Below are 114,237 nucleotides of genomic sequence, written 5' to 3' on the forward strand. Positions count from 1 at the left end.
CGCTGGGGATGGACACCATCTCGGCGGGCGTCACCGTCGCGGCCTACCTGGCGAGCGTCGACGAGTTCGGCAACGCAGCACTCGCACAGGAACTGACGGCGAAGATCGCCCGCCGCGAGGGGATCGGCGAGACGCTCGCGGAGGGGCTCGCCCGCTGTCACGACGACCTCGGCGTCGCGGACTACACGGTCAAAGGCATGGCGCTACCGGCCCACGACGGTCGCGTCCTCCACGGTCAGGGGCTGTCCTACGCCGTCTCGAACCGCGGTGCCGACCACCTCTACGCCAGCATGCTGTCCCTCGAGTACGGCGGCGAACTCGATCCGCAGGGGACGGTCGGGAAGGCCGCCCGTCTCGTCCACGAGGAGAACGTGGCCGCGCTGTTCGATACGGGCATCATCTGCGTTTTCGGTCGCGACTACGTCACCGAAGAATACCTCGAGACGCTGTTCGACGCCGACTACGAGGAGCTGCTCGAGGTGGGCGCGAAGACCGTGCTCCTCGAGCGCCACTTCAACAACCAGCGAGGGTTCGACCGCGAGGACGATACGCTGCCGTACGAGATCCCGGATCTCGAGGCGGCGATCACGGCGTACTACGAGGCGCGGGGGCTGAACGAGGACGGCATCGTACCGGAGTCGCCGCTCGAGGTGCGAATCGATGCGGCTGATTGAGCGATTCACCGCCGCTCGCGACCGTTGAGAGGCGTCGCGACATCGGACAGTGTCGCTCGCGCACTCGCATTCAATATCGCAATATGGAATTTATCCTGTCCCTGCGCGGATCTGCAGCGGTAACGACGTATCTGCTGTGTGCCGGCTCAGGAGCGTCCCCTCGTCTGATTCACCGGACGGCAAAAATCGTGGTCGGGCTCGAGGCTGTCTACGGCGTCAGGCGATCCCACAGCGACTTCATCTCCGAGGCCGACTCCATCGCCGACAGCTCGCGGTAGGCCGACTTCTCCTCGTCGTAGTTCGACTCGAGGGGGTTAGTGATGTCGTTGCCGTAATCGAGTTTCTTCGCCATCGTCGTCAGCCCCTCGTAGGCCGTCATCTCGATGCGCTCGGTCATCATCCCGGCGTTGATGTACATCATGTTGAGGAGGTCGTCGTCCTCGATGGTGTCCTCCATCGTCTGGCGCTCGGTCTCGAGCGCGTCGAGGATCGGCGCCTCGCGACGCTCCGCCGGCCGGTCGAGGGCCGCGAAGACGTCCTCGAGCCGCTGGACGTGCTGGCGGGTTTCGTCGCGGTGGTCGGCAAAGCCCTGGCTGAGCCGGTCGTTGCTCGCGTTGATCGCCATCTCGTCTAACGTCTCGACGAGGGCCTGCTCGATGTGATACTGCTGGGCGAGCTTGTGGTGGAACAGTTCCTCGAGGTCGGTGATGCGGTCGGGGTTGGTCGTCGCCATGTGTCGAGGTGGCGTCGGACAGGCGCATAACCGTGAGCCCCGAACACGCAGGCCGGCGCTCGGGTCCCGACTCCGATGCCGACTCGAGTTACGGCACGTCCTCGGGAACGTCGAAGTCGTGGAAGTGCTCGCCTTTCTCCTTGCTGAGGATATCTAGCGCCGCCGAAGCACCGTCGCCGGCGGCGATGACGGCCTGCCACTCCTCGTCGCGGACCATCGCACCCGTGGCGTACAAATCCTCGATGCTGGTCTCGGTGTCTAGATCCACGTCGACGGTGCCGTCGTCGGAAAAGTCTACCTCGAGATCCTCGGCGATCGACCGATCCGCGCCGGTCGCGAGAACGACGTAGTCGGCATCGTAGGTGCCGTCCTCGGTTTCGATTTCGAACCCGTCGCCGGTCGGCTCGATGTCGGTGACTTCCTCGCCCTCGCGGACGTCCGAACCGCGGTCGCGGACCTGCCCGCGCGTGAGTTCCATGAACTCGCTGCCGCTGATGCTGCGAATCCCCGGGTAGTTGAAGAGGTGGGCCTTGTGCATCCAGGTCTCGTCCGTGTCGAAGACGACCGTCTCGAGGCCGTTCTTCCCGGTAAACAGTGCTGCGCTCAGGCCGGCTGGGCCGCCGCCGACGATTGCGACGTCTACCATGGTCTCGCGTCAACGAACGGGCAGATAAAGGATTGTAACGGCGACGGTGACTGTAGCAGGTTGTAACACGCGTCGCTGCTCTCACTCACCACTGGTCGACGGCCGTGGACACCGGCACTCGAGCGGCTCGAACCCGGGGTGTCACCCCAGATCTTCGCCGATCGTCTCCTCGAGGCCCGGTTCCTCGCCGAGTCGCTTTTCGATGACCGGCGTCGCAGAGATGCCGAGCACCACCGCCGAGAGCAGGATCGACGTCGCGGCCACCGCCCAGAGTCGCTCCGCACCCGCGAAGGGAGCCTGGTTCAGCGCGTACGCGAGGTAGTAGAACGTTCCAATGCCGCGCAGCCCGTAGACCGAAATCGCCAGCCGCTCGCTCCAACTGCGGTCGAACCCGAGCAGGGCGACGATGCCGGCCACCGGCCGGACGAGGAAGACGATCGCGACCGCGGCGAGGAACAACTCGAGGGTCAGCGGCTCGAGGAGACCGCCGGCGATGGCGCCGCCGAACAGCGTCATGATCGCGACCTGCAGGAGCTGTTCGGCCTTTTCGGAGAGGTCGTGCAAGGGCTCGTAGAAGACGTGGCGCCGCTCGTAGTCGCGAAGCACCGTCGCGGCGACGAACACGCCGATGAAGCCGTACCCGCCGAGGACCTCGACGATGCCGTACACCGCCAGGGTCCCGCCCAGCGCCTCGAGGCCGAGCATCGCCTTCGGAAGGGGCTCAGAGACGGGCGCGATAAACACCAATCGCGCCAGCAGCCAGCCTAACACGAGCGCGACGACGACGCCGACGACGATTCGGTACACGACGTCGATGAGCAGCCACTCGCCGACCCAGTTGCCGGGCGCGACGCCGACCAGGGCCATCGCGACCGCCAGGTTCGTAAACGGGAATGCGAAGCCGTCGTTCAGCCCGGACTCCCCCGAGAGCGCGAAGCGAACTTCGTCCTGCCGTCCGTCGGCTTCCGGCTTCGGTTGCTCCTCGCTGCTTCCGCCGGGACCTTCGACCTGCACCTCCGAAGCGACGACCGGGTCGGTCGGCGCGATCACGGCGCCGAGCAGGACCGCCGTCGGGATCGCGAAACCGGCCCACCAGCCGACCAGCGCCGACAGCCCGATCGTCACCGGCATCGTGATTCCGAGGAGCCGCCAGACGCTTTCCCACGATCGCAACCCCGGCGGCCGGTCGAGTTTCAGCCCGACGGTCATCAGCGCGATAATCACGCCGAGTTCGGTCAATCGCTCGGCCGTATGGCCCTGTGCGAGCGGATCCGGTTCGGGGATCCCGAGCGGGAGCGAGAACAGGATAAACCCATAGACGATATAGAAAATCGGGTCCGTGACGGGAACGTTCGAGATGAACCGCGGTAAAATTGCGATGCCGAGGATGGCGATGCCGACGAAGATCAAGACGAGATTGTACAGCTGGAACAGCTCGAGGGCCATTGGCTATCAAATCGGTATCTGAGCCGGCTCAAAAGGGATTGGCGTTGCATATGACGCGAGTCGGCCTAGTAGCGACCGCCGCGCAGGTGCGCGGTGAAGCGTTTTCCGTCCGTCCGGAAAATACCCGGCAGCGACGCGAACCGGTCGTCTCTCGCCGACTATGAATAGACGCCACCTGTTAACCCGATGTGCCGGTGCCAGTGCGGCACTGGTCGCCGTAAGCGGGTGCACCGAAGAGACGCTCGCGGAGACCGAGACGAAGCCGCCGTTCATCGAGATCGACGACGAGGAGATCGAGCTCCCGGTCGACCAGCAGGTCGAAGTGGTCGAAGCGGCCGTGCTCCGGGCGGACGGCACCGAGATCGAGACGATCGACGGCCTCGAGGCGTTCCTCGCGGACGAGGGCGTTCCGGTCGAGAGTCTCGAGGAGGTCGAGAAACCCATCGCGGAGAAACTCGAGACCGAGCGCGAGGACATCGACGAGATCGACAACGAGCCCCACGGCACGGGAACGGTCCTGGAGTTGGAGTACGTCCACCCCGACCGGGCCGAGATGGGGACGCTCGAGGCCGTCGGGCTCGTCGCCGGCGGCTACGCGGCGCTCGTCGCGTCGGGATACGACGCCGAACTGCTCGAGGCGACGATTCTCAACGACGCGGACGAGCCCTTCGGCAGCTTCCACGTGCTCACCGAGTGGGCCGAGGAGTACGACGAGGGGACGACGTCGGCGCGGAGTTACGGGACCAAGCCGTGGATGACGGTAAAAACGATCGCCGAACGGTGACGTCTCGTGCTGTTCGCGACGACGTGGCCGTCGAAGCGATGCTCGAGAGCTCGAGTTCCCATCGATGTTCCCGGGTTCGTCGGGCCGCCGACCCGCGTCCGATCCGATAGCCCGTAAGCGCCCGTCGCACGCCGGGCGGCGCAGTAACTCGCTGGCCGGCGTAGTGGTGACATCCGATCACCATGCCCCGCGAGGACGTAGCCGAGTTTACTATCGAGTCCGTGCAGGTACTCGCCGAGGACGAAACGGTCGACGAGGAGTTGATCCCCGACCTGAGCGACGAGCAGTTGCTCGAACTCTACGAGTCGATGAAACGCTCCCGGCGCCTCGACGAGCGCGCGATCGCCCTCCAGCGGCGCGGCGAACTGGGGACGTACGCACCCGCGATCGGCCAAGAGGCGGCCCAGGTCGGCACCGCCTTCGCCATGGCCGACGGCGACTGGATCGTTCCCTCGTTTCGCGAACAGCCCGCGCTCCTCGTCCGCGGAACGCCGCCCGAGCAGATCCTCCAGTACGCGCTGGGGATGGAGGAGGGCGCCGAGATTCCGGACGGTGAAGGCGCCCTGCCGCCGGCGATCCCCGTCGGAACCCAGCCGTTACACGCCGCCGGGATCGGCTGGGGAGAGGCGCTGCAGGACCGGGACAACGTCGCGGTCACGTACTTCGGCGACGGCGCGACCAGCGAGGGAGACGTCTACGAAGCGTTCAACTTCGCGGGCGTCTACGACGCCCAGACGGTCTTCGTCTGTCAGAACAACCGGTACGCCATCTCGACCGGAATCGAGAAACAGACCAGAGCGGAGACGTTCGCCCAGAAGGCCATCGCGGCCGGTATCGACGGCATTCGGGTCGACGGCAACGATATCCTGGCAGTCTACCGCGTCGCCCAGGAGGCCATCGAACAGGCCCGCGACGGGGATCCGGTGCTCATCGAGGCGCTGACCTACCGCCGATCGATGCACACGACCTCCGACGACCCCACCGCCTACCGCGAGAGCGAGGAGGAAGCCGAGTGGGAGGCTCGCGACCCCATCCTCCGGTTCCAGGTGTTCCTCGAGGACCGCGGGCTCCTCGATTCCGAGACGGAGGACGAAATCGACGAGCGCATCGAATCCGAACTGGCCGACGCGATCGATCAGGCCCGAACCGCGAACGAGGCGGTCGACCCCGCGGACATGTTCCGCTACGTCTACGACGAGCTGCCGCCCTATCTGGAGGCACAACTCGAAGCCTTCGAGGCGGAACGCGGAGGTGAGACCGATGGCTGAGCGTCTCCGGATGATCGAGGCGGTCGGCGAGACCCTCCGCTCGGAACTCGAGCGCGACGACGGCGTCGTCGTCTACGGCGAGGACGTGGGTCGGGCCGGCGGCGTGTTCCGGGCGACCGAGGGGCTGATCGACGACTACCCCGACCGCGTGTTCGACTCGCCGGTCGCGGAGGCGGGCATCGTCGGCGTCGGGGTCGGACTCGCGGCCACCGGAATGCGGCCCGTGCCGGAGATCCAGTTCCAGAGTTTCCTGTATCAGGGTTTTCACCAGCTCGCCCAGCACGTCGCGCGGATCCGGAGCCGTACTCGGGGAACGATCACCTGCCCGATGACGATCCGAACGCCCTACGGCGGCGGGATCCACGCCCTCGAGTTGCACTCCGAGAGCTTCGAAGCCGGCTTCTCGCACGTGCCGGGGTTGAAGGTCGCCATCCCGTCCTCGCCGGCCGAGACGGCGGGGCTGCTCAGGTCGTCCATCCGCAGCCCTGACCCGGTCGTGTTCATGGAGCCGACGCGGCTCTACCGCTCGTTCCGCGAGGAGGTGCCCGACGACCACGAGGTGCCGCTGGGCGAGGCCCGCGTGGTCGAGGACGGCGACGACGTCACGGTCGTCGCGTGGGGCTCGATGCTCCGCGAGACGCTCGACGCCGTCGACGAGATCGACGCGAGCGTCGAGGTGATCGACCCCCGCACGCTCTACCCGCTCGACACGGAGACGATCGCCGACTCCGTGCGAAAGACCGGCCGCTGCGTCGTCGTCCACGAGGCGCCCCGCACCGGCGGGCTGGCCGGCGAGATCACCGCCCGGATCAACGAGGAGGCGTTCCTCTACCTCGAGGCGCCGGTCGAGCGCGTCACCGGTTACGACGTTCCGGTCCCCCTGTTCGCCCGCGAGGACGACTACCTGCCCGACGCGGATCGCATCGAAGACGGCATTCGCAGCGCGCTCGAGTTCTGATCTCGACTCGAAACCGTGACGGCACTCTCGCGCCGGGGTTCTATCCCGATCCGGCGCGTGCATCGCGACATGAGCGAAACGGTTCTCATCACCGGCTGTTCGTCGGGAATCGGACGCGTCGCCGCCCACGCGTTCCTCGCCGACGGCTGGACGGTCTACGCGACGGCCCGCAACGTCGAGGCCCTGGCAGACCTCGAGGCCGCCGGCGCGAGGACGGCCCGGCTGGACGTCACCGCGGACGCGGACGTGGAACGGGTGGTCGACCGGATCCTCGAGGAGCAGGGACGGCTCGACTGCCTGATCAACAACGCCGGATTCGGTCAGCTGGGGCCCGTCGAAGACGTCCCGATCGAGAAGGTCCTCGAGCAGTACGACGTGAACACCGTCGGGCCGCAGCGATTGATACGCGCCGTCCTTCCGCACATGCGCGCACAGGGATCGGGCACGATCGTCAACGTCACGAGCATCACGGATCGGTTCCCGATCGCCGGCATGGGTGCGTACAACGGCTCGAAGTCGGCGCTCGCGACCGTCAGCGAGACCCTCCGCCAGGAGGTGCGCGACTTCGGAATCGACGTCGTCGTGATCGAACCGACGGTCGTCTCGACGGCCCTCTACGACCGGATCCGCGAGGAGCTCGTCGACGTCGATCACGATACGGCCTACACCGACCTCTACGAACTCCACGAACTGCTCCACACCGTCAAGAGCGGCGGCCTGGGGATCGCATCCCCCGAGGACGTCGCGAGGGCCATGCTCGAGGCGGCGAACAGCGACGACCCGCGGCGGCGGTACACGGTCGGCTGGACGGGCAAAGTCGCGGCCCTGGTCGCGAGCGTGGTGCCGGAGCCGTGGCGGACGCCGCTGCTCGCCGCCGGGGTTCGAGCCGCGACCTCGCGGCCGGGAAAACGGCTCTTGCAGTGGTGGTTCACGCGAAATCACCGGGCGGACCGGCCCGACTTGAGCGAGTCGGCGGCGACCGAACGACGCCGACAGCGTCGACGGCGCTGACGGCGCGAGTTCCGGTTCTGCACTCGAGACAGTCCGTCACGGCTGAAAAACTACTTTTTACCCGCTCGGCGAAGCGGTACCCGAGCACACCGTGAGCGAACGCCAGATCGAGCGCCGCGACGCCGAAGCCCTGTTCGTCTCCGAACTCGAGGCCGTCTACGACATGGAGGTGAAGTTAGTCGACGCCCTCGAGGAGATGGCCGAGGCGACGACGAACGACAACCTCAGCACGGGCTTCGCCGTCCACCGCACCGAGACGGAGCGACAGGTCGAGAACGTCGAGGCGGCGTTCGAAGCGCTCGGACGGGAGCCGACCCGTCGCGACAACCCCACGGTCGACGGCCTGCTGGCGGAGCGAGAGCGGGTCACCGCCGACGTCGCGGACGACAGGCTGCTGAATCTCTACCACCTCAACGCGGCGATCAAGACCGAGCGACTCGAGATCACGGGCTACGAGGGGCTGCTGGCGCTGGCGAGCGCGGCCGGACTCGCGGCCGACGTCACCGATCCGCTCGAGCGCAACCTCGCCCAAGAGGAGAAGACCCTGCGCAAACTCGAAGGGCTCGCCGGCGAGGGACCGCTCGAGTCGTTCTGGAAGCGGCTCACGGGCGGCTCGGGTTAGATCCACGCAGGCGGTTGGGGAGAACGACGGGGGGTACGGCCGTCGGTTCGGCTCCGAGACGGGGCGCGGTCCTTTCGCTTCCACCCCGATTCCTTTTGCCGCCGTCCGTGGATAGGGAGAGGCGCTGATTCCCCATGTCCGACGACCCCGCCGATACGAAGCCGGACGCGTACGCCGGTCCCGACCCCGCATCCTTCCGGCCCGAGTCGCTGTGGCTAGCCACGACGCCGACGACCGACTACGAACCGTTCGAGAACGGACTGGACGTCGACGTCGCCGTCGTCGGCGGCGGCATCACCGGCCTGACGACCGCCATCGAACTCAAAGAAGCCGGGCGGTCCGTGGCCGTCCTCGAGTCGGACCGCATCGTCGAGAGCACGACGGGCCACACGACGGCGAAGCTCACCTCCCAGCACGGGTTGCTCTACGACACCCTCCTTTCGGAGTTCACCGAGCGGAAGGCCCGGCAGTACGCCGACGCGAACGAGGCGGCGATCGAGGCGGTCGAACAGCGCGTCGACGAGCACGACATCGACTGCGACTTCCGGCGAACGGCCGCCTACACCTACGCGGCCTCGTCCGACGATATCGAGCAGATCGAGGACGAAGTGCAGGCGGCCCAGCGGCTCGGCTTGCCGGCCTCGTACGTCGAGGAGACGCCGCTGCCGTTCGACGCCGGCCCGGCCGTCCGCTTCGACGACCAGGCGGAGTTCCACCCGCGGAAGTACCTGCTCGCGATCGCCGAGGAAATTCACGGCGACGGCAGCTACGTCTTCGAGGAAACGCGGGCGCTCGACCTCGAGCCCGGGTCGCCATGCCGCCTCGAGACCGAGCGCGGGGAGGTCGTCGCCGACGACGTGGTGGTCGCGACGCACTTCCCGTTCCACGACCGGGCGGGCTACTTCTCGCGGATGCACCCTCACCGCGCGTACCTGCTCGCGGTTCGGATCGAGGAAGAGCCGCCCGAGGGGATGTACTACAACACCGCGTCGCCGCCCGCGACGATGCGGACGCATCCGGCGGGCGACGCCGCGGCGGCGGACGAGGACGCAGCGCTCGACGCCGACGAGGAACTCCTCATCGTCGGCGGCCAGAGCCACAAACCGAGCGTCAGCGGCGTGCCGACCTCCGAGCGGTACCGCCGCTGCGAACGGTTCGCCCGCGAACACTTCTCGGTCGAATCGATCGAGTACCGCTGGTCGACGATGGACTACTCGCCGGTCGATCGGGTGCCCTTCATCGGGAAGATCGATCCCTTCTCGAAGCACGTCTACGTCGGCACCGGGTTCAATGGCTGGGGGATGACCGCCGGTACCGCCGCGGGGATGATCCTCTCCGATCTGATTACCGAGGGCTCGAGCCCCTGGGCCGATATTTTCAATCCGCAGCGGCTGCCGCCCAAATCCGCCGCGAAGACGTTTTTCGAGGAGAACAGCACGGTCGGCGGTAGCTTCGTCGGCGATCGGATCAAGTCGCTGCTTCGGTCGCTCGGCGGCGACGCGGCCGATATGCCGGCGACGGGCGAGGCCAGCATCGTCCGACGGACGGGGCGACCGATGGGCCTCTACCGCGACGAGGACGACGCGATCCACGCCGTCTCCGCGGTCTGTCCGCACATGGGCTGTCTCGTCCGGTGGAACGACGCCGAGCGAACGTGGGACTGTCCCTGCCACGGCTCGCGGTTCACCCACGAGGGCGACGTCCTCTCGGGGCCGGCCCTCGAGGGGTTGCCGTACCGCGAACTGTGAGCGCAGCGCGGAGAATCGGTGCGGCTACTCGAGGGAAACGTTCTCGATGGCGATGCGTTTGGACTCGGGAACCGACGCGTCCGGCCCGCCGCCCGCAACGGCGTAGTCGCCCCGGTCGACGGTCGTCTCGGTCGCCGCCTCCGTCAGGACGATCACGCCCTCGGCCACCAGCGGCGCGATCACGCCCGCGATCGCGGCCTCGAGACTCGACAGCGGCGCGCGGACGACGACCCGCTCGCCCGGTTCGATCCCGTGCTCGTCGATCACGTCGCGGGCCGTCTCGAGCGCCTCGGCGTGGGTAACGGTCCGGTCGCCGTCGGTGAGGATCGCCGTCTCGGACTCGATCGACAGCGGCGGGAACGCCGGATTCTCGCTCCAGATTCCGGCGTCGAAGTTGTGGACGCCCGGTTCCTCGGGCTTGGCGCCGTAGCCGACGCGCTGGGCGCCCGGCGGCAGGTCGTAGGTGTCGGACTCGAGGTCGCGGGTGGGCGCAACCAGCGCGCGGAAGTCGTCCTCGTCCGCGAGGTCCGTCGGCGGCTCGAAGTAAGTGGTGCCCTCGAGCAGCGTCGTGCCGAAGAAGGCCAGCAGCGCCAGCGGGCCGTCGCCGACGACGCCGACGGTAATGCCCTCGCGGACCCCGGAGTGGCGCAGGAAGTTGCCGGCCTTCCACGAGGAGGTACAGAGCCAGTGGTAGTCGTACTCCCGCTCCGTCGCGTCGACGAGGGTCGTCCGGTCGTCGTACTCCTCGCGGAACTCGCGGGCGAGCAGGTCGGCGACTGTCGCGGCGGTCATACCGCTAGCTCGGGAGCGAATCGAAAAAAGACCGCCGATAGCGGCGGCGCCTCGAGGGTCGATCGCCGCCGTATGACGGGTCGTCGAGCCGTAACCGTCCGATCAATCGTCCGCGGCCGCCGGCTCGGCGTGATCGACCTCGGTTCCGAGTACGTCGAGGAACTCGGCGAGCCATTCGGGATGGTCGGGCCACGCCTGGGCCGTCACCAGGTTACCGTCCCGCGTCACGTCGTCCGCCCAGTTGCCGCCGGCCCCGCGCACGTCCGCCTCGAGCGCCGGGTACGCCGTACAGGTCCGGCCCTCGAGGACGTCCGCGGCCGCGAGGATCTGCAGGCCGTGACACAGCGCCGCGACGGGTTTGTCTTCCTCGAAGAAGTGGCGGACGATCTCGAGGACGTCGTCGTACGTGCGGAGGTACTCGGGCGCGCGACCGCCGGGGACGACCAAGGCGTCGTAGTCCGCAGGGTCGACCGCGTCGAAGTCGTGGTTCAGTTCGAAATTATGCCCCGGCTTCTCGGTGTAGGTCTGGTCCCCCTCGAAGTCGTGGATAGCGGTCGGACAGGCGTCGCCCGCCTCCTTCTCGGGACAGACGGCGTGGACCTCGTGGCCGACCATCTGCAGCGCCTGGAACGGGACCATTACCTCGTAGTCCTCGACGAAGTCGCCGGCGAGGAGCAGGATTCGTTTGTTGGCCATGGGTATCCCCGTCCGAGCGTTCGACGCCGGCGGCTATAGCTGTGGTGGACGGTATCACGACACTCGCTAAAATCGGACCGAGCGATCGGGCGGCGACTCGAGGGAGTGGACCGGTTCGAAGCACGCGAATGCTACTGTCGCGGTAGGTCGTCCTCCCCTCAGCTACGGCGTCGATTGGGACGCGGCGGGTCGACTGTTACCGCCGCCGTGTTCGGGTCCCGCGTCGTCGAGCAGCGCCGTCGCCATCTGCCGAGCGACGTACGCGAACGCGTTCGAGAGGTGGAGGAGGAAAACGCCGATCGCCACCGCAACGGCGACGGCGAGGACGGCCTCCGGCAGCGTCTCGATCGACCACGTGATCGGCTCGTCGTTGACGGTCACCAACTCCGGCGCGTACGGATACTGGAGCGGCGCGGTCACGAGCGAGAGCGCGGTCAGCAGCGGAATCAACAGGACGACCGCGATGACGCCGAGCGGGAACTTGACCATGAGAAAGCCCAGTCCGCGCCAGGTCGAGGGCGCCTCGAGGTAGCTCTCGATCCGCGCCCGGATTCCCCGGTCTCGGCTCCGAGTCGACGCGACGTCGGTACCGTCCTCGGCCTCCAACTCGACGCCGAGCAGCGCGGTCGCGAGCCACCGCTCGAACCCGGCGAAGAGCCGAACGGTGAGCAGCGTCACGAACAGTACGACGAGCCCCACCCCGACCGGCGAGAGTAGTGCACCGATTACGAGCCCCATCGTGACGAACGTGTAGTACGTCATCCCGAGCGGCGCGGCGAGAATCAGGTAACAGAGATTCTTGTACGACTGCCGGTCGGCGACGATTCCGAAGACGTCACCGACTACGGAGCCATCGTCGTCCGTGCGAGCTTGCCTCGCCATCCTACCCGATACTTATCATACGACTAAGAAATAGTTCCGACCGATTACCGAGCGAGAAACGACCCCAAAACTGCGCGACCGTCGGCTCAGAACGCTCGCTTGATCTTCTCGAAGAAGCCTTCCTTTACGTCGATCTCGTCGCCGCCGGCTTCGGCGAACGCCTCGAGCGCCTCGCGCTGTTCCTCGTTCAAACTCTCGGGCGTGACGACCTGGACCTGCACGTAGAGGTCGCCCTGCCCGCGGCCGCGCAGCCGCGGCATGCCCTTGCCCTCGAGGCGGAAGGTCTCGCCGCTCTGGGTGCCGTCGGGGATTTCGAACTCGGCCGCGCCGTCGAGAGTGGGGACTTCGACCGTATCGCCGAAGGTAGCCTGCGGGAAGGAGATCGGCAGCCGGTAGCGCAGATCGTCGCCCTCGCGCTCGAACTGCTCGTGTTCGCGGATCGTGACGTCGATCAGCAGATCGCCCTTCGGGCCGCCTTCGGGGCTCGGCGCACCCTCGCGCTCCATCCGGAGCGTCTGGCCGTCCTGGATGCCCGCGGGCACTTCGACGGTCAGCGTCGCCTCGTTGCGGACGTAGCCGTCGCCGCCGCAGTCGCCGCAGGTCTCCGAGTAGAGCGTCCCCTCGCCCTCGCAGCGCCGACAGGTGGTCGTCTGCTGGACCCGACCGAGCGGCGTCTGCTGGACCTGGCGCTTCTGCCCGCGACCCTGACACTCGGGGCAGGTTCGTGCGTCCGCGTCCGGCGGGTGGCCCTCGCCGTTACAGGTCTCGCAGGTTTCGGGCCGCTCGATCGTGAACTGCTTCTCCGCGCCCTCGTAGGCTTCCTCGAGGTCGATCTCGAGATCCGTTCGAAGGTCCTGGCCCTTGCGCTGGCGGCGTCGTCCGCGGCCGCGGCCGCCGCCTCCGCCGAAAACCTGCTCGAAGATGTCGCCGAGACCGCCGCCCATACCGCCGCCGCCCATGCCGCCGAACGGGCCACCGCCCATGCCGCCGGCACCGGCGCCGCCCTCGCTCGCGTCGAAGCCGTGTTTCTCGGCCTGCTCGTAGCGGTCGTGGCCCATCCGGTCGTAGGCCTGGCGCTTTTCCTCGTCGGTCAGCACCTTCTTCGCCTTCTGGATCTTCTTGAACTTCTCTTCAGCGTCGGGGTCGTCGCTGACGTCCGGGTGGTATTCCGTGGCCTTCTCCCGGTAGGCCTTCTTGATCTCCTCGGTGGAGGCGTCCGGACTCACACCGAGCACGTCGTAAAAGTCCTCGCTCATTCGTTGTCCGCCGCTACTCGCTTGCGCCACTTGAAACGAACGTTCGTCAACGAACTTTTTGCGCCTCGGGTTCGCTCGCGTCGCTCACTCACCTCTCGGCGCAAAAACTTCGATGAAAAAGGCCGCTCGCTCACTTCGTTCGCTCGCGGGTGCGACGCTTACACTGCAACCGCAACAGTGCCGTTTCCGTCTTCACTTTCCCGCGTTAGCTGACTGGTCGAAGACGACTTACTCGTCGTCCTCGTCGTCCACGTCCTCGAAGTCCGCGTCGACGTACTCCTCGTCGTCAGCACCGGCTGCGCCGGCACCGCCCTCGGGGCCGGGGTTCGGGCCGCCGCCCATGCCGCCGGGGCCGGCACCGGCCGCGCCGCCCGCAGCACCGCCAGCGCCACCAGCGCCGGCGCCCGCCGCACCGGCACCGGCCTGCTGCTGGTAGACCTGCTTGCCGATCTCCTGCAGTTCCTGACTCAGCTCCTCGGTGGCCTCCTCAATCGCCTCGGCGTCGGCCTCGTCGTCGTCGATCGTCGCCTCGAGGTCGTCGATGGCCGCCTCGATGTCGTCGCGCAGGTCGTCGTCGACCTGCTCGTCGTTCTCTTCGAGGAGTTTCTCGGCGCGCTGGATCGTGGCCTCGGCGGCGTTGCGGGCCTCGATGCGCTGGCGCTTCTTCTCGTCCTCTTCGGCGTGTTTCTCGGCTTCTTCCTGCAGGCGGTCGATCTCCTCGTCGGAGAGGCCGGCCCCGCCCTCGATGGTGATCTCCTCGCTCTCGCCGGAGCCCTTGTCCTCGGCGGAGACGTTGACGATGCCGTTCTCGTCGATGGAGAACGTGACCTCGATCTGCGGGGTGCCCGCGGGCGCCGGCGGGATGCCGGTCAGGTGGAACTCGCCGAGCAGTTCGTTCTCCTCGGCGATCTCGCGTTCACCCTGGAAGACCCGCACCTGGACGGTCGTCTGGTTGTCCGCCGCGGTGGTGAAGATCTTGGATTCCTCGGTCGGGATCGTCGTGTTCTTCTCGATTAGCCGCTCGAAGAGGCCGCCCTTGACCTCGATACCCAGCGAGAGCGGCGTGACGTCCAGCAGGACGATGTCGTCGACTTCGCCGCCCAGCACGCCGCCCTGGATCGCCGCGCCCAGCGCGACGGCCTCGTCGGGGTTGACGTTCTTCTGGGGCTCCTGCCCGGTGAGGTCCTCGACTTTCTCCGCAACCTGGGGCATTCGCGTGGAGCCACCGACGAGCAGGACTTCGTCGATGTCGTCCTTGTCGTAGCCGGCGTCCTCGAGCGCCTGCTCGGTCGGTTCGACGGTGCGCTCGATGAGATCCTCGGTCAGCGACTCGAACTTGGCCCGAGTGAGCGATTCCTCGAGGTGGATCGGGCCGTCGTCCGTCGCCGTGATGAACGGCAGGTTGATCTCGGTTTCCTTGCGCGAGGAGAGTTCGATCTTGGCTTCCTCGGCGGCGTCCTTCAGCCGCTGCAGGGCCTGGCGATCGTCGCGGAGGTCGATGTCGTGTTCCTCCTCGAAGTTGTCGGCGAGCCAGTCGATGATCGCTTCGTCCCAGTCGTCGCCACCGAGGTCGTTGTCACCGTTGGTCGCGACGACCTCGTAGACGCCGCCGCCGAGATCGAGAATGGAGACGTCGAAGGTCCCCCCGCCGAGGTCGTAGACGAGGACGGTCTGGTCGGACTCGTCGTCTAAGCCGTAGGCCATCGCGGCGGCCGTGGGCTCGTTGACGATGCGCTCGACCTCGAAGCCGGCGATCTCGCCGGCGTCCTTGGTCGCCTGGCGCTGTCGGTCCGAGAAGTAGGCGGGGACCGTGATGACCGCCTTCTCGACCTCGTCGCCGAGATACTCTTCGGCGTCGCGCTTGATCTTCTGGAGGATCATCGCCGAGATCTCTTCGGGCGTGTACTCCTCGTCGTCGATCTCGACGGTGTAGTCGTCCTCCCCCATGTGACGCTTGATGGACTGGATCGTCCGGTCGGGGTTCTGGACGGCCTGGTTCTTCGCCGGTTTGCCGACGAGTCGCTCGTCGTCGTTAAAGGCGACGATGGAGGGGGTCGTCCGTTCGCCTTCGCCGTTGACGATGATTTCCGGATCGCCCCCTTCCATCACCGCGAACGCGCTGTTCGTCGTCCCGAGGTCGATACCGAGAATCTTGTTGCTCGCCATTACGAGGGCATTGTGCGCACTTTGGTTTAAACGTTACTAGCCCGTATGACGTCGCGAATAAAATCCGAAATCCGCGCCTCACACCTCCCTTACTCCCGAATTCGACACCTCCGTTTCTGGGCCGGTCGGTCACTCGAGAAGCGGGCAGAAACCGACTCGAGACTGCGACGAGATCAGGCTGATTCTGGCTGAAAATACCCCGCACGGAGACGCCGGTTACTCGTCGGTCGAATCGCCGTCCGCGTCGTCCTCGTCCGCGACTTCGCCGCCGAGTTCGATCGCGTCATCGTCATCGTCGTCTTCGGCGTCGACGTCGTCCGCACCGTCGGCGTTCGAATCCGTTTCCGCTTCGGCGCCGTCGGTTTCCGAACTCGAGTCCGCGGCGTCCGTCTCGTCGCCCTGCTCGTCGGCATCGCTCGCCGATTCGTCGTCGGCGCCGTCAGCGTCGGCGTCCGCGTCCGCGTTCGCATCCGTACCGTCCTCACCGTCGGCGGCGAGTTCGCCGTTCGAAACCGTCACCTGCGCGTTCTGGATGACCTTGTCGCCCATCTCGTAGCCGGCGGTGTAGACGTCGGCGATCGTCCCCTCGGGCTGGTCGCTGTCGACGCGCATCATGACCTCGTGGCGCTGCGGGTCGACCGCCGCGCCGGGGTCGGGATCGACCTCCGAGACGTTCTCGTCCTCGAGGACGCGGTCGAACTCCCGCATGGTCATCTCGACGCCTTCGCGCAGGCTCTCGACGTCGCCGCTTTCCTCCTCTAAGGCGCGTTTCAGGTTGTCTCGGACGTCGACGAGTCGCTCGACGAGGTCCTCGGTCGCGCGCTCTTTGATCTGGTCCTGGCGCTTCTTGGCGCGCTTCTTGTAGTTCTGGAAGTCGGCCTGCTTGCGCTTGAGGCGGCTCTTGAGATCCTCGACCTGCTCCTCGTACTCCGCGATCTCCTCGTCGCGCTCCTCGAGCGCCTGCTCGCGGGCCTCGAGTTCGTCCTGCAGGTCGCCGATCGTCTCGGCCTGGGACTCGACGCGCTCGGTCAGGTCCTCGAGTTCCTCGCGCTGGTGGTCGACGGTACCCGAGAGGTCCCGAGCCTGCTCGACGATCGCGTTGACCTTCCGCGCGAGTTCGTCGTCGTACTCGGTGAGCCGATCCAGCACCGCCTGAACGTCCTCGCTCGTTTCGGGCGTGTCGCCGTCAGTACCAGCGTCGGAAGCGAGTGTCTCGTCCCCAGACTGGGCTGATTCGTCGCCAGCTGCCGATTCGGCAGCCTGGTCGCGGTCCGATTCCGGCGCCGACTGCGGTTCCGATCCTGATTCGTCGGGGGCGTTCGACGGATCGACGTCGGCCGTGTCGCCGTCTGCTGCCTCCTCGGACGGGACACCCTGGGCCGAGGCGTTCGTGCCCTCGTCTTCGCTCATGTGCGGGTCAACGAACAGCGGTAATAAAAGGGTTGAGGTACGCGCGACCGCTCGGCGAGCTGCGACGGATTGGGAAGTGATTCGGAATCGGCCCGCTTCCCGCTTGCTGCGTCTCGATCGGGCCGCTCCGTGGCGTCTCGAGGGTGTGATCCCGAACCGAAGTAGAGCGGGAAGAGGACGATCGGATTCTGGACAATATCACAATTTGTTCTATATTCGGTTCAGTGACGTCGAATTTAGGGGCGATCCACTTATACACCCCCGCCTGCACGTTCAACCATGGACGGCCGCCCTTCACACACCGCCGAGGCGCAAATACTGTTGGTCGAGGACAACCCCGGCGACGTCCGTCTCGTCGAAGAGGCCTTCCGAGACGGACACTTGATCAACCAGCTCCACTCCGTCACCGACGGTCAATCGGCGCTCGATTTCATTCACCGTCGCGGCGAGTACGAGTCGGCACCGCGTCCGGATATCGTCCTGCTGGATCTGAAACTGCCCCGCGTCGACGGCGAAGACGTGCTCCACGAGATCAAACACCACCCGGACCTCGGGGACGTCCCGGTCGTCATCCTCACCGGAATGGACGAGGAACGCATCGAGTCGGAGGATCTCGATCACGACGCGGACGAGGACGCGGTCATTCAGAAGCCGATCGACCCGGACGAATTCGTCGAGGTCATCCGCGAATTCGAAAACTTCCGACTGTCCGTCGTTCGAACCAACACTTAGCCGGTATCGACGCGCCAGGTCGAATCTGCGCTGAGTGGGCCCTCGTCCCGTACTACCTTCGATCCCGATTGTTATCGGACGGCGGCAACTCCACCCGATCGAACCAGAACTCCTCGAGCGTCCGGACCATCTCCACGAACTCGTCGGGCGCCCGCGGTTTCGTCAGGTACGCGTTCACGTGTTGCTCGTAACTCCGGCGGATGTCCTCGTCGGCCTCGGAACTGCTCAGGACCACCACCGGTAACTGCTCGAGGTCGGAGTCGTCACGAATCGCCTCGAGAACCTCGAAGCCGTCCTTTCGGGGTAGATTGAGATCTAACAGGACGATATCGGGGCGCGGCGCCGACTCGTACTCGCCGTTTCGATGCAGAAACGCCATCGCTTCGACGCCGTCCGTGACGACGTGCAGGTCGGCATCGAACGACGCGTCGCGAAAGGCTTCCTTCGTGAGTCGGACGTCGCCCGGGTTGTCCTCGATCAGCAGTACATCCGGGGCTGGAGTCGGGGAACTCGGATTCACAGTTGGTACGGCTTGACCGGCGTATCCGTCCGCCGTCGGTATTCGTTACTCCCACCCCAGCTACATAAGGTCGCGTGCCAATTGGTTTGGGTACTCTGTCCGGCGATTCGAGCGGTTCGACGACACGGTCGACATCGACCGCATGGACACGACACGAATCGCGACGAAACGATGCGACCGTCCCGCCGAACGGTCGCTGAACGACGAGAGCGAAACCGTGTTTACGCGGCCGCCCGTGGTCGCCGGTAGTGACGCAGGCGCGAGCTGACGATTCGTCTCCCATCGAACTCCGGTACGAGGACGGGACGGTCCGCATCGACGGCCTCGAGGAGACGACCGTCCGGCCGATCCGCGAGTCCGTCCCCGAACTCGAGGCGGATCCGCGAACCGACGGCTGGCGCGTCCCGGCGTTCCGGTACGCCGCCCTTCGCCGAGCGCTGGCCGGCGTCGACGCGCCACTCGAGGACGACGTGCTCGATCTCGACGGGGAGCGCGTCGCGGCGCTGCACTCGGCCTATGAACTCCGCGATTATCAGCGCGAGGCGCTGTCGGCGTGGCTCGAGCGCGACCGCTGGGCGGACGGGCCGGCCGCCGTAGCTGCCGGGGCCGCCGTCGACGCCGCACCCGCCGGCGTCCTCGAACTCCCCACCGGCAGCGGGAAGACCGTCATCGCCCTGAAGGCCATCGAACGACTCGCGACGCCCACGCTGATCGTCGTCCCCACCATCGACCTGCTCGAGCAGTGGATCGGCGAACTCGAGACCGAATTCGGTCGACCGATCGGGCGCTTCGGCGGCGGCGAGCAACGGCTCGAACCGATCACCGTCTCGACGTACGATTCGGCGTACCTGAAGGCCGACTCGGTCGGCGACCGGTTCGGGCTCGTCGTCTTCGACGAGGTCCACCACCTCGGCGGCGAGGGGTACCGCGAGATCGCGCGGCTGCTGGCGGCACCCGCGCGGCTGGGACTCACCGCAACGTTCGAACGGCCGGACGGCGCCCACGAGGTGATCGAGGAAATCGTCGGCCCGCTGGTTCACCGCGTCGACGTCGACGAACTCGCCGGCGACCACCTCGCGTCCTACGACGTCAAGCGCCTCGAGGTCGACCTCACACCGGAAGAGCGCGAGGCGTACGAGCGGGCACAGGAGACGTTCTCGGACTACCTCGCTAAATCGAACATCCGGATGCAGAGCGGCTCGGACTACCAGGAACTCGTCAAGCGGTCCGGCTCGGATCCCGAGGCCCGCGAGGCGCTGCTGGCCCGCCAGCGCGCCCGCGAGATCGCCCGCGGCAGCGACGCCAAGATCGAGGCCCTCGAGGGGATCCTCGACGACCACCGCGGCGAGCGCACGATCGTCTTCACGGCGTACAACGACGTCGCGTACGACGTCAGCGAACGGTTTCTGATCCCGACGATCACCCACCAAACGCCCGCCGGGGAGCGGCGAGAGGTTCTCGAGCGGTTCCGCGAGGGGACCTACAGCCGGATCGCGACCTCGAACGTGTTAGACGAGGGCGTCGACGTGCCCGACGCCTCCGTCGCGGTCGTGCTCTCGGGCAGCGGCAGCGAGCGGGAGTTCACCCAGCGACTCGGCCGGATCCTGCGGCCGAAGGACGACGGCGGGCGAGCGCTGCTGTACGAGATCGTCGCAGCGGGAACGAGCGAGGAGCGGACGGCGCAGCGGCGACGGTAGGGCGGCGTGGCCGCGGCCCGGGCGGCGTCGAGTCAGTACCGCTCGACGTTCCACTCGCCGCCCAGCGCCCGCCGCTCGGCCGTCTCCATCGTCCCGTTTTCGAACACCGAGACGCGGCCGGTCTCCTCGCTCAGCGTCAGCGTCGCCACCACGTTCGCTCGCCTCGAGGTGTCTAAGGCGCTCATGTGGCGCGAGCCCATCCAGTCCTCGTACTCGGTGCGCTGGGGAGCGAGATCATCGCATTCGTCGGGCACCGGATCCGCAAAGCGAACCATCCGCCGCTGGACGACGCCGTCGACGCTGACAACCACCGCGCCGTCACGCGACCGGGCGACATCACTGGTCGTCTCGAAGAAGTTCTGCAGGTCGAGACAGACGCTGCGGCAGCGATCGACGGGCCACTCGTTGCCGCCCATCGGGTCCGCGAACCGCTCGATCGACGGTCCCGTGACGACCGCGACGTAGAGCCCCGGCCCCTTGACGAACTCCTCGTTCCAGCGGTCGAACGAGAGGCTGATTCCCTCGAGCGTATAGCGGAGGCAATCGGTCAACTCCCGGACGCCGTCGTGGTCCTCGTAGGGAATCCGTAACTCGCTGCCCATACCCGGTTTTCGGCCCGAACGTCCGTAGTTCCCGCGACTGATGGGGATGGAACGGGACGAAACGGGATGGGACGGTGTCGGCGAGTGACCGGTCATCCCTCGAGCGGAGACGGACACCGAGGGAGGCGCGACCGCTCGGTTCGGACGACTTTTGGCGATGCCGCGCCGATTCCCACGCGGATGCTGACGAAGGACCTGCTTCGCGTCTCGCGGGCCGGCGGGGGCTACCACCCGCAGTTCGCGGACCGCTCGCACCGGCCGCTGGCCGCCCGCGTCATCGGCACCTACCAGGGCCACGTCGGCGAGCAACGGGGCGAGCTCGAGGACGCCCTCGAGTCCCTCGAGCGCGAGAGCGACGACTTCAAACTCGTCCGCGGGTTCGCCGCGCTCCTCGAGCGCGAAGCGACCTTCGAGACCGACGCCGAAATCGAGCCCGAGCGCGCGCGGACGGCGGCATTCGAGGCCGCCGAAGCCGTCGGCGTCGTCGACGAAGACGACCGAGCCGTGGCGCTGATCCGCGCCGCCGAACCCCTCGAGGTGTCCGCGGACGACCTCGAGCGGGCGCTGTACGCCGACCTCGAGGATCGACAGGTGCTCGCCGGGGTCGAACCGCGCTGGGATCCGGACGGACTGCTCGATCAGTACAACCTCTCGCTCGCCCAGACGGCCCTCTTTGATGCAACCGAGGTGCGCGTGCGCTCGAGCGATCCGAAGGCGCTGGTGTCGGCGATCAAGCGGCTGCGGTTGATGTACGAGATTCGCAGGCCCAACGACGAGATTCGCAGGCCCAACGACGAGACGAGAACCGGGTCAGCCGACCTCGCCAGCGACCGCGAAGTCGTCGTTACCGGCCCCACCCACCTCTTTCGGGCCACCCGGCGCTACGGCACCCGGTTCGCGCGGCTCCTGCGGACCGTCGCGAGCGCCGAGTCGTGGTACCTCGAGGCGACGATCGACGACCGCGGCACCGAGCGTACCCTCGAGTTGTCCCACGCGGACCCCGTCGCGGTCCCCGATGCCGAGCCCGTCACTGACGTGCAGTTCGACAGCGGCGTCGAGGCAGATTTCGCCGCCCGGATCGAGAATCTGGACCTCGACTGGCGACTCGTGCGCGAACCCGAGCCGCTCGCGACGGGGACGCGGGTGATGATCCCCGACTTCGCGTTCGAGTACGACCACGGGGTTCCCGATGTCGACGCAGTCGACTCGGGAGCAGGGAGCGCTTCGCGCGACCGTGACTTCCGCGTCTACCTCGAGATCATGGGCTTCTGGACGCCCGACTATGTGAAAAAGAAGCTCGCCCAACTCGAGGGGCTCGAGGACGTCGACCTGCTCGTCGCCGTCGACGAGTCGCTGGGCGTCGGCGAGGAGATCGCCGCGCGAGACCACCGGGCGATCCCCTACTCGGGCTCGGTGCGGGTCAAGGACGTCGTCGACGTCCTGCAGGAGTACGAGCGCGATCTGGTCGCCGAGAGCGCGGCCGCTCTCCCGGCCGAACTCGTCCCCGAGGACGACGTCGTGGGTCTCGAGTCGCTGGCGGCCCGCCACGGCGTGAGCGCGGACGCGCTCGCGGCGAAAACGTTCCCCGAGCACGAGCGCGTCGGTCGGACGCTCGTTCGGCCGGGCGTCCTCGAGGCGTTGGCGGCGAAGATCGAACCCGGAATGGCGCTCGGAGAGGTAGAATCGATCCTCGAGGAACGCGGACTGTCGGACTCGAGCGCCCTCCTCTCGCAACTGGGCTACCGCGTCGAGTGGGAGGGGCTGGGCGGCGGCACGGTCGTCGAGCGGTGAGCCGGGCGAGTCCGTGGACGCACACGGGCAGTTCCGCGTCCTGTACTCGCGTTCACACGGACCGTTATTCCGCTCGAGCGCGTACGAACCGATATGCCCGAGGAGACACGTGGCATCCACCACGTCACCGCGATCGCCAGCGATCCCGAGCGCAACTACGCCTTTTACACCGAGACGCTCGGTCTGCGACTCGTCAAGCGAAGCGTCAACCAAGACGACGTCTCGGTCTACCACCTCTTCTACGCCGACCACGAGGGCACGCCGGGAACGAGCATGACCTTCTTTCCGTACGTCGACGCCCGTTCGGGCCAGGTCGGGACTGGCCAGGTTAGCACCGTCTCCTTCCTCGTCCCCGAGGGGTCGATCGACTACTGGCGCGACCGCCTCGAGAACGCGGGCGCCGAGCCCGACGACCCGTTCGAGCGGTTCGGCGACACCGTCCTCCCCTTTACCGATCCCGACGGCCTGCCGCTGGAACTGGTCGCGCAGGCGGACGCGCCGCCGGCGAACCTGCCCGAGAGTCCGGTCCCCGAGGAGCACGCGATCCGCGGCTTTTTCGGCGTGACGCTCTCGCTGACCAGCGCCGATCCGACCGTGGACCTGCTCGAGGATATGGGCTATCAGGAGACCGGCCACGAACCCGGAACCGAGGGCGGCGGCCCCCGACGCCGGTTCGAAGCCGACGGCGAGCTGGGCTTCGTCGTCGACGTCGAGGAGGACCCGCAGGCTCCGCAGGGACTGCCCGGCGCCGGCACGGTCCACCACGTCGCCTTCGAGGTCCGGGAGGACGAACAGGAGGACTGGCGCGAGTTCCTGATCGACAGGGGGCTCCGCCCGACCGAGATCATCGATCGGAAGTGGTTCAAGTCGGTCTACACCCGCGAGTACGGGAACGTGCTCTTCGAGTTCGCCACGAAGGAGCCGGGGTACACCGTCGACGAGGATCTCGAGGAACTGGGCGAGCGACTGGTGTTGCCCGAGTGGCTCGAGGACCGCCGCGGGGAGATCGAAGCCGGGTTGCCGAAGCTGTCGGCTGCGGCGGAGTCGGAGCCGCAGTCCTGACCGCGGCTACCCGAACCGACCACGGCACGAGCGCGTCCAACCGTTTTGCGTCTCGCTCCCGTCCGATGGCTCGAGACCCTATGTCTGTATCCGACGCACGAACGGTAACCGAGACCGGACAGTTCGCGGATCTGTACCCCTACCTCCGGATCGGCACCGGCCCGAAGACGCTGCTGGTGATCCCCGGCCTCGGCGACGCGATGTTCGACGGCGAGTACGGCCGGCAGGAAACGTGGTTCTTCAAGCGGCTGTTCGACGCCTTCCGCGACGAGTACACGGTCTACGTGGTCAGCCGACCGCGCGGCCTCGGCGACGACTACTTCATCGAGGCGATGGCCCAGGACTACGCCCGCGTCCTCGAGTCCGATATCGGCTCGGCGTCAGTGTTCGGGCTGTCGATGGGCGGCCTGATCGCTCAGGAAGTCGCGCGAGAACGACCCGACCTCGTCGAGCGACTCGTCGTCGGCGTCTCGGGCTGTCGCCTCGCGGCGAACGGCCGCCCGCTCGTCCGCCAACTGCGCAGTTTCGCGCTCGAGGAGGACTGGCTCGCGCTCCGATCGCGCCTCTACGAGCACATGTTCACCGGCGCGCGCGGACGCCTCTATCCGCTGCTCTCGCGAACGGTCGGCCGACTGCAGCCGCCGACGCCGGCCGCGCCGGGCGACGTGGTTACCTCCGTAGACGCCGTCCTCGAGTACGACGGCAGCGATCGGCTGGGTGAGATAGAGCCCCGAACGCTCGTCATCGGCGCGGCCGAGGATCCGTTCTTCACCGAGGCGATCCTCCGTGAGACCCACGCCGGCCTGCCGGACTCGCAACTTGCGATGTACCAGAACGGGAAACACGGCGTCTTCCTCGAGCAGCGGGCTGGGTTTACGGGGTGGATCAGGCGGTTTCTGGAGGGCGAGACGGCTCGCGTGCCACAGCGATCGTAGCGATCGTTCTAGGGGCGCAGGTACGCGTACCCCTCCTCGCTCTGCAGTCGCGTCACTTCGACGGCACCTTCGGGAACGGTCTCGATGCCGTCGACGAGGTCCGATTCTTCGAGATCGAGCATCTCGAGCGTGTTGCTGCAGGCCCTGAACGCGACGTCGTCGTTCAGTAGTTCCTGCACTTGATCAGCGTTTTCGCCGTCGGCTGTGACCGCCTGCATGCCGTCCGCCTGGACGACGATCGCGACCTCGTCGATCCTATCGGTCTCGTCGTCGAGGAGGTTGCGAGCGATGGCGAGGGCGGTTTCCTGTTCGGCGTCGTCTCCGGAGAGGAGGTGGACGACAGTCTTCATGCCCTCGAGAACACGCGCGGCGCGGTAGAAGAGGTAGTGCTTGCGAACGGCGCCACGTTCCGCCTCGAGCGACGGTCTCGAGCGGTCGGACGTCGGTCTGCGGCGGCGGACTACAGGTCTCGGCGGCGCCCCTTCGGCACCAGCGAGCGGAGTTCGCCGTGCAGGTAGAGACCGACGCCGAGGGGCTCGAGATCGCCTCCTTCGACGGCTTCGCCGTCCTCATCTGGTCGGCCCGCCGGCCCGGCCCCGACTTCGTGGGCGGCGATCAAATACCCCCAATCGCCCTCCCAGCGCTCTATGTCTTGATCCTCGCCGGCGGCGAACTTCCGGGCTTCCTCACGTTCGAGTTCGATCACGCACTCGTCGGCGTACTTGCCGAAGCGCTGGACGAAGTCCGTGGTCGGCTTCCAGTGCTCTTGCCGGGTCCGCAGACAGGTCATGCCGATCGACTCGATCTTCACCGGCGTCGGCGCCTCGCCGGCGTAGATCCAGATCTTGCCGGCGCCTTTCTCCCAGAAGGTGTGGTCGTCGAAGGTGTCGCGCGGAATGCCGAATCGATCTTCGAAGTACTCGAGGACTTCCTCGCGGCTGACGCGGCCCTCGACGGTTCGCTCGTCGGGGGTCGACGGGAGGCGGTCGAACCGCTGGCCGTCGTTTTGCTCGAGTTCTGATTCCGTTTCGTCCCCCATCAGGCGGTCACCTCCAACTTCGCGACGAAGAAGCCGCCCGTATCGTTGTGGTGCGGGTAGATCCGGGCCGCCTTCTCGAGGCTCGAGTCGTACTCGTCGCCCTCCCACTCGGTGAGCCCGGGTGCGTACTCGAGGTCGAGATCGAAGTCGACGACGCGACAGTTCTCCTCCTCGAGGGCGTGCTGGACGACGGCCTCGTTCTCCTCGGGGGCGAACGTACACGTCGAGTAGACGACGGTGCCGCCCTCGCGGGTGGCCTGGATCGCCCGGCGGAGGATGCCCTTCTGGATGCCCGAGACCGAGGCGAGGTGGTCCTCGGACCAGTCCTCGAGCGCGTCGGGGTTCTTCCGGATCGTCCCCTCACAGGAACAGGGCGCGTCGACGAGCGTCCGGTCGAACTCGTCGAACGAGAACCGCTGCAGCGAGTAGTTTCGGGCGTCCTCGTTGGTGACCGCGAGGCTGGTCGCCCCGAGACGCTCGGCGTTGAACCGCAGCGCGGAGATCCGGCCGAGGTTGCTGTCGTTCGCGACGACCGTCCCCTCGTCGTCCATCAGCGCCGCGATCTGGGTCGCCTTTCCGCCGGGCGCAGCACAGCAGTCCCAGACGCGCTCCCCCGGCTGGGGATCGAGGACGACCGGCGGCACCGCCGAGACCTCCTCCTGCCCGTGGGTAAACCCGTGGAACGAGGTCCACGTCGACCCGGGCGAGTCCGTTTCGAGGCGCAGCACGCGCGGGTTCCAGTCGGCTTGCTCGTAGCCGACGGCCTCCTGATCGAGGGCCTCGAGCGTCCGCTCGACGGACGCCTTGATCGTGTTGATCCGGACGGCGTTGCCCAGCGGCCGCTCGCAGGCCTCCAGAAACGCGTCGAAATCGTCGATAATCGGTCGATACCGCTCGAGTGGCTCCATTACCGCCGAATTCGAACGCCCGGCGTTTGTGGGTTTCGAAGCGGTCGACTCAGAGGCGGCTTGTTCCGGGAAAGTAACGAACATACTTGTCCACCAGAATACATATTTATACAACGGTAGCCATAACTGTGGGCCAAGATATCCGTAATGACCGACTCGACGAAATTCGAAGTCACCGACTGCGCCGTTATCGGCCGCACGTTCGAGGAGTATCTGGCGATGTTCGACCTCGAGCCGGCCGAACTCGAGGGACGGCGCGTGCTCGATTGCCCGTCCGGGGTTGCGTCGTTCGTCGCCACCGCGACCGACCGCGGCGTCGACGCCGTCGGCGCCGACGTGATCTACGAGCGGGCGCGGGACGAACTCGCCGGACGGTGTCGCGACGACCGGGAATCGGTCGCCGACCAGATCCTCGAGAAACCGGGCCTGTTCGCGTGGTCATTTTACGAGTCGCCCGCCGACCGGCGTCGGTACCTGCGGCGGGCGTCCGAGCGCTTCCTCGACGACTACGCTGACGGGCGGCGGGACGGTCGGTACGTCACCGCCGCGCTCCCGACGCTGCCCTTTGCGAGCGATTCGTTCCCGCTGGTCCTCTCGGCGCACTTCCTCTTTCTCTACGGGGATCGGTTCGGCGCGGCCTTCCACCGCGAGGCGCTGCGGGAACTCTGTCGCGTCGCGACCGACGAGGTCCGGATCTACCCGCTGCAGGGGCTCGACGCCGAACCCTCGCCACACCTCGAGACAGTCTTGCCGGCGCTCGAGGCCGAAGGATACGAGCCGACCCGCGTACCGGTCCCCTTCGAGTTTCAACGCGGTTCGACGGAGATGCTCGTCCTCTCGCCGTGACTACGGTCCGTCCCATCGTGGCCGCAATTTTATGAGCGCGCCACAACTCGTTGGAATATGGCCCAAATCCACACGCGCGATGTCGATGTCGACCTCGAGAGTCCGACCCTCGTCGAGGGGTTCCCCGGCGTCGGCCTCGTCGGGAAAATCGCGACCGACCACCTCGTCGAGCGACTCGAGATGGAGTACTTCGCGAGCGTCGACTGTAACGGGCTCCCCCGGATCGGCGTCTACCGCGGCGGCCACCAGCAGGCCCGGCCGCCGGTCCGACTCTACGCCAGCGAGGAGCACGACCTGCTCGCGCTGCAGAGCGACGCGCCGATCTCCTCGCAGGCCGTCTCGAACGTCGCGGAGTGCATCACCGGGTGGATCGTCGAGCAGAACGCGACGCCGATCTACCTCAGCGGCCTCCCCGCCGAACGCGAGGAGGGCCGGCCGGGTATCTACGGGATCGGAACCGGCGCGTCCATCGAAACGCTCGAGCGCCACGACATCGCGGCCCCGCCCGAGGACGGCGTCGTCACCGGGCCGACGGGGGCGCTGATCAACCGCGCCGCCCAGCGCGAACTCGACTCGCTCGGCATCGTCGTCGAGTGCAGCCGACAGTTCCCCGATCCCGAGGCCGCGAGCGTCCTGCTCGAGGACGCCATCGGGCCGATCGCGGACGTCGAGATCGACGTTTCGGACCTCCTCGAGCGCGCGGAAGAGATCCGCGAGAAGCGCGAGCAGTTCGCCCAACAGATGCAGGCGATCGCGGAGGACGAGAGTTCGCAAGCCCAGCCGCTGCGGATGTACCAGTAACGCGAGCGCCGTGCTCGTCTGCGACCGGCGGTCCGCAGGGTGATGGTCCTCGAGCGCGGTCGATCTCGGCTCGTTCAGGCTCGTCTCGGTTCTCCCGGTTCGTCTCGGTTCGTTCTGCCCAGTCCCGTCGACTCAGGCGACGACCTCCTCGATGTATTCGCGCTCCCACGACTCGCGGTCCTGCAGCGCTTCCTTGCCGTCCGCAGTAATCTCGTAGTAGTTCGTTCGCCGATCGAGTTGCCCTTTCTCGACGAGTCCCTGGTTGACCAGCGTATCGAGATTGGGATAGAGCCGACCGTGGTTGATGTCTACGCCGGCGTCGTCCTCGATGTTCTCCTTGATCGTCTGTCCCGACGGCTGATCGAGTCCGGCGATGACGACGAGTAGGTCGCGCTGAAAGCCGGTCAGTTCGAATAGTGTCATCGTTTGACGCACGAAACCATCCAACGGTGTTAGTTGTCGGGTTTGGGACTGCTATTGCAGGGCCCGGCGTCGGACCGCCGTCTCGGGGTTCGGTTTTCCAACGGCGCTCGAGGTATTGCTCGGCGGACACCACCCGGCGGTTCCGTTCGATTCGCCGTCGTGCTGTTTGATCATCCCGCTGAACATAACCGTGACCGGTTACGCCGGATCGGTGTTGCGGGTCAACGTATCGACCTAGTCGCGTTTGAGTGCAGTTCCCGAGTCGTCCTCAACCGCTTTCGATTACGTCGACATCCAAAGGTATATCATGTTTCGTCATGTCGTGATATCTATGCCGATACAACGACGAAAATTCATCGCTGCGGTGGGGAGTGCCGCTGCCGCGGGACTCGCCGGCTGTTCGGCACAGGACGGCGGCAACGGCAACGGGAACGGGAACCAGAGCGGAAACGAAAGCGACGGCGGAAGCGGCGGCAGTCAACCGGAAATCAGCGGCGAAACGCTGACGCTGACCACGACGACCAGCACCTACGACACGGGGCTGCTCGACGAACTCAACGCCCCCTTCCAGGAACGGTACGGCGTCGAGGTCGACGCCGTCGCACAGGGGACCGGCGCCGCCCTCGAGACGGCCCGCAACGGCGACTCGGACGTCGTAATGGTCCACGCCCGCTCGCTCGAGGACGAGTTCATGCAGGAAGGGTACGGCGTGAACCGCCGCGACATCATGTTCAACGACTTCGTGGTCGTCGGCGGCGCCGACGATCCGGCCGGGATCGAGGGCAACGAGGAGGTGACGAGCGCGTTCCAGGCGATCGCGGACGCGGAAGCGCAGTTCGTCTCCCGGGGCGACAACTCGGGGACCCACACCAAGGAACTCGCCATCTGGGAGGAGGCCGGACTCGATCCGGACGACTTCGGCGAGTGGTACATGGCCGCCGGCCAGGGGATGGGCGAGGTGCTCACCCAGGCCAGCCAGCAGGGCGCGTACACGTTAGCCGACCGCGGAACCTACCTCTCGATGCAGAGCGACATCAACCTCGAGATTCTCGTCGAGGGACCGATCGAGGGCGGACCGGAACTGCTATCGAACCCCTACGGGATCATCGCCGTCAACCCGGCCGTCCACGACAACGCCAACTACGACCTCGCGATGGCCTACATCGGCTACATCACGAGCCCCGAGGCCCAGGACATCATCGAGAACTACACCGTCGAGGACGAGCAGTTGTTCTTCCCGCAGGCGCTGTCGGAGGAGCCGAACTTCCAGCAGTACGTCCCCGAGGGGTGGAGCGCGTCGGACGGCGACGACTCCTAACTCACCATGCTACTCGCACTCGAGCGCATCGCTACGGACCCGCTCGTGCTCGCCGAGTTCCCCTTCGAGTGGAACTACGTTCGGAGTATCGTCCGGGTCTCGCTGTACGTAAGCCTCGCGGCGGTAACGCTGAGCACCCTGTTCAGCCTCCCGGTCGCGCTCGTCGTCGGGTTCAAGGAGTTCCCCGGGAAGGGGTTGCTCACGTCGATCATCAACACCGGGATGGGCTTTCCCAGCGTCGTCGTCGGGCTCGTGGTCCTCTTTACGGTCTCAAACCAGGGGCCGCTGGGGTCGCTCGAGCTCATCTTCACACCGGAGGCCATGATCATGTCGCAGTTCGTGCTCGCGGCGCCGGTCATCACCGGCGTCAGCCTCGCCGCGGTCAGTAGCGTCGAACAGAACGTCCGCGACGCCGCCTACGCGATGGGCGGCACCCGCCTCGACGTAGCGCTCGTAACGATCAAGGAGGCCCGCTACGGCATCGCGACGGCGGTGCTCGCGGGTTTCGGCCGCGCGATCAGCGAGGTCGGCTCCGTGCTCATCGTCGGCGGCAACATCGCCGGCCCCAACGGCACCTCCAAGACGCGGACGCTCACGACCGCGATCCAACTCGAGGCGCGACAGGGCCGGTACGAGACGGCGATGGTGCTCGGTGTGATCCTCGTCGTGCTCGTACTGGTCGTCAACGCGATCGTGGTCCGACTGGGCAGTGACGAAGGGGGGCGATACTGATGACGCTCGCTGCAACCGACGTCCACCACGGCTACGCGGACGAGACCGTCTTCGAGGGCGTCTCCCTGTCGGTGACGCCCGGCGAGGTGGTCGCGATCATCGGCCCCTCCGGCGTCGGCAAGTCGACGCTGCTGCGGCTGCTCGCGCTGTTCGACGCCCCCGACAGCGGGACGGTCGAGTACGAGGGCGTCGACGTCTGGAACGCGCCCGAACGGGAGCGACTCGAGTACCGCCGACAGATCGGGATGGTCTTTCAGGACGCGAGCCTCTTCGACGCGAGCGTCCGGCGCAACGCCGAGTACGGCCTCCGGGTGCGGAAATCGTGGCCCGAACGGCTCCAGCACGAACTCGTGAGTCTCGTCGGCAAGCGAAACGGTACCGGCGACGCGATCGAGGCGCTCGAGACGGTCGGTCTCGCCGAGAAGGCCGACCAGAACGCGGACTCGCTCTCCGGCGGCGAGGCCCAGCGGGTTGCGTTCGCCCGCGCGCTCGCGTACGATCCCGACGTCCTCCTGCTCGACGAGCCCACGTCGGATCTCGACCCCAGAAACACCGCGGTGATCGAAGACGCGGTGCTCGAGGCGCGAGCACAGGGAATCGGCGTCGCGATTGCGACCCACGACATGCACCAGGCCGAGCGGATCGCGGATCGCGTCGCGGTGTTGCTCGGCGACGGGATCATCGAGATCGGACCGACCGACCGGGTGTTCGACGAGCCGGACGACAATCGAACCCGGAAATTTATCGAAGGAGAGCTGATATACTGAGGAACCCGCGCCGATAGCGGCGATCGAATTTGAGCGCCAGCCGCTCCGACGACGGACGACTCACGACCGACTATGACGATCGAACGGGAATACACCACGAAGCTCGCGGTCGACGACGTCACGATCGACCGACGCGACATCGAGATGCTCGACGCGATCGAGCAGTACGGCTCGATGCACCGCGCGGCCGACGAACTGGGTCGCTCCTACGCGCGGCTGCAGAACCGCGTCGTCGAGATCGAGGAAGCCGTCGGCCAGATCACCGAGCGGAAACGCGGCGGCAGCGGCGGCGGCGGGACGGAACTGACCGAGACGGCCCGCGACCTTCGCCGACAGTTCGACCGCCACGACGCCGCACTCGACGGCGTCGCACGCGTGACCGAATCCGTCTTCGCTGGGACCGTCCGGGACCGAACCGGCGAACTTGCCACCGTCGAGACGGCAGTCGGACCGATCGTCGCGCTCGCACCGGAGGGCGCGAGCGACGTCCAGATCACCGTCCGATCCGACGCCGTCGTGTTGACCGATCCCGACGAAACGCCGCGAGCGGACGGCACCAGCCTTCGGAACCAGTTCCAGGGTACCGTCGCACGGCTCGAGCCCGGCGACGCGATCAGCCGCGTCACGATCGATCTCGAGGCCGACAGCGATTCGGACGGCGATTCGAATCCAAGCGAAACGGTACTCGAGGCACTAGTCACGAAAGGGAGCGTAGACCGGTTAGCGCTGGAGTCGGGCCGGGCGATTACGGCGTCGTTCAAGGCGACGGCCGCACGCGCGATCGACGTCGACGACGATAGTTCGGCGTGATCGGGCTCGATATCCCGAGCCGCTCACTTCGAAAAATGACTGCCCGCGAGCGGAAGGTATCGTCGTGTCGATTCGGTTACGCCGTAACGTCGAGTGCCTCGGGGTCCTCGAGTTCGTCGTCGGAGTAGGCGGCGCGCAGTTCGTCCTCGTCGTGCTCCTCGAGGAGTTCCTCACGCTCGGCCTCGCTCAGTTCTTCCACGGGTTCGAAGTGGTGACACATAGCACACGTCGGTAGCGTACTGCAGCATAAAAGCACACACCCGGATCACACAAGGGCAGCAGTGGATGGCTGATGCGAGGGCTCTCTCGTCGCTCTGTCGTTCGAGACCGACCTAGTTACGATCACGTGAACGCGACTCGAGACGCGTAGAACTCGCGTGTACGGTCCCGCTACTCGGCGACAATAGAATCGAGGGAGTGCTCCGTCTGGGATTTGAACCCAGGTCATCGGCTCGAAAGGCCGAAATGATTGGCCGGACTACACCAACGGAGCGTTCACTGCGTGCTCGCTCCGAGCCCAGCGTGCTTCCGCGGGCACCGGAACGTACGCATCCAATCGTTGCGGAGGGCTAGTAAAAAGCGTTCCGTTCCGAAGGCGCAGTGGCAGTTACTGACGCACACTCAGTTCGATCGAATCCGATCGGGCAGCACGGCCACGCGCGCTCGAGAACCCGCCGACACGCTCGAGGCACATGCGTTGTCGAACGGGAGAGAAATTCGAAATCCGACCTCGTTGTGGCCGTTGCGATGACGAATCGGGAACGATCCCTGCGAACGCCGCCGAGATCTCAAGGTTTTTCTCACCCCCGATACAATCGTCGATCATGAAATACGTCCGCTTCCGCGATCCGGCCGGCGCGGTCCGGCGCGGCCGCCTCGAGGACGACCGCGTCCGCTTTGGCAACGCGACGTACAGTCTCGACGATGACGAAATCGACGTGCTGCCGCCGTCCGAGCCGTCGAAAATCGTCTGTATCGGCCGCAACTACGCCGATCACGCCGACGAGATGGGCAACGATGTGCCGGATCGGCCGCTGCTGTTCCTGAAGCCGCCGAATACGGTGGCGAGTCACGGCGATACGATCACCGCGCCCGCCGGGAAGGAGCGGATCGACTACGAGGCCGAACTCGGCGTCGTCATCGGCGAGCAGTGTCGCCACGTCCCCGTCTCCGACGCGATGGACGTCGTCGAGGGCTTTACCTGCGTCAACGACATTTCCAACCGCGACGACCAGGAGAAAGAACAGAACTGGGTCCGCGGGAAGGCCTTCGACGGCGCCGCGCCGCTCGGGCCGGTGCTCGCGACCCCCGACGAGGTGCCCGAGGACGCCTCGGTCCAGTCCCGCGTCAACGGCGACCTGCGCCAGGACGGCACCCGCGAGCAGCTCATCTTCCCGATCTCCGAACTGATCGCGGAGATCACTACCTACCTGACGCTGGAACCGGGCGACGTCATCGCGACGGGCACGCCCGAGGGCGTCGGTCCGCTCGAGGACGGCGACACGGTCGAGATCGAGGTCGAAGGCGTCGGGGCCCTCGAGAACACGGTCCGGTTACCCTAACGGCCGACATCGCAGGCGCCTCTCCTCGATTCGCGACTGCTTTTTCAGCCGACGACGCGCGCTACTCGACGGTGAACAGGTGGCCCTCCGTCGGCACGTCGAACAACCCAACGCGTGCGCCCGCGTCGAGCCACGCGTGCCCGTAGGAAAAGGAGGCCAGCGCGTTGACCGGATCGTCGTGTTCGCGGAAGTGACGCCCGTCCTCGAGGTAGGATTCAGCCATTTCGTAACACTCCGCGGCGGCCTCGGCCATCGGCGTTCCCTCGGGCGGTGCGATCGTCGCCTCCGCGAGCGCCTCGGCGAGTAGCTCCCCGTAACGGTCGGTCTTCTCCTCGAGATCGGCGGGCATGCTCTAGTCGAGGGTTGCTCGGGAGCGCCGTAAGTGCGTCGTCGCGCGTTACGCAGGTGCGCCGGTTGGGTGGGGCTTCGGGTGTACGCTCTCGATACCGACGGTAACGACCGAATAGGCTTCATGCAGGTCGTCGAGGAGACGAGCGTGCGACTGATCGAGGTGTTCGTGCCCGACGATAAGCGCGAGGAGGCGCTGCGCGTCCTCGAGACCGAGAACCTCGACTACGTCCGGACCGTCGAGAACAGCGAAGGGACCGACGGCGAACTCGTCAGCTTCCCCGTGCCGCCCCAGGCGGTCGAGCACGTCCTCTCGTCGCTGCGCGACGTCGGCATCGACGACGACTTCGTCGTCGTCTCCTCGATCGAGACGGCGCGAACGCCCCGGATCGACGATCTCGAGGACCGGTACGTCAACGGACAGGAGGAAGACGACAGCATCGCCCGCGAGGAGATCCGCTCCCGGGCGCTGAACATGACGCCGGGGCGGCTCACCTACTACGCGATGACCGTGTTGAGCGCGCTCGTCGCGACCGCAGGGTTATTGCTCGACTCGCCGGCGATCGTCGTCGGCTCGATGGTGATCGCCCCGCAGGTCAGCGCGGCGCTGACCGGCACCGTCGGCCTCGTACTCGACGATCGGAAGATGGTCGCCGATGGTCTGTTCGCGCTGGTTAGCGGCTTAATCGTGGCGATCGCCAGCGCGTTCGCGTTCGCGTGGTTGATCCGTTCGGGCGGGTTCGTCCCCTCGACGATCGACATCACCGCGATCGTGCAGGTTCAGAACCGCATCTCGCCGGGACCGCTCGCGATCGTCGTCGGCATCTGTGCGGGTGCCGCGGGCGCGTTCGGCCTCGCGACGGCGATCCCCGTCTCGCTGGTCGGCGTGATGATCGCCGTCGCCCTCATCCCGGCCGCCGCGGCGGTCGGGATCGGCCTCGCGTGGGGAAACGCGTCCGTGGCGCTCGGCGCAGCCACCCTCGTCGCGGTCAACGCCACGTCGATCCCGCTGGCCGGCCTCGTCGTGTTCTGGTATCTGGGCTACCGGCCCGACGGCTGGACGACCGGCACGATCCGCGGCAACGTCTCCGGCGGCCGGATGAGTACGCTCGCCGTCGTCCTCGCCTGTGGGCTGGCCGTCCTCGCCGGTGCCGGGTTCGTGCTCGGCACCCACGTCGCCTTCCAGAGCGCCGTCAACGACGAAGTTCGGACCGTCCTCGAGGACGACCCCTACGAGGAACTGACGCTGGCGGACGTCCAGACCGATTTCCACGACGGCGGTCTGGTCGCCGACGAGACGTCGGTCACGGTCGTCGTCCAGCGCCCCGCCGACGCTCCCTATCCCGCTCTCGCCGCCGATCTCGAGGCTCGACTCGAGGAGCGAACCGGCCACGAGATCGCGGTCGCCGTCGAGTTCGTGGATCGGTCAACTGCCCGGCACGACGGCAGTGAGGCGTCGTAGGCGACGTTCGGTATTGCTGAGAACGCAAGGGGTTTAGGCCCCGTATTCTAACTATGGGCCATGAGTGAGCAGCCTCGGGTCGAGATCTATACGAAGGAAGACTGCCCGTACTGCGAGAAGGCCAAGGACCTCTTCGACAGCAAGGGGATCGAGTACGAGACGTACAACGTCACCGGCGACGACGATCTCTTCGAGGAGATGGTCGAGCGCGCCGACGGCCGCAAGACCGCACCCGAAGTCTTCATCGACGACGAACTGATCGGCGGCTGGGACGACACCAGCGCGCTCGAGGAGACAGGCGAACTCGACGAGAAGTTGGGTATCGCCGAGGACGACGGAGACGAAATCGTCGAACATCGAAAGCTCATCATCGCCGGCACCGGCATCGCCGGTCTCACCGCTGCGATCTACGCCGGCCGCGCGAACAACGAGCCGCTGGTCATCGAGGGCGACGAGCCCGGCGGCCAGCTCACCCTCACCACGGACGTCGCGAACTACCCCGGCTTCCCCGAGGGCATCAACGGGTCGGAACTCGTGAACAACATGAAAGAGCAGGCCCGCCAGTTCGGCGCCGACCTGAAAAACGGCATCATCGAGTCGGTCGACGACTCCCAGCGGCCGTTCCGCGTCGAACTCACGAACGGCGACGTCTACACCGCCGACGCCGTCATCGCCGCCTCCGGGGCCAGCGCCCGGACGCTCGAGATTCCCGGTGAGGACGAACTGATGGGCTACGGGCTCTCGACCTGTGCGACCTGCGACGGCGCCTTCTTCCGCGGCGAAGACATGCTCGTCGTCGGCGGCGGCGACGCCGCGATGGAGGAAGCTACCTTCCTCACGAAGTTCGCCGATACCGTCTACATCGCCCACCGCCGCGAGGAGTTCCGCGCGGAGGACTACTGGGTCGACCGCGTCCACGAAAAGGTCGAGGAGGGCGACATCGAGATCATGAAGAATACCGAACTCGTGGAGGTCCACGGTTCCCAGGAGGAGGGCGTCGACCACGTCACCCTCGTGCAAAACGATAAGGGCCACCCGACAGACCGACTGGACGACCCCGAGACCGAGGAGTTCGATTTCGACGTCGGCGCCGTCTTCTACGCGATCGGCCACACGCCGAACACGACCTACCTCGAGGACACCGGCGTCGAGCTTGACGACGACGGCTACCTGAAGACCACGGGCGGCACGGGGGGCGGCCAGACCGAGACCCACGTCCCCGGCATCTTCGGCGCCGGCGACGTCGTCGACTACCACTACCAGCAGGCCGTCACCGCGGCGGGGATGGGCTCGAAGGCCGCGCTCGACGCCGACGAGTATCTCGAGGACCTCGAGCGAGCCGAGGCGACGGGCGAGGCGGAAGCGGCTGCGGCTGACGACTAACGGAAGTAGAATCCGAATTTCGTCTCAGTACTCGCTGTTTTCGTGCGTTTCACGTCAGCTTGATTCCGAGTTACGCCAACTCGGTTGCGGATGGTCAGAACCCAATCAGCGTCTCAGTGCCGGTAGTAGACTTGCTCGTACTGTCGGCAACCGTGTTTCAGCGGCTGGTGGCCTCACGGTTCGTCTTCGAAGAGCCCGTCGACGATCACGTCGATTAGCGTACTGCGAATCTCGTCGTAGGGCACGCCCTCGCTTTCCGACTTGAGATCCTTGCACCGCGTGACGAACACGAGTGCCTCGAACAACTCCTCGATGAGCCGCGGGTCCTCGTACTTGAAGGCGTCCCCGTCGGTCCACTCGTCGACCGGGCCGAAAATCCCCTCGCCGAACTGGTCGACGACGTCCTGATAGCTCGAGTCGGGAAGCTGCGACTGCAGCGCATCGAGCTCGCCCTCGATGATGAGGTTCCGTACGATCGGATTCGATTCGACCTCGTCGAACGTCTGCTGGAGCGTGATCCGGACCTGCTCGCGCGGATCGTCGACGTCGTCGACGGCTGACTCGAGATCCGCCGAAAATCGTTCGATCTCCCGAAGGAGTACTTCGAGATAGAGGTGCTCCTTGGAGTCAAAGAACTGGTAGAAGGTGCTCGTCCCGATGTCGACTTCGGCGGTGATGTCCTTGATTCGAGTCCGTTCCAGCCCGTACTGGATGAACAGTTCGCGACCCGACGTGATCAGCTCAGTCCTGATCCGGTCTCGCTCTTCGTCACTGAATCCTTTCATTTGTCGTGATTGCTTTGAGGGTGGTAATCCGCGTCAGTACATTAATTCGTTCCTGTCGAATCGATCGTCTCCGAATCGGCAGCGGATCGATCGAGAAGTTCGTCCGTCCTTCCCTACTCACGAATCTATGAATGGAAAGGTTCTTTATTTTTCTATTCGCAGACCAGATATGGGAGATAGAATGATAGTCTGTACTGGGACACTCTCGAACCGTGTCAGTCGGACGTTCGCCAGCAGCGGCCCTAAGACAGGGGATCAGCGAACGACCAGATACTCCACAGGTGATGGAGCATGAGGAGCCGATCGGTGCTTGCGGCCGCGATCGGGCTGTTGGTACTCTCCTCGAGCGTCGGCCTCGCCGGCGTCGGACTAGTTCAGACCGTTGCGGGACAGCAACAGGGAACCGCGACGACCACGGTGGCACACGGGGAACCGGACCTGAATCTACGGGTCCCGAACCCGATCGTCCAACCCGGCCAAACGAACGAAGTAACGGTTCAGGTGACCAACAGGGGCGAGTTCGAGCGGGGTACGTCCGATATGCGCGACGCCGTAACGACCGCCCGAAACGTCGAGATCGAAGCTGAGGCGGACGATACGCCCTTTACCGTCCGGAGCGGGACGCTCTCTGTCGGACCGGTAACGGCGATGAAGCCGGGCGAAGCGCCGCTCGCGATCGACGTACCGGCGGACGTCGACGCGGGCACGTACACGATCGACGTCGACGTCACCTACTCGTACACGTACCGGGAGAGCCTGACGTCGAACGTGTACGAGCGCACCGAGACGGACTCCATGTCGATCGACCTCGTCGTCGACGACGACGCGCGCTTCGAAATCGTCGACGTGTCGACCGATGCGCAGATCGGCGATACGGGGACGCTTGCAGCCACCGTCAAGAACATCGGTGACGAGACGGCGACGGATATCGGCGTCACTCTCGAGTCGCTGAGCAGTGGCGTCGTATTCGGTGAGACGACACAGGACACGGCCCATATCACCGAACTGCAGGCGAACGAGACGGCGACCGTCGTCTACGACGTGTCGATCCAGCCGGACACCTCGAAGCGTCAGTACATGTTGGACGGGACCGTCTCGTTCAAAACGGCCGACGGACTCCAGCGGGTCGACAAGAGTCCGGCGGCCGGCGTGATACCGCTGGCAGAACAGCAGTTCAGCGTTAGCGACGTCGAATCCGACCTCCACGTCGGCGAGGAAGGCGATATTCGCGGCGTCGTCACGAACGACGGGCCGACCGCCGCTGCAAACGTCGTCGTTACCGTTACCGACGAATCCCGGACCGTCGTCCCGATCGAGCGCAGCGTCGCCGTCGGAACGCTCGAGTCCGGCGAATCGGCACCGTTCCGACTGCCGGTCGATGTCAGCGGCGAGGCCGAGCCGATCAACCGAACGATCGACCTCGGCGTCCAGTACCGGAACACCGATTTCGAGCAGCGGCTCTACGAGGACCTCGAGATCGTGACCGAGGTCGACGAGCAGCGCGATCAATTTCTGGTGAACGTCACCGACCGCGAAATTGCCGCCGGCGGCGAGGAGACGATCGACGTCGAAGTGACGAACAATCTCGATCAGTCGGTCACCGACATCGAAGCGAGTCTGTTCGCCGACGAACCGCTCGACAGTTCCGACGACGAGGCGTTCGTCAAGGAACTCGAGCCCGGCGAAACCGCGACGATGACGTTCGCGCTGTCGGCCGACGAGGGCGCGACCGCGAAGACCCATCCGATTTCGTTCGACTTCCGGTACGACGACGAGAGCGGCACCAGCAAACTGTCCGATACGACCCGGGTCGCGATCGACGTCGTCGAGAGCGAGGGTGGATTACCCGTGTCTACGATCGTCATCGTCGGCCTCACGATCGTCGGTTCGGGTGCGTTCATCTACCAACAGAGGAGATAGATGACGGAACTCGGAGCGCGGATCGAGGCGGCCACGGAGCGCGTCAACGAGACGGTCGTCGCTCGACCGAGAGCCGTAATTCTGGCCTTCCTGGTGGTCACCGCCGTGTTCGCGGTCGGTACGACCGCCGTCGAGACGGACACGGGCGCGACCGACTCGTTCACCGAGGGCCTCCCCGAACAGGAAGCGCTCGACTCGGTCAACGAGGAGTTCCAGGGACCGTTCACCGCGGACGACGAAACGACCCAACTCGTCCACACCGGTTCCGACGTGCTGACTCGCGAGGCGTTGCTCCAAGAGCTACGCATTCTCGAGCGCGTCGAAGGGGATCCGACCCTACGGATGGAATCTGCGGACGGCCCGGCGACGATTGTCGCGCAAATCATCGACGAAGACGCTAGGACGGCGACCCAACAGCGGCGGGTGATCGAATCGGCGTCGGATCGGGAGATCAGACGAGCGGTGCAGGCGGCGGCCGAGGATCCGTCGTTCTCGCGGATCGTCTCGGACGATTTCAACGTCGACGAAGCGTCGGCATCCGCCTCGATAACCGTCATCTCCCACGACGTGCCGCCCGAATTCGGCGACGACGACGTGACGGAACTGCAGACGGAGATCGAGTCGATCGCGAACGAGGAAGCGACGGACGTTCGCGTCTTCGGCGGCGGCGTCATCGATCAGGAGTTCGAGAGCATCATCGGGGATTCGATGGCCATCGTGATGCCCGTCGTCGTCGTCCTCCTGCTCGCGTTTCTCGTCGTGGCCTACCGCGATCCGATCGACCTCGCGCTCGGCCTCGTTGCCTTGCTGATGACGGTCGTCTGGACGTTCGGGTTCCTCGGCTTCTCCGGGATTCCGTTCGGACAGATGATGATCGCCGTGCCGGTCCTGCTGTTGGCGGTCGGTGTCGACTTCGGAATCCATATCATCAACCGCTACCGTGAGGAGACGGTCCAGGGATACGAACCGATCCCGGCGATGCGAACCGCGAACAATCAGCTGATGATCGCGTTCATCATCGTCACCGCGACGACCGTGTTCGGATTCGGTGCGAACGTCATCTCAGACCTCGATCCGATTCGAAACATGGGCATCGCCTCGTCGGTCGGTATCACGTTTACGTTCCTCATCTTCGGATTCTTCCTCCCCGCGGCGAAACTCGAGACCGACCGACTCCGGGATCACTACGGCGTTCCGGAGTTCAACTCTTCGCCGATCGCATCCGACGACTCGGCCTTCGGACGGATCCTGGCGGTGCCCGCGACGGTGAGCCAACATGCACCCGTCGTCTTCGTCATCGTCTTGCTCTTGCTCGGAGCCGGCATGGGCGTCTACGGCATGGGCGTCGACACCTCCTTCGAGCAAGCGGACTTCCTTCCACCGGAGGACCAACCCGGGTACGTCGAATACATTCCCGAACCGTTTGCCCCCGGTGAGTACACCGTCACGGAGACACTCAACCTGCTCGAGGATCGCTTCGAAGCGAACCAAGACGAGACGCTAACACTGTACGTCGAAGGGCCATTCGAGGAATCCCACGCGCTCGAGGCGCTCGCGAAGCCCAACGACGACCCGCCGGAGAGCGTAGCGGTCGGTGACGGCGGGCAGGCCGAGGCACAGAGCATCGTGACGGTCATCCAGTCGTACACCCAGCAGGACGACGAGTTCGCTGCCCTCGTCGCTCGAAACGATGAGGATGGAGATGGGATCCCGGATCGTAACCTCGATCGGATCTACGACGAACTGTTCGCGTCGCCCGCGGGTTCGCAGGCGGCCCAGTACCTCACGGAGGACCGCCGAAGCGCGAAGATCGAGTACTCGGTCGACGCCGAGGCGTCCCAGCAGGAAGTAGCGGCCGACGGCGCCCAGTTCGCCGACCGCTTCCGCTACAGCGCGACTGCCACGGGAACGATAGTAGTCTTCGACGCCGTGACAACCGTCATCTTCGAGTCAGCAGTTCAGGGTCTCGTACTCGCGGTCGGACTGACCGCGGTGTTTCTCGTCCTCTCGTACGCCATTCTCGAGGGGCGACCGCTGTTGGGGATCGTCAACGTGTTTCCGATCGCGATCTCCGTGGCGGCGCTGATCGGAACCATGCGGTTGCTCGGGATGTCGCTGAACGCATTAACGGCGACGATCCTGTCGATATCGATCGGCCTCGGGATCGCCTACTCCGTCCACACGACCGCCCGGTTCATCGACGAGTACGATGGATACGATCGGATTCAGGACGCGCTCACGACGACGCTCTCGGGAACCGGCGGGGCGCTTGCGGGGAGCATGCTCACGACGTCGATCGGGACGGGCGCGCTCGCACTCGCCATTACGCCGGTGCTCGGCGACTTCGGCCTGCTCATGGCCATCAGCGTGTTCTATTCGTTTGTCACCTCGATTGTCGCGCTCCCCCCTGCGTTCTACCTCTGGGGACGATTCGACGAGGCTGATCTCGGTTACAATTGGCTACTCCAACGAGCCTAACGGCGGCGCAGTTTTGCGCCTTGCGGCGGAGTTTTCGATAAATTCGCTTTCCGATGCAAGTCACGATCAGTTTGCCTTCGGTAGTTGTAGCCTTCGTCTCGTCAGCTACTCCCCGCCCGTTTTTGATTGAACGTTCAATCAGAACCATTATATCCGACGCGTCAATATATCGGTTAATGAGTAGTTACAGAGCGGCGAATCGAGGAGACTGGTTAGAGAGATGTCATTTAATCCAGTCGAGTGAGATTGGTTGGTGGAACGATGACTAGTCGAAAGCACGGAGCGGTGTTGATAGTCGTCTTCCTCACTGTTGCCGGGATGGGGCTCCCAACGATTGTCAGTGCGGCCGAAGTCGGCGAGCCGAACCTTTCGGTGTACGCACCGGACAATGAGATTCAACCCGGAACCGAGAACAGTATCAATCTCAAGATCAAGAACGATGCGGAACTGAAAGCCGGAAGTGACTCCCGGATGCTGACGGCGAACGGCGTCACCGTCGAACTCGAGGATACCGGGCCGTTCGAGGCAAAATCAGCTGAAACGCCGGTTGGGCCGATACAAGACGGCCAGCTGGTCGAGGTCCCACAGCGGATCGAAGTGCCGGATGACGTCGAACCCGGAAAGTACGAGGTGACGGTCCGAGTTCGGTACTCACACTGGAACCGGATTTCCGATCTAGAGCGACAGACAGAGAGCAAAAAGTACGATGTCACGCTCGTTGTGCCCGACGAACCGCGCTTCGACGTGGCTACCGTCAAAAGCGATGTCGAACCCGGAGCGAGCGGCGAGGCGACGATCGAAATCACCAACACGGGAACCGAACGAGCGAACGAGACTCGAGCGACCATTTCCGGCGGCACCGGCGTCACGGTCGACGGCGCGACCGCCGAGGCGCCAGCACAGGAAGCGATCGGCGACCTCGAACCGGGTGAGACGACGACGACGACGATCGACGTCACGCTCGCCAAGTCGATAAGCGTCGGCGAGAAGCCGATCGAAGTCGGCTTCACGTACCGCGATACTGCGGGTATCGAACGAGAAGCTCCCGTTGAGATCACCACCCTCACTCCGGCTCCCGAACAGTCCTTCTCGATTGCTACCCTCGAGGACACCCTCTCGGTCGGGTACGAGGGCGAAATCTCGGGCGAGATCACCAACGACGGGCCGCGATCGATCGACGACGCCGTACTGGTCGTCGAACCGATGAGCGAATCGCTGTTCATCGAGGACACTCGCTACGCTCTTCCGACGCTCAAGCCCGGTGAAACGGCGTCGTTCCGGTATCCGACTGACGTCAGCGGTCAGGCTGATGCCGGGCCTCGACAGCTCCAGTTCTCCGTCGAGTACACCGGGCCGAGCGGCGAGGCAACCCTTTCCGACGGACCGATGAGCAAGCGCGTCGTCGTCGACGAACGTCAGGACGAGTTTTCGATCGCTGACGATGGTGTTACCGTCCAGCAGGGGAAAACCACCGAGTTTGCACTCACGATCACCAACGAACGCGACCAGACGCTGTCGAACATCGACGCTCGACTGTACGCTGACAGTCCGCTCTCGACGAACAACGACGAGGCGTTCGTCCCCGAACTCGAGCCCGGCGAGTCCGCCGAGATCACCTTCGATATTTCGGCGAGCAGCGCCGCTGCGACCGAACTGCATCCAGTCGAACTCGACTTCGAGTACGAGACCGAACGCGGCGAGTCGACGCTCTCGGACGTTTATCAGCACCCGATCGAGGTCGTCCCCGCCGAGTCTGACGGCGGCGGATTCCTCGGATCGCTCGCCCCCGCGATGTTCGGCCTAACGATCGTCGGCCTCGGCGGCGTCGCGTGGTGGCGTCGGACGTGATCACGACCGATGACTGACGACGGCACCGCCGACGAGTCCGACCCGCGTCGCGCCGAAGAGCGTTCGAACGACGCGGACGGGAGTGGCATCTTCGGCCTCGATTTCGATCTTGATCTCGGCTTCGGAGGCGATGCTGAGACCGACGACGGAACCAGTCGCTTCCGCGGCGACCGCGCGGACGATACCGACGGGGAACTGGGCGACGACCCGTTCACGCGCCGGGTCAACCCGCTGATCACGAACCGACCCTGGACCGTCGTGATCGCCTTCCTGCTGGTGACGGCCCTCTTCCTCGGCGGCGCCGCCGCGGGCGGCGGCGGACAGGAAGCCGGTACCGACCAGTTTACCGAGGACACCGAGGCCCAGGAGGCCTACGAGAACATGCAGGAGGACTTCAATCGCGGTAGCCGCGATTCCGGGGGCACGACCGCGCAGTTGTTTCTCACGGCCGACCGCAACGCGATCTCGAAACCGAACCTGGTGCGGCTGCTCGAGTTCCAGGATCGGATCGAGAACGACGCCGGTCTGCGGGTCGCGTCGTCGACCAGTCCGGCCTCACTGATCGCGACCCAACTCGATCCCGAGGCGACGACCCGCGAGGAACAACGTCGGGCCGTCGAACGGGCCTCCGAACGGCAACTCGAGGAGGCAGTTGCAACGGCCGACGAAACGATGGGGCTGCCGGTGAGTACCGACTTTACGCGCGAATCGGCGGCCGCTGACGTCGCGCAAGTGGCGATCACGTACGATACGCCGTCGAACGCGGATACCGACGATCACGCAGCGCTTATCCGCGAGACGGAAGCCGTCGCGAACGAGATCGACGGCTTCGATTCGGACGACAACATCGTCGTCTTCGGTAGCGCCATCACCGAGCAGGAGACGCTGCAGTTGCTCGGCGACACGGCGATCGTCGTCTTCCCGGCGGCGCTGATTCTCATTCTACTATTTTTGATCATCGCCTACCGGGATCCGATCGACCTCACCCTCGGGCTCGTCGCGCTCCTCATGTCGATGATCTGGACGTTCGGCTTCATGGGATTTGCGGGAATTCCCTTCTCCGACTCGCTACTGACCGTCTTCCCCTTACTGCTAGCAGTGGGGATCGACTTCGGGATCCACATCATCAACCGCTACCGCGAGGAGCGGTCGACGGGCGCACCGATCGGTGACGCGATGGGCATCACGACCCGTCAGCTCACGACCGCGCTGTTGATCGTCACCCTCACGACGGTCTTCGGCTTCGCGGCGAACCTGACCAGCGAGATGACCCAGGACTTCGGGATCGTCGCCGCGGCCGGGATCAGCTTCACGTTCCTCATCTTCGGGGTCTTCCTCCCTGCGGGGAAGGTCGGGCTCGACCGGCTTCGCGAGGGAACGCGGTTCCCGTCGTTCGGAACCGAGCCGCTGGGGAGCGAGGAGTCGCGGCTCGGACGGGTGCTCCCCGTCGGCGTGCACATTGCACGCGTCATCCCCGTCGTCTTCCTCGTTGCGATGCTCGTGTTCGGAGCCGGCGCCGCCGCGTACGGAACCGGTGTCAGCACGCAGTTCGATCAGGAGGCGTTCTTCCCCGACGAGAATCGCCTCGAGCAGTACGAGTCTCTGCCCGGGCCGCTCGCTCCGTCGGAGTATACCTTCATCACTGTCCTCGACATCATGGAGGAAGACTTCGATCAGGGGATGCAAGGCTCGGTGACGATTTACGTCGATGATCCGGCGTTGCGTGACGACGGCGCGCTCAGAGAAATCGACCGCACGCTCGAGAAGCCGCCGGACGCATTCAAGACGGACGGCCGCCAGGCCGACGCGACCAGCATCCTCGACGTGATCGACGAGCAGGCCGCGGCGAACCCGGAGTTTGCAGGGACGGTCAAGCGGTACGATAGCACTGGCGACGGAGTTCCGGATCGAGACGTCGACGCAGTCTACGACAAGATGTTCGCCGTCGCCGAGGACGAGACGGCCAATCGCCTGACCACCGACCGCAGCGCGACGCGGATCGACATTCAGGTTGAGGCCGACGCCGAGCAGGCGGAAGCCGTCGCTGCCGCACGCGAGGTCGCCGACCGCATGGGAATGGACGCGACCGCGACCGGCCAACTGGTTATCTTCGAAAGCGTCGTCGAGAAGATCGGCGACTCGGCGATCACTAGCCTCTTCGTTGCATTCCTGCTGACGATCGTCCTGCTCGTCCTCTCGTACTGGTGGCTCGAGGGGCGAGCGATCTACGGCGTGATTAACCTCGTACCGGTGTTGCTGGCCGTCGCGATGCTCGCGGGCTCGATGCGGTACTTCGACGTGCCGTTGAGCCCGATCAACGCGCCGATCCTCTCGGTTTCGATCGGGTTGGGCGTCGACTACACGGTGCACCTCATGCATCGGTTCGTCGACGAGTACGAGGAACGGGGCGACGTCGACGAGGCGCTGATGGTGACCGTCCGCGGAACCGGCGGTGCCCTCACCGGGAGCATGCTCACGACCGTCTGCGGGCTCGGTGTGCTGTACTTCGCGCTGATCCCGCTGATCATGGAGTTCGGTCTCCTGCTGGCGCTAGGAGTCTTCTACTCCTGGCTCACCTCCATCATCGTGCTTCCCTCGGTGATCGTCGTCTGGGACCGCCTCGAGGCAAAGTACGGAAGGCTTTCGATCGGGCGGCTCGTCCCCGAATAAGGTGGTCGACGACGGTGGACCGCTTCCACCGTCGACGGTCGTACGGTAACCTGACTGGATCCCCAGGGTGAAACAGCTCCCCCTCGAGGGTGGGAGTAGATTTCGTGTGCTCCCGCTCGCGTGACTGGACACGGGTCGGTCGCCCACGAGTACGAGGAGACGTCGGATCGGACACGGGTGGCTGCGAGAGCGAGAATCGATTGCGGCTCGAAGCAAACCGAGCGGAACTGTGGGAGAGTAGATTTCGTGTGCTTTCGGGAGTCCCGGAGACCAGCCGACACTGACGGCTCACTCCTGATCCGACAGCAAAATCGATAACACCATACCGGCGAGCGAACACCACACGGACGACAGACTACTGGACCGACGAAACACCACTCCAACTTCGGGGTTTTGCAAGTGTGGAGAGCAGAGACGGAGAGTAGATTTCGTGTGCTCCGTTCTCACGACCGGGCACAGTATCTCTGTTTGCGTCGGTATTCCTGACGTATTACTAGAACGAATCCAAGCACACGAAACAGACGAAAGCAGGTTTTAAGTTCTAGTAGTAACCAGTCGTCAGTACCGAATGTCTGGACCGTTTAGCGATCTTACGGACACTCTCTTTGCCGATAAGTCGGTCCTCAGTGAGAGCTATCAGCCCGAGGAGATCCTCGAGCGCGACGAGGAAATCGAGGCGTTCAGTCACGCGCTCCAGGACGTCCTCTTCGGTCGCGAACCCGAGAACATCTTCCTCTACGGGAAAGCCGGCCTCGGAAAGACGGCCGTCACGAAGTATATGATGGGCGAACTGCAGTCAGAAGTCGTCGAACGGGAGGCGGCGGACGACCTTCACGTTCACGAGATCAACTGCAACGGAAAGACGCTGTTCATGGTCGTCCGGCGGCTCGTCAACGAGTTATTACCCGCCGACGCGAGTCAGTTTCCGAAACGCGGGCTCGGGACCGGCGACGCCTTCGACGAACTCTACGCGCAACTCGATCGGATCGGCGGCACGCACCTGATCGTCTTCGACGAGATCGACCACCTCGACGACGTCGATACGTTGCTCTACGAACTGCCGCGGGCGCGGTCGAACGGCCACATTACGGAGTCGCTGGTCGGGATCATCGGCATCAGCAACAACTACACGTTCCGACAGTCGCTGTCGGCGAAGGTCAAGGATACCCTCATGGAGACCGAGATTTCGTTCAGTCCCTACGATGCCGGCGAACTCCGGACGATTCTCCACGATCGCGCCGAGCGGGCGTTCGTCGACGGCGCCTGCGACGAATCCGCGATCGCGAAGGCGGCGGCGCTTTCGGCACAGGACATGGGGAACGCTCGCCAGGCGATCGACCTCCTCCGCGTCGGTGCCGAGGTCGCCGAACGCGAGGGCGACGAGACTGTCACCGACGACCACATCGAGGACGCGCGCACCCTCGTCCAGCGTGGCCGACTGCGAAACAAGATCCGCGACCAGACCGAACACGCCCAGTACATCCTCGAGACGATCGCGAAACTCGAGGAACGGAACGAGGTACCGGCCCGCTCGAAGGAGATCCAGGAGGGGTACGAGCGGGTCGCCGAAGCCTACGGCGCGACGCCGTTGACGACGCTAAAGAGCATTCAGGACCACCTTTCCGATCTGCACATGTTGGGGTTCCTCGTACGTCACGAGCGCAACAAGGGACTCAGCGGCGGCCAGTACTACGAGTACGAACTGGATCTGGATCCGATGATCGTCCTCGAGACGAGAGAGGAGATCGTACAGGCGGCCGACTGAACGGCGGGAGTTTCGGTCGGCTGCCCGTTCCTCATACCTGTTCTCCATACCCGAACTCCATATCTCTATACCCGCACTCCATACCCGTGCTCGTACCCGATTCGGGCATGACAAAAGCACACGAAATCTACTCCCTCCCAGTGTCGGAGCTCGGTGCCGGAGTCGTCGACAGTCCGAGTCGGACTCGAGACGGAAAGCACACGAAATGTACTCTCCCTTCCTTCGTATCACCGGACTACGAGGCCCAGCACGCGTCGAGACCATCGGTACGGGCGTGATTCGAGGTGTGACGCGAATCGATCGACGCAGTTCGCATAAGCAGTCCATTATTATGGCCGTTCGGGGAGTTCGAGACGGATATGTCAGTCCCGCGCTCCGTCCGTCGATGTTGCCGACGGGAGCCGTCCGACGCTGGCGGACGGTCCGCAGCGTCGACGAAAGCGACCTTCGGGCCCACCGTGCGATGCGTGTCTGCCGGACAACGGTCCGAACGCGGCACGTGGGCCGGTCTCGGTTTGGGTCCGGGTCTCCTGTACGGCGGCCTCGCAACCGGGACTCTCGGGCAGATTCAGTGGGGCGAACGCGGTCTCGAGTTATCTCCCGGCGCCGCCGTCGTGATCGGCCTCGTGCTGTTCGCCGGCGTTGGCGCGGCCGTGCTCTCCCTCACGAGACGGAACAGGCAATTCGAGGAGAGCGACGGTGATCGACTCGAGTCCGAAACCGAGGCCGAGACCGATCCTCCGGCGGTGCTCACCGGTGACGCGATCGAAGGAACGCAGGTCGCGCTCCGGCGCGACGACGGCGACTGGCAGTGGCGCGTGCTTCGCCGCGAGGCGCTCGCCGAGAGTCCCACACGGGCTTCGACGCAGTCGACGGCGACGGACCGAATCGAACGGACGCGAGACGCGATCGATACTGCCGGGCTCCGGGAAGTAACCGACGCTGCAGTGCGCGTCTATCGCGACGAGGACGGGATATGGCGATGGACGCTCGTCCGTGCGGACGGCAGCCGCGTTGCCACCGCAGCCGAGGGCTACGACGACCGCGAGAGCGCTGAAGCGGCAGTGAGTCTCGTCAAAGACTGCGGCCCCGAAGCCGACGTCGTCGATATCGAGGCGGCGGCGATTACGATCGCCACGCACCACGATCGATGGCAGTGGCAACTGGTCGACGACGAGCGAAGGCCGCTGGCCACCGGCGCAGACGAGTACGAACGGCGCGCCGACGCCGTAGCTGCCGCCGATACGTTCGTCGATCGGATCTCGGACGCACGCGTCCTCGACATCGACGCGTTCGGCGTCGAACTCTACGAGACCGGAGCCGTTGTGTCGGGATCAGAGTCGAAATCCGAGTCCGACGAAGAGTCGGAAGCCGAACCGGGAGAGGAGGAGGAGGACGGCACGTGGGCCTGGCGGCTCGTCGATGAGAACAGCGATATCATCGCCGACGCACCCACGACTTTCGAGACTCGACCAGCCGCCGAAGATGCCGCGACGGCGGCGCTCGCGGCCCTCGAGGACGCTGCGGTCACCGACGCGGGAGACCCTGCGTTCGAACGGTATCCCGATCCCAATATCGACAGTACCGGTGGCGCTGATGCCGGTAGTGACGGCGATGGCTGGCGCTGGCGACTCGTCGACGATGCCGGCCGAACCGTCGCTCGAGCGCCGAGGACCGCGTCGACGGCCGACGGGGCCGAACGAGCCACCGAACTGATCCGCGAGGCGGCGCCCGATGCGCCCGTGCTCGAGATCGACGAGGCGGCGTACGAGGTGTATGCCGACCCCGATGCCGCGCCGGAAGACGACTCCGTTGCGGACCGCACGAAGGTGGACGCGGATGACGACTCGAGCAGTGGCGAAAGCGACGCGGCCGAGGAGGCTACCGCCGTCACCGACGGCTCGGGAACCGAGCCGGTCGATGAGGGGTGGCGCTGGCGGCTCGTCACGACCGAGCGCGATGTCGTTGCCGAGGGCGCGGCGTCATACGGCGACGCGGGGACAGCGACGACGGCGCTCGAGCGAATCCGCGAGGACGCCCGCGAGGCCGACGTCCTCGCGTTCGAGACGGCCGCATTCCGCGTTTACGAGAACGACGGCGACTGGCGCTGGCGACTGCTCGACGAGGGCGGGACCGTCCTCGCCGACAGCGACGGTGAGCACGACTCCCGCAACGAGGCCATCGAGGCGATGCTGACGCTCAAGGAGCGCGCGCCCGACGCCGACGTGGTGGAAATCGATGCGCCCGAATTCGAACTGGTCGCCGAGGGCGACGGCGAGGGTGACGGCGACGGCGAGGACGCGGAGGGCTGGTCCTGGCGATTGATCGACGCCGCCGGGCGCCGCGTCGCGACGGCGCCGACGACCTACGCGAGTCGAGCGGACGCTCGAGCGGCGGTAGATCGCTTCCGGGAGCAGTCGAACGGTTCCATCCACACGGTCGAGAGCGCGACGTTCCAGCCCTCCGCGACGGACGATGCGTGGCGCTGGCGACTGATCCGCCCGTCGGGCGAGACGCTGGCGGTCTCCGGAAGCGAGTACGCGACGCGAGACGAACTCGACGACCGGATCGACGACGTGCGGGAGACGGCGGCCGCCGCTCGGGCGTATACGACGGGCGCAGTAACGATCCAACTCGTCGGCAGCGAGACCTGGCGCTGGCGGCTGCTCGATCGCGAGCGCGAGCCGATCCTCGAGTCGACGACGGCCTATCCCAGCCGAGCGGCAGCCCGGGACGCCGTCGACGATCTCGAGCAGGCCTCGACGTCGGACGTTCCGATCTTCGCGATCGACGCCGGAGCAGCCGCGGTCTGGCTCGAGCAGGCTGCGGACGGCTGGCGCTGGGACCTGATCGATCGCGACCGGACGGTCCTCGCGACCGCGGCCGACGCGGCCGACAAATCCGGTGCGACGGCGGCCGTCGACGACGTCCAGCGGCTGGCGCCCCTCGCCGAGCGGATCGACGTCACCGAGGCGTCGTTCGACATCGTCGAGCGAGACGGCGGCTGGCGCTGGCGGCTCCTCGACGATGACGGCCATCCCGTCGCGATCGGCGAGGAGGCGACGGCGACGAAAGCGGCTGCGCACGAGGCGATCGACGACGTTCGGTCGCTCCTCGAGGTGGCCAGCGTCTTCGAACTCGAGGGGACCGCGTTCGAACGGTATCGGACGGACGGGGATGCGGACGCGGACGGCGACGACGAGAACCCGTGGCAGTGGCGACTCGTCGACGGGAACGGTGAGACGTTGCTCGAGAGCACACAGGCCTACGAAACCCGGGAAGCGACACAAGATGCAATTGCCGCGCTGCAATCGCACGCCACCGACGGCGAGTTGACGGTCGCCGAGTGAGCCGAGCGACGGCGCAACGAGACGCGACCGTCAACCGGTCAATCCTGCTCCTCGCCGGCGCCGGAGACCTGCCCCTGGCCCTGCCACGGAACGTCGTCGCTCGTTGTCGTCGTCTGCGAGCCCGGTGCGTTCTCGTAGAGCTGCTCGAGGTGGACGAGCGTCTGTTCGACCGAGTACTGTTCGACCGCGGCTCGAGTCTCCCAGTCGGCCGCGAGACAGTCCTCGATAGTCGCGGCCATTTCCTCGAGATCGCCGTACTCGAATCGCATCCCGTTTTCGGGGCCGATCGTCTCGTCGAACGGCGGGACGTCGGCGGCGACGACTGGCGTCCCGCAGGCGTTGGCCTCGAGCGTCGACAGGCCCAACGTATCGCCCCGCGAGGCGGTCACGAAGGCGTCGATCGAGGAGTAGAAGATCGGCAGTTCCTCCCGGGGGAGGAAATCGCGCAGCGTTACGTTGTCGGGCGCCTCGGCCTCGAGGTGCTCGCGGCGGGGGCCTTCGCCGACGACGACGAACTCGTACTCGGGGCGTTCCGCGGCGACGCGGAGGATTTCCTCGACGTTTTTCTCCATGCTGAGCCGGCCGCTGTAGCCGATGACCGTCTGCTCGGGGTCGGGGTACCAGTCGGTCGCGGTCGGCTGGAAAAAGTCCATGTCGATGCCGACCGGGAGCTGGACGTGGCTCACGTTGCGGTCGATTCGATTCGTCGAGGCGGTGACGACGTCGAAACTTCGGAGGAAGGCGGTCTCAGCGGGGACGTAGCAACTCTTGAGCAGCCCCGCGATCGCCTTCGATTTCACGCTCTGATGGAAGTACTCCTCGATCGGCGTGTGGTGCGTGTAGACCGACGGCAGATCGCGTTTCCAGGCGTAGTAGCGACCGAGCAGGCCGACCGGTGCCGGCCCGTGACAGTGAACGACGTCGAGTTCCGGCAGCGCGGACGGCCGTTTGAACGTCGGAATCCGGTACCCGGAATAGAAGGGGTTCGGCAGCGATCGCACGGGGATCTCGCGGTCGTCGGGCTCGTAGTCGCCGTCGGGGTAGACGACGTACACCTCGTGGCCACGGCGCTCGAGTTCTTCGCGCCAGAGGTCGATCGTGTACGTTACGCCGTCGATTTCGGGGAAGTAACTGTCGGTGAAGAAACCGATCTTCATTCAGATCACCTCCGCGTACAGCTGCTCGTACGCCTGTGCGATCGTCTCGAGCGAGAACTCCTCGCTGCGCTCTCGCGCGTTCGCACCGAGTCGCTCCCGAACGTCGGGATCACGCAGCCGTTCGATGGCATCGACGAACGACGTCGGACCGCCGTCGGTTGCGACGGCCGTGTTCGCGTTCGCATTCGCAGCGCTCGAGCCCGCCGCACCGACCTTCAGACAGTCCTCGCCGTCCTCGAGCCACGTGAACGTCTCGATATCCCGGACGACGACGGCTTTGCCGGCTGTCATCGCCTCGAGCAGAGCAATCCCCTCGTTCTCCTCGTGGGTCGGGAAGAAGAAGATATCCCCCGCTGCGTATGCACCGCGGATGTCGTCGATAAAGCCGGTGAAGGTGCAGTTGTCGGGCGAGGAATCGATCAACTGCTTCGTCTCTCGCCCCTTCAGCGAGCGGTCGATCGGCCCGAACCACGCGAAGTCGACCTCGGGCAACTGGCGGGCCGTCTCGACGAACGTCTCGAGGCCCTTGCGCTTGATCACGTGACCGACGAGGAAGACGACCGGCGGCTCGAGGTCGTACCGTTCCAAGTACTCCTCGCGGAGCGACTCGAATCCCTCGAGTTTCTCCCGGTCGACGCCGTTCGAGATGACTCGGGTCGGGACATCGGCGTAGTCCTCGATCAGTCCCTGATTGTACTCGGAGGGGCAGACGAGCGCGTCGGCCAGTCCGTACGCGCGCTCGAGGTACGGACGCAGCGGCTTCGCGAGGGCGTTCGTAAACCGGAAGCTGTCGCCGAAGTCCTCGGCGGTGACGTGCGTGTGGGCGACGACCGGCACGCCCCGTTTGCGGGCTCGTCTGGCGTACCAGACCGACCGGGGGCCCATGAGGTTGCAGTGGAAGACGTCGGCCTCGAGGGTCGGCTCGGTCGTGTACTCGAGGTCGAGCCGATCCAGCATCTTCCGCTGGTGAGCGACGGACTCGCGGATGCCGCCGGTGACGTGGTCCTCGAACTCGAAGTAGTGGCTGATTTTCATGGGATCACTCGTGGCACTCGCGGTGCGAATTCGTGGTCGTGCGGATCGGCTACTCGACGGTCAGCCACGGGACCTCCATGAGCGGCGGGATGTAGGTCTCGATGTGGTGTTCCCAGACCCCCTCCTCCCCGAAGGCCTCGCCGTGGTCGGCCGTGACGACGACCGTCCCGTCGAGTTCCTCGACCAACTCGGCGACCGACTCGAGGGCGATCCGCAGATTCTCCTCGTAAAGCGCCATCGCGGCCTCGCGCGTCCCGCTCTGGACGAGGTCCTTGGGATCGAGCTCGAGCCACAGGCCCGCTTTCTGGGCGATCTCCTTGCCGTCGAGGGCGGATTCAATTTTCGGTCGGACGGCGTCGCCCAGCGAAGCGAGCACGCCGTCGTCCTCATCGTCGCTCTCGCCCTGCTTTTTGATCCCCTTCTGGATCTGCTCGAGCTTCTGGCCCTTTCCGCGTGCGAGGTAGGGCGCGTGGGGCTGCATGTAGTGGAGCACCGTCCGATCGGCTTCCTCGACGAGGTCGCGGTGCTGATCGAACGACTCCGCGAGGCTGTCCGGCGGGACCGTCCCGAGGTCGTCGTCCCAGCCGTGATCCCAGACGTCGACGACCTCGCTGATGTGGTCGCCGGCAGTCCATTCGTAATCACAACTGGCACCCCACTTGAGTTCGTTCAGCGGGATCCCGAGGTCGTTGATAAACGGGTTCCCGGAGAAGTACGCGATATCGTGATCACCCGTGAAGGTGCGGTACGCCCACTCCGGTGTCGACGACCCCTTACTCCGTCGTTTTTCGAGCGAGCCGTCGAGGAACTCGTCGTAGATGTCGCTGAACACGTCGTACCGGCACGCGTCCAGGACCAGACAGTAGTCCCACTCGGACTCGAGAAACCGCTGGGCTTTCATCGGTTAGTCGTTCTTTCTATCCGATTCCCATATCTTTACTGGTCTGGACTATCTTTCAATGTTACTTGTTTTCGAAATCGAGTCGGTCAGGATCCGCAAACTGAGCGGCTGAGACGACGTACGTGCCGGTTGACCTCAAAGAGCGTGTATAACGTGATCGGTTTCGAAACCGCCGAGTCCGTGCTTTGAACCGTAGCGACTCCTGTCGCTCGACCCACCCCTCAGCTGCAGTGACTCTCGTTTCCTCAAATCGCCTGAAACGCGTATCAAACGGGACGAGAAGACCTATATGCGGATCGATCCGGGATGTAGCTACCTGGTCGTGATCGAACCGTCTCCCGATCCGATACTGGACCGACACCGTACGAAACGAGGTGATCGCGTATCGAACGACAGACGCTGATCGCACTCCTCGCGGTTGCCGTCGTTCTCGTCGGGCTCGGACTCGGGCTCGGCTCGACCGGCGCCGCGTCGTCCGACAGCCCCGCCGCGGACGTCGAACCGATGGTGGCACCCGACGACGATTCCGTGCTGTGGCCGTACACGAGCAAGGCGCCGGCGTTCGAGGAGCGGACGCTGCCGCTCAACGTTTTGATCGAGGGCCATCCGGAAGAGACGCGCCGCCAGTTCCTCGAGCAGGGGCAGGGAACGTGGAACGAAACGACCCCTGAACAGGAGGATCTCACCGAGGGAGAGGCCGACGAGCGCGCCGCGCAGACGACCGCGTGGCGGAGCGCCGACGGCTCGACGCGGTACACGTACGTCGCCGAGAACGGGTCGGCCGGCGGGCTGTGGCTCGACGAGCACTACCAGCTCCACGACGGCGAGTATCTCGGCTCGCGCCACCACATTCGGGCGTACGCGTCGCCCGACGACGGCGACGAGTGGACGGCGATTCAGGCCCACAGCGAACACTGGGACTGGTTTCGGCTGAGCCACACGGTCGACAGCGTCGAGCGGTCCCAACGCTACGTCGAACGCGAGTTCATGAGCCGCGACACGGCGGGCGTCACGCGCGTCCACCTGGGCAACGATCACGGCTCCGACGCCAACGGGTGGGTGACGACCGTGGGCTTCGAGGACGGGGTGCCGGTTCACTTCGCCGCTCTCGCGCTGGTTCCGGGCGCGATCCTCACGCGTCGAACGTCGGCGCTGCGACCGATCCGCGACGCGGTCAGCGCGCGACTCGCTCGAGCAATTGCGTTAGCGGGATCGCTGCTCGGGCTCTACCTCTCAGTTCGGTTCGGGGCGATCGCCGCCGAGACGCGAACCCCGCATCTCGATCCGCGCCTCATCGCGGGTGCGTTCTACCCGCTCATCGCGATCGGATTGCCCTGCTGTACGTACTATCTGTCCCGATCGCTGGATCGGACGACGGCCTTTACCGCCACCGCGGTCGGGTTTTCGCTCGCGATCCTCCTCGATTACACGCTGTTGGGCGTCACGCGGCTGCCGCTCAACGTCTTCGTTCACCGGTTCTCGACGGCGATCGCGCTCGGATTCGTCGCCGTCGGGGCGTCCCACACGGTCCGCATCGATCCGGAAGATCACGACTATCTCCGGCTCGGCGTGCTCCTCTGGACCGTGACGTTACTCGTTCCGCTGCTTCGATTCCTGTGAGCGCCGTCGGGGCTCACCCGCCTCGGCCTCGGCTTCGACCTCACTCGAGATCGTCCGGGCTCAGATACGGACGCGACCACGGCGACGTTACTCGAGTGTAGCCGACGACGCCGGCGAAGGTAGCGGCGTAACAGAGCCACCGCGGGAGTCCGAACGCGTGGATCCAGACGGTCGCGACCAGCGCCCACACGCCCAGAACGACCACGTCGCGGCAGATCCGTTCGCCGTTGTGGCGCAGGTACGCGAGTAATCGACGCCGTCGCGACGCGACGATCGGACGGCGGTCGCGCTCCGGTTCGTCGGGCCGCGCTCGCTCCGTCTCGGCGTCCGGATCGGGGCGAGAGCGGATTTCGTTCGCGTTACTCACGGTTGTTCCGGTGTTCGGGACCGGTCGCATACGCTTTTTGGTCCGGCGTAGCCGGGTCGACGGCCCAGCAGACCGGCGACGGAATCGAGAGTAGAAAAAACACTAATATCTCGCTCAGGAAACGAAATCCGATGCGTACACAGTTGCCGTCTCGAGACGCGAGGGTGACCGGCCGTGACTGATCGTTCGATCCCCACCCGCCGCCGAGTGCGGTCGGCGCTCTCGCGCAATCGGCTTCGGCTCGTCTTCGTCGCGGTCTTGGTCCTCTCCGGGGCCGTCCTCGCCACATCGGCGTCTAACACGCTGTCGACGGCGACCGAAGCGGACGTTCCGGACGCGCCCGAGACGACCAACCACACGGTCGTCACCGAGTCCGGACGCGCCGGGACGATCACCGCGTACGCGCCCGACGGCGACGTACTGTACTACAACAACACGCGAACGAAGTACTTCGACGTCGATCCCGTCGACGGCGATCCGCTGACCGTCGAGTACGCCGCGACGGACACGATCCACAGTTCGGGGCCGAACTGTCAGGATCCGCCCTGCGCGTTGAACGTCCTCGAGCGCGCCGATCTCGAGACCGGCGAGGTCGAGGTCCTCTACGAGCGCTACGACTACAAGGAACACGCCGGCGAGTGGCACGACGTCGATCGGCTCAACGAGACGCACGTCCTCGTCGCCGACATCGTCGCCGATCAGGTGTTTATCGTCAACACCGAGACCGAGATCGTCGACTGGCTCTGGGACGCCCAAAGCGACTTCCCGGTCGAGGGCGGCGGGCCGTATCCGGGCGACTGGGCGCACATCAACGACGTCGAGTACATCGAGGAGGGCGTCCACGAGGGCCACGTGATGGTCAGTCTCCGGAACCAGGACCAGGTCGTCTTCATCGATCTCGAGGAGGGGCTGCTCGAGGATTGGACGCTCGGCAGCGAGGACGAGTACGAGGTCATGTACGAGCAGCACAATCCGGATTACGTCCCCGAGTCGCGGGGCGGGCCGGCGATCGTCGTCTCCGACTCCGAGAACGGCCGCGTCGAGGAGTTCCAGCGCGAGGACGGCGAGTGGACCCGCACGTGGGAGTGGGCCGACGAGCGCATGCAGTGGCCCCGGGACGCCGACCGGCTGCCGAACGGCAACACTCTCGTCACCGACACGCACGGCAACCGCGTCGCGGAGATCGCACCGAACGGCGAGATCGTCTGGCAGGTCGAGTCGACGCTGCCCTACGAGGCCGAACGACTCGAGACCGGCGACGAGAGCGCGGGCGGTCACAGCGCACAGGAACTGGGACTCGAGTCGCAGACGGTCGACGCCGCCGGCGATGACGACGACGGGCTCGGCGTCCTCGCGGCGCTCAGCAACATTGTCGACGCGATCGTCCCCCACCGGATCCAGAACGGGATCCTCTTCGCCGCGCCGGTCTGGATGGGGCGGCTCGAGTTCGCCGTCGTCGGCGTCGCCCTGCTAACGGGGCTGACCTGGGCCGGCCTCGAGACCAGGTGGCGCCTTCACGATGCGGGGATCGGCTTCCGCAGCCCGATTCGCCGACGCGGCAGCGACTGAGGGGGCCACGACCCTCGTTGACAGATCCCAAGATACGTGGCGGTCGCGTTCGAAGGACCGTTCGATGGAGGGAGCACGAGCCCTGTTTCTCGCCGGTGCGCTGTCAACGCATTCCCTCGTCGGGTACGCTCTCGTTCGGGGGTTTACCGACGCCGATCCGCGCTTGGGCGCCCTTTTCGGTCTCGTTCCCGACGCCGACTTCCTGTTTCCCGCGGCGTGGGGGTGGCCGTTCGTCCACCGCGGGCTCACGCACGCGCCGCTGTTCGCGGCGGCGCTCGTCGCCGGCGCGTACGCGATCCGCCGGGATCGGGACCTCCCGCTCGCCGTCGGGCTGGCGGTCGGTTCCCACATCGCCGTCGACTCGGTGTCGCCGGCGGGGATTCCGTGGTTGTTTCCGCTCGAGGCGAGTCCGAGTCTCGGCCTCCCCGTTCACGGCCCGGCGGCGACGGCGCTGCTCTGGGCCGGCGCTATCGGCATCCTCGCGAGTCGGAGGACCGACCTGCCGTCGATCCGCTGACGGGGTTTCCGTCCGGTTCCCGATTTCCGGTCGGCCTCGAGCGGCGGTCGAACCCGAGCCGAGGGCCGATCAGATCGGCGGAGCGCCCGCCGACGAGAAGCTGATCGTCAGGACCAGCGAGACGAGCAACGCGCTCGAGCCGAGGAGCAGCACTGCCCTGTTGATCCGACCGTGCTTAGACGGGAACAAATCGAGCGTCACGTGGGCCGCCGACACGGGGGAGAACGGGCTGATTCCCATCGGCGTCACGATGTCGCCGGCCAGATGGGCGAGTACGCTGCCGGTCCCGAGGGCGAAGCCGAAGGGAAACGCGGACGCGGTCGCAGTCGGGGTCGCGTCGACGAGAAGCGTCGTTCCGACGCCGACGAACAACCCGACGAGAACGGCGAACCAGACCGTATGCGTCGGTCCACGGTGAGCTATCTGCGGAAGCAGCTGATCGATATCCGGAAGGGGTGCCAGTCCGACGACGAGTACCGTCCCCAGCACCGCCGTCTCGAGCGACCAGCGGGCGCTCACCAACGGGACGAACGGGGCGTACAACAGCGCGTTAAATCCGATATGGCCGTCCTTGTACATGCCGACACACGGGGTGGATACGCAATCGTCCGGGCCGAACGGGGATGAACTGCTCGCTCTCGAGACGTTCGCAACGGTCGAACGTTCGAGAGGCCCGTGACCCTCGAGACGTTCGAAGCCCAACCGATCACGCCAGCAAGTGCCCGCCGAGTAAGTACAACGCGGCGAGGATCGACTGGAACGACAGCGAGCCGATCGCCGAAAGGACGACGAACGATCGCCCGCTCATCTCGGAGAGTCCCGCCGGAATCGTGACCAGTCCGCGGACGAACAACATCGTGTTGCTCGCCGCCACGGCGAGGCCGCCCCAGCGGTCGAACCAGCCGTCGAACCGCTCGAGGCGCGATTCCGTGACCGGAACCCACCGCTTTTGAAGGACGTACTCCCGGCCGGCGCGCCGGACGAGGCAGAACAGCAGGAACTGGCCGGCCGTCGTTCCGACGACCGCGACCGCGACGATCACGACCGACTCGGGGATCGACGACCCGATCAGCGCCAGCGCCGCCGGCACGACCAGTTCGCTCGGCATGAACCGCAGCAGCATCGCTCCCTCGAGAATGCAGACGCCGAGCAACACCGCGTACCCGAACTCCGACGTGAACAGGGATTCGAGCCACGGCGGGACGTTCCCGAGTTGTAACACCGCCATCGGTGGCGGCTACGACGGCCCGTCCGTAAGCGTTGTCGGTTCCAGCGGATCCGAGGACCGGTCCGGCCGCCATCACTCGGGACGACGATCTGACCGCCGTCACTCGAGAGCGGTCGCCCCGCTCGAGGCGCCGCCACCATCATCGTAACGCGCGGACACCGAACGCGGATACCGACGCCCCGCCGATGAGGGTCGGCATCCAGTAGATCGCCCCGCGGAAGATGAGGACCGCGGCGGTGACGGCCGACGCCTCGATGCCGGTCGTCGGCACGAGCAGCGACACGAAGGCGGCTTCGATGCCGCCGAGACCGCCTGGGAGCGGGGCCGCACCGGCAAGGTTCGCAAGCGGGATCGCGAACAGGAGGACGTACACCGGCACGGTGTGCCCGAGCGCGGCGAACGCCGCCATGAGCGCGGCCGCCTGAAAGAGCCAGCCGGCCAGCGATAGCCCGACGACGAGGGCGAGACGCCACCGATCGGTCCCGACGCGTTCGATGTTCTCGAAGAACCGCTGCAGCCGCTCCGTGAGGTCCGCCTCGAGTTGCTCCGGGTCGAATCGCTCGATGCCGAGCAGTCCGAGACGCGGCGCGATGACGGCCGGCAGTCGATCGACGATCCGCTCTCGATACCGCCAGACGAGCGCGATGCCGAGGACGATCCCGCCGATCAGGACGACCGCCGTGCCGACGGCGTCCTCGAGGCGCTCCCCGATGGCGGCGGTCGTCGCGTAGTAGCCGACGCCGACGAACACGAGCGAGATGGAGGGGACGACGTTGAGGACGTCGACGCTTGCGATACCGACGAGGCCGGTCTCGTAGCGGGAGTCCGAGACCTTCGAGATGAGTCCCGCAGCGACCGGTTCGCCGCCCGCCTGGCCGAACGGCGTGACGTTGTTGGCGAAGACTGCGCCGGCGTAAACGAGAAACGCCGTTCTGACCGACACGCCGACGCCGAGCGCGGCGAGGACGGTACGAAGCATCAGGCTCCACGAGAGCAGCCAGCAGAGCGCGAGTGCGAACGTGAACGCAACGAAGGTCAGGTCCGCCGACAGCAGCGAGTCGATAATGCGACCGGCGCCGACGAGAAAGAACAGCACGGCGAACACTGCGATCGCCCCGACCGCTCCGAGGAGCAGTACCCGCCGGTTTCGCCTGTCCATAGGCGATATGATTCGTTCGTGAACTTGAAACGTCTGATTGTACTCGAGCGGACGCCGCAGCGGAGTCGGCACTTCAATCGTTTTATTGGGGTGGCACCAGTGCCATCCGGTAATGGACGGGACACGCCAGTCGAACGTACTTTTCGTCGTTTTGGACACGGTCCGCAAGGATCGTCTCGGCCCCTACGGCTACGACCGAGAGACGACGCCCGCCCTCTCGCAGTTCGCCGAGGAAGCGACCGTCTTCGAGTCGGCGGTCGCACCCGCGCCGTGGACGTTACCGGTCCACGCCTCCCTGTTTACCGGCCTGTATCCGAGCCAGCACGGCGCCGACCAGGGAAGTCCGTACCTCGACGACGACGTGACGCTCGCGTCGGTCCTGTCGGCGGCCGGCTACGATACGGCCTGTTACTCCTCGAACGCCTGGATCACGCCCTATACCGGCCTCACCGACGGGTTCGACGCACAGGATTCGTTCTTCGAGGTCCTCCCCAGCGACGTGTTTTCGGGCCCGCTCGCTACCGTCTGGCAGACGATCAACGACAACGAGTACCTGCACGAACTGGCGTCGAAACTCGTCAGGGTCGGCGCGATGGCCCACTCGAAACTCGCCAGCGGCGAGAGCGCCGACTCGAAGACGCCCTCGGTGATCGATCGAACGCGGTCGTTTATCGACGACAGCGACAGCGACGAGGGTTGGTTCGCGTTCGTCAACCTGATGGACGCCCACCTGCCGTACTACCCGCCCGAGGAGTACCGCGAGGAGTTCGCTCCCGGCGTCGATCCCGACGAAGTCTGCCAGAATTCGAAGGAGTACAATTCCGGCGCGCGGGAAATCGACGACGAAGAATGGGAGGCGATCCGCGGCCTCTACGACGCTGAAATCGCCCACATGGACGCCGAGCTCGGTCGACTGTTCGACTGGCTCCGCGAGACCGACCAATGGGAGGAGACGACCGTCGTCGTCTGCGCCGACCACGGGGAACTCCACGGCGAACACGACCTCTACGGCCACGAATTCGCCCTCTACGACGAACTTATCAACGTCCCGCTACTCGTGAAACACCCCGAACTCGAGGCCGACCGGCGCGACGACCTCGTCGAGTTGCTCGACTGCTATCATACGGTGCTCGACGCGCTGAACGTCGATCCCGACGCCGCCCTCGACATCGCTGCCGACGACGATGTCGCAGCGGGTGTGACACCGTTCGATCCCACCCGCTCGCTGCTCTCGAGCGAGTACCGCGCCTTCGCGGAGACTGCGGAGCCGGATCCCGGTCAGCGCGCGGTTCTCGACGGCGACGGCGACGGCGGCGAAGGGAGCGGCGACTACGCCTTCGTCGAGTACGCCCAGCCCGTCATCGAACTCCACCACTTAGAGGAGAAGGCGAACGAAGCGGGCATCGACCTCCCCGAGGACCACCGCGCGTACTCCCGGCTGCGCGCCGCCCGCAGCACCGACGCGAAGTACGTCCGTGCCGACCGAATCCCCGACGAAGGCTACCGGCTCGACGAAGACCCGAGCGAGGAATCACCCGTCGACCCGGCCGAGGACGAGGTCGTCGCCGCGTCCGAAGCGGCGCTCGCCCGCTTCGAGAGCGCCGTCGGTGGCGCGTGGGACAATCCAACCGAGACGGCCGGCGAGGAACGGGAGGCCCTGGCGGACGCGGACGAAGAAACGCGCGACCGATTGCGCGAACTCGGCTACCTCGAGTGAGGCGCCAACTCGCTACTCGAGTCGCGAATCGACTGGTTACTCGCCGACGTCCGTCTCCGACGCGATACCGTCCTCGGGATCGTCGCCGGCAGGAGCGGGGACCCGTTCGCCCTCCACGCGGTCGACGAGCCGGTCAGCGGCGGCCACGCTCCAGACGGCGAGCAAGAGGCCGGCGACGACGTCGATCGCCCAGTGAATGCCCAGATACATCGTGGAGAAGACGACGCTCGCTGCGACGATCGACGCGATCGAGAACCACAGCCGCTGGGCCGTCCGAGATCGCCACGCGAACAGCACCACGACGACCGCGAGCGACGTATGGAGCGAGGGGAAGACGTCCGTGTTCGCCGAGACCGCCGCCGTGAGGTCCTGGGTCTGGGGGTAGATCTGATACATCAACCCGTCGACCGTCGAGAGGTGGTTGCGCGGCCCGTAGGCGATAAACAGCGTGTAGCAGATCGAACCGACGAGATAGTTGAGCAGGTACGCGACGAGGAGTTCCTTGAGACGGCGCTGTAACCCCGACGCGAAGTACAGGACCGGCGCGGTCACCAGCAGGTACGGGAAACCGAACATGTACATGGCCGAGAAAAAGCTCACCGTCGCCTCCGGAACGACGTCCTGCAGGACGGCGACGAACTCACCCTCGACGGCGTATATCTCCGCGGTGATATCCCAGTCGAGTGCGTGGGATATTCGAAGACTGAGGCCGTGCGTCGCTCGTTTTGCGACGAAAAACAGCGCCGCGCCGCCGAGATAGGGCGCGACGTCGAGCAACCGCGGTCTGAGCCCGGCTCGCGTTCTGCGAACGTCGGCTCGATCGAGACAGAGACGACAGGTGCTGACGAAACCAATACAGACGGCGAGCGACGTGAGGACGACGATGAGTGGCAGTGCCATCGATCGTGGAGGGGAACGATTGTTCTCGGCGACGGACCGCAAAGCGGGGCCGTGCCGGCGGTTTTCGGGCTGTCGTTCGTGCGGGGAAGCAGCCGACACTATCGGGACAGCGATCGGCTGACTGTCACGTTCGTATCGTTTCTGATCCGTTCATCCGTTGATAATCTTACGGAAGGTGGATCGGTCACATAATAGTACCTGTCCGTTTCAACGTCTGGAATTTCACAATCGATTTCCGACCGGCGACCGACTGCTCGACCGTTCGGCAGCAATGTTCACGCTCCTGTGGCTCGGCGCCCTGATCGTCGTCGCAACCGGACTCGTCTGGCGCGGAAGCCTCTATCTCGAGGGCGCGGCCGACCGACTCGCCGTCTACCTCGGGATGCCGGCGATCGTCCAGGGATCGATCATCGCCGCGCTGGGCTCGAGCTTTCCGGAACTCGCGAGCGTCGTGATCGCGACGCTTCGCTACGGGGAGTTCGAGCTCGGGATCGCCTCGATCGTCGGCTCCGCCGTGTTCAACGTGCTGGTCATCCCGGGAATCGCGGCGCTCGTCCGCGACGAGTCGCTCGAGTCGAGTCGCGGGCTGGTCTACCGCGAGGCGCAGTTCTACATCATCTCGGTTGCGACGCTGTTGTTGACGTTCTCGCTGGCGGTCATCTACTATCCCGCTCCGGACGCAGAGATGGTCGGCGAGTTCACTCGACCGCTCGCGCTGTTTCCGATCGCGCTCTACGGACTGTATCTGTTCATCCAGTATCAGGAGACAGCCGACTACCAGCCCGACGCGGACGCAGCGGGTGTGAGCCCGCTCAAACAGCTGGCGTTGCTGGGGATCGGCCTCGGGCTGATCCTCGTCGGGGTCGAACTGCTCGTCAACGCGGCCGTCGACCTCGGCGATTACTTCGGGACCCCCTCGTTCCTCTGGGGGCTGACCGTCATCGCCGCCGGCTCGAGCCTGCCGGACGCGATCATCAGCGTTCGCGCCGCCCGAAGCGGCGACTCGGCGGTCAGCCTGGCCAACGTCTTCGGCAGCAATATCTTCGATCTCCTCGTCGCGGTCCCGACCGGCGTGCTCATCGCGGGTACGACGGACGTCGACTTCGCCGTTGCCGCGCCGCTGATGGCCTTTCTCGTCGTCGCGACGATCATCGTCTTCACCGCCGCCCGAACCGCGTTCGAACTGACCGACCGCGAGGGATGGCTGTTGCTCGCGGTCTACTCCGTCTTCGTCGGCTGGATGCTGCTCGAGAGTACGGGCGTGACGAGCGTCGTCCTTTGAGCGGCTGCGTTGTCCGCGCTCGAGTTATCGTCCGGTCGACCAATCCGTGTTGGAGCGAGCCTTTTCCGTGACCGGCGCGGAGCGGACGGCCAGATGGATCCGTACGCACATCGGTCGCCGGGATCGAGGAGTCGGTCGGCGGCGGCGCTCGAATCGCGACGCGACGACCGCCGTCCGGCCGAGAAATCGTGGTTCGCACGCTGACGCGACGGCAGGCGATCGTCGGTGTCGCGGGTTCAGCGGTCGGTGCGGGTAGGGCGAGCGCTGCGGACGGCGAACCGCTGCCGGAGTCGACACGGGCCTCCGTCGTCGACGCGGACCGCGAAACGGATTATCCGCGCTGCGTCTACGCCCTCGAGGACGGCACGTGGACCGTCGCGATGCCGGTCAACGTCCACGCTCGCGTCCCGGACGACGTCGGACGAGACGCGCTTGCGGCCGTCGCGGACGCGTTTACCGGCGCGTCCGCTCTCCGGTGGACGAGCGCGCTCCCCGATTCACGGGTCGCCGCGTGGGATCGCGACGCCGACGAACTCGTCGCACCCGATCTCTCCGTCCGCCGGCCGCGACTGGGCGACGAGTGGGCCCACGTCCACGTCTGGGCGGTCGACGAGACCCGCGCGGCGATCCACGCCCACCGAGACGTGTTCGATCTCGCCGCCTCGCACTTCCACCGCGGCGCGCAGTACGGCGCCGCCGCTCGAGACGCTCTGGCACAACTGCGCGAGAACGGCTGGCGGAACCGGGATACCTACAGTATCGAGTACGGCGTGGCCGAGGATCGACTCGAGCGGTGGGGCGAAACGGGTGATTCGAGAGCGACGCTGCCGCCGTAACCGGTCGAGTCGCGGCCTCGAGACCGCGACTCGATTCGAACAATTTACTCCGGAATGCCCCAGACCTCGTCGTCCCAGTCGCGAGCCGGGAAGTCGTAGACCGGCTGGTTGCGGTCGCGCTCGTCGAGGCGCCGCCGGTCGTCGTCGGACAGTTCCCAGTCGAACAGGTCGAAGTTCTCCGCGATGTGCTCGGGGCTGGTCGAGCGCGGCAGGGCGACGACGTCGCGGTCGAGCGCCCACCGGAGGACGATCTGTGCGGGCGACTTGTCGTACGCCTCGGCCAGTTCCTGGACGACCTCGTCGCCGAAGACGTCCGTGCGCCCGAGCGGCGCCGCGGCCTCGATCACGGTGTCCGTCTCGCGGCAGTAGTCGACAAGATCGGGCCGCTGGAGCCACGGGTGGAACTCGATCTGGTTGACCGCGATCGGGACGTCCGAGACGTGCTGGGCCGCACTGAGCTGGTAGGCGCTGAAGTTCGAAACGCCGACGTTCCGGACGAGCCCCTCCTCGTGCAGCGTCTCCATCGCGTGCATCGTCTCCCGCAGCGAGATTGCGGGGTTAGGCCAGTGGATCAGGTACAGATCGAGGTAGTCCGTCCCCAGCTTCTCGAGACTCTCCTTGCACGACGCGATCACGTCGTCGTAGTGGAGGTTCTTCGCGAGAACCTTCGAGGTAAGGAAGAGGTCGTCACGATCCACGTCGGCGCCGGCGAGCACCTCGCCGATCTCTTCCTCGTTCATGTAGCCCTCGGCGGTGTCGATGTGCGTGTAGCCCGCCTCGAGGGCCGCTTCCACGGACTGTTTGACGGTCTCGCCCTCGAGTTCCCACGTGCCGAACCCGATCGTCGGCAGTTCGTCGCCACTCGGCAGGGTCTTCGTTGGGACTGTCATCGGTCGCTAGATTCCCGAGAGAGGGCCAATAATCTGCTGGTCGCGGAAATCGGGCTGGGTGCAACCGCAGCCATCGCCTGGAGAAGAGTCGACGAAACGACTCGTGGAAAGGGCCACAACGACTCGTGGAGCCCGCTTCAGGGCCGCGTTGAGATCGCCGGCCGCGTCTCTGGCTTCCTAGTACTATATTCACCCGCCGTCTCGAGCGAGGTGGACGCGATCGGTGTTTCGCCGGGGACGGTGTTCGAGAGCCCACAATTCGGGACTTGTAGTTCGAGCCCGGACTCGAGATCGGCGATGATCGAACTCGAGAGCAAGCGACCTCCACATCGGCGGCCGAAGCACACGAATCGCGCTCCGTTCACCGACAATGAAACGACGGACCCTCATACTCGGTTTCGGAACGGCGGCGGGCGCCGGCGCGATCGTCGGCTCCGGGGCCTTCTCGACGGCATCGGCGGAGAGACAGATGACGGTACGCGTCGTCGACGACGCGAGTTCGTTTCTCGCCCTCGAACCGGGCGAGCAAAACGGCGCGCACGTCAGCAACGAGGACGGCGAGGCGGTCAGCATCGATTTCGGCGGCGGCGACGCGGTCGAGGGCGACGGCCTCGGGATCGATACGGCGTACACGTTCGACGACACCCTTCACATCCGGAATCAGGGGACCGAGTCCGTGTTCGTCTGGACCAGTACCGAGAGCGACGCCTTCGATGACGATGACGTTTATCTCTATCACGAAGACCCAGAGGCGCCGCTGTCCGACGCGCGGGCGATCGAGGTCGAGGTCGGGACGGAGATTCCGGTCGGCGTCTTCGTCGATACGACCGGCCTCGAGACCGACGCGTACGACATCGGCGTAACGATTCAGGCGGCAGGAGAAGATCCAAACGGCGACGCACCTGGTGAGGGCGGTGACGGTGAGGCAGACGACCCGGTCTCGGATCCGATCCCGTCGGTCGTGCTCGACTCGGTCTCGAGTCTACTCGACGCGAATGAACAGCCGCTTACCGACGATTCGGCTGTCGCTATCTGGGCGGAGTCAACCGCGTATAACGGCGACGAAGACGGCAACGGTGACGCCGTCAACTATCCCGGCGGAACGGACATTCCGGTCGTCGCGATCGACGGCACCGTCGTCGGACTCACCGGACCGTTCGCGGCCACCGATACCGACTTCGGCACGTACGGCAACGAGGAGTTCCTGCACAACGTCTACGACGAGTTGGTCGGCAGCGGGACGGTCCTGTACGACGAGGGGCACGGCCAGTACTACACGCGCTCGTCGAACGGCGGCGACGACTTCCAGGTCTTCGGCGACTACCTCGAGGACGGCGGCTACTCCTACGACGCGACGACCGATCTCGAGTCGGACCTCGACGACGCGGCTGCAGTTGTGATCACCTCGCCGTCGGATGCGTTCACCGACGGCGAACTCGCGGCGCTCTCGTCGTTCGTCGACGACGGCGGCGTGCTCTTCCTGCACGACCAGTCGGACTTCAGTGATTACGACGAAACGGACACCCTCAACGAAATCGCCGACGAACTCTCACTGTCGTTCCGGTTCAACGACGATCAGGTGTACGACGACCAAACCAACGACGGCGTCGAGTTCGTCCCGACCACGTCGAACTTCAACCGCGAAATGTACCCCGAGTTTTTTTCGAACCGTGACGGCATCGAGGACGACTCCGAACTGAATCCGTCGGAGCAGTACGAAGTAGACGTTGTCGAAGTCACGGACGGCGATACGGCCGACGTCCAGTTCCAAGACGGCACCGTCGAAACCGTCCGCATCCTCGGCATCGACACCCCTGAAACCGGGAACACGGACGAGCGACTCGCGGAGTGGGAAGGCATCGAAGACGGCGACGCGCTCCGCGAGAAGGCCGACGCGGCGACCGACTACGCCGTCGACAAACTCGCCGGCGAGACGGTGACCCTCTCCTTCGACGAGAACGAAGGGCTGCGGGGGAACTACGGGCGACTGCTCGGTTTTCTCGACCTTCCCGACGGCACCCGCTACAACGACGCCGTCCTCGAGGACGGCCACGCGCGAGTGTACGACTCCGGGCTCGAGGCCCACGACGAACTCTGGGACCTCGAGGCCGACGCTCGCGCGGCCGGGAGGGGACTCTGGGACCTTTCCGATCCCGCGGCGACGCCGGAGATCGGCGACGAGCCGGTGGAGGCGCTGTTCTTCCCCGAACCGGTCGAAGTCACGGGCAACGACGTTCCGGTGCGTTCCGAGAGCGGCGAGCCGCTCGTCGCCCTAGATACGGACGCCAACGTCGCTGCTATCGGCGGGCCGCTCGTCGAGGAGGACTTCGAGAGCGCCGAGGGCGGCCCGGGAATCGACGAGTTCGGCGTCTACCCGTTCCTGACGAACGTGATCGACGCCGTCGAGACGGCGACCGGCCCGGTCCTCGTCGAGGGCGGCCACGGCCAGTTCGGCGCCGACTACGCGCTGTCGGCCGAAGACGTCGCCCACTACATGCGCTACCTCGAGGGGCAGGCTCCCGCCGACGAGGCGTTCATCGGCCTCGAGGGCGTCACCGACGTGACGAGCGATCCCGGTCCCGACCTGCTCGAGAACGGTAACCCGGCAGCACGCGCACTGGTGCTCTCGACGCCGACGTCGGAACTGACAGCCGACGAACGATCGGCGATCAGCGATTTCGCCGACGCCGGCGGCGCGGTCGTCCTGATCGGGACGGCCGCCGATACCGACGCGCTCGAGCACTTCGAGCCGCTCCTCGAGGAGCTCGGAACGGACGTCGGGTTCACCGAACATGCGGTTACTGATTCGAACAACGCCCTCGCTGGCGACCCGTCGGTTCCGACGACGAGCAACTTTGACGACGGGTTTGCGGAGTTGTTCACGCCGTTTACGTCCGACGACGCGGCAGCAGACAGTGGCGTCGAAATCACCGACCTCGACGAGGAGGCGGAGTACGTCATCCTCGAGAACACCGGCTCGGAGTCGGTTTCTCTCGAGGGCTGGGCGCTTGCCGATGCCCACGGCGGCGAATACGAATTCTCCTCGTTGACGCTGACGAGCGGCGAGACGGTGGTGATCTATACGGACCAAACATCGTCCGTCCCCGACGCTGATTACGATCGAGATTGGGGAAGTCCGGGATACCAGGGATACGTCTGGAGTAACGACGGCGAGACGGCTACCCTCGAGGACGCCAATGGACGCGTCGTCGATACGTTGACGTACTGATCGTCGATCGACCTCGGGCGTACCGGCTCTGATTTCGATCGATCACTCGCACGTATTTTCTATAGTAGTACGCTACCGTACATATCCGAATTAAATAAGTTAATACTGACACGTCCTGATAGCTTTTCGACAGGAGAGAAATGACACCCTCCAGTAATTCGCCCACCCCCTCCGAGGCGGATATCTTCGACGTGCTATCGAATCCCCGCCGACGCCACGTGGTCCGCGTCCTCGAACGGCAGGGTGAGGCCGTGAGTCTCGACACGCTCGCCCGCCGAGTCGCCGCAGCGGAGAACGACATTCGTCTCGAGGAGGTCAGCTATCACCAACGAAAACGGGTTTACACCGCACTCCAGCAAGGGCACCTGCCGACGATGGACGATTGCGGTGTCATCGCTTTCGACAGGGATCGAGGTATAATAACGCCTACTGACGGATTGACGGACGTAGAACGCTACCTGTCCGCCGTTCACGGCGACGGGCGTTCCCGGGACAACTACTCCGCTATCGTTTCTACCGTCGCTGTCGCTACGATCACAGCGGCGTGGATCGGCGCGTGGCCGTTCTCGCTTCTGGCGTGGTTTCACTGGACGGTGGTTCTCCTCGTCCTCTTCGTCGCGTCGACGGCCGTACAGACCGGTGCGTTGCCTCGAGTGGAACTGGAGTGATCCTACCCGATCGACGGCTGTCGGCTGGTCTCAACGCCGTTACCGCAGCGTTCGATCTAGGAACGTACCGATCGCGTCCGGACCTGCTGGCGGTTGATCGGCGAGCGCCGGCTCCGTCGTCTCGCCTTCCTCGAGATGCGCCGTCGCCGTTACGCGCTGTGCGGGCTGGGTGGTCTCGAGAACGGCCATCGCCGTCCGCTCGGAGTCGGCGCCCCAGACGTGGCCGAGGTCGTACAGTTCGTAGAACGTCGCGTCGACCCCGGCATCGGCCAACGCATCGAACAGCAGTCGGCTCTGCTCGACGGAAACGACCTGATCCTGACGGCCGTGCATGAGGCAAAACGGCGGCGTGTCCTCCGTTACGTAGGTGATCGGACTCGCACAGCGGGCGCGATCCTCGTGTTCCGAGACTGGACCGCCCAGTAGGAACGACTCGAGCGACTCTTCGCCGCCCGGCAACTCGAGCAGGTCGTGGATCCCGTACCAGTCGACGACGGCCTGGACGGCTCCCGACTCGTCGGGTGCGACCGCCTTCGCGACGGCCTCGTTTGGGTACACGTCCCCGGCGATCTCCGTGACGTCGTCGACCACGCCGGCCAGCGCCGCCAGATGCCCGCCTGCGGAGGAGCCCCACGTCGCGACCCGCTCGCCGTCGAAGCCGTACTCGTCGGCGCTCGCGCGGAGCCACCTGATCGCGGCCTTCACGTCGACGATGGGGTCGGGGAAGACGCCCCGCGGTGTCGGATTCTCAGGATCGGTCTCGAACGGTACGTCCTCGTCTTCTGGAACTTCCGCCAGTCGGTAGCTCACGCTCGCCATCGCGCAGTCCCACTCGGCCGCGAACCGCTCGAGGTCGGGGGCGTTCTTCCGAGTCTCGAAGACCCAGCCGCCGCCGTGAATGTAGACGACCAGCGGCGTCGGCCCGTCGGTCTCAGTTTCGGGGACGTAGAGGTCGAGTTTCATCTCGCCGGCCTCGCGCTCGACGTAGGTGATGTCCTCGTAGGCGGTCACTGACGCCGATTCGGTCCTGTCTCTCGATTCGCCGCCGTCCGTTCGCGTCTCGTTCGTGGACGCCGCCTCGTCGCTCGTGTTGGAATTCGAACAGCCCGCCATTACGACCGTTCCGAACGCACCGCTTGCGTCTAAAAATTCCCGTCTCGGTACCGTCTTCCGGTTGTTCGATCGCATAACGGGGTTCACCACGGATCTACACAGAGATGGATATTGCCGTCGGTGACTGAGGCCACAAAAACGGCTGCGTGGATGTTCGGCGCCGAAGAAAACCAGAACGGCGGGTGGATCGTCGATCGCGATCGGAGGTCCCGACAGCGACGTTAGAACGGGAACAGCGAGTCGGCCTCGAGATCGCGCTCGATCAGTTCGATCTCGTGGCCGTCCTGATCCTTGGTGAATGCGTACATGTTGTCGTTGCTCTCGGGATCGCGGTAGTCGTCGGCCTCGCGCTCGAGCAGTTGGTCCCAATCGTCCTGCAGGTCGTCGACGCGGACGCAGAGGTGGCCCCAGGCGTCGCCCTGCTCGTAGCTGCGGCCGTCGTAGTTGTAGGTGAGTTCGACGGACATCGCCTCCTCGGGGGCGTCGCGGGGCTCGACGAAGTAGTTCGCGAAGGTGTCGGCCTCCCAGCGGCCGACCTCGTCGTACTCGAACTTGCGCGTCCAGAAGCCGAGCGCCTCGTCGGCGTCCTCGACGCGGATCATGGTGTGGTCGATCGACCAGAGCGCGCCCGCGTCGGGGTCCCGCTGGACGATCTCGATCTCGTGGCCGTCGGGATCCTTGACGAACGCGTAGTCGCCGCCGCAGGACTCGGGATCGCGGTAGTCGTCGACGCCCTCGTCCATCAGCTGCTGGTAGTAGTCCTCGAGTTCGCCGTCGGGAACGCGGACGGCGATGTGGCCCCAGGCGTCGCCCACGTCGGGCTCTTCGCCCTCGTTGTGGGTGATCTCGAGCATCGCCCCGTCCTCGTGCATGTCCTCGGGGCCCAGATAGACGATGGTGAAGCCGTCGCCCTCGTAGCGGTCCTTCTCCTCGTACTCGAGGTGGGTCTGGTACCAGTCCAGCGACTCCTCCAGATCGGCGACGCGAATCATCGTGTGGTCGAGGATTCCGTCCATACGCGAAACATCGCCTGCGGACCGCAAAAACGTGGCGGAGGCGGCGAAGCGGCCGATTAGTCGCCGCCGAACTCGGACTCGCCGTCGCGGTCCTGCTCCCGGTCGTACTCGTGCTCGTGCTCGGGGCCGCCCTCGAGCGGTTCCTCCTCCGCGGCGATCGGGTGCAGTCCCTTCCGAGCCGCGTCGAGTTCGGAGAGCCCGTACACGAGGGCGGTCAGCAGGACGACGCCCAGCGGCAGAAAGACCAGCGGCGAGACGCCGAGGTACCCGTTGAGCAAGTAACAGACCACGACGACGACCATGACCGTGACGGCGTAGGGGAGTTGCGTGCGCACGTGATCGATTAGATCTGCGCCGGTGAACGTCGCGGACAGCACCGTCGTATCGGAGATCGGCGAGGAATGGTCGCCGAAGATCGCCCCCGAGAAGACGGCGCCGACGACGATCGGCATGGCGTCGAAGCCGCCGGTGAGTTCGTAGGCGAGTTCGATCGCGATCGGTGTCACGATCCCCATCGTCGCCCACGACGAGCCCATCGTGAACGCGATGAACGCGGCGGCGAAGAGGACGACGATCGGGAGCAACGCGGTCGGTACGGCGTCGCCGACGAGGTTCGTGACGTAGGTCCCCGTCTCGAGCGCCTCGGCGACGCTGCTGATCGTCCACGCGAGCACGAGGATCGTGACCGCGGTCAGCATGAGCCGGAAGCCGTCGAGAACGGTGTCGACCGCGGTGTCGAGATCGAAGAGGCCGTAGGCGATTCCGATCGCGATCGCAGTCGCGACCATCGCGAACGAGCCCCACACGAGCGCGCCGGCGAAGTCGCCGGCGCCGACGATGTCGACGAACACCTGTACGTACCCGTCGGCGACTGCTGCGCCTTGGATGGTGGTCGGCGCGCCGGCCTCGGCCTGCGACGACGTCCACGACTGGTAGCCGGTCCAGAACGCACCGGCCAGCGTGACCGCGATGAGGACGACGACCGGCGCGAAGAACGTCCGCAACATCGGTCGGTCCTCGATCGGTGCGCCCAGATCCTTCTCGACCTCCTGGAGCGGCTGGGCGTCCTCGCGGCTCACCCGCCCGGTCGACCGGGCGCGGTGCTCGGCGTCGAGCATCTCGCCGTAATCGCGGCCGGTGTAGACGACCAGTCCGACCATCACGATCGCCAGCAAGGCGTACGTGTTGTAGGGAATCGACCGCACGAACGTCTCGAAGGCGGTTGGTGCTCCCTCCGCGCCGAGGCTCCCGTAGGCGTCGCCGATCAGCGAGAGCTGAAAGGCGACCCAGCTCGAGAGGGCGATCGTCGCGACGGGAGCGGCCGTCGAGTCGACGATATAGGAGAGCTTCTCGCGGGAAATCCGGAGTTGATCCGAGATTTCGCGCATCGTGGAGCCGACGATAGCCGTGTTGGCGTAATCGTCGAAGAACATAGCCATCCCGAGGACCCAGGTCGTCAGGCCGACCGTCCGCTGAGTCTGCAGCCGGGCCGTGGCCCACTCGCGGACGGCGGTCGCGCCGCCGAGGCGCCAGATGAGCGCGACGCCGGATCCCAGCAGGAGTGTAAACAGCAGGATCTGGACGTGGAAGCCGTCATCGGCGATGATCGCGCCGACGATCCAGTCAAACGTCTGCGCGATGCCGAGGCTCTCGGTGTAGATGACTGCGCCCGACCAGATCCCCAGGAACAGCGACAGCATCGGCCGACGGGTCGCGATCGCGAGGACGATCGCCAGCAGCGGCGGCACGAGCGACAGGGCCCCGAATTCGGACATACCCGGTCACTCGACTGAGCAAGCGGATAATATTGCGGATTCCTCCGGTGGCGGGACTTTCAGCAACGAGTACACGACCCGACGAAACCGAAGAAACGAGGCTCGAGATTTGACGCCTCAGCGGCGGAGAATCAGCTTCAGTACGTCCTCGTCCTCGAGCACGTGGTCCTTTCCGACCTGCTGTTCGTCGTGGGTCGCGCTCGGGCCGGTGACGCGGGCGAAGCGGAACCGCTCTTCCATCTCGCCGCCGAGTTTCTGGATGGCCTCGCCGACGGTCGATCCCTCCTCGATGACCAGCGGCTCCTCCCAGTCGACGCCCCGTCCCGGCTTGTCCATGTAGACGCGGATGAGCCCGAGATTCTCCCAAATGCGGTCCTTCAACGCCTCGAGGCCCTTCTCCTTCTCGGCGCTGATGAAGGTGACTTCCTCGGGGTCCAGATCGCGTTCTCGGAGTTGTTCGTCGACGGTTTCCTTGTAGTCGGGCTCGATCAGGTCGACCTTGTTGACGCAGGTGATCGAGGGAATGTACTCGCGGTTTTCCATGAGCCCGTCGACCAGCCGGTCGATGGTGACGTTCTCCTGGAGGTTGACGTCGGCGTTGACGTAGCCGTGTTCGCGGAGGACGTGCTTGATCGTCTCCTCGTCCAAATCCTGGTCGGTACTCGAGGTGATCTTGATGCCGTCCTTGATCTTCGGACGCACCGTTACCCGCGGCGGCTCCTGGTCGACGCGGATGTTGATGTCGTACAGTTCCTCCTGTAGGCGGTCGTACTGGTCGATTTCGAACACGGAGAGGACGAAGATGATCAGGTCGGCGTTGCGGACGACCGCCAGCACCTGCTGTCCGTCGCCCTTCCCCGTCGCTGCGCCCTCGATAAGGCCGGGAACGTCGAGCATCTGGATGTTCGCCCCGCGGTGGTGGAGCATCCCGGGGTTGACGTCCAGCGTCGTGAACTCGTAGGAGCCGGTCTCGCTCTCGGCGTTGGTCAGCGAGTTTAGCAGCGACGACTTGCCGACGCTCGGGAACCCGACCAGCGCCACGGTGGCGTCGCCGTGTTTCTCGACGGAGTAGCCGCCACCGCCGCCCGAACCGGATTGCTGATTCTCCAGTTTCTCCTTTTTCTCCGCGAGCTTCGACTTGAGCCGGCCGATGTGGGCCTCCGTCGACTTGTTGTAGGGCGTGTTGGCGATTTCTTCCTCGATTTCCTCGATCTCCTCCTCGAGCCCCATTTGTCAGTATCCAACCGCCCGCGCCGAAAAACACTTTCCATGCCGCCCGGTCGACCCGAACGGGCGGCGGCCGCACGGCGACCGACACCGGTCTCGAGAGCAGCGGCCAGTTCGGATTCTCTCTCGTCTTCAAACCAGCAATCGACGACTGCTCGAGATCGGGAGAAACGCCTCGAGAATCCCCGAACCCGACTCATTACCGATACAAACGGACTTCGACACACATAAACGCCGAGCCGGATAACGTCAATCCGTACGATGCCCGATCCGGCGCGACTGCGCGACAGTACCCAGATCGTCCTTCCGCGGGAAATCCTCGAGATCGAGGACCTCGAGTCGCAACTCGAGGAGCAGTTCACGGTCACGATCTTCGACGAGGGGGAAGGGTACTGTCGGATCATCGGCAGTCCCGTCGAGATCAAGGCGGCGAGTGATTTTCTCGTGCGGCAGGGCGTCAGCGTCTCCTGACGGCACTCACTCCGTTTTAGACATCTCAGGCCGCGAGCCACGGCACCGGGATTTGGGCGAGCGAGGTCACGTCTCACCCACTCCATCAGTCCATCGACTGCGGTCACCGTCGAATGATGGTATTCTGCCGACGAAATCGAGTTTGAATATTTATAAGTGGGGCCTGAGAACGGAGAGAGCACATGCCTACGGATACGAATTCGGGACTGCTACCGGGGCGGCGCTCGGTGCGAGCGCTCGGCCTCGCGGTGCTTGTGGTGCTTTCGATGCTCGCGACGAGCGGGCTGGCCGGCGCGACTCAAGCTCAGACCGGTACGGATACCGATGACACGCTCGAGAGCGCGGACGAACTGTACCTGAACGACGACGGGAGCGGCGTCCTCGTCTATTCGGACGATGAGAACGAGGTCAAAGAGTACCAGATCGGCGCCGACGTCACCGAGGGACTGGCACACGTCCTTATCGCCGACGACGTCGAAGACGACGAACTGGAGAACGCCGAAGGGAACCTGAGCGCCACACTCGAGGACGATATGTTCTCGGCCAACGGCGCGCTCACGATGGAACAGCCGCCGGAGGTTGAGGACCTCAACGTCCAGATTACCGGCGAGCAGAGTGCCGAGACCAGCGAGTTCGACGCGGACGTCTACGCGCTGCTCGGCAGCGGCGAGTCGGGCGATATTCAGCAGCTTTCGTCGACCCAGCAGGCCTCGCTGTTCGAGTCCGCGGAGACCTCCGGATCGATCGAGACGACCGCGAACACGTTCCGAACGACCGGTGACGTAAGCGTCGACTTCGGCGCCAGTTCGATGGCGACGGGCGACTCGCCCGAGGAGACGTTCGCGTTCGACCTGACCGAAACCGAGACCGGCTACGAAGTCGCGGTCAGCGAGCGCGGGACCGAGCAGGCGTTCCTGACGGATCCCGCCGAACAGTGGGGAACCGAAGCCGACGCGAAAGCGACCCTCGAGGAGCAGTACAGCGCGCTCGCGGACGATCTCGGCGGCGACGTGACGGTCGAGATCGACCACCACAGTTTCGAAGAGCAGAGCGCGGACACCTACTGGAAGGAACTCGACTACACGATCACCTACGAGGGGATCGACGAACTCGAGGCCAACCTCGCCGACGAACTCGCCGACGATTCGACGGCCGACCTCGAGCGGGAGGAGGCCGAGGAGATCGCCGAGCAGGTGACGAACGTCGAGATCGAGACGGTTCAGTTCGACCTCACCTCGAGCACCGAGGCGATGGATGCTAGCTGGACCGTCGAGATCAGCGAGTACGCGCCGCTGCTGACGTCCGCCGTCGAACTCAGCGAGGCCTCGATGGAAGACGAACTCGAGGGCGACGACGCGGACCAGTTCAGCGAGCAACTCGAGGACTTCGAGACCCGACTCGAGGCCCAGCAGGCTGCTGACCTCCGCTCGACCTTCGAGTGGGACGCGAGCGCGACCTACACGGACGACAACCGGATCGAAATCGAGGCGACGGCTACCGGCGATACGGAGAACTACGACGCGTACACGGACGAACTCGCCGACCGCGGGATCGACATGAGCGACGAGCGCGTCGTCTTCGAGTTCAACGCGGTCACCGAAGACGGCGAGATCAGCGTCGACGGCAACGTGGAGATCGGCACGGAGGATCTGGCACAGACCGCGCTCACCTCGGTCGCTGATTCGATCCGCCAAGAGCAGGACGCCGACCAACTGGGTGCATTCGCGTCCGCGCTCGAGGACTCCGAACTCGAGATCGCGAAGGTCGACGTCGACTTCGACAGCGACACCGTCGAACTCGAGGCCGGCGCGAAGTTCGACAGCACGGAATCGCTCCTCGAGGACGGTATCCTCGGCGAGAACGTCGTGCTGACGCAGATCGCCGGCGGGAGCGAGGACGGCGGAACCTACGTCTACGTCGAGGATCCCGACGGTGAGGAACTCGATCAGGACGCACTCGCCGAGCAGGGACTCGTCGACGACGACACCGAGGTCTACGAGCCCGGCGAGGGCGACCGCGAGTTCGCCGAGATGGACACCGAAGCGGCGACGAACTACCTCGGCGTCGAGGCCGACGGCGGCGACGGTATGCCCGGCTTCGGACCGGCCGCCGGACTGATCGGCGGCGGGATCGCCGTGGCGCTGCTCGCGGCGCGCCGACGCGTCTAACGGCGAGTCGTCGCACCCGTCGCGAACGGGTGTGATACGAATCGGGCGGTAAACTATTCGAGCCCGATCCAAACTACGCTTGATGGGGATAGACCCACAGCGGTGCGCTACGCGATGCTTTTGCTCGAGCCGAGGAATACCGGGTCAGACACCGGGTGGCGTCTCGAGGACGCCCTCGAGAGCGAGGCCACGCCAGCGTGGAGCTAAGAGCTGGCCCTGCCGTGAGGGAATCTCCCACCGCTACCGCTCCGGATGCGTCGGCGCGTCGAACCCGCCGCGAACCAGCGGTTTCGCGATGTGGCGGCGTGCACACGGCGGCACCTCGTACCAGCCTTCCTCGAGCTCGCGCTCGAGGGGCACCGCTTCCTTTCCGGGTGCGCTGGTTCCGCATTCACGGCAGCGATAGCCCTGATTGCGACCGGCACTCTCCATTCGGCGGGCGCAGTCCGGACAGGTCGGCGTCACTCGCTCGGTCGTCACGAGGTCTCGGACCGCGAACTTCTCGAGTTTGAGCGTTCCGCGCGAGACCTCGCCGCAGACGGTGAGCCGGTCGCCGGGCCGGAGCGCGCGAACCCGATCGCGGAACCGCTTGGTGGGTTCGAAGGCGGCGCACTCGAGGCGGTCTGCAGTGGGGTCGTCCTCCCCGTCCACTGCCGCCTTGTCCGCCCCGTTCGGCGGCGCGAGCTCGAAAAAGACGTGTCCGCCGCGTCGGGTTTCCGGCTCCGTTGCGACGCGTCCCTCGAGTCGGTATGCTTGGCCGTCCCGAACCGCGCCGATCGCCCCGTCCTGCAAGTGGACGTCGGTTCCCTGGTTCGTGACGAACAGCTGGCTCGAGGCGACCGGCTCGCTCGCGATTCGCTCGGCGACCGCGCGGACGGCCTCGGGATCGTCGCCGCGGATGCCGTGGAGGATCGGACCCGGCGTGTGCGGAACGCAGACCGTCTCGTTTTCGGCCCGGTCGACGGTATCCCAGACCTCGGGGTAGCCCCGGTCGGCCGCCGCGAAGACGCTCTCCGAATCGACCTCGCGCGGAGTCCCCCACCGATCGGGTTCGCGGTAGGAGATGTACTCGTAGGTCCACTCCTCGAGGGCGCGCCAGGCGCCGACGGCGGCCAGCGCCCCGATCCGACCGCGGCCGTTGCCGGCGCCCCACGCGCGGTAGCCGCGGCGCTCGAGGAGGTCGGTCGCCTCGGTAAGCGCGAGTTCCTCGCGGATCGCGCGGCGGGCAAATGTGGCGACGTCGTCGGGGATCGCGTCGGCTCCGTCGGAGCCGCCAAGGTCGACGTCGGCCACCACCAGCCCCGGGTTCGTCCGCTCGTCGGTCGTTTCCGCGAGCGTCTCGAGGTGCTCTCGAGCGACCTCGAACGCGCGGTCGGGGTCGCAGTCGGTGTGGATCGCCAGCGCGGCGTTGCCCCGCGTCTTGTACTCGACGGCCGGGTTGAGCCGCACGAGTAGGAGGCGCGTACCGTCGGCACCGTCCCGCCGCAGTCGCTCGGCGACCCGCGCGGCGACGTAGGTCGTGCACATCCCGCGCTCGCGGGAATCGGTGTCGTCGAGGCCGACGATGGTCATCGGCCGACCGTAACGGGGGCGCGGAGTAACCCCTTTCGGGACGCGCGCGGTCGTCGCGACTGGAACAATTTGGATCGTATAAACCCACCCGAGGGCGGCCCGACGAACCCAACCAGTATATAAGTATACTGCCGGTACAGATTCGAATCGCTACACGGCGGGCGGACATGGGGGAAACGCTCTTATACAAGGAATTGCTTACATATCCCTATGTCCCGCTCCGCACTGGTCGGCAACGTTACCGCGATGTTAGAGGACGCGGGATTCGTGGTAAGCGACCGGTGTGCGATCCGCCCGAAGAGCTTCGACGTCGCTGCGCGTCGCGGCGAGGACCTCATTCTCGTGAAGATCCTCGGTAACATCGACGCCTTCAACGAGGAAACCGGTCACGAGATGCGCCGCCTCGGCACCTACCTCGAGGCGACGCCGATGGTGATCGGCCTGCGCAGTCGCGACGAGGATCTCAAACCGGACGTCGTCTACTTCCGCCACGGCGTGCCCGTGTTGAGTCCCGACACCGCGTACAACCTGTTCATCGAGGACGTACCGCCGCTGATCTACGCCGCACCCGGCGGTCTCTACGTCAACATCGACGGCGACCTGCTGGCCGACGAACGCGAGGACCGCGACTGGAGCCTCGGCCGGCTGGCGAACGAACTCGGCGTCTCCCGCCGGACGGTCTCGAAGTACGAGGACGGCATGAACGCTTCCGTCGAGGTCGCGATGGAACTGCAGGAGATCTTCGACGCACCGTTGACCAGCCCGGTCAACGTCCTCGACGGCGCCGACGAGGTCCACGAAACCGAGTCGACGCCGGACGACCCCGAGGCCGATCCCGACGACGAACGGGTCGTCGCGGTGCTGACGCGGGCCGGCTACGAGGTGCACCCGACGCTGCGTTCGCCGTTCAAGGCCGTCAGCCGCGACGAGGAGGACGACGACGAGGACGTGGTCCTCACCGGCCACTCCGAGTTCACCAAAGCCGCCGAAAAGCGCGCGCGGATCATGAGCTCGATCGGCCACGTCACCCACACGCAGTCGGTCTACGTCGTCGACCGAGCGAAACGCGAGTCCGTCGACGGCACCGCGCTCGTCGAACGCGACGAACTCGACGACCTCCGCAACGCCGCTGAACTGCGGAAGGTCATCCGCGAGCGGTCGGAACACGAGGAGGCGGCGTAAGCTCGCGCCGCCTCTCGCGCTGACGCTTTTTGTTCCCCCGAGTCGCTACGCCGTCCCCGGGAGCCGACCGGTTCGCTCGAGGCCGACGAGCACGAGGACCAACGCGATGAGACAGATCGCGGCGCTGCCGAACACCGCGTCGTAGCCGTAGTCACGCTCGAGCAGGACGCCCAGCGCGGACGAGCCGAGCGATTGGGTGAGCATCCAGACGGAACTGAACACCGCGTAGGCGCTGCCTCGTGACGAGTCGGGCAGCGTCTCGAGGAGGAACGTGTCCGTGGCCGGAAACAGGGCGTGGATGACGAAGCCGACGATCGCGCTGAGGACGACCAGCGCGACCAGCCCCTCGACCAGCGTCAGCGCGAACAGGCTCGCGGCGAACGCGCCGACGACGCCGAGCAGGTACGGCACGTGCGGGAACCGATCGGCCAGATCGCCGCTGAAGAAAAAGGCGGGAACCCCGGCGGCGAAGATGACCGTCAGCAGGACTCCGGCCATCCCGTCGGAGAGCCCTTTCGACTGCATGTAGAGTTCGTAGAAGTTGAACACGCCCTGCCACACGAAGACGGGCGCGCCGACGATCGCGAGCGACGTGCAGATGAGGCGCCACTCCGAGAGCGCGCCGGCGACGAAGTCCCGGTCGGCCTGCCCCGCCGTGGGGAGGTCGGTGTTTCGCGCCGCGAGCCACGTGTAGAGCGTTATCACCGCCGTGCCGACGGCGATCGCCCACAGCGAGAGCCGCCAGGTAACCAACAGTGCGACCGCGACGAAGGGGGCGGCGATCACCGCGGCGATCTGGCTGGCCGCACCGTGGATGCCGACGATGCGGCCGACCCGCGACGGGAACAGTTCGCTCAGCAGCGGGTTCGCCGAGACGAAGTAGACGCCGGAAGCGACACCCATGAGGAACGCGCCGGCCATCAGATGCGGGACCGTCGTCGCGGTCGCCGCGATACCGGACGAGACCGCGAGAAACGTCCCGGAGCCGAGCACGACCTGATGGCGCGGCAGCCGCGTCAGCAGCCAGCCCGTCGGCAACCGGAGCGAGGCGCTCCCGAGCCACGCGAGCGTCACGATGAGCCCCGCGGTCGCCTCGCCGATCGCGAACTCCCCGATGAAAACGTTCAGCAGCGGCGCGAAGACTACCCTCGCAAGGTTGATGAAGAAAACGAGTCCGCAGAGGGATGCAAAGAGTCGTGCGCGAGTCACGGTCAGTATTTCTAACACCCCATCTCAAGGGTTCCGAAACCGGCAGCGGGCTGCCGGTTAGCGATCGCAGTGGTAACGTGAGCCACCGTTCCCTCGAGCGCGAACGCGCTGTCAGGTCCGCCATCGGGCAGTACTGCTGCTCGAGACACTCGGCGGTTGAAAGCGGAAAAACGAGAAACCTCAGGCCACGATGCGGAACGCTCGCGGCCTACGCGTACGTCTCCTCGAGGTACTCGACGATGTCGTCGCTTTCGTTCATCCCTTCGACGCCGTTGGCCTCGTCGGTGATGACGGGCACGCCGGTCTGGCCGCTGACTGCCTCGACTTCGGTGCGGTCCTCGTGGGACCGGGGCACCTCGATGACGTCGTACTCGAGGTCGAGTTCGTCGAGTTTCGAGCGGACCTTCGCGCAGTACGGACAGCCGGGGAGTTCGTACATCGTGATGTCAGCCATACCGATTCGTAGCCGCGGAAGACGTATCAGCCCACCGGTCGGCCGAGCGGTTGCCGGTGTCCGGTCCGATTGGGAATCGACTGCTCGACGAATCGCAGGCCGAGAGCCGACGTTAGAACGAGAGCATGCCCGCGTCGACGGCGAAGTACGTCGCGAAGTAGAGCACGAAGGCGATCGCGAGCGCCCACTGGCCGGGCGAGACGTCGTCGGCCTCACCCATGGCGGCTTTGACGACCGGGTAGCTCATGATCCCGGCGGCCAGCCCGTTCGAGATCGAAGCGGTCAGCGGCATGACGGTGATCGTCAGGCCGCCGGCGATCGCCCACGCGGGGTCCTGCCAGTCGATGTCGGCGACGCCCTGGAGCATGATGATCCCGACGACGACTAAGGCGAGGTAGGTCGCGTACTGGGGAATCGCGCTCATCAGCGGCACGGCGAGCAGCGACACCAGAAAAAGCAGTCCGACGACGAGCGCGGTGAAGCCGGTTCGCCCGCCTTCCTCGACGCCGGTCGAGGACTCGATGTAGGTCGTCACCGTCGAGGTGCCGATCATCGCGCCGACGGTGGTGCCGATCGCGTCGGCCATCAGCGGCTTCTCGATCTCGGGGAGGTCGCCGTTCTCGTCGAGGAAACCGCCGATCTGAGAGACGCCGATGAGCGTCCCGGCGGTGTCGAAGAAGTCGACGAAGAAGAACGTGAAGACGACGAGGACGAAGACGAGCGGATCGTCGGTGATCTGTCCGAGTCCGTCGATGAAGCCGGCGATAAGCGGCGTGAAGTCGTACTGAACGCTCGCGATCAGATCGAGGATTCCGCCGCCGGTAATCTGTTGGTACGTGTTGCCGTCGACGAGCGTACCCGGTTCGGCGACGCCGGCGAGGGTGAGCACCCAGCCGGCGATCGCCGTGAGAACGATGCCGATAACGATCGCGCCGCGAACGCCGCGAGCGTGCAGAACGAGCATCACGGCGAGGCCGACGACCGAGAGCGCCGCGACGGCGCTGGTTGCAACGTTCCCCATCGTGACGAGCGTCGCGGGATCCGCGACGACGATCTGCATCTCCTGCAGCCCGAGGAAGAGCAGATAGACACCGATACCGGCTCCGACCGCGAACTTGACGGGTTCGGGGAAGAGTTCGATGATGTACCGGCGGGCCCCGACCGCCGTCAGGATGATAAAGATGATCCCCTCGACGAAGACCGCCGCGAGCGCGACTTGCCACGGGACGCCGAGGCTGAGGACGACGGTGTAGGCGAAGAAGGCGTTTAGCCCCATGCCGGGCGCGAGGCCGAACGGCCTGTTCGCGTAGAACGCCATCACGGAAATGGCGACGACCGACGAGAGGATCGTCGCCACGGCAACCATCTGGAAGATTTCGGGTTGTTCGTAGCCGTCGATCTGGATCGCCTCGCTCAGGATCGCCGGGTTGACGACGATGATGTACGACATCGCCAGAAAGGTCGTAATCCCCGCGATCAGTTCGGTCTCGAGGTCGGTATCGTGTTCATCGAAGCCGAAGTACCGGTCGATAGCCCCCATGTTGGATGCTCGAGCATAGAAACACGGGTTAGTTAAAGGTTCTTGTCCGCGATGGCGCCAAAATTATGCACATCAATGTATAATCAGGACGAACGGAGCCTTGATCGCGACTCGAACTCGACCGGTGCTCGCGGGGTCGAATCGTCGCTGCTGGGGACATCGACTCCGTGCCGGCCGGACGAACGTATTTCACGCCGGAGCGCGTACCGTGGTACCATGAGGTTTGTCATCGTGGGATACGGGCGGGTCGGCTCGCGAACGGCGACCATCCTGGCAGAGGAGGGCCACGACCTCGTCGTCGTCGACAACGATGTCGATCGGACCGACCGCGCCGCCGAGGACGGGTTCGAGACGGTCCTCGGCGACGGTGCGGACGAGGAGACCCTGCTCGAGGCCGGTATCGACGAGGCCGACGCCATCGGCGCGTTCACGCCGGATCTCAACGTCAACTTCGCAGCCTGCATGGTCGGGAAACACCACGGCTGTCGGACGGTCCTGCGGATCGACGAGGACTACCGCGAGGACATCTACGAGAAGTACGCCGAGGACGTCGACGAGATCATCTATCCCGAGCGGCTGGGCGCAGCGGGTGCCAAGACCGCCATGCTCGGGGGCGACTTCAACGTCGTCGCCGACCTCGCGACGAACCTGCAGCTGACCGTCCTCGAGATCGGCGCGGACTCGCCGGCCGTCGGCAAGCGCGTGAGCGAACTCGACCTCCCCGCGTCGGCCCGGGTGTACGCCCATGGTCGCGAGCGCGAGTCGCTGACGATTCCGCTACCGGGCACCGAGCTCGAGGCGGGCGACGAGGTAGCGCTGATCGTCGAGACGGATCACGCCGAGGAGGTCCGGTCGGCGTTGGCAGCGAGCACCTGATCCTGCACGGCGACAGTCGTATCACGCTGTTCACGCTGATTTTCGGCCGGTGACTGCGTCGCTCGAGGAGCGGCGAAAAACGGGAAAGGGAGCAGGATGTCTCGAGGCGCGCTCGGAGTGTGGGGTGGGGTGAGTGCGTGAGTGTGAGTGAGGGATGGGGGTGGAGTCGAACTCCGACTGTCGCGCGCCAGGTGTATCCTTGGCGGGGACCAGCATAAAATCCCGTCAGACGACTGACTGACGGAAGTCAGACGGTGTGACGAACGTCGGACAAGCCCCTCGAAACCGCCGTCAGCGTCGTGCTACTCGTCGTCGACGCGGAAGACGAGGACGTTCTGGTGGACCATCGACGGGACGAACGAGAACGGGTAGCCGTAGACGTGCAGGTCCTTCGTCGGATCGTACCAGATCAGGTTCGCCGCGAGCGTCAGCGGCGCCGAGGACTCGAGGGCCCGCGCGAGGTCGGCCGAGAGGAACTCGTAGGACTGGTCGCGGTACATGTCGCCGATGAAGACGACGACGTGGCCCTCGGGGTCGACGGCGTCGGCGAAGCGGTCGAACTTGGCGGCCATGTCGGCGAGCCACTCGTCTTTGGTCTGGGTTGCGTCATCGTCGTCCGTCCCGGCGTCCTCGATGCCGTCTCCCTCGCTTTCGTCGGTGCCCTCGTCGCCGTCGAACGACCCCAACTTGCTCTCGCGGATCGCCCGCTCGTTGCGCGTCTGCTCGAGTTCGTCCATGTGCCAGTAGGGGACGTCGGTCAGCAGGAGGTCGACGGAGTCGTCGGGGATCTCCTCGATCAGGTCGGCGCAGTCGCCGTGGCGCATGTCCTGAAGTTCGAGGGGTGGCTCGCCCCGGTCGCGGCGCTCCTCGTTTTCGCGTGCCACGACCTCTTCGTAGATCTCTACCCAGCGTTCTGTGCGCTCGAAGCCGATGGCCTCGCGCAGGCCGGTCCCCTCGTGTTCGCAGAAACTTGCGCCCAGGAGGGTGCCACCGACGCCCGCAAAGGGGTCCAGCACGGTGTCGCCGGCCTTGCTGAACCGGCCGATCAGTTCCGCACAGAGCCGCGGTGGTTTCTGCCCGCCGTGCTCGCTGCGCAGGTCGTGCTGGACGTCGGGCGGGTAGCCCTCGGCGATCACCGACTTGGTCGCGTACTTCCACTCCTTGCCGGTGAGGTCGTTGAGCCGATTGCGCTCGTCGTAGATACCTCGTCCCTCGACGTAGCGCTGGTGGTCCGCCAACTCGTCGGTATCGACGAGCTCGCCGTCCTCCACGGGGAGTGACTCGTCGCGCGCCCGCTCGGCGTCGAACTCGCCGTTATCGTCCGTGAACAGCCGGCTCTGGCGGTGGCGACCGTCGTCGCCATCGCTGTCCCCGTCGGTCGTCATATGCTGCGAGTGACCGCGCGACCCCCATAAAGGTGCGTCGCTCGAGGTCGACGATACCACTCGAGCGCGACGGCCGACGAAAAGATAGCCGCGAACTGTCTTAGCCCGTGTAGGAACTCTCGCCGACGACCTCGAGGAACTCGCCGCGGCCGCGTGCGGCGACATCGTCGAAGTCGGTCACGCGAACGCGGACGCGCTTCTCGACGGTTTCCGGCCCGGCACCCTCGATGATCAGGTGCGTGTCGCCGATGTAGGCGTGACCCTCGTCGCTGTTCGATTCGGCGACGAAAATCTCGATTTCGTCGCCTTCCTCGAGCGCGGGTCTGGAGCTGCGGAACCGCCAGCCGCGGAGGTACTTGCCGAAGAGGCTCATACGCGGGCCACCTCCTCGCTCTCGCGGTCGATAACGTACTCGCGGCCGAAGCCGGTCACCGCCGCGATGATGAACACTGCCACGAGCAGCCACCCCTGGAAGACGAACGGCACCACGTCGATCGGGGTGACGAGCATCCCCTGCTCGAACCACTCGTACTGTCCGGGGAGGTCCTGCATCGCCGTGTAGCCGGCGAGCACGCCGCCCGACCACGGGAAGATGTACCCCAGCGCGGCGGTCTGGCCGTCCAGAATGTTCGCGCGGCGGTACCCGTTCAGGTTGAACCGCTCGCCGATCTTCGAAATGTACGGGCCGATCGCGACCTCGGCGGCCGTGTTGATGGTGATGATCGCGTTGATCAACGCGGCGGAGCCGACCATCGTGAGTTCGGCGTTGCGGACGTTCGTCGCGAGGTTCTCGAGCGACCAGTCCAGAATCGCGTCGAACGCGCCGCCGCGGATCATGATCTGGGCCGCGCCGATGATAAACAGGACGAGGATCGATAGCTCGAGGAACCCGGAGACGCCGTTCATCATGCTGCCGGTGACGCCGACCGCGTCCGGCTCGGTGACGACCGTGACGATCGGCAGTCCGGCGAGCGGTTCCGCCAGCGGTGCGTCGGGAGGCGCCTGAAACAGGAGGATATCCGACAGGCTCGTCAGGCCGAAGACGAGGTTGAACGCGATCGCGACGACGATCCCCCACGAGATCGCCTCGACGATGTGGCGGCCGGCGACCGCCGCGCCGATCACGACGAGCATCGAGATGAGGTGGACGAGGCCGATCGGTCGGCTCTCGGCGGCCAGCAGTTGTCTGGCCTGCTCGCCGAGTTCGAGGCCGGCCATCGCCTGGCCGGCGACGACGTAGCCGACGAACGCGACGGCAGCGGCGATGATCACGTACTTGAACCGCGAAGCCACGACGCCGCCGATGTCGGCGTCCTGCGTGACTGCGCTGACGATCGTCGTGTCGCTGACGGGCGCGAGGTTGTCGCCGAAGATCGCGCCCGAGAGGATCGCGCCGAACATGAGGACGGGATTCGCGCCGAGCAACACGCCGGCGGGGAAGAAGAGGCCGACGAACGCGACCGTCGCGCCGTAGCCGGTCCCGATCCCGGTCGTAAACAGCGCCGCGAGAACGAACGTGATCGCGGGGAACAGGGACGCCCCGACGCCGGCAGCGTCGGCGAACCAGACGAGGCCGTCGACGAAGCCGCCGTCCTGGAGCAGTTCGGCGAAGATGCCGGCCCAGATCCAGGCGACGATCGCCGTCACCGCGACGGGTTGTGTCATCCCTTCGAAGATGGTGTTCGCGTACGTTTTCCAGTCCCCGCGGACGAAGAACATCCCGAGGATGAGCCCGATCAAGATGCCGACGATCAACCCACCGGTATCCGAGATTCGCCAGAGGGCGGTCTGGGTGATCGCCCACACGATGAACACGGCGATCGGGAGCGCGCTCATCCCGCGACCACCGTAGAACGTTATCCGCGGTTCGTCGTCGTTCGGGCCCTCCGCGAGCGTCTCCGTCGGATCGTCGCCCGGCGGCCCGTCGCTCGTTGCACTCATAGTCAGATCCAATATCAACAAACTGAACAGCGATTAATAAACGTTTTCGACATCGTTGCGAGTCGTTCGTTCGATTCCGAAGAAACGTGATGCTGACGCGAAGATTGTGGTCCGATATCACCGTCCAAACGCGTGCGGACGAATCGACCAGCTATTTTCAGCGCGGCCCGCGAACGACGAGGCGAGCGATCGACGATGGAACCGGCAGTACTCCTCGACGCGGTTGGAATCGTCGTCGGCGTCCTCGCGCTGTGGCTCGGCGCGCGCTGGCTCGTGGACGCGGCGTCGACCCTCGCGGCCGGCGTCGGCGTCTCGCCGCTCGTGATCGGTCTCACGGTCGTCGCCTTCGGCACCTCCGCCCCCGAAGTCGCCGTCTCCGCGGGCGCGGCGCTCGCGGGACGCGGCGACGTGGCGGTCGGAAACGTCGTCGGCTCGAACGGGTTCAACGTCGCGATCATCCTCGGCATCGTCGCCGTGCTCGCCCCCTTCCGCGTCACCGACGCGTTGCTCCGGCGGGACGCGGTCGCCATGGGCGCGGCGACGGGAATCGGAATCGGCGCGCTCGTCGATCTCCGCGTGACGACGCTCGAGGGGGCCGTTCTCGTCGCCCTGCTCGTCGCGTACCTTCTGGCGCTGTGGGCCTCGGCTCGCGGCGGGACCGAGACGCCGTCGGCGTCCGGGGACGGCAGCGAACGAACCGATGGCGACGAACGCGGGGTTCTCGAGTCCTCGACGACGGCGGCCGATCGTCTCGACCGCCTCCGGAACGCCGCGCGCCTGCTGGTCGGACTGGGGATCGTCGCCTTGGGCGGCCGTCTGCTGGTGTCGTCGGCGACCGCGCTCGCGCTCGACGCGGGCGTCTCGGAGTGGTTCGTCGGGGTGACGATCGTCGCCGCGGGGACGTCGCTCCCGGAACTCGTCACGGCCGTCGTGGCCACTCGGCGGGGCGACGTGGCGATCGCCGCGGGCAACGTCGTCGGCTCGAACGTCTTCAACGTCCTCGGGGTGCTCGGAATCGCCGCGCTCGTCCGCCCGCTATCGGTCGACGGCGCCGCACTCGCCGGTCTGCTGTGGGTCGGTGTGCTGACGCTCGGCGCGACGGTTCTGCTCGCGACCGGCCGTCGGGTCACCCGCCTCGAGGGCCTCGTCCTCCTCGCGGCGGGGACCGGCTACTGGATCGTGACCGCGCTCGGCTGACCGGATCGCGAGCGCAACGCCGGCCCGGTGACACGAGGGTTAGCGAGCGCCTTTGTACTCGCCGCGGCTAGACGTGGCCATGAACATGCTCGTCGACGGCGAGTGGCGAACGGACGCCTACGAAACGACAAACGAGGAGGGCGCCTTCGAGCGCCAGGAGACGACGTTCCGCGACCGGATCGAGGACGATCCCGACGCGCGATTCCAGCCCGAGGCGGGCCGGTACCACCTCTACGTCTCGTACGCCTGCCCGTGGGCTCACCGGACGCTCGTCACGCGGGCGCTGAAGGGGCTCGAGGACGCGATTTCGGTCTCGGTGGTCGACCCCTACCGCGACGAGGACGGCTGGCAGTTCACGCCCGAGAAGGAGGGCTGCACGGTCGATCACGTCCACGATGCGGACTACCTCCGCGAGTTGTACGTGAAGGCGGATCCTGACGCCACCTGCCGCGTAACGGTGCCGGTGCTGTGGGACAAGGAGAAGGACACCATCGTTAACAACGAGTCCAAGGAGATCATGCGGATGCTCGACACCGAGTTCGACGAGTACGCGCAGCGGGACGTCGACCTCTATCCGGAGGGCTACCAGGACGAAGTCGACCGGATCATCGACGAGATCTACGAGCCGATCAACAACGGCGTCTACCGCGCCGGTTTCGCGACCGATCAGGGCCCGTACGACGAGGCCGTCGACGACCTGTTCGCCGCGCTGGACCACTGGGACGAGGTCCTCGCCGACCAGCGCTACCTCGCCGGCGACCGACTGACCGAAGCGGACATCGCGATGTTCACGACGCTCGTTCGCTTCGATAACGTCTACCACACGCACTTCATGTGTAACGTCCAGTACATCCGCGAGTACGACAACCTCTGGCCGTACCTCCGGGACCTCTACCAGACCCCAGGGGTCGCCGAGACGGTGAACATGGACCACATCAAGGAACACTACTACACGACCCACCCGGACGTCAATCCGCACCGGATCGTCGCCCGCGGGCCCGACCTGGACTTCGAGAAACCCCACGACCGCGGCGCCCTACCGAGCGAGCAGCCGGCGGACCTCGCCGCGCCGACGACGGACGACTGAGAAGACGGTCGTAGTCGCCGGCGGAACACGACGGGAAACCGAACCCGTCGTTCCGGCGAACCGCTCGAGACCGAGGACGACGCCACAAGTCGAAACGCCCCGTCGAAAAAGACGACGAAGACGGAAGAAACGAAAATCGACGCGTTACGCTTCGGCTTCCGCCTCGGCTTCGTCCTCGCCGGCGTCCTCGGTCTCGAGCTCCTCCTCGACTTCGTCGGCGGCACCGGCCCGCGGACGGCGGCCGCGCTCGTTGCGCCAGCTTTCGTAGCGCGATTCGACCGGTTCCTCGGCGACGAACGCGCGCCAGAGCACCCACGCCACGACGATGATCGGGAGCACCGGCAGCATGATAACGACGAGAAGCGCCGCCATCACGTACCCGAACGCCGACATCTGGATGTTCGGGACGTAGCCCGTCGACTCGCCCACCTTCGTTGACATACCCGAGGGTACGAACGTCCCGATATTCGGTCTTTCGATCCCTCGAGGGCCGGCGGTGCCGACGGACGCCGTGCCAGCGCTTCGACGGCCGGCGCGCGATCAGCCCGTCTCGAGGCCCTCGCGTTCGGTGTCGGCGTCCGACAGTACCGCCTCGGCGTCGTCCTGCGGCCGATAGCCGAACTCGAGCATCGTTTCCGAGAGCGAGAGGAAGCGCTTCCCGTTGTTCGAGATGCCGTGGGCGGTCAGCGGCGTCCGCGACAGCGTACTGGTTGCAGTCGCCCGGAGCACCCGTCGGCAGTCCTCGGGACTGAGCCACATCGCGCGGGCGTAGCGCTCGCCGGAGGCGTCCCGTTCGGCGACCGTCTGGCGGAGTTCCTCGCGCGTGAGCAGCCAGCCGATGCGGAGGTTGACCACGTCCAGCCCGTGGCGCTTCGCGTAGTAGGAGCCCATCGCCTCGCCGAAGACCTTCGTCACGCCGTAGTAGGTGTCCGGATCCGGTGCATCGTCCGGCCGAACGACCGCGGGCTCGCCGATCGTCGACTCCGGACGGACGCTCGAGACGGCGTTACCCATGTTAACCGCGTGGTTCGAACTCGCGAAAACGACCCGCTCGAGGTCGTTCTCGAGGGCCGCCTCGTAGGCGTTGTAGAGGCCGTCGACGTTCGGATCGTGGACCGCGTCCCACTCGGCTCGCGGATCGGGGTTGGCCGCAAGGTGGATCAGCACGTCCTGGTCGGCGAGGGCGTCGACGAACTCCTCGTACTCGGCGATCTCGAGCGGCGTCGTCTCGAGGTCCTCGGTTTCGCTGTGCGAGAAGAGCGTCAACTCGGCGTCGGTTCCGTCGAAGGCCTCGATCGCTTCCCTGCCGACGTTGCCGGATGCGCCGGTGATCGCGATGTTCGTCATAGGCGCTCGACACCGACCGGGCGGAAATAGGTCGGCCCGGCGCGTTCCGGCGGTCGACTCCAGGCGCAGCAACGTCCGGCTCGAGTGACCCGCTAGGGCTCGACGATCAGCTTCCCGACGCTCTCCCGATCCTGCATCGCGGCGAACGCGTCGCCGGTCTCTTCCAGCGAGAACGTCTCGTCGATTTCGGGCTCGAGCGCCCCGTCGGCGACGAGGTCGACGAGTCGCCGCAGATCGTCCTGCGTCCCCATGGTCGAGCCGACGACGCGCTTGTGGCCGAGGAAGAAGTCGGCGACGTCGATGCTCGAGGTGCCGCCGGCCGTCCGGCCGCAGATGACCATCGTGCCGCCGCGTCGCATCGCGTGCTGGCCGAGTTCGGTGTATTCGCCGCCGAGGTGGTTGATTACGGCATCGGGTGCGCCGATCTCGGCGACCCGCTCGCGGATCTCGTCGACGTCGGTCGACTGAATCCCGTGATCGAGTCCGAACTCTCGAACGCGCTCGAGTTTCGAGTCCGAGGAGGAGGTGCCGACGGTCCGCGCGCCGATGATCTCGGCGAGTTGTACGGTCGCGACGCCGACGCCGCCGGTCGCCCCGGGGACGAAGACGAGGTCGCCGGGCCCGACGTCAGCGCGCCGGAGCATGTGGAAGGCCGTCGTGTAGGCTGTCGGAATCGCCGCGGCGGTCGTCGCGTCTACTCCGTCGGGCAGCGGAACGAGCCGATCCGCGTCGACCCGGGCGGCCTCCGCGAGCCCGCCGTGGTACAGCGAGAAGTTCTCGCACATGTTTTCCGGCCCTTCGCGACAGAACCGGCACTCGCCGCAGGTTTCGTTCGGACAGAGCACGACGCGGTCGCCGGGATCGACGCTCGAGACGCCCTCGCCCACCTCGCGAACGGTGCCGGCGACGTCCAGACCCGTGACGAAGGGGAGATCGCCAGTGTCGACCATCGCCGAGTCGCCCTCGAGGATCCAGAGGTCGTGGCGATTGATCGCACAGGCGTCGACGTCGACGACGGCATCGCCGGCGCCGGGTTCGGGGTCGTCGCGGTCGATCACGCTCACGCCGTCAGGACCGATCAACTCGGTGAAGGCTGCGGCTCGCATCGGGTCGAAAATCGGCTGCGACGCTAAAGGGTCTGGGGACCGCGGCGATCCGCTCGCGCGGCGGCGGGTTCGGTCGACGGTCAGTCGAAGTGGTGCGGCCAGTAGAGCGACCGCCCGGCCCTCACGAGCGGCCAGAGTGGACTACAGCCTCGCTCCCACACGAGGATCGGAATCGGCTGGCCGCCGAAGCCCTCCTTGAATCGGTAGACGCCGTCCTCGAAACTCGCGTTCGTGCTGCCGAGATCGTAGGTCTCGTACCCGTGGTCGAGCCCCCACTGGATCACGGAGTCGTACAGCAGTTCCGACGCGTGGTCGTCGTAGTACTCCCTCGGAATGGCGGCGAAGAACCCGTGGACCGCGTTCCGCTCCTCGTCGAGCAGCTGCAGACAGCCGCCGGCGTACTCGCCATCGATCCGGAGCGTCAGCAACAGGACCCGCGATTCCATCCCGCGTAGCGCCTCGAAGAAGGAGAAGGGATAGATATCGCCGCCGACGCGGTCCATGACGCGACGATACGACTGGTAGAATCGCTCGATGTTGGCTCGCGTGAGTTCCGTCTCGATGATCTCGTGATCCGTCTCTCGGCCCTTCCGGATGCCCCGGCGCCGACCCTTGCTCATGTCGTCTTTGACCGCCTCGTAGCCCCGGCTCAGATCGAGGACGAACCGACACTCGCGACGGTACGGGCGATAGCCCTCCGACCGAAGGGCGTTGTTGTATCGGAGGTAGTCGGTATCGAGGCCCCTGATCTGGTGGACGATCGTGCGACCGGTACAGAGGTCGGGAACGGCGTCGGCGAGCAGCGACAGCGACTCGGCGATGTCGGTCGTGATGACCGGGCCGCCGAATCCCGGGTACGCGGACGAGAGCCGCTGGAACGGCGTCTTCTCGATGTCCACGACGACGTTCGGAAGCAGCCCGATGAGATTGTCATCCTTTTCGACGAGGAGGTGCTTCGCCGGATGGCCGAGCCCGGTCTCGATCGCCTCGAGCCACTCGTAACGGTGGAAGACGCTGCCGCAGCGCGCGCTCCGAACCACGTCGTTCCACCGGGCGCGATCGACGGCCCGGATCGAGTCGACGGCAGTCACCTCGAGGCCCGACTCCGCGTCCGTCTTGACAACCGTTCGCTTCCCTTTCCCCGCCGCCGACTCGTCGCGCCGATCGTACTCCGATCGCCTCGATGCGGTCGCCTGCGCCATTCTGTCTGGTGCGTCCCGGACGGTTCCGTTAAGTTATTTTACGCTACACTGATACGTTTCTGCGCCACGAGCGCCGCTCCGACCGCCCGGCGAAGCGGACGATCGACGGGCCGACGATGATCGCCGCTCGAGCGAAACTCCACGCCGGGACGGCGAAAGGTACACGATACAGTCGTAAGCGCTGTCGTAATACCGCGTTTCGAAGACGAACGTGGGACGCAACCGATCGGGTCGTGATCGGGTTCGCAGTTCGATTACTGCTCTCGCTCTCGGCTTGCGTCGACGATTCGGCCGCGAGTGCGGGCGTACTCGAGGAAGTCGTCGAAAACCGGCGCCGCGGTCACGGTGTCGCGGTCGCCGACGACGACGGCTTTCCGGCGGGCGCGGGTTAGTGCCACGTTGAACCGCCGGGGCTCGTCGAGGAAGCCGACCTCGCGGCGGTCGTTGCTCCGGACCAGCGAGACGAGGACGACCGCCTTCTCGCGCCCCTGGAAGCCGTCGACGGTGTCGACCTCGAGCGCCTCGGCCGTCTCCTCGGAGAGGGTACCCTCGAGTTCGTCTTCGATCCGCTTGACCTGATCGTCGTAGGGAGAGATCACGGCGAGATCGGCGGCTTCGAGGCCCGCCTCGAGCAGCGCACGGGCGTACTCGGCCACCAGGTCGGCCTCGGAGGGGTTCTCCGTCGAGGGGGAGCCCTCGCGGCTGCGTTCGGGGGCGTCGACATCGCTGGTGTCGACGAAGACGAGCGGCTCGCCGGACTCGAGCGCCGAGTACCGAGCCGCAGTCTCGTCGGGATCCGAGAGTAGCCCCGCAAGCGTGTGGTCGCGAACCGACTCGTGGGGCTCGAGCGCGCCGTCGTAGAACCGCTCGCTCGAGAAGTCTTGGATACGTTCGTGCATCCGGTACTGCGTCGTGAGCAGCGAGCGGATCGGGTCGTCGGTCGGTGCCGACGCCGAACGGTCGGCGTCGCCGTCCGAACCGTCGTCGTCCGTACCGTAGCGCTCCGCCAGCGTCTCGAACAGCGTCTCGTCCAACCCCTCGCGCTCGGCCTCCCGGCTCTGGATCGTCGGCGGGAGCTGCCGGTGGTCGCCCGCCATGATCACGCGATCGGCCTTTACGATCGGAATCAGACACGAGGGTTCGGTCGCCTGCGTGGCCTCGTCGATCACCAGCGTATCGAAGCGCTGACCGGCCAGCAGGTCGCTGCCGGCCGTCGAGTTCGTCGTGCAGACGACGTCCGCGCGCTCGATCTCCTCGGCGACGGCTTCCTGCTCGAGCCGCTCGGCGCGATCGAACAGTTCGTCCGCTCGTTCCTGAAGCTCGAGCCACTCCGCCATTTCTTCGATCTTTTCGGGCGGAATACCTCTCGAGCCGCGACCCTCCTCGGCGAGTTGCTTGATGCGCTCGTCCGAAAGCCCGCGGCGCCAGCGGCCGGAGGGCGCGGTGAGGCCGTCTTGCTCGTCCAGCAGCTCGAAGGCCTCGTCGCGGACTTCGCGCGACTCCCGGTAGGTCTCGTTGTTCTCGAGGCGGGCGTCCAGGGTGTGCTCGCGCAACGTCGGCGTCACGCGGGCGGGGTGGCCGACCCGCAGCGGCTCGTGGTCGCCGTCGGCGAGGAACTCGACGACGTTGTCGACCGCGGTGTTCGAGGCGGCCGTCGCGAGCACCGAGTCGCCGCGGTCGACGGCCTGCCGAATCGCCTCGACCGCGGTCGTCGTCTTCCCCGTCCCGGGCGGGCCGTGGATCAGGTGGACGTCGTCCGTCGCGACGGCCCGCTCGACGGCCTCGCGCTGGGACTCGTTGAGCGCCTCGTCGTACCAGTCCTCGACGGCGGCGCGAACGGGACCGGACGCGACCGACTCGGGATCCTCGAGACCCACGATGACGTCCCGGAGGTGCTCGCGGGGGACGTCGCCCTCCAGATCGGACTCGGCCTCAAGGAACGAGTCGAGGGCCTCGAGCATCCGTTGGTAGGTGACGTCGTTGACGTAGAGGTCGAGTCGGATGCCGTCGTCGAACAGCCAGCCCGGCGGGTTGGACTCGAAGGAGACGGTCACGGAGTGGTTGGTCACCCGTGTGACCGTCCCGTTCGGGTTATCGTCCCGCAGCGGATCCCGCTTCGAGATCATCACGAGGTCGCCGACGGAAATCTCGGTGTCGGGCAGGGCGTCGCCGTACCGCTTCGTGAACTTGACCAGATATCCGGAGAGCCCCTCTCCCTCGTCGCGACCCCGCATCTCGAGCAGCGCTCGCCCCTTCGACTCGCGCTCGCGGCCCGACAGCTGTCGGATTTCGCGCTCGTGGCGCTCCATCTCGGCCTCGCGCTCGAGGTCGACGAGTCGCGACTGCTCGTCGACGTAGTCCCGCACTGCCCGCGTCTCCTCGTCCAGCGGCGTCACCGACACCTCCGAGCGGCCGACGCGGTTGCCGTCCATGGTCTCGACGAACGCCTCGAGTTCGTCGTTCTCGAGCTCGAGGTCGACCAGCGCTTCCTCGTCGTCGATGTCGATGTCCCCGATTCGATCGGGGTCGACGTCCGCTTCGCCGGCGAACGCCCCGACGACGTCGCCGGGTCCCTCATCCGCGAGACCGCGAACCAGCACCGTCGGCATGGTCGGACGGCGCTAGGCGCTTCGAGCCGTTAGGAACAACGGTTTCTCGCGATCGATGCTGCAGTCGGCCGCGTTTCCGGGTACTTCCGATCTCGAGCGAGCAGCGTCGGCGTCGGCGTCGGCGTCGCCGTCGCCGTCGCCGAGCGCTGATCGTTAGTCTCGATCCCGTCGGTCGGGGTAGGCCCGGACCCAGATCGACCGCAACGCGAGCGCCGCGAACGGGATTCCGAACATTCCGTACACGAGTGCAGCCAACAGCAGCTCCCCCGGCGAGAGCCACGGCCCGATCGCGAGCGCGCCGACGGCGACGACGACGCCGACTAGACAGCCGACCACGATCGCAGCCGGGAGTCGGTCGAGCGGTTCCAATTCCGTCGACTGCACCGGTAACTCGAGCGCCTCGACGAGCGCGTCGCCGTCGCGGACGGGGCCCAGCAGTCGCCGCCGCTCGTCGTCGCCCCAGCCTGCGGTGACGGCGATCGTTCGCGTCCCGAACAGGCGGTCCGGGAGACGGTCGGGGACGACTTCCACGTCCCGCAGCACGTCGAGGGACGTCGCCCACTGCGGTTCGTCGACGAGCGTGTCGTACGCCACGAGCCGATCGCCGTACCGCCGGTACTCGAGCGCCGCGTACCTGAGGGAGAACGTCAGCACCTCAGCCGCGAGGTAGCCGACGAACAGGGCGATACTGAGGAGGCCGATCCCGAGCGCGATCGCGGGGGACACAGCGTCCGGGAGGGCGGACAGCGAGAGGAGCCAGGCGACGATAAACGGCATCGCGAGGAACGGCGCACGCGTCCCGAGCACGTCGAGTACGCCGGTGTACAGCACCGCACGCTCGTCGGTCGGGATGCGAACGTCCGGGTCGCCGTCGGGAACGCGCACCGGCTCGCGGGGCTCGCCCGCCGACTCCGGCCCGGCGAGCCAGTCGGTGAACCGTTCGCCGTCGCCCGTCGTCACGCGGTGGGCCGACCACTCGACGAGCAGTTTGAGGAGAACGACGATAGCGAGCGCGCCGTCCGCGCCGGCGGCGCCGATCCACGGCGTCAGGAACAGCACGAACGCCACGAAAGACGCCTGCCGAGCCGGCGTCTCGACGACCGCGTACGGCGACGCCGTCTCGTAGCTTCCCCGGCGGTAGTCGCGGCGAATCTCGAGGGTCTGACCGACGACGAGCGTCGCAACGCTCGCCGCTACTTCCGGACCGACGATCGCCGCGGAAATGCCGAACGCGTTGAAGAAAACGATCCCGACCATGATCACGAAACACACGGCGGGGACGACGACCGCCGTCGCGAACGGTAGATTTCGCGGATAGATCGGCGGCAGCCAGGGTACCAGTTTGACGCTGCCGCGCTTTTCGGTCAACTCGCTCGAGACGCTGATGGTCCCCTCGTCGCGATCGGTCCGGGGCGGCCGCTGCGCGAACAGCGCCTTCGCGCCCGCGAACAGGAACGAGCACAGCAACTCCAGCGCGTAGATCACGACGAGCGTCGCCGGATCCCAGCCCAACTGCAGGACGCCGACGAGCGGCAGCAGGTTCGCGAGCGCGGTCGGGGCGAATCCCCGGAGTCCCGACGCGTGCTCGAGGCGATCCGGGGTGCGCATCACGCCGTTATTTTCATTGGGTTTTAATAAACTCACTGAACGAATCCGTCGGGGATGACCGCCGTACCCACGTCACTGCCGTCGAATGGAGCGCTGCGTCCGCAACGTCCGTCCCTCGGTCCCGGCGCCTGCCACCGATAGGAGCATGCCACTCCGAATGCTAAACGGTGCCATGGAAGTGATCGAGACCTTCGCGGAGATCGACGCGCCGCCGCCGGTCGTCTGGGATGTCCTCCTCGAGTTCGACAGCTATCCGGAGTGGAACCCGTTCGTCCGCTCGATCGAGGGACTGCCCATCGAGGGCCAGCGCCTGCGGGTCCGGATCGAACCGCCGGACTCGCGCGGGATGACGTTCACGCCGGAAGTGATCGTCGCCGAGGAGAACCGCCGACTCGGCTGGGTCGGCCGGTTAGCCGTCCCGTTCGCGTTCGACGGCTACCACGAGTTCCATCTCGACCCGATCGACGGCGGGAGTCGGACCCGACTCCTCCAGCGGGAGACGTTCCGCGGCGCGCTCGTCCCGCTGCTGTTCGACCGCGAGCGCCTCGAGCGCGGCTTCGAAGCGATGAACGACGCGGTCAAAGAACGGGCGGAGCGCCGGGTCGACGCCGAAAACGACACCGCACTGACGGTCTGAGAGTCACGATCCGCGAAGCCGACACACCGTCGCCTACACGAGGTCCTCGAGCGCCGCGAGCGAGTCGATCTCGTAATCCGGCTCGGTCGGCAGGTCGTACCCCTCGCGGTGGTCCCGGCGGACGAACGCCGAATCGATGCCGGCCTCAACGGCCGCGGTCACGTCGACGCGACTATCCCCGACGTAGAGCGGGTTCGCGACACCGAGATCGTCGATCGCCGACTCGAGGTAGTAGGTGTTCGGCTTCTTTCGCTGGATTCCTTCGATCGACGGCTCGCGGCCGTAGCAGACGTCGAATCCGCCGATGTCGAGGTACTCGAGGATGTTCTCGATCGTCTCGTGCTGGTTGTTGCTGACGATCGCGCTCGGTTTCTCGAGGCGGTCGAGGACCGAGACGTCGTCGTAGAGGCGCTTGCGGCCAGCGCGGATTTCCTCGAGTTGCGCCTCGATAGCCGCGCGCTCGCGAGCGGCCCAGAGGTCCGCGGGGTCGACGCCGTGGTCGTCGGCGACCCGCCGGAGCGACTCGACGTCGGGACCGAGCAGCGTCTCGACGTGGTCGCGGGTCGGTTCGGCGGCGCCGACCGACGCGAACGCGTTGTACGTCGCGTCGACGAGCACGTCGTAATCGGTGGGGGTCGTCAGTACGCCGTCGTTGTCGAAGATTACCGCGTCGTACTCCGTGTTCGTTCCCATTCGGTTTCGAGAGACCCTAGGTGCTGCGGGGATTTTGGCGTTGTGCCCGACCCCGGGTGGTTACCGTCGGGCACCGACTCGCCGAACGTCTGACGTCCGTCGTCCGCGCCTTCAAATACCGGCGGGCAGCCAGAACCGGCGGACGATGCGTTCCACTCCCCCTCCCGATCGCTCGAGACGCCATCGCCGTCGTACCGGGCCGCGACCGCCGCAGTTCGACCGAACCGACGAGGGACGCGATGGGACATAGAGCGCTCGTCGCGTACCGGCGACCCGACCGGCTCTACGACCTGCGATACAGTCACTGGGGTGGCGAGGATCTCTCGCTCGCCCGCGGGATTACCGCCGCGACACCGCTGGCCGAGGGCGCGGTCGAGTCCGCGCTGCTCGCCGATTCGGTCGCTCTCGAGCGGATCCTGACCGACCACCTCGATCCGTGCGTCCACGAGGCGCTGTTCCTCGTCGCGCCCGACGACGAGTACTTGGTCGACGCGTATCGGGTCTGCTGGCTCGAGTGGGGCGACGGCCGCGACGGCGGCCGCGGCGCGATCGTCGCCGTCGATCCCGCCGACGATCGGGCGGTCAGAACGTGGTTTCGCGCGACGAAGACTGCGCTCGGCGACATCATCGAGATGGGCGCGCTCTCGCGGCGCGCGGCACAGGCGTATCTCGAGGCGCGGGTCTGTGAGGACGAAGACGGCACGATCTACACGTACGGCGCTGAGATCGACGACGAGGACGGATACGAACCCCGGCGGGACCGGTGGCTCGAGGAGGACCGAGATCGAGACGGCAGCGACGGAGTCGGCCACCCCTGATCGAACCCGCTGCCGACCGTCAGTCGGTCGTCCCCTCGTTCCAGCGGGCGTCCGCGAGCGTCCGCTGAACGACGTCGTTGCCGACCGCCTCGCCCAGCGTCTCGAAGCCGGCCCGCTCGCTGCGGTCGTCGGCGTTCGCGACGAGCCGCGAGACGATGAACTCCGGCGTCGATCGGCCCACCGTGTCGAAGCGAGGCTGGTAGTCCACGAGGAGTTCGAGGTCCGGGTTCAACCCCTCCGCGAAGATGCCGTCGACGCGGGCCTCTGGCGGCAGCGGCTCTAAGTCGTCCGCCAGGTGGGTGACGAACACGCCCAGCGCGTCGCGGTCGACGGTCAGCGTGACGAGTCCGTGCAGCAGGTCGGCCGCGCTGCCGGGTTCGGTGATCGCCTCGAACTCGTCGACCAGCATCAGCGTTCGGCCGCCCGAGGACAGCGGCGGCACGATCGATCGCAGCGTCGACTCGAGGACGCCGGCGTTGAAGCTGGCGTGGCGGCGGTGGAAGACCAGCGAGTCGACCGGCGTCACCTCGGCCCGGTCGGCGGGGACGGGCAGCCCCATCATGGCAAGCAGGACGACGTGACACAGCGTCTCGAGCAGGGTCGTTTTACCCCCGCTGTTCGCGCCGGTGAGGACGGCGACGCGCTCGTCGTCGGGGAGGGCGTCGACGGCCGCTTCCGCAGCGGCGCCCTCGAGGTCGTGCTCGCCAAGCGCGTAGGTCACGGGCTGGACGGACTCCTCGTCGGTCGCCGCGAGCGTCAGATTTCGGGCGTTGACGACGGAGACGGCGCCCTGGTCACCGTCGCGGAACTCGGGTCGCGTACAGTCGTACTCGAGCGCGAACCGCGCCAGCGAGAGGTGCAGGGCGATGTCGTCGACCGCCTCGACGGCCTGGTCGACTGCCTCGCCGGCGTCCTCGAGGATTTCCCGGTACTCGCTGGCGACGGTTTCCTCGCGCTCGTCGATCGCCGCGGTGAGGTCGCTCCGCAGCGTCCGCAGCGTGCCGCCGACGAAGTCGGTCGCGTCCGCCGCGTCGGTCGGCATCGCGTCGCGAACCTGGTCGATCGTCACGTCCGTCTCCGAGAGGAGGTGGTCCTCGAAGGCCTCGCGGAACTGGTCGACGTCGCGGACGCCGTCCGACCGCAGGTCCTCGATCAGGTCGAGCGCGTTGGCGTCCATGTCCTCGACGGCACCGAGCGCGTCCCGCAGGCGGTCGAGTTCCTCGTCGGCGCCCTCGGTGACGCGGCCACCGTCCAGCGCCGCGAGCGCCTCGGCGGCTTCCTCGAGCGTCTCGCGCTCGAGGTCGGCGATCGAACCGAACGGGCCGGCGTCGACGCCCGCCTCGAGCAGCGCGAGCGCGGCTTCGACGGCCGCCCGCTCGCTGCCGTCGCGCTCGTCGTAGCGCTCGTAGGCCGCGAGAACGGTGTCGCGATCCGACTGCTCGAGGGCGGCCCAGGCGTCCCGCGCCGCGAGGACGTCGTCGAGGCGGGCTTCCATCGCGTCGCGGCTCGTCAGCGGCGTCAGCACCCGGATGCGGTCGGCCGCGCGCCGGGTGACCGCGTGGTCCGAGGCCAGATCGAGCAGGTCCTTGTAGACGGATCGGGCATCGCTCGTCGCCAGCACGTCGATCCCGTCGCCGCCCGTCGCGCGGCGCAGGATGCGGGTCGCCCGGCCGCGCGCAAGCCCGGCGTCCGCGAGCGCCCGGACGTCCCCGTTTTCGATGGCCTGGATCGCCCGCTCCCGGCCTAACTCCTCGACCAGCGTCTCCCGCGTCTTCGGGCCGACACCCCAGTACTCCTCGAGTCGCATATGTTACGTTCTGCACTCGGGGCAATCGTCTTCAACACTGCGCCTCTGCGGTACCGTCCGGGTGGCGGTCGGCGACCGCAGGGCGGTTCAGTAGAAGGCGCTGAACAGCCCGAACTGGATCGGCAGCAGCAGGACGATCGTCGCGAGCGAACACGCGACCGTCGCGACGATCAGCTCCCGCGTCCCGATGTCGCCCTCGGTCAGGATGACGATGAGAACCGCCGACTGGTAGGGAAAGAAGTACGAACTCAGCGCCATCGTCTCCGCGAGCAACACGGGCGTAAACGGCAGCCCCGCGCCCTCGATGTAGGGAATCAGGACCGGCGTCAGTACGCTCGCGACGGCCACGCCTTCCATCAGGAACGTGAGCCCGAAGGTGATCAGGAAGACCGACGCGAGGATCACCGCGAGCGGCGCGCCCGTCGGAACGAACTCGAGCAGGTGCGTCGCCGCGGTGTCGGTAAAGCCGGTCTCGGTCAGCCCGTCGCCGATCGCGAACACCGCGGCGATGAAAAAGAGGATCGAGAAGTCGACCTCGCCGCCGGCCGTGTCGAAGTCGGCGACGCCGATCTCGGGGAGAAAAGCGAGGACGACGACGGCGACGGCGCCGATCACGGGGTGGAACCCGTGGACGAAGTCGGTCGCCCAGATCGCCGTGCCGACGAGGAGGAAGGCGAGCATCCGCCGCTCCGCGGCGCCGAATTCGGTACCGGTTCTTGCGCCGGCACCGTCGCCGTCGGTTGCGGCGGTCTCGTCGGTCGCCGCGTCTGCGCCGGGGACGTCGAACGCCGAATCGGCCGGCGGTCGAAAGAGCAGGTAAACGATGCCGACGACCAGCAACACGCGGACGAGCCCCATGACCGGGTACATGTGGAGCCACCACTCGGACCACGAGATGGTGTGGCCGCCGATCGACTCCGCAAAGCCCGAAATGATGATGTTCGGGAGGTCAGCGGTCAAAATCCCGGACGAGCCGTAGAACGTCCCGAACAACGGCCCGAGGTAGAGCCCGACCCGCGCCTCCCGCGAGTCGAACCACGAGCCGAGTTCCCGGAGGATCGGCGCCAGCGCGAGGATCCGAACGAGCGCCGACGGAACGAGGAACGCCAGCGCGTGGCCGCCGAGCGCCAGCACGAACAGCAGTCGTCGATACGTGCGACGGGTGTCCGCATCGCTCGAATCGCCGATACTCTCTGTCGCAATCGTCCGTCCGACCGCGTTCGCCAGCCCGCTCTGGCGCGTCGCTTCGCCCATCAGAAGGCCGAATCCGATGAGCCAGGTCGCGGGCTTCTGGAAGCCGACGAGCGCCAGGTCCGTCGAAAAAGCGACCGCGATCAGCCCGAGTCCGATCAGGCCCGTGTACGACGGCGGCACCGGCGTCAGCACCCAGAGGACGATACAGAAGAGCGTGATCGAGAGCATCGTCCCCATCCCCGACGGCACCGACAGCGACGTCGCAGCGGCGACGATGGCCGCGAGGCCGAAGGCGACGATTGGTGACCGAAGCGTCTCGAGCGCTTTCCTGCGGTTCACTGCTGTCCACTCGTCAATCCGCCGATAAAGGTGTCGCGGTTCCGGAACCTCTGATCGAGTGACTGGTCTCGAGGAGTCGGGATTCGAACTCGAAGGGACCGGGTCCGTTCCGGAGGCGTCCGGCGGCGTTGCCGGGATGAACCGCCGCCAGCGCGGCGTTGGCGTATTTATACACGAACGTGAATACCATTCTGTTCTGGTGGCGGCCGAAAAAGCACAAACACGGGGATTTTTATCGTCAGAGCGCCCTACTGACTCCCATGACTGATGGGCGGGGCGAGACTCCCCGGCGAACAGGAATGACCGAGAAGTGCGGCGTCGTCGGCGTCTCACTGAACGGTCGGAACGCGGCACGACCGTTGTACTACGCGCTCTACGCACTCCAGCACCGCGGCCAGGAGTCCGCAGGGATCGTCACCCACGACGGCTTCCAGCAGCACAGCCACGTCGAAATGGGGCTGGTCGGGGACGCGTTCGGCGAGGACGACCTCGACGCGCTCAACGGCGCAGCGGGGATCGGCCACGTCCGGTATCCGACCGCCGGCTCCGTCGACTCCTCGTGCGCCCAGCCGTTTTCCGTCTCCTTCAAGAGCGGCTCGCTCGGCCTGAGCCACAACGGCAACCTCGTCAACGCCGACGAGATCCGCGAGGAACTGGCCGCCGCCGGCCACGCCTTCACCAGCGACGGCGACACCGAGGTCATCGCCCACGACCTCGCGCGCAACCTGCTCGAGGAGGACCTCGTGCGCGCGGTCAAGCGTACGATGGGCCGGATCCACGGCTCCTACTCGTTGACGATCAGCCACGACGACACCATCCTCGGCGTCCGCGACCCGCAGGGGAACCGCCCGCTCTGTATCGGCAAACTCGAGGACGGTTACATTCTCGCGTCGGAATCGGCGGCGATCGACACGTTAGACGGGGAACTCGTCCGCGACGTCAAGCCGGGCGAACTGATCGTCCTGCAGGAGGACGGGCAGGGGTTCGACTCCTACCAGCTCGTCGACAACGAACACACGGCTCACTGCTTCTTCGAACACGTCTACTTCGCGCGACCGGACAGCGTCATCGACGAGACCCTCGTCTACGAGGCACGGCGGAACCTGGGCCGCAAGCTCTGGGAGGAAAGCGGCGTCGAGACCGACGTCGTGATGCCCGTTCCGGACTCCGGGCGCGCGTTCGCCTCCGGCTACGCCGATGCCGCGAGCGAGACGACCGCCGACGGCGAGCCCCGCGACGCGGACGACGACGGCGTCGAGTTCGCCGAGGGGCTGATGAAGAACCGCTACGTCGGTCGCACGTTCATCATGCCGACCCAGGACGAACGCGAGCGCGCGGTGCGGCTGAAGCTCAACCCGATCAAGTCCACCATCGAGGGCAAGACCGTCACCGTCATCGACGACTCGATCGTCCGCGGGACGACCTCGACGCAACTCGTCCAGTTGCTCAAGGACTGCGGCGCCGAGGAAGTCCACGTCCGAATCGGTGCGCCGGCGATCGTCGCCCCCTGCTACATGGGGATCGACATGGCCACCCGCGAAGAACTGATCGCTTCGGACAAGTCCACCGCGGAGATCCGCGAGGCCATCAGCGCCGACAGCCTCGCCTACCTCTCGACGGACGCCGTCGCGGATGTCCTCGGCAAGGAGCGCATCGACCTCTGTCTGGGCTGCGTGACCGGCGAATACCCCTACGACATCGAGGGCGAGGAAACCGACCGCGACGTGAGCCGGCCCGACGTCGGCGGCGAGCCGATCCACGCCGACGACTGACCGCACTTTTGCGTTCGATTCTCGATTTCCTTCGCCGATCGTCGCGCGTTCGACGCGCGCGGCGCAACTGCCCGTCCAAAACCACGCGTATATTTAAAACTGGAGCGCGCGAATACCCGCTATGGAAGTCGACGAATTCCTCGAGGGGGAATCGCTCACCGGGCGCCAAGCGGCGATCATCTTCTTTGCGTTCCTTATCCTCATCGTCGTCGCGGCGCTGTTTCTGATCGCGTTCAGCGACTTCTTCCAGAATCTGGTGACGTAACCGCCCGATCGCTCGGTAACGGGTCATCCGCTCGACCCGTTCGATCCGTTTTCCCGCCGCGTAGCCGGTCGACCGATCGTGATTTGTGAGAGGACCGACGCCGAATCGATTACCGAGCGGCCCGGCGGACCCGTCGACGGCTCAGTAAACGACGTGCAACAGCGCGTAGACGACGATTCCGAGCGAGAAGGAGACGAGCCACAGGCTCGCGGCGAGTCGACCGAACCGGGCGTGGCTGGTGCGTGGCAACTCGTCGATCCGGTAGGCGCCGGCGAGCAGGAGCGCGTAGTACACCAGCGGCACGCAGACGATCGCGAGCAGGATGTGGATCGCGAGGATCGGCAGGTACACGTACTGGTACACCGCGTCGGGGCCGGGGAACGGCTGCGGACCGCCGGTGGCGACGAGTCGGTAGAGGTAGAACGCGAGGAAGGCGACGAACAGGACGAACGAGGCGAGCATCGCGACTCGGTGGCGATCGACGTCGCCGCGGCGGATCGCCCGCCAGCCGACCGTGATCGTCCCGATCGCGGTCGCGCTGATCACAACGTTAACGTGCGGAATCAGGTCGAGCACCCACTCGGGCGCGGTCGGCACCGTCGATTGCGGGATTCGGCCACCTGCCGCCGCGAACACCACCGCGAGCGAGACGATACTCAGGACGGCGGTGAGTTCTCGAACGTGGTCTCGAGGGACGTACGCCATGCCTCGACCTTTGAGCGGCGCGGGAAAGTCGTTACTGACTCGAGCGCGTCCCGATCGGCGCGACCGGACGACCGGCGACGTATCCCGCCGATTAACCCTCCGACAGCGCGCCCGTATCAAGCAGTTTGTTAGTTCAGTATGAAAAATAATTAAATAGGCTAATAGCAACTGGTAGACTGACAATGACAGACGAACGTCTGTCCGGGCGACGAACCGCACTGAAAGCGGCCGGTGCAGCGACGATGGTGGGTCTCGCCGGGTGCCTCGACACGATCACGCCCGACGAGGGCGAAGGGACGGCCGGCGACACGTCGGACGGCGGCGACGGGTCTAACGAAACCGGCACGAACGAGAGCGAAGGGTCCGAGTTCCCCGCGCAGGACGTCGAGATGATCTGTCCGTGGGCGGAGGGCGGCGGGACCGACCGCACCGCCCGGATGCTCGCGGATCTGGTCGCGGACGAGCTCGGCAGCTCCGCGTACGTGACGAACCAGACCGGCGGCTCCGGCAGCGTCGGCTTCAATGCGATCGCGAACGCCGACACCGACGGCCACACGCTGGGCGTGCTGACGGTCGAGATCTGTACCATCGAACACCTCGGGATCGCCGACGTGAACCACGAAGACGTCGCGCCCGTGATGCAGTACAACTTCGACCCGGCGGCGCTGACGGTCCACGAGGACGCCCCATACGGGACGCTCGGGGAGTTCGTCGACTACGCCGAAGACAACCCCGGCGAGATCACGGTGTCGAACTCGGGGATCGGCGCGATCTGGCACCTGGCGGGCGCCGAGTTCGAACGCGCGGCGGAAATCGAGGTCGACCACGTCGGCTACGACGGCGCGGCTCCCGCGACCGAGGCGGTCCTCAGCGGCGAGGTCCAGGCGACGACCTCGAGCGCCGCGGAGGTCGCGCCGCAAGTCCAGGACGGCCCGCTCGAGATGCTCGCGTTCTTCGGCGAGGAGCGCCACCCGCTGTTCGAGGACGTCCCCACGCTGCAGGAGGAAGGGTACGACGTCACGACCGGCGCCTGGCGCGGGATCGGCGGCCCGAGCGGCCTCGACGAGGGCGCGCAGGCGGAACTCGAGGAGGCGTTCCAGAACGTCTACGAATCCGACGAGTTCGAGGAGTTTATGGACGAGAACGGGTTCGGCATGGTGAACCGCAACACCGAGGAGTTTGGCCAGTTCATGGCCGAGGAGTACGAGCGGTTCGGCGAACTGATCGACGATCTCAACCTCAACGAGTGAGCGGCGGCGGGTCCCGGCCGCTCCGGTCGGGACCCGAACCGAGAGCGATCAAAAGACCCTATGGTTGATCTCAGACACACTGATAAGATCGGTTCGGGACTGTTCCTAGCCCTGGCCGCCGGTATCTTCGTCGTTACGGCGGACTTTCCGCAGGGGATCGGCGAAACGGGACCGGCGTACTACCCGCGCGTGCTCGCCGCGTTACTCGCGGGCTTCGCGCTCCTCCAGCTGGGCTGGAGCCTCAAACGGGACGGCGTTCGGTCCCACGAGATCGATCCCGCGGCCGCGAAACGCGTCGTCGGCGCGTTCCTGCTCGTCGTCTGCTACGTCCTCCTGCTGCCGTGGTTCGGGTTCGTGCTCACGACGGTCGGCTTTCTCGCCGTCAGCATGTGGTACTCCGGCGTCCGCTCGCCGCTGCGACTCGCGGCCGTCGCCGTCGGACTGACCGTGCTGCTGTACTATGTGTTCGTCGTCTTCCTGCGGGTTCCGCTGCCGGAGAGTCCGCTGATTCCGGTCGCGCGATACCTGCCGAGCGTCGTGTGGGCGCCCTCCTTGGGGGTGTTGCACTGAATGCTCGAGCACCTTCTCGAGGGGGTCGCGCTGGTCTTCCAGCCGTTCGCGTTCGCGCTGATCGTGATCGGCGTCTGCATCGGGATCGTCATGGGCTCGATTCCGGGGATGACCGCGACGATGACCGTCGCGGTGCTCGTCTCCTTCACATTCGGTATGAGCCCGACGGAAGGGATGATGCTCCTGTTGGGGATCTACGGCGGGGCGCTGTACGCCGGCTCGATCCCGGCCATTTTGATCCGGACACCGGGGACACCAAGCGCCGCGGCGACGATCTTCGACGGCTTTCCGCTCGCGAAGCGGGGGAAGGCCGGCAACGCGATCGGCATCGCGACCGTCGCGTCGTTCGTCGGAGGCGCGACGAGCGTGGTGCTCATCACCGTCCTCGCGCCGCAGATCGCCGAGGTCGCGCTCGCGTTCGGCTCGCCGGAGTACTTCGCGCTGGCTTTCTTCGGCCTGACGATCATCGCCAGCGTCAGCGGCGACTCGATCACTAAGGGAATGATCTCGGGGCTGCTCGGGATGTTGATCGCGACGGTCGGCCTCGACCCGAACATGGGCTACCCCCGGTTTACCTTCGGGAGCGAGGTCCTCGCCGCCGGCGTCCAGTTCATCGCGGTGATGATCGGCTTGTTCGGCCTCGCGGAGGGCCTCAACCGCTACCGCGAGGGGATCGACGCCGTCGACGCCACCCAACAAGTCCGCGGCATCGCTCCGAGTATCGACGATCTTCGGTCGATCCGCACCGTCACCCTCGGCTCGAGCGTCGCTGGCACGCTGATCGGCGCGATTCCGGGCGCGGGCGGCGACATCGCGGCCTTCGTCACCTACAACGAGGCCAAGCGGTGGGTGAAAGACGCCACGCCAGAGTTCGGCGACGGGAACATCCGCGGCGTCGCGGCGGCCGAATCGGGGAACAACGCCAGCACGGCAGGGGCGCTCGTGCCGACGCTGACCCTCGGCATCCCCGGCGACTCGGTGACGGCGATCCTGATCGGCGCGCTGATGGTCCACGGAATCCGACCGGGACCCGGCCTGTTCGACAACGAGCCCGGGCTGGTCTTCTCGATCTTCGTCGGGTTCTTCGTCGTCTACGTGGTCATCCTCGTCGCCGGCCTGCTCGGCGCCCACGTCTGGGTTCGGCTGATCAACTTCCCGGCGAAGTACATCTGGCCCGCGATCTTCGTCCTCTGTGTCGTCGGCTCGTTCGCCCTCCGCGGCGGCCTCTTCGACGTCTGGGCGATGGTCGGGGCCGGCGCGCTCGGCTACGTGCTCCGACTGGACGGCTACCCGCTCGCGCCGATGGTGCTCGGGCTGATCCTCGGTCCGATCGCCGAGCAGAACCTCCGGCGATCGCTCGAGCTCTCGAACGGCAGCTGGGACATCATCTATACGAGTCCGATCGCGGTGGCAATTCTCGTGCTGTCGGTCGTCTCGCTGGTGTTGCCGCTGCTGACCGAGTACTATCGGACGGCAGACGCGTAATCGACCAGCGCCAGGATCAGCCGGCGCTGGTGGGTGTAGTTTTCGGAAGGAATTATGCGTGGGTGATGTCCGCGAAGGGAAATCACCTGCATCGTGTCGCTCGGCGGTGAAACCGCCTCGCGTTTGGTGGACGTCGTCCACCCGTGCGATGCGTGGGACCGGATTCGAACCGGCGGACCCCTACGGGACAGCGCCCTCAACGCTGCGCCGTTGGCCTGGCTTGGCTACCCACGCTCGCTCTGTCTTTCTTACTGCACTCAATCGTATCCAGCGTGATTATAAAAGCCCTTTCCTTTGTGCCTGCGTCTGCGGTGATATCACACGCCACCGGGTGGAACGGAGATTTCAAATGCGTCAGATGCCAAAGGATACCATGGCCAAGTACTCGACCGGTTCGTCCGCCGGCGGCGGTGGGACGAACTGCGAACTCTGCGGTGCCGAAAGCGATTCGCTCCGGCTCGCGTCGGTCGCCGGCGCCGAACTCGAGGTCTGTCCGGACTGTGCGCCCCACGACGATACGCAGACCCATTCCGGCTCCCGCGGACGGGGACGCGGCGGGTCCGGTTCGGGGTCGGGCTCCAGCTCGAGTTCGGGCGGCACGAGCGACGAACCGTCCCGCAAGCAGAAGGCCGCCCAGAACGTTGCGAAGGCGAACCCGGTCTGGGACGGCGACTCCGAGCACTGGGAGAAAGAAGGAACGAATTACGACGACGATCCGCTGCCGTACCTCGTCTCCGACTACGGTGCGACGGTCGTCGAGGCGCGCCAAGAAGCGGGCCTCCAGCGCGAGGAACTCGCTGAGGAGCTCGGCGTGCCGGAACGAGACTTGCTGGCCGTCGAACAGGGCCGAGCCACCCAGGCTGGCATCGGCGGCGGCCTCATTTCGGCGCTGGAAGATCGACTCGACGTGACGCTGTCAGAGTAGCGGCGAGAAGGCGCCTCGAGTTTCGAGCAGACACCGAACCGCGACGCTCGAGCCGCATACATAGGCGTACCGGCCGTTCGGCGAGCAGACTTTTGGTACCGGCCGACCCAGTGCCACTGATGAGTGGGCAACGGGCAGCGGCGGAGCCGTACGCCACGCGGTTCGAGACCGAAGTGACGGCGATCGACGGCCACAGGGTCTGGCTCGAGCGCAGCCACTTCTACGGGGCGAGCGGCGGCCAGCCGGCCGATCGCGGGACGATCGGGGACGTCGAAGTCGTCGACGTCCGACTGGTCGACGGGGAGCAGGTCCACGAACTCGCCGCCGAACCTTCGTTTCGGACCGGCCGAAGCGTCCTCTGTTCGATCGACTGGTCGTTCCGCATGTACTGTATGCGCGCCCACACGGCCGGGCACGTCCTCTACGGGGCGGCGCGACGGGTGCTCGAGGACGCGTCGTACGCCGGCTTCGAGATCGATGAAGACCGAGAGACGGTCCGACTCGACCTCGAGACGAGTTCGACGGTCGACGACGAGACGCTGCTCGAACTCGATCGACTGGTCAACCGGACCGTTTGGGAGTCGCGATCGGTCTCGTGGGACGACGTGCCGATCGCGGAGGCCCGCGAGCGCGAGGACGTCACGGTCGACGAGGGGGTCGCAGACGATGCGGTCCAGAAGGGCCGAGTCCGACTCGTGACGATCGGCGGGAAAGACGAGAACGGGAACGCCAACGGCTCGAGCAAGTTGCGCGGCGGCTTTACGGTCGGTACCGGCGGCGATCCGTGGGACGTTTCGGCCTGCGGCGGCACCCACGTTAGGAACACGCGAGAGATCGGTCCCGTGACGGTCATCGGCGGCTCGAGTGGGGACGACGATATTACGCAGTTCGAACTCGCCGTCGGACCGCGCGCGATCGAGCACCGAACCGCCGAGAAGCGAGCCGCGTTCGCGGCGACGCGGACCCTCGAGACGAGCGTCGAGACCGTCCCCGACGAACTCGAGCGAGTGGCTGGCGATCGGCCGGAACGACGGCGGCCGGTTCGTCGCGACGGCGGCGGCACGGGAGAGGCGGAGTAGCAACGGCCGCCTCGACTCAACGCGACTGTGGGCCTCGGCGACCGCTCGCAGATCCGGCTCTCGATCGCCTGCCTCCGCTCGCCGGTACAACCTATTCCTACGGCTCGAGCCAACGAGAGCTATGGGAGTCGATTACTCAGACCTCCGCGATCCGAACGCCGAGTACACGATGCGGGACCTCTCGTCGGAAACGATGGGCGTGACCCGCGACCGCGGCGGCGACCGCGACGTCGAGATCACCGACGTCCAGACGACGATGGTCGACGGCAACTTCCCGTGGACCCTCGTGCGCATCTACACCGATGCAGGTGTCGTCGGCACCGGCGAGGCCTACTGGGGCGCGGGCGTGCCGGAGCTGATCGAACGGATGAAGCCCTTCCTGCAGGGTGAGAACCCGCTGGATATCGATCGCCTGTACGAACACCTCGTCCAGAAGATGTCCGGCGAGGGGTCGATCGCCGGCGTCACGATCACCGCCATCTCGGGGATCGAAGTCGCGCTGCACGATCTGGCGGGCAAGATTCTCGAGGTGCCGGCCTACCAGCTGCTCGGTGGCAAGTACCGCGACGAGATGCGCGTCTACTGCGACTGCCACACCGAGGAGGAAGCCGACCCCGACGCCTGCGCCGACGAAGCCGAACGCGTCGTCGACGAGTTGGGGTACGATGCGCTCAAATTCGACCTCGACGTCCCCTCGGGCCACGAGAAGGATCGCGCGAACCGTCACCTGCGCGAGCCCGAGATCGAGCACAAAGCCGAGATCGTCGAGCAGGTCACCGAACGCGTCGGTGACGGGGCGGACGTCGCCTTCGACTGCCACTGGACGTTCTCCGGCGGCAGCGCCAAGCGCCTCGCCGAGCGCCTCGAGGAGTACGACGTCTGGTGGCTCGAGGACCCCGTCCCACCGGAAAATCACGACGTCCAGCGGGAAGTGACCCAGTCGACGACGACGCCGATCACCGTCGGCGAGAACGTCTACCGCAAGCACGGCCAGCGCCGACTGATCGAAGAGCAGGCGCTGGATATCATCGCGCCGGACATGCCCAAGGTCGGCGGCATGCGCGAGACCCGGAAAATCGCCGACCTCGCCGATACGTACTACGTGCCCGTCGCGATGCACAACGTCGCCTCACCGGTGGCGACGGTCGCCAGCGCCCACGTCGGCGCGGCGATCTCGAACTCGCTGGCCGTCGAGTACCACTCCTACGAACTCGGCTGGTGGGAAGACCTCGTCGAGGAGAGCGTTATCGAAGACGGCTACATCGAGATCCCCGAGGAGCCGGGGCTCGGCGTCACGCTCGACCTCGATACCGTCGAAGAGCACATGGTCGAGGGAGAGGAGTTGTTTGACGAGGCGTAACCGAGGGGAGCCTCGTCGCGCTCGACGGACGAGCGTAGTGAGTCCGTCGTTTTTGACGACGCTACGGTTCGTCGGGCTCGCGAATCACCGAGTCGCGGTGTTCGACGGGCGTAGGCCGCAATCGCAGAGAAAACGTCTCGAGGCCGCCGGGGTAGGCGTGGTGGGAACCGTTGCTCCTGCCGTTTCCCCGCCTTGTAGGTGTTACGTACGAGTACATCACAAATTTACTACTGGCGCTCGAGGTATCGATCATGAACCGCAGCGAGTCGCCAGAGACGGACGAAGATGGTCCTGACGAAGCGGAAGGAACGCGAGGCTGGATTGCAACGGACGGCGGTCACAATAGTACCGATCCCGACGGCGCCAAAGAGTTCGTCAGCGGCGACGGCTCCCACCATCCGGGACCGCCGCGCTTTGTCACCGTCGGCCAGGGGATCGTCAATCCGAACGGGAACGAGATGGAGACGCGGGACGAACTCGCGCCGTGGAACCCCGATCCGGACGGCGAGTATTCGTGGCGCGTCGCCGACGC

General features: G+C 66.0%; 100 protein-coding genes and 2 tRNA genes (2 of these 102 only partly in view). 52 read left to right on the forward strand and 50 right to left on the reverse strand.

The features are described from left to right. On the forward strand, nt 1-674 hold the final stretch of the coding sequence (locus ATJ93_RS09335; RefSeq protein ID WP_120244383.1) for an aldehyde ferredoxin oxidoreductase C-terminal domain-containing protein. Its footprint begins 994 nt before the window's first position; the window shows 674 of its 1,668 coding nt (coding positions 995-1,668); its start codon lies off the left edge, out of view; its stop codon occupies nt 672-674. Nucleotides 675-882: 208 nt separating this feature from the next. Here the strand turns inward: ATJ93_RS09335 and ATJ93_RS09340 are convergent, their stop codons facing one another. The 3 genes from ATJ93_RS09340 to ATJ93_RS09350 form a co-directional block, all read right to left on the reverse strand. Continuing rightward, on the reverse strand, nt 883-1,407 hold the full coding sequence (locus ATJ93_RS09340) for a YciE/YciF ferroxidase family protein (RefSeq protein WP_120244384.1): 525 nt from the start codon (nt 1,405-1,407) through the stop codon (nt 883-885). Nucleotides 1,408-1,495: 88 nt separating this feature from the next. Further along, nucleotides 1,496-2,053, reverse strand: a complete 558-nt coding sequence (locus tag ATJ93_RS09345) for an NAD(P)/FAD-dependent oxidoreductase (RefSeq protein ID WP_120244385.1) — start codon at nt 2,051-2,053, stop codon at nt 1,496-1,498. A gap of 141 nt (nt 2,054-2,194) precedes the next feature. Next, a complete protein-coding gene (locus ATJ93_RS09350; protein WP_120244386.1) occupies nt 2,195-3,499 on the reverse strand; it encodes a cation:proton antiporter in 1,305 nt (434 codons plus the stop codon). 160 nt (nt 3,500-3,659) lie between these two features. Here ATJ93_RS09350 and ATJ93_RS09355 point away from each other — a divergent pair, with 160 nt between their 5' ends. The 6 genes from ATJ93_RS09355 (at nt 3,660) to ATJ93_RS09380 (ending at nt 9,890) form a co-directional block, all read left to right on the forward strand. Continuing rightward, the gene (locus ATJ93_RS09355) at nt 3,660-4,283 is read left to right on the forward strand and encodes a hypothetical protein (protein ID WP_120244387.1); all 624 of its coding nucleotides are present in this window, start codon (nt 3,660-3,662) and stop codon (nt 4,281-4,283) included. 182 nt (nt 4,284-4,465) lie between these two features. Then, nucleotides 4,466-5,551 (forward strand): pyruvate dehydrogenase (acetyl-transferring) E1 component subunit alpha, encoded by a 1,086-nt coding sequence (pdhA, locus tag ATJ93_RS09360; RefSeq protein WP_120244388.1) that lies wholly within the window; start codon nt 4,466-4,468, stop codon nt 5,549-5,551. Further along, nucleotides 5,544-6,509 (forward strand): alpha-ketoacid dehydrogenase subunit beta, encoded by a 966-nt coding sequence (locus tag ATJ93_RS09365; RefSeq protein ID WP_120244389.1) that lies wholly within the window; start codon nt 5,544-5,546, stop codon nt 6,507-6,509. The genes pdhA and ATJ93_RS09365 overlap by 8 nt, the downstream gene beginning before the upstream one ends. 69 nt (nt 6,510-6,578) lie before the next feature. Continuing rightward, nucleotides 6,579-7,520, forward strand: a complete 942-nt coding sequence (locus ATJ93_RS09370) for an SDR family oxidoreductase (protein ID WP_120244390.1) — start codon at nt 6,579-6,581, stop codon at nt 7,518-7,520. 91 nt (nt 7,521-7,611) lie between these two features. Then, complete coding sequence (locus ATJ93_RS09375) at nt 7,612-8,142, forward strand: YciE/YciF ferroxidase family protein (RefSeq protein ID WP_120244391.1); 531 nt, start codon at nt 7,612-7,614, stop codon at nt 8,140-8,142. A gap of 134 nt (nt 8,143-8,276) precedes the next feature. Continuing rightward, nucleotides 8,277-9,890: an FAD-dependent oxidoreductase gene (locus ATJ93_RS09380; protein WP_120244392.1), complete on the forward strand. Its 1,614-nt coding sequence runs from the start codon at nt 8,277-8,279 to the stop codon at nt 9,888-9,890. 24 nt (nt 9,891-9,914) lie between these two features. Here the strand turns inward: ATJ93_RS09380 and ATJ93_RS09385 are convergent, their stop codons facing one another. The 6 genes from ATJ93_RS09385 to grpE all read right to left on the reverse strand — a co-directional run bounded on the left by ATJ93_RS09385 (nt 9,915) and on the right by grpE (nt 17,092). Then, a complete protein-coding gene (locus ATJ93_RS09385) occupies nt 9,915-10,682 on the reverse strand; it encodes a hypothetical protein (protein ID WP_120244393.1) in 768 nt (255 codons plus the stop codon). Between the two features lie 102 nt (nt 10,683-10,784). Next, complete coding sequence (locus ATJ93_RS09390) at nt 10,785-11,378, reverse strand: DJ-1/PfpI family protein (RefSeq protein ID WP_120244394.1); 594 nt, start codon at nt 11,376-11,378, stop codon at nt 10,785-10,787. A 162-nt stretch (nt 11,379-11,540) separates the two neighbouring features. Next, a complete protein-coding gene (locus ATJ93_RS09395) occupies nt 11,541-12,260 on the reverse strand; it encodes a sensor domain-containing protein (protein WP_120244395.1) in 720 nt (239 codons plus the stop codon). A gap of 86 nt (nt 12,261-12,346) precedes the next feature. Next, nucleotides 12,347-13,516 carry a molecular chaperone DnaJ gene (dnaJ, locus tag ATJ93_RS09400; RefSeq protein WP_120244396.1) on the reverse strand — a complete coding sequence of 390 codons (1,170 nt, stop codon included), beginning with the start codon at nt 13,514-13,516 and terminating at the stop codon, nt 12,347-12,349. 228 nt (nt 13,517-13,744) lie between these two features. Further along, complete coding sequence (gene dnaK, locus ATJ93_RS09405; protein WP_120244397.1) at nt 13,745-15,682, reverse strand: molecular chaperone DnaK; 1,938 nt, start codon at nt 15,680-15,682, stop codon at nt 13,745-13,747. A 216-nt stretch (nt 15,683-15,898) separates the two neighbouring features. Further along, entirely contained in the window at nt 15,899-17,092 is a 1,194-nt protein-coding gene (grpE, locus tag ATJ93_RS09410) for a nucleotide exchange factor GrpE (RefSeq protein WP_120244398.1), read from the reverse strand. A gap of 279 nt (nt 17,093-17,371) precedes the next feature. Between grpE and ATJ93_RS09415 the strand changes: the two genes are divergently transcribed. Continuing rightward, nucleotides 17,372-17,824 carry a response regulator gene (locus tag ATJ93_RS09415; protein ID WP_120244399.1) on the forward strand — a complete coding sequence of 151 codons (453 nt, stop codon included), beginning with the start codon at nt 17,372-17,374 and terminating at the stop codon, nt 17,822-17,824. Nucleotides 17,825-17,876: 52 nt separating this feature from the next. On the opposite strand, the gene ATJ93_RS09420 is transcribed toward ATJ93_RS09415, so the two are convergent. After that, the gene (locus ATJ93_RS09420; RefSeq protein WP_170155552.1) at nt 17,877-18,344 is read right to left on the reverse strand and encodes a response regulator; all 468 of its coding nucleotides are present in this window, start codon (nt 18,342-18,344) and stop codon (nt 17,877-17,879) included. 248 nt (nt 18,345-18,592) lie between these two features. On the opposite strand from ATJ93_RS09420, the gene ATJ93_RS09425 reads away from it, so the two are divergent. After that, nucleotides 18,593-20,041 carry a DEAD/DEAH box helicase gene (locus ATJ93_RS09425; protein ID WP_120244401.1) on the forward strand — a complete coding sequence of 483 codons (1,449 nt, stop codon included), beginning with the start codon at nt 18,593-18,595 and terminating at the stop codon, nt 20,039-20,041. Between the two features lie 32 nt (nt 20,042-20,073). Here the strand turns inward: ATJ93_RS09425 and ATJ93_RS09430 are convergent, their stop codons facing one another. After that, nucleotides 20,074-20,643: a diadenylate cyclase gene (locus ATJ93_RS09430; RefSeq protein WP_120244402.1), complete on the reverse strand. Its 570-nt coding sequence runs from the start codon at nt 20,641-20,643 to the stop codon at nt 20,074-20,076. A gap of 180 nt (nt 20,644-20,823) precedes the next feature. Here ATJ93_RS09430 and ATJ93_RS09435 point away from each other — a divergent pair, with 180 nt between their 5' ends. The 3 genes from ATJ93_RS09435 (at nt 20,824) to ATJ93_RS09445 (ending at nt 24,431) form a co-directional block, all read left to right on the forward strand. Continuing rightward, nucleotides 20,824-22,434, forward strand: coding sequence for a DUF790 family protein (locus ATJ93_RS09435; protein ID WP_120244403.1), 1,611 nt, complete (start codon nt 20,824-20,826; stop codon nt 22,432-22,434). A gap of 93 nt (nt 22,435-22,527) precedes the next feature. Further along, a complete protein-coding gene (locus tag ATJ93_RS09440; protein ID WP_120244404.1) occupies nt 22,528-23,496 on the forward strand; it encodes a VOC family protein in 969 nt (322 codons plus the stop codon). An 80-nt stretch (nt 23,497-23,576) separates the two neighbouring features. Beyond that, complete coding sequence (locus ATJ93_RS09445; protein ID WP_245977540.1) at nt 23,577-24,431, forward strand: alpha/beta fold hydrolase; 855 nt, start codon at nt 23,577-23,579, stop codon at nt 24,429-24,431. An 8-nt stretch (nt 24,432-24,439) separates the two neighbouring features. Here the strand turns inward: ATJ93_RS09445 and ATJ93_RS09450 are convergent, their stop codons facing one another. The 3 genes from ATJ93_RS09450 to ATJ93_RS09460 all read right to left on the reverse strand — a co-directional run bounded on the left by ATJ93_RS09450 (nt 24,440) and on the right by ATJ93_RS09460 (nt 26,378). Further along, complete coding sequence (locus tag ATJ93_RS09450; protein ID WP_120244406.1) at nt 24,440-24,781, reverse strand: DsrE family protein; 342 nt, start codon at nt 24,779-24,781, stop codon at nt 24,440-24,442. A gap of 110 nt (nt 24,782-24,891) precedes the next feature. Beyond that, nucleotides 24,892-25,470 (reverse strand): DUF7122 family protein, encoded by a 579-nt coding sequence (locus ATJ93_RS09455; RefSeq protein ID WP_120244407.1) that lies wholly within the window; start codon nt 25,468-25,470, stop codon nt 24,892-24,894. Continuing rightward, nucleotides 25,470-26,378 (reverse strand): RsmB/NOP family class I SAM-dependent RNA methyltransferase, encoded by a 909-nt coding sequence (locus ATJ93_RS09460; RefSeq protein ID WP_120244408.1) that lies wholly within the window; start codon nt 26,376-26,378, stop codon nt 25,470-25,472. Before ATJ93_RS09460 ends, ATJ93_RS09455 begins: the two co-directional genes overlap by 1 nt. Before the next feature lie 147 nt (nt 26,379-26,525). On the opposite strand from ATJ93_RS09460, the gene ATJ93_RS09465 reads away from it, so the two are divergent. Further along, a complete protein-coding gene (locus ATJ93_RS09465) occupies nt 26,526-27,224 on the forward strand; it encodes a hypothetical protein (RefSeq protein WP_120244409.1) in 699 nt (232 codons plus the stop codon). A 57-nt stretch (nt 27,225-27,281) separates the two neighbouring features. After that, nucleotides 27,282-28,025: a proteasome assembly chaperone family protein gene (locus tag ATJ93_RS09470; RefSeq protein ID WP_120244410.1), complete on the forward strand. Its 744-nt coding sequence runs from the start codon at nt 27,282-27,284 to the stop codon at nt 28,023-28,025. A gap of 132 nt (nt 28,026-28,157) precedes the next feature. On the opposite strand, the gene ATJ93_RS09475 is transcribed toward ATJ93_RS09470, so the two are convergent. Continuing rightward, nucleotides 28,158-28,448, reverse strand: coding sequence for a PadR family transcriptional regulator (locus ATJ93_RS09475; RefSeq protein ID WP_120244411.1), 291 nt, complete (start codon nt 28,446-28,448; stop codon nt 28,158-28,160). A 331-nt stretch (nt 28,449-28,779) separates the two neighbouring features. Here ATJ93_RS09475 and ATJ93_RS09480 point away from each other — a divergent pair, with 331 nt between their 5' ends. The 4 genes from ATJ93_RS09480 (at nt 28,780) to ATJ93_RS09495 (ending at nt 32,075) form a co-directional block, all read left to right on the forward strand. Beyond that, a complete protein-coding gene (locus ATJ93_RS09480; protein WP_120244412.1) occupies nt 28,780-29,766 on the forward strand; it encodes a substrate-binding domain-containing protein in 987 nt (328 codons plus the stop codon). A gap of 6 nt (nt 29,767-29,772) precedes the next feature. Further along, nucleotides 29,773-30,498: an ABC transporter permease gene (locus ATJ93_RS09485; protein WP_120244413.1), complete on the forward strand. Its 726-nt coding sequence runs from the start codon at nt 29,773-29,775 to the stop codon at nt 30,496-30,498. Further along, nucleotides 30,498-31,265 (forward strand): amino acid ABC transporter ATP-binding protein, encoded by a 768-nt coding sequence (locus ATJ93_RS09490; protein ID WP_120244414.1) that lies wholly within the window; start codon nt 30,498-30,500, stop codon nt 31,263-31,265. The genes ATJ93_RS09485 and ATJ93_RS09490 overlap by 1 nt, the downstream gene beginning before the upstream one ends. 72 nt (nt 31,266-31,337) lie before the next feature. Then, the gene (locus ATJ93_RS09495; protein ID WP_120244415.1) at nt 31,338-32,075 is read left to right on the forward strand and encodes a TOBE domain-containing protein; all 738 of its coding nucleotides are present in this window, start codon (nt 31,338-31,340) and stop codon (nt 32,073-32,075) included. Nucleotides 32,076-32,151: 76 nt separating this feature from the next. On the opposite strand, the gene ATJ93_RS23630 is transcribed toward ATJ93_RS09495, so the two are convergent. Both ATJ93_RS23630 and ATJ93_RS09500 read right to left on the reverse strand, forming a co-directional pair. Then, complete coding sequence (locus tag ATJ93_RS23630; protein ID WP_170155553.1) at nt 32,152-32,295, reverse strand: hypothetical protein; 144 nt, start codon at nt 32,293-32,295, stop codon at nt 32,152-32,154. A gap of 198 nt (nt 32,296-32,493) precedes the next feature. Next, nucleotides 32,494-32,568 (reverse strand) — tRNA-Glu (locus ATJ93_RS09500). A gap of 331 nt (nt 32,569-32,899) precedes the next feature. Here ATJ93_RS09500 and ATJ93_RS09505 point away from each other — a divergent pair. Beyond that, nucleotides 32,900-33,637 (forward strand): fumarylacetoacetate hydrolase family protein, encoded by a 738-nt coding sequence (locus ATJ93_RS09505; RefSeq protein ID WP_120244416.1) that lies wholly within the window; start codon nt 32,900-32,902, stop codon nt 33,635-33,637. Nucleotides 33,638-33,698: 61 nt separating this feature from the next. Here the strand turns inward: ATJ93_RS09505 and ATJ93_RS09510 are convergent, their stop codons facing one another. After that, entirely contained in the window at nt 33,699-33,986 is a 288-nt protein-coding gene (locus ATJ93_RS09510; RefSeq protein ID WP_120244417.1) for a DUF357 domain-containing protein, read from the reverse strand. 147 nt (nt 33,987-34,133) lie between these two features. Between ATJ93_RS09510 and ATJ93_RS09515 the strand changes: the two genes are divergently transcribed. Both ATJ93_RS09515 and ATJ93_RS09520 read left to right on the forward strand, forming a co-directional pair. Beyond that, the gene (locus ATJ93_RS09515; RefSeq protein ID WP_120245234.1) at nt 34,134-35,447 is read left to right on the forward strand and encodes a DUF389 domain-containing protein; all 1,314 of its coding nucleotides are present in this window, start codon (nt 34,134-34,136) and stop codon (nt 35,445-35,447) included. Between the two features lie 60 nt (nt 35,448-35,507). Continuing rightward, on the forward strand, nt 35,508-36,830 hold the full coding sequence (locus ATJ93_RS09520; protein WP_120244418.1) for an FAD-dependent oxidoreductase: 1,323 nt from the start codon (nt 35,508-35,510) through the stop codon (nt 36,828-36,830). Between the two features lie 173 nt (nt 36,831-37,003). Here ATJ93_RS09520 and ATJ93_RS09525 read toward each other — a convergent pair whose 3' ends face one another. After that, nucleotides 37,004-37,615, reverse strand: a complete 612-nt coding sequence (locus ATJ93_RS09525; RefSeq protein ID WP_120244419.1) for a TetR/AcrR family transcriptional regulator — start codon at nt 37,613-37,615, stop codon at nt 37,004-37,006. Between the two features lie 291 nt (nt 37,616-37,906). Between ATJ93_RS09525 and ATJ93_RS09530 the strand changes: the two genes are divergently transcribed. The 6 genes from ATJ93_RS09530 to ATJ93_RS09555 all read left to right on the forward strand — a co-directional run bounded on the left by ATJ93_RS09530 (nt 37,907) and on the right by ATJ93_RS09555 (nt 51,646). Next, nucleotides 37,907-39,535, forward strand: coding sequence for a COG1361 S-layer family protein (locus ATJ93_RS09530; RefSeq protein ID WP_120244420.1), 1,629 nt, complete (start codon nt 37,907-37,909; stop codon nt 39,533-39,535). After that, nucleotides 39,536-42,013 carry an efflux RND transporter permease subunit gene (locus tag ATJ93_RS09535; RefSeq protein WP_120244421.1) on the forward strand — a complete coding sequence of 826 codons (2,478 nt, stop codon included), beginning with the start codon at nt 39,536-39,538 and terminating at the stop codon, nt 42,011-42,013. It begins immediately after the preceding gene. A gap of 261 nt (nt 42,014-42,274) precedes the next feature. Next, on the forward strand, nt 42,275-43,861 hold the full coding sequence (locus tag ATJ93_RS09540; RefSeq protein WP_120244422.1) for a COG1361 S-layer family protein: 1,587 nt from the start codon (nt 42,275-42,277) through the stop codon (nt 43,859-43,861). A gap of 9 nt (nt 43,862-43,870) precedes the next feature. Then, on the forward strand, nt 43,871-46,531 hold the full coding sequence (locus ATJ93_RS09545) for an efflux RND transporter permease subunit (RefSeq protein WP_245977541.1): 2,661 nt from the start codon (nt 43,871-43,873) through the stop codon (nt 46,529-46,531). Between the two features lie 568 nt (nt 46,532-47,099). Further along, nucleotides 47,100-48,296: an orc1/cdc6 family replication initiation protein gene (locus ATJ93_RS09550; RefSeq protein ID WP_120244423.1), complete on the forward strand. Its 1,197-nt coding sequence runs from the start codon at nt 47,100-47,102 to the stop codon at nt 48,294-48,296. A gap of 467 nt (nt 48,297-48,763) precedes the next feature. Further along, nucleotides 48,764-51,646 (forward strand): DUF1508 domain-containing protein, encoded by a 2,883-nt coding sequence (locus tag ATJ93_RS09555; protein ID WP_245977542.1) that lies wholly within the window; start codon nt 48,764-48,766, stop codon nt 51,644-51,646. Between the two features lie 38 nt (nt 51,647-51,684). On the opposite strand, the gene ATJ93_RS09560 is transcribed toward ATJ93_RS09555, so the two are convergent. The 3 genes from ATJ93_RS09560 to ATJ93_RS09570 are packed head-to-tail and all read right to left on the reverse strand — an operon-like array spanning nt 51,685 to nt 54,739. Beyond that, nucleotides 51,685-52,803 (reverse strand): glycosyltransferase, encoded by a 1,119-nt coding sequence (locus tag ATJ93_RS09560; protein WP_120244425.1) that lies wholly within the window; start codon nt 52,801-52,803, stop codon nt 51,685-51,687. After that, nucleotides 52,804-53,838 (reverse strand): glycosyltransferase family 4 protein, encoded by a 1,035-nt coding sequence (locus ATJ93_RS09565; protein WP_120244426.1) that lies wholly within the window; start codon nt 53,836-53,838, stop codon nt 52,804-52,806. A gap of 49 nt (nt 53,839-53,887) precedes the next feature. Next, on the reverse strand, nt 53,888-54,739 hold the full coding sequence (locus ATJ93_RS09570; protein WP_120244427.1) for a hypothetical protein: 852 nt from the start codon (nt 54,737-54,739) through the stop codon (nt 53,888-53,890). Between the two features lie 504 nt (nt 54,740-55,243). On the opposite strand from ATJ93_RS09570, the gene ATJ93_RS09575 reads away from it, so the two are divergent. Then, complete coding sequence (locus ATJ93_RS09575; RefSeq protein ID WP_245977543.1) at nt 55,244-56,359, forward strand: hypothetical protein; 1,116 nt, start codon at nt 55,244-55,246, stop codon at nt 56,357-56,359. A 40-nt stretch (nt 56,360-56,399) separates the two neighbouring features. On the opposite strand, the gene ATJ93_RS09580 is transcribed toward ATJ93_RS09575, so the two are convergent. Next, nucleotides 56,400-56,726, reverse strand: a complete 327-nt coding sequence (locus ATJ93_RS09580; RefSeq protein ID WP_245977544.1) for a hypothetical protein — start codon at nt 56,724-56,726, stop codon at nt 56,400-56,402. 174 nt (nt 56,727-56,900) lie between these two features. Here ATJ93_RS09580 and ATJ93_RS09585 point away from each other — a divergent pair, with 174 nt between their 5' ends. Both ATJ93_RS09585 and ATJ93_RS09590 read left to right on the forward strand, forming a co-directional pair. Continuing rightward, nucleotides 56,901-58,295: an arylsulfotransferase family protein gene (locus tag ATJ93_RS09585; RefSeq protein ID WP_120244429.1), complete on the forward strand. Its 1,395-nt coding sequence runs from the start codon at nt 56,901-56,903 to the stop codon at nt 58,293-58,295. A 64-nt stretch (nt 58,296-58,359) separates the two neighbouring features. Beyond that, a complete protein-coding gene (locus tag ATJ93_RS09590) occupies nt 58,360-58,812 on the forward strand; it encodes a metal-dependent hydrolase (RefSeq protein WP_120244430.1) in 453 nt (150 codons plus the stop codon). Nucleotides 58,813-58,881: 69 nt separating this feature from the next. Here the strand turns inward: ATJ93_RS09590 and ATJ93_RS09595 are convergent, their stop codons facing one another. The 3 genes from ATJ93_RS09595 to ATJ93_RS09605 form a co-directional block, all read right to left on the reverse strand. Next, on the reverse strand, nt 58,882-59,391 hold the full coding sequence (locus ATJ93_RS09595; protein WP_120244431.1) for a metal-dependent hydrolase: 510 nt from the start codon (nt 59,389-59,391) through the stop codon (nt 58,882-58,884). 127 nt (nt 59,392-59,518) lie between these two features. Beyond that, complete coding sequence (locus ATJ93_RS09600; RefSeq protein WP_120244432.1) at nt 59,519-60,040, reverse strand: DedA family protein; 522 nt, start codon at nt 60,038-60,040, stop codon at nt 59,519-59,521. 139 nt (nt 60,041-60,179) lie between these two features. Beyond that, nucleotides 60,180-61,199 (reverse strand): lysylphosphatidylglycerol synthase transmembrane domain-containing protein, encoded by a 1,020-nt coding sequence (locus ATJ93_RS09605; RefSeq protein ID WP_120244433.1) that lies wholly within the window; start codon nt 61,197-61,199, stop codon nt 60,180-60,182. Nucleotides 61,200-61,311: 112 nt separating this feature from the next. Here ATJ93_RS09605 and ATJ93_RS09610 point away from each other — a divergent pair, with 112 nt between their 5' ends. Continuing rightward, nucleotides 61,312-62,916, forward strand: coding sequence for a sulfatase (locus tag ATJ93_RS09610; RefSeq protein WP_120244434.1), 1,605 nt, complete (start codon nt 61,312-61,314; stop codon nt 62,914-62,916). 36 nt (nt 62,917-62,952) lie between these two features. Here ATJ93_RS09610 and ATJ93_RS09615 read toward each other — a convergent pair whose 3' ends face one another. Then, nucleotides 62,953-63,816 (reverse strand): phosphatase PAP2 family protein, encoded by an 864-nt coding sequence (locus ATJ93_RS09615; protein ID WP_120244435.1) that lies wholly within the window; start codon nt 63,814-63,816, stop codon nt 62,953-62,955. A gap of 271 nt (nt 63,817-64,087) precedes the next feature. On the opposite strand from ATJ93_RS09615, the gene ATJ93_RS09620 reads away from it, so the two are divergent. Both ATJ93_RS09620 and ATJ93_RS09625 read left to right on the forward strand, forming a co-directional pair. After that, complete coding sequence (locus ATJ93_RS09620) at nt 64,088-65,098, forward strand: sodium:calcium antiporter (protein WP_120244436.1); 1,011 nt, start codon at nt 64,088-64,090, stop codon at nt 65,096-65,098. Nucleotides 65,099-65,286: 188 nt separating this feature from the next. Continuing rightward, nucleotides 65,287-65,934: a hypothetical protein gene (locus ATJ93_RS09625; RefSeq protein ID WP_120244437.1), complete on the forward strand. Its 648-nt coding sequence runs from the start codon at nt 65,287-65,289 to the stop codon at nt 65,932-65,934. Nucleotides 65,935-65,978: 44 nt separating this feature from the next. Here the strand turns inward: ATJ93_RS09625 and ATJ93_RS09630 are convergent, their stop codons facing one another. Beyond that, on the reverse strand, nt 65,979-66,824 hold the full coding sequence (locus tag ATJ93_RS09630; RefSeq protein ID WP_120244438.1) for an aldo/keto reductase: 846 nt from the start codon (nt 66,822-66,824) through the stop codon (nt 65,979-65,981). A 370-nt stretch (nt 66,825-67,194) separates the two neighbouring features. On the opposite strand from ATJ93_RS09630, the gene ATJ93_RS09635 reads away from it, so the two are divergent. Beyond that, nucleotides 67,195-70,053, forward strand: a complete 2,859-nt coding sequence (locus ATJ93_RS09635) for a lamin tail domain-containing protein (RefSeq protein ID WP_120244439.1) — start codon at nt 67,195-67,197, stop codon at nt 70,051-70,053. Nucleotides 70,054-70,193: 140 nt separating this feature from the next. After that, nucleotides 70,194-70,721, forward strand: coding sequence for a DUF7344 domain-containing protein (locus tag ATJ93_RS09640; protein ID WP_120244440.1), 528 nt, complete (start codon nt 70,194-70,196; stop codon nt 70,719-70,721). 39 nt (nt 70,722-70,760) lie between these two features. Here the strand turns inward: ATJ93_RS09640 and ATJ93_RS09645 are convergent, their stop codons facing one another. The 4 genes from ATJ93_RS09645 to ATJ93_RS09660 form a co-directional block, all read right to left on the reverse strand. Continuing rightward, nucleotides 70,761-71,834 carry an alpha/beta hydrolase gene (locus tag ATJ93_RS09645; RefSeq protein WP_120244441.1) on the reverse strand — a complete coding sequence of 358 codons (1,074 nt, stop codon included), beginning with the start codon at nt 71,832-71,834 and terminating at the stop codon, nt 70,761-70,763. A 221-nt stretch (nt 71,835-72,055) separates the two neighbouring features. Next, nucleotides 72,056-72,850 (reverse strand): VOC family protein, encoded by a 795-nt coding sequence (locus tag ATJ93_RS09650; protein ID WP_120244442.1) that lies wholly within the window; start codon nt 72,848-72,850, stop codon nt 72,056-72,058. Nucleotides 72,851-72,906: 56 nt separating this feature from the next. Beyond that, nucleotides 72,907-74,625, reverse strand: a complete 1,719-nt coding sequence (locus tag ATJ93_RS09655) for a Na+/H+ antiporter NhaC family protein (protein ID WP_120244443.1) — start codon at nt 74,623-74,625, stop codon at nt 72,907-72,909. 117 nt (nt 74,626-74,742) lie between these two features. Beyond that, nucleotides 74,743-75,855 (reverse strand): OBG GTPase family GTP-binding protein, encoded by a 1,113-nt coding sequence (locus ATJ93_RS09660; RefSeq protein WP_120244444.1) that lies wholly within the window; start codon nt 75,853-75,855, stop codon nt 74,743-74,745. A 258-nt stretch (nt 75,856-76,113) separates the two neighbouring features. Here ATJ93_RS09660 and ATJ93_RS09665 point away from each other — a divergent pair, with 258 nt between their 5' ends. Continuing rightward, entirely contained in the window at nt 76,114-76,323 is a 210-nt protein-coding gene (locus ATJ93_RS09665) for a VNG_1110C family protein (protein ID WP_120244445.1), read from the forward strand. A gap of 182 nt (nt 76,324-76,505) precedes the next feature. Further along, a complete protein-coding gene (locus ATJ93_RS09670) occupies nt 76,506-78,491 on the forward strand; it encodes a hypothetical protein (RefSeq protein ID WP_120244446.1) in 1,986 nt (661 codons plus the stop codon). Between the two features lie 240 nt (nt 78,492-78,731). Here ATJ93_RS09670 and ATJ93_RS09675 read toward each other — a convergent pair whose 3' ends face one another. Continuing rightward, entirely contained in the window at nt 78,732-80,063 is a 1,332-nt protein-coding gene (locus tag ATJ93_RS09675) for a tRNA(Ile)(2)-agmatinylcytidine synthase (protein WP_120244447.1), read from the reverse strand. Between the two features lie 210 nt (nt 80,064-80,273). On the opposite strand from ATJ93_RS09675, the gene ATJ93_RS09680 reads away from it, so the two are divergent. Beyond that, nucleotides 80,274-81,245 carry a transcriptional regulator gene (locus tag ATJ93_RS09680; RefSeq protein WP_120244448.1) on the forward strand — a complete coding sequence of 324 codons (972 nt, stop codon included), beginning with the start codon at nt 80,274-80,276 and terminating at the stop codon, nt 81,243-81,245. Between the two features lie 45 nt (nt 81,246-81,290). Here the strand turns inward: ATJ93_RS09680 and ATJ93_RS09685 are convergent, their stop codons facing one another. The 3 genes from ATJ93_RS09685 to ATJ93_RS09695 form a co-directional block, all read right to left on the reverse strand. Continuing rightward, on the reverse strand, nt 81,291-82,454 hold the full coding sequence (locus ATJ93_RS09685; RefSeq protein WP_120244449.1) for an MFS transporter: 1,164 nt from the start codon (nt 82,452-82,454) through the stop codon (nt 81,291-81,293). 208 nt (nt 82,455-82,662) lie between these two features. Next, nucleotides 82,663-82,908: a glutaredoxin family protein gene (locus ATJ93_RS09690; protein WP_120244450.1), complete on the reverse strand. Its 246-nt coding sequence runs from the start codon at nt 82,906-82,908 to the stop codon at nt 82,663-82,665. A gap of 112 nt (nt 82,909-83,020) precedes the next feature. Beyond that, nucleotides 83,021-84,448, reverse strand: coding sequence for an NCS2 family permease (locus ATJ93_RS09695; protein ID WP_120244451.1), 1,428 nt, complete (start codon nt 84,446-84,448; stop codon nt 83,021-83,023). Between the two features lie 216 nt (nt 84,449-84,664). Here ATJ93_RS09695 and ATJ93_RS09700 point away from each other — a divergent pair, with 216 nt between their 5' ends. Beyond that, complete coding sequence (locus tag ATJ93_RS09700; protein ID WP_120244452.1) at nt 84,665-85,324, forward strand: potassium channel family protein; 660 nt, start codon at nt 84,665-84,667, stop codon at nt 85,322-85,324. A gap of 302 nt (nt 85,325-85,626) precedes the next feature. Here the strand turns inward: ATJ93_RS09700 and ATJ93_RS09705 are convergent, their stop codons facing one another. The 3 genes from ATJ93_RS09705 to ATJ93_RS09715 form a co-directional block, all read right to left on the reverse strand. Beyond that, the gene (locus ATJ93_RS09705) at nt 85,627-86,709 is read right to left on the reverse strand and encodes a DNA methyltransferase (RefSeq protein ID WP_120244453.1); all 1,083 of its coding nucleotides are present in this window, start codon (nt 86,707-86,709) and stop codon (nt 85,627-85,629) included. Between the two features lie 100 nt (nt 86,710-86,809). After that, on the reverse strand, nt 86,810-87,082 hold the full coding sequence (locus ATJ93_RS09710) for a DUF7513 family protein (RefSeq protein ID WP_120244454.1): 273 nt from the start codon (nt 87,080-87,082) through the stop codon (nt 86,810-86,812). Continuing rightward, entirely contained in the window at nt 87,079-88,650 is a 1,572-nt protein-coding gene (locus ATJ93_RS09715) for a Na+/H+ antiporter NhaC family protein (protein WP_120244455.1), read from the reverse strand. Before ATJ93_RS09715 ends, ATJ93_RS09710 begins: the two co-directional genes overlap by 4 nt. A 195-nt stretch (nt 88,651-88,845) precedes the next feature. Between ATJ93_RS09715 and ATJ93_RS09720 the strand changes: the two genes are divergently transcribed. Then, nucleotides 88,846-89,847: a calcium/sodium antiporter gene (locus tag ATJ93_RS09720; protein WP_120244456.1), complete on the forward strand. Its 1,002-nt coding sequence runs from the start codon at nt 88,846-88,848 to the stop codon at nt 89,845-89,847. Between the two features lie 79 nt (nt 89,848-89,926). Beyond that, the gene (locus ATJ93_RS09725; protein ID WP_120244457.1) at nt 89,927-90,934 is read left to right on the forward strand and encodes a glutathione S-transferase family protein; all 1,008 of its coding nucleotides are present in this window, start codon (nt 89,927-89,929) and stop codon (nt 90,932-90,934) included. A gap of 144 nt (nt 90,935-91,078) precedes the next feature. Here ATJ93_RS09725 and ATJ93_RS09730 read toward each other — a convergent pair whose 3' ends face one another. The 6 genes from ATJ93_RS09730 to ATJ93_RS09755 all read right to left on the reverse strand — a co-directional run bounded on the left by ATJ93_RS09730 (nt 91,079) and on the right by ATJ93_RS09755 (nt 98,806). After that, nucleotides 91,079-91,375 (reverse strand): DUF7535 family protein, encoded by a 297-nt coding sequence (locus tag ATJ93_RS09730; protein ID WP_120244458.1) that lies wholly within the window; start codon nt 91,373-91,375, stop codon nt 91,079-91,081. 99 nt (nt 91,376-91,474) lie between these two features. Continuing rightward, on the reverse strand, nt 91,475-92,281 hold the full coding sequence (locus ATJ93_RS09735; RefSeq protein ID WP_120244459.1) for an NAD-dependent epimerase/dehydratase family protein: 807 nt from the start codon (nt 92,279-92,281) through the stop codon (nt 91,475-91,477). A 92-nt stretch (nt 92,282-92,373) separates the two neighbouring features. After that, a complete protein-coding gene (locus tag ATJ93_RS09740) occupies nt 92,374-93,387 on the reverse strand; it encodes an alcohol dehydrogenase catalytic domain-containing protein (protein ID WP_120244460.1) in 1,014 nt (337 codons plus the stop codon). Between the two features lie 80 nt (nt 93,388-93,467). Then, entirely contained in the window at nt 93,468-94,589 is a 1,122-nt protein-coding gene (locus ATJ93_RS09745; RefSeq protein WP_120244461.1) for a GNAT family N-acetyltransferase, read from the reverse strand. A 254-nt stretch (nt 94,590-94,843) separates the two neighbouring features. Continuing rightward, complete coding sequence (locus ATJ93_RS09750) at nt 94,844-97,198, reverse strand: IGHMBP2 family helicase (RefSeq protein ID WP_120244462.1); 2,355 nt, start codon at nt 97,196-97,198, stop codon at nt 94,844-94,846. Nucleotides 97,199-97,351: 153 nt separating this feature from the next. Further along, on the reverse strand, nt 97,352-98,806 hold the full coding sequence (locus ATJ93_RS09755; protein WP_120244463.1) for a DUF6498-containing protein: 1,455 nt from the start codon (nt 98,804-98,806) through the stop codon (nt 97,352-97,354). 172 nt (nt 98,807-98,978) lie between these two features. Here ATJ93_RS09755 and ATJ93_RS09760 point away from each other — a divergent pair, with 172 nt between their 5' ends. Continuing rightward, nucleotides 98,979-99,443 carry an SRPBCC domain-containing protein gene (locus tag ATJ93_RS09760; RefSeq protein WP_120244464.1) on the forward strand — a complete coding sequence of 155 codons (465 nt, stop codon included), beginning with the start codon at nt 98,979-98,981 and terminating at the stop codon, nt 99,441-99,443. 33 nt (nt 99,444-99,476) lie between these two features. On the opposite strand, the gene ATJ93_RS09765 is transcribed toward ATJ93_RS09760, so the two are convergent. Beyond that, nucleotides 99,477-100,136 carry an HAD family hydrolase gene (locus ATJ93_RS09765; RefSeq protein ID WP_120244465.1) on the reverse strand — a complete coding sequence of 220 codons (660 nt, stop codon included), beginning with the start codon at nt 100,134-100,136 and terminating at the stop codon, nt 99,477-99,479. Between the two features lie 239 nt (nt 100,137-100,375). On the opposite strand from ATJ93_RS09765, the gene ATJ93_RS09770 reads away from it, so the two are divergent. Further along, entirely contained in the window at nt 100,376-100,954 is a 579-nt protein-coding gene (locus ATJ93_RS09770; protein WP_120245237.1) for a DUF6735 family protein, read from the forward strand. 19 nt (nt 100,955-100,973) lie between these two features. On the opposite strand, the gene ATJ93_RS09775 is transcribed toward ATJ93_RS09770, so the two are convergent. Both ATJ93_RS09775 and ATJ93_RS09780 read right to left on the reverse strand, forming a co-directional pair. Beyond that, complete coding sequence (locus ATJ93_RS09775; RefSeq protein WP_120244466.1) at nt 100,974-102,761, reverse strand: MutS-related protein; 1,788 nt, start codon at nt 102,759-102,761, stop codon at nt 100,974-100,976. 87 nt (nt 102,762-102,848) lie between these two features. Continuing rightward, nucleotides 102,849-104,294, reverse strand: a complete 1,446-nt coding sequence (locus tag ATJ93_RS09780; protein ID WP_120244467.1) for an SLC13 family permease — start codon at nt 104,292-104,294, stop codon at nt 102,849-102,851. Between the two features lie 299 nt (nt 104,295-104,593). Here ATJ93_RS09780 and purF point away from each other — a divergent pair, with 299 nt between their 5' ends. Continuing rightward, the gene (purF, locus tag ATJ93_RS09785; RefSeq protein ID WP_120244468.1) at nt 104,594-106,066 is read left to right on the forward strand and encodes an amidophosphoribosyltransferase; all 1,473 of its coding nucleotides are present in this window, start codon (nt 104,594-104,596) and stop codon (nt 106,064-106,066) included. A gap of 121 nt (nt 106,067-106,187) precedes the next feature. Beyond that, nucleotides 106,188-106,331 (forward strand): hypothetical protein, encoded by a 144-nt coding sequence (locus tag ATJ93_RS23635; protein ID WP_170155554.1) that lies wholly within the window; start codon nt 106,188-106,190, stop codon nt 106,329-106,331. A 141-nt stretch (nt 106,332-106,472) separates the two neighbouring features. Here ATJ93_RS23635 and ATJ93_RS09790 read toward each other — a convergent pair whose 3' ends face one another. Further along, entirely contained in the window at nt 106,473-107,036 is a 564-nt protein-coding gene (locus tag ATJ93_RS09790; RefSeq protein ID WP_120244469.1) for a DUF420 domain-containing protein, read from the reverse strand. 182 nt (nt 107,037-107,218) lie between these two features. On the opposite strand from ATJ93_RS09790, the gene ATJ93_RS09795 reads away from it, so the two are divergent. Genes ATJ93_RS09795 through ATJ93_RS09805 form a run of 3 tightly spaced genes read left to right on the forward strand, consistent with a single transcriptional unit; the run spans nt 107,219 to nt 110,341 of the window. Beyond that, on the forward strand, nt 107,219-108,286 hold the full coding sequence (locus ATJ93_RS09795; RefSeq protein WP_211334042.1) for a tripartite tricarboxylate transporter substrate binding protein: 1,068 nt from the start codon (nt 107,219-107,221) through the stop codon (nt 108,284-108,286). 60 nt (nt 108,287-108,346) lie between these two features. Beyond that, on the forward strand, nt 108,347-108,856 hold the full coding sequence (locus ATJ93_RS09800; RefSeq protein ID WP_245977545.1) for a tripartite tricarboxylate transporter TctB family protein: 510 nt from the start codon (nt 108,347-108,349) through the stop codon (nt 108,854-108,856). Further along, nucleotides 108,857-110,341 carry a tripartite tricarboxylate transporter permease gene (locus tag ATJ93_RS09805; protein WP_120244471.1) on the forward strand — a complete coding sequence of 495 codons (1,485 nt, stop codon included), beginning with the start codon at nt 108,857-108,859 and terminating at the stop codon, nt 110,339-110,341. Nucleotides 110,342-110,490: 149 nt separating this feature from the next. Here the strand turns inward: ATJ93_RS09805 and ATJ93_RS09810 are convergent. Continuing rightward, nucleotides 110,491-110,575 (reverse strand) — tRNA-Leu (locus ATJ93_RS09810). Between the two features lie 115 nt (nt 110,576-110,690). Here ATJ93_RS09810 and ATJ93_RS09815 point away from each other — a divergent pair. The 4 genes from ATJ93_RS09815 to ATJ93_RS09830 form a co-directional block, all read left to right on the forward strand. Then, entirely contained in the window at nt 110,691-111,266 is a 576-nt protein-coding gene (locus ATJ93_RS09815) for a helix-turn-helix domain-containing protein (protein WP_211334043.1), read from the forward strand. Between the two features lie 119 nt (nt 111,267-111,385). Next, nucleotides 111,386-112,345: an alanine--tRNA ligase-related protein gene (locus tag ATJ93_RS09820; protein WP_120244473.1), complete on the forward strand. Its 960-nt coding sequence runs from the start codon at nt 111,386-111,388 to the stop codon at nt 112,343-112,345. Between the two features lie 121 nt (nt 112,346-112,466). Further along, complete coding sequence (locus tag ATJ93_RS09825; protein WP_120244474.1) at nt 112,467-113,705, forward strand: mandelate racemase/muconate lactonizing enzyme family protein; 1,239 nt, start codon at nt 112,467-112,469, stop codon at nt 113,703-113,705. 251 nt (nt 113,706-113,956) lie between these two features. Then, nucleotides 113,957-114,237, forward strand: partial view of an alpha-amylase family glycosyl hydrolase gene (locus tag ATJ93_RS09830; RefSeq protein ID WP_120244475.1) — the 5' end (the start) only. 1,891 nt of this gene lie beyond the right edge of the window; only the first 281 of its 2,172 coding nucleotides appear in the window; its start codon is at nt 113,957-113,959; its stop codon lies off the right edge, out of view.

The organism is Halopiger aswanensis, from assembly GCF_003610195.1.
Taxonomy (GTDB): Archaea; Halobacteriota; Halobacteria; order Halobacteriales; family Natrialbaceae; genus Halopiger; species Halopiger aswanensis.

What these genes read in the sequence shown, in the direction of transcription:
- ATJ93_RS09460 (WP_120244408.1), bottom strand. Translation starts at nt 26,378, where the DNA reads ATGGAGCCACTCGAGCGGTATCGACCGATTATCGACGATTTCGACGCG.
- ATJ93_RS09645 (WP_120244441.1), bottom strand. Translation starts at nt 71,834, where the DNA reads ATGGCGGGCTGTTCGAATTCCAACACGAGCGACGAGGCGGCGTCCACG.
- ATJ93_RS09735 (WP_120244459.1), bottom strand. Translation starts at nt 92,281, where the DNA reads ATGACGAACATCGCGATCACCGGCGCATCCGGCAACGTCGGCAGGGAA.
- ATJ93_RS23630 (WP_170155553.1), bottom strand. Translation starts at nt 32,295, where the DNA reads ATGTGTCACCACTTCGAACCCGTGGAAGAACTGAGCGAGGCCGAGCGT.
- ATJ93_RS09395 (WP_120244395.1), bottom strand. Translation starts at nt 12,260, where the DNA reads ATGGCGAGGCAAGCTCGCACGGACGACGATGGCTCCGTAGTCGGTGAC.
- ATJ93_RS09445 (WP_245977540.1), top strand. Translation starts at nt 23,577, where the DNA reads ATGTCTGTATCCGACGCACGAACGGTAACCGAGACCGGACAGTTCGCG.
- ATJ93_RS09595 (WP_120244431.1), bottom strand. Translation starts at nt 59,391, where the DNA reads ATGTACAAGGACGGCCATATCGGATTTAACGCGCTGTTGTACGCCCCG.
- ATJ93_RS09690 (WP_120244450.1), bottom strand. Translation starts at nt 82,908, where the DNA reads ATGGCTGACATCACGATGTACGAACTCCCCGGCTGTCCGTACTGCGCG.
- ATJ93_RS09560 (WP_120244425.1), bottom strand. Translation starts at nt 52,803, where the DNA reads ATGAAGATCGGTTTCTTCACCGACAGTTACTTCCCCGAAATCGACGGC.
- ATJ93_RS09370 (WP_120244390.1), top strand. Translation starts at nt 6,579, where the DNA reads ATGAGCGAAACGGTTCTCATCACCGGCTGTTCGTCGGGAATCGGACGC.
- ATJ93_RS09655 (WP_120244443.1), bottom strand. Translation starts at nt 74,625, where the DNA reads ATGTCCGAATTCGGGGCCCTGTCGCTCGTGCCGCCGCTGCTGGCGATC.
- ATJ93_RS09590 (WP_120244430.1), top strand. Translation starts at nt 58,360, where the DNA reads ATGGAGGGAGCACGAGCCCTGTTTCTCGCCGGTGCGCTGTCAACGCAT.
- ATJ93_RS09755 (WP_120244463.1), bottom strand. Translation starts at nt 98,806, where the DNA reads ATGCGCACCCCGGATCGCCTCGAGCACGCGTCGGGACTCCGGGGATTC.
- ATJ93_RS09550 (WP_120244423.1), top strand. Translation starts at nt 47,100, where the DNA reads ATGTCTGGACCGTTTAGCGATCTTACGGACACTCTCTTTGCCGATAAG.
- ATJ93_RS09665 (WP_120244445.1), top strand. Translation starts at nt 76,114, where the DNA reads ATGCCCGATCCGGCGCGACTGCGCGACAGTACCCAGATCGTCCTTCCG.
- ATJ93_RS09355 (WP_120244387.1), top strand. Translation starts at nt 3,660, where the DNA reads ATGAATAGACGCCACCTGTTAACCCGATGTGCCGGTGCCAGTGCGGCA.
- ATJ93_RS09620 (WP_120244436.1), top strand. Translation starts at nt 64,088, where the DNA reads ATGTTCACGCTCCTGTGGCTCGGCGCCCTGATCGTCGTCGCAACCGGA.
- ATJ93_RS09485 (WP_120244413.1), top strand. Translation starts at nt 29,773, where the DNA reads ATGCTACTCGCACTCGAGCGCATCGCTACGGACCCGCTCGTGCTCGCC.
- ATJ93_RS09575 (WP_245977543.1), top strand. Translation starts at nt 55,244, where the DNA reads ATGGTGGCACCCGACGACGATTCCGTGCTGTGGCCGTACACGAGCAAG.
- ATJ93_RS23635 (WP_170155554.1), top strand. Translation starts at nt 106,188, where the DNA reads ATGGAAGTCGACGAATTCCTCGAGGGGGAATCGCTCACCGGGCGCCAA.
- ATJ93_RS09380 (WP_120244392.1), top strand. Translation starts at nt 8,277, where the DNA reads ATGTCCGACGACCCCGCCGATACGAAGCCGGACGCGTACGCCGGTCCC.
- ATJ93_RS09650 (WP_120244442.1), bottom strand. Translation starts at nt 72,850, where the DNA reads ATGGACGGAATCCTCGACCACACGATGATTCGCGTCGCCGATCTGGAG.
- ATJ93_RS09390 (WP_120244394.1), bottom strand. Translation starts at nt 11,378, where the DNA reads ATGGCCAACAAACGAATCCTGCTCCTCGCCGGCGACTTCGTCGAGGAC.
- ATJ93_RS09505 (WP_120244416.1), top strand. Translation starts at nt 32,900, where the DNA reads ATGAAATACGTCCGCTTCCGCGATCCGGCCGGCGCGGTCCGGCGCGGC.
- ATJ93_RS09465 (WP_120244409.1), top strand. Translation starts at nt 26,526, where the DNA reads ATGACCGACTCGACGAAATTCGAAGTCACCGACTGCGCCGTTATCGGC.
- ATJ93_RS09695 (WP_120244451.1), bottom strand. Translation starts at nt 84,448, where the DNA reads ATGGGGGCTATCGACCGGTACTTCGGCTTCGATGAACACGATACCGAC.
- ATJ93_RS09455 (WP_120244407.1), bottom strand. Translation starts at nt 25,470, where the DNA reads ATGGGGGACGAAACGGAATCAGAACTCGAGCAAAACGACGGCCAGCGG.
- ATJ93_RS09640 (WP_120244440.1), top strand. Translation starts at nt 70,194, where the DNA reads ATGACACCCTCCAGTAATTCGCCCACCCCCTCCGAGGCGGATATCTTC.
- grpE (WP_120244398.1), bottom strand. Translation starts at nt 17,092, where the DNA reads ATGAGCGAAGACGAGGGCACGAACGCCTCGGCCCAGGGTGTCCCGTCC.
- ATJ93_RS09545 (WP_245977541.1), top strand. Translation starts at nt 43,871, where the DNA reads ATGACTGACGACGGCACCGCCGACGAGTCCGACCCGCGTCGCGCCGAA.
- ATJ93_RS09795 (WP_211334042.1), top strand. Translation starts at nt 107,219, where the DNA reads ATGACAGACGAACGTCTGTCCGGGCGACGAACCGCACTGAAAGCGGCC.
- ATJ93_RS09710 (WP_120244454.1), bottom strand. Translation starts at nt 87,082, where the DNA reads ATGAGCCTCTTCGGCAAGTACCTCCGCGGCTGGCGGTTCCGCAGCTCC.
- ATJ93_RS09365 (WP_120244389.1), top strand. Translation starts at nt 5,544, where the DNA reads ATGGCTGAGCGTCTCCGGATGATCGAGGCGGTCGGCGAGACCCTCCGC.
- ATJ93_RS09740 (WP_120244460.1), bottom strand. Translation starts at nt 93,387, where the DNA reads ATGCGAGCCGCAGCCTTCACCGAGTTGATCGGTCCTGACGGCGTGAGC.
- ATJ93_RS09720 (WP_120244456.1), top strand. Translation starts at nt 88,846, where the DNA reads ATGGAACCGGCAGTACTCCTCGACGCGGTTGGAATCGTCGTCGGCGTC.
- ATJ93_RS09345 (WP_120244385.1), bottom strand. Translation starts at nt 2,053, where the DNA reads ATGGTAGACGTCGCAATCGTCGGCGGCGGCCCAGCCGGCCTGAGCGCA.
- ATJ93_RS09610 (WP_120244434.1), top strand. Translation starts at nt 61,312, where the DNA reads ATGGACGGGACACGCCAGTCGAACGTACTTTTCGTCGTTTTGGACACG.
- ATJ93_RS09725 (WP_120244457.1), top strand. Translation starts at nt 89,927, where the DNA reads ATGAACATGCTCGTCGACGGCGAGTGGCGAACGGACGCCTACGAAACG.
- ATJ93_RS09660 (WP_120244444.1), bottom strand. Translation starts at nt 75,855, where the DNA reads ATGGGGCTCGAGGAGGAGATCGAGGAAATCGAGGAAGAAATCGCCAAC.
- pdhA (WP_120244388.1), top strand. Translation starts at nt 4,466, where the DNA reads ATGCCCCGCGAGGACGTAGCCGAGTTTACTATCGAGTCCGTGCAGGTA.
- ATJ93_RS09765 (WP_120244465.1), bottom strand. Translation starts at nt 100,136, where the DNA reads ATGGGAACGAACACGGAGTACGACGCGGTAATCTTCGACAACGACGGC.
- ATJ93_RS09430 (WP_120244402.1), bottom strand. Translation starts at nt 20,643, where the DNA reads ATGGGCAGCGAGTTACGGATTCCCTACGAGGACCACGACGGCGTCCGG.
- ATJ93_RS09385 (WP_120244393.1), bottom strand. Translation starts at nt 10,682, where the DNA reads ATGACCGCCGCGACAGTCGCCGACCTGCTCGCCCGCGAGTTCCGCGAG.
- ATJ93_RS09730 (WP_120244458.1), bottom strand. Translation starts at nt 91,375, where the DNA reads ATGTCAACGAAGGTGGGCGAGTCGACGGGCTACGTCCCGAACATCCAG.
- ATJ93_RS09745 (WP_120244461.1), bottom strand. Translation starts at nt 94,589, where the DNA reads ATGGCGCAGGCGACCGCATCGAGGCGATCGGAGTACGATCGGCGCGAC.
- ATJ93_RS09475 (WP_120244411.1), bottom strand. Translation starts at nt 28,448, where the DNA reads ATGACACTATTCGAACTGACCGGCTTTCAGCGCGACCTACTCGTCGTC.
- ATJ93_RS09470 (WP_120244410.1), top strand. Translation starts at nt 27,282, where the DNA reads ATGGCCCAAATCCACACGCGCGATGTCGATGTCGACCTCGAGAGTCCG.
- ATJ93_RS09815 (WP_211334043.1), top strand. Translation starts at nt 110,691, where the DNA reads ATGCGTCAGATGCCAAAGGATACCATGGCCAAGTACTCGACCGGTTCG.
- ATJ93_RS09350 (WP_120244386.1), bottom strand. Translation starts at nt 3,499, where the DNA reads ATGGCCCTCGAGCTGTTCCAGCTGTACAATCTCGTCTTGATCTTCGTC.
- ATJ93_RS09790 (WP_120244469.1), bottom strand. Translation starts at nt 107,036, where the DNA reads ATGGCGTACGTCCCTCGAGACCACGTTCGAGAACTCACCGCCGTCCTG.
- ATJ93_RS09770 (WP_120245237.1), top strand. Translation starts at nt 100,376, where the DNA reads ATGGGACATAGAGCGCTCGTCGCGTACCGGCGACCCGACCGGCTCTAC.
- ATJ93_RS09435 (WP_120244403.1), top strand. Translation starts at nt 20,824, where the DNA reads ATGCTGACGAAGGACCTGCTTCGCGTCTCGCGGGCCGGCGGGGGCTAC.
- ATJ93_RS09440 (WP_120244404.1), top strand. Translation starts at nt 22,528, where the DNA reads ATGCCCGAGGAGACACGTGGCATCCACCACGTCACCGCGATCGCCAGC.
- ATJ93_RS09675 (WP_120244447.1), bottom strand. Translation starts at nt 80,063, where the DNA reads ATGACCATCGTCGGCCTCGACGACACCGATTCCCGCGAGCGCGGGATG.
- ATJ93_RS09570 (WP_120244427.1), bottom strand. Translation starts at nt 54,739, where the DNA reads ATGAAAGCCCAGCGGTTTCTCGAGTCCGAGTGGGACTACTGTCTGGTC.
- ATJ93_RS09530 (WP_120244420.1), top strand. Translation starts at nt 37,907, where the DNA reads ATGAGGAGCCGATCGGTGCTTGCGGCCGCGATCGGGCTGTTGGTACTC.
- ATJ93_RS09540 (WP_120244422.1), top strand. Translation starts at nt 42,275, where the DNA reads ATGACTAGTCGAAAGCACGGAGCGGTGTTGATAGTCGTCTTCCTCACT.
- ATJ93_RS09480 (WP_120244412.1), top strand. Translation starts at nt 28,780, where the DNA reads ATGCCGATACAACGACGAAAATTCATCGCTGCGGTGGGGAGTGCCGCT.
- ATJ93_RS09715 (WP_120244455.1), bottom strand. Translation starts at nt 88,650, where the DNA reads ATGAGTGCAACGAGCGACGGGCCGCCGGGCGACGATCCGACGGAGACG.
- ATJ93_RS09635 (WP_120244439.1), top strand. Translation starts at nt 67,195, where the DNA reads ATGAAACGACGGACCCTCATACTCGGTTTCGGAACGGCGGCGGGCGCC.
- ATJ93_RS09700 (WP_120244452.1), top strand. Translation starts at nt 84,665, where the DNA reads ATGAGGTTTGTCATCGTGGGATACGGGCGGGTCGGCTCGCGAACGGCG.
- ATJ93_RS09705 (WP_120244453.1), bottom strand. Translation starts at nt 86,709, where the DNA reads ATGACGACCGACGGGGACAGCGATGGCGACGACGGTCGCCACCGCCAG.
- ATJ93_RS09630 (WP_120244438.1), bottom strand. Translation starts at nt 66,824, where the DNA reads ATGACAGTCCCAACGAAGACCCTGCCGAGTGGCGACGAACTGCCGACG.
- ATJ93_RS09800 (WP_245977545.1), top strand. Translation starts at nt 108,347, where the DNA reads ATGGTTGATCTCAGACACACTGATAAGATCGGTTCGGGACTGTTCCTA.
- ATJ93_RS09600 (WP_120244432.1), bottom strand. Translation starts at nt 60,040, where the DNA reads ATGGCGGTGTTACAACTCGGGAACGTCCCGCCGTGGCTCGAATCCCTG.
- ATJ93_RS09680 (WP_120244448.1), top strand. Translation starts at nt 80,274, where the DNA reads ATGTCCCGCTCCGCACTGGTCGGCAACGTTACCGCGATGTTAGAGGAC.
- ATJ93_RS09495 (WP_120244415.1), top strand. Translation starts at nt 31,338, where the DNA reads ATGACGATCGAACGGGAATACACCACGAAGCTCGCGGTCGACGACGTC.
- ATJ93_RS09825 (WP_120244474.1), top strand. Translation starts at nt 112,467, where the DNA reads ATGGGAGTCGATTACTCAGACCTCCGCGATCCGAACGCCGAGTACACG.
- ATJ93_RS09750 (WP_120244462.1), bottom strand. Translation starts at nt 97,198, where the DNA reads ATGCCGACGGTGCTGGTTCGCGGTCTCGCGGATGAGGGACCCGGCGAC.
- ATJ93_RS09605 (WP_120244433.1), bottom strand. Translation starts at nt 61,199, where the DNA reads ATGGACAGGCGAAACCGGCGGGTACTGCTCCTCGGAGCGGTCGGGGCG.
- ATJ93_RS09525 (WP_120244419.1), bottom strand. Translation starts at nt 37,615, where the DNA reads ATGAAAGGATTCAGTGACGAAGAGCGAGACCGGATCAGGACTGAGCTG.
- ATJ93_RS09615 (WP_120244435.1), bottom strand. Translation starts at nt 63,816, where the DNA reads ATGGCACTGCCACTCATCGTCGTCCTCACGTCGCTCGCCGTCTGTATT.
- ATJ93_RS09450 (WP_120244406.1), bottom strand. Translation starts at nt 24,781, where the DNA reads ATGAAGACTGTCGTCCACCTCCTCTCCGGAGACGACGCCGAACAGGAA.
- ATJ93_RS09535 (WP_120244421.1), top strand. Translation starts at nt 39,536, where the DNA reads ATGACGGAACTCGGAGCGCGGATCGAGGCGGCCACGGAGCGCGTCAAC.
- ATJ93_RS09775 (WP_120244466.1), bottom strand. Translation starts at nt 102,761, where the DNA reads ATGCGACTCGAGGAGTACTGGGGTGTCGGCCCGAAGACGCGGGAGACG.
- ATJ93_RS09490 (WP_120244414.1), top strand. Translation starts at nt 30,498, where the DNA reads ATGACGCTCGCTGCAACCGACGTCCACCACGGCTACGCGGACGAGACC.
- ATJ93_RS09805 (WP_120244471.1), top strand. Translation starts at nt 108,857, where the DNA reads ATGCTCGAGCACCTTCTCGAGGGGGTCGCGCTGGTCTTCCAGCCGTTC.
- purF (WP_120244468.1), top strand. Translation starts at nt 104,594, where the DNA reads ATGACCGAGAAGTGCGGCGTCGTCGGCGTCTCACTGAACGGTCGGAAC.
- ATJ93_RS09820 (WP_120244473.1), top strand. Translation starts at nt 111,386, where the DNA reads ATGAGTGGGCAACGGGCAGCGGCGGAGCCGTACGCCACGCGGTTCGAG.
- dnaJ (WP_120244396.1), bottom strand. Translation starts at nt 13,516, where the DNA reads ATGAGCGAGGACTTTTACGACGTGCTCGGTGTGAGTCCGGACGCCTCC.
- ATJ93_RS09415 (WP_120244399.1), top strand. Translation starts at nt 17,372, where the DNA reads ATGGACGGCCGCCCTTCACACACCGCCGAGGCGCAAATACTGTTGGTC.
- ATJ93_RS09670 (WP_120244446.1), top strand. Translation starts at nt 76,506, where the DNA reads ATGCCTACGGATACGAATTCGGGACTGCTACCGGGGCGGCGCTCGGTG.
- ATJ93_RS09565 (WP_120244426.1), bottom strand. Translation starts at nt 53,838, where the DNA reads ATGAAAATCAGCCACTACTTCGAGTTCGAGGACCACGTCACCGGCGGC.
- ATJ93_RS09760 (WP_120244464.1), top strand. Translation starts at nt 98,979, where the DNA reads ATGGAAGTGATCGAGACCTTCGCGGAGATCGACGCGCCGCCGCCGGTC.
- ATJ93_RS09520 (WP_120244418.1), top strand. Translation starts at nt 35,508, where the DNA reads ATGAGTGAGCAGCCTCGGGTCGAGATCTATACGAAGGAAGACTGCCCG.
- ATJ93_RS09510 (WP_120244417.1), bottom strand. Translation starts at nt 33,986, where the DNA reads ATGCCCGCCGATCTCGAGGAGAAGACCGACCGTTACGGGGAGCTACTC.
- dnaK (WP_120244397.1), bottom strand. Translation starts at nt 15,682, where the DNA reads ATGGCGAGCAACAAGATTCTCGGTATCGACCTCGGGACGACGAACAGC.
- ATJ93_RS09340 (WP_120244384.1), bottom strand. Translation starts at nt 1,407, where the DNA reads ATGGCGACGACCAACCCCGACCGCATCACCGACCTCGAGGAACTGTTC.